This window comes from Polaribacter butkevichii, assembly GCF_038024105.1.
In the GTDB taxonomy this organism is placed as follows: Bacteria; Bacteroidota; Bacteroidia; order Flavobacteriales; family Flavobacteriaceae; genus Polaribacter; species Polaribacter butkevichii.
The window spans coordinates 2,346,101-2,461,443 of record NZ_CP150661.1 but is presented as its reverse complement, the minus strand read 5'-3'; the positions used below and the strand labels follow the sequence as shown (position 1 = coordinate 2,461,443).

99 protein-coding genes and 1 pseudogene (1 of these 100 cut by a window edge) are annotated in these 115,343 nt (G+C 31.0%); 59 read left to right on the top strand and 41 right to left on the bottom strand.

The features are described 5' to 3' along the window. Positions 1-364: 364 nt before the first annotated feature. The 4 genes from WG951_RS10455 to WG951_RS10440 all read right to left on the bottom strand — a co-directional run bounded on the left by WG951_RS10455 (position 365) and on the right by WG951_RS10440 (position 5,384). A complete protein-coding gene (locus WG951_RS10455) occupies positions 365-1,204 on the bottom strand; it encodes a helix-turn-helix domain-containing protein (RefSeq protein WP_105049859.1) in 840 nt (279 codons plus the stop codon). Between the two features lie 71 nt (positions 1,205-1,275). Beyond that, positions 1,276-2,427: a glycoside hydrolase family 26 protein gene (locus tag WG951_RS10450; RefSeq protein WP_105049860.1), complete on the bottom strand. Its 1,152-nt coding sequence runs from the start codon at positions 2,425-2,427 to the stop codon at positions 1,276-1,278. 97 nt (positions 2,428-2,524) lie between these two features. Continuing rightward, positions 2,525-3,814, bottom strand: coding sequence for a branched-chain amino acid transport system II carrier protein (brnQ, locus tag WG951_RS10445; RefSeq protein WP_105050608.1), 1,290 nt, complete (start codon positions 3,812-3,814; stop codon positions 2,525-2,527). 1 nt (position 3,815) lies between these two features. Next, on the bottom strand, positions 3,816-5,384 hold the full coding sequence (locus WG951_RS10440) for a serine hydrolase (protein WP_105049861.1): 1,569 nt from the start codon (positions 5,382-5,384) through the stop codon (positions 3,816-3,818). A gap of 118 nt (positions 5,385-5,502) precedes the next feature. Between WG951_RS10440 and WG951_RS10435 the strand changes: the two genes are divergently transcribed. The 4 genes from WG951_RS10435 (at position 5,503) to WG951_RS10420 (ending at position 7,935) form a co-directional block, all read left to right on the top strand. Next, positions 5,503-6,063: a hypothetical protein gene (locus WG951_RS10435; RefSeq protein ID WP_211296740.1), complete on the top strand. Its 561-nt coding sequence runs from the start codon at positions 5,503-5,505 to the stop codon at positions 6,061-6,063. 119 nt (positions 6,064-6,182) lie between these two features. Continuing rightward, the gene (locus WG951_RS10430; RefSeq protein WP_211296741.1) at positions 6,183-6,962 is read left to right on the top strand and encodes an alpha/beta fold hydrolase; all 780 of its coding nucleotides are present in this window, start codon (positions 6,183-6,185) and stop codon (positions 6,960-6,962) included. 71 nt (positions 6,963-7,033) lie between these two features. Continuing rightward, positions 7,034-7,492, top strand: a complete 459-nt coding sequence (locus tag WG951_RS10425) for a YHS domain-containing (seleno)protein (RefSeq protein WP_105049863.1) — start codon at positions 7,034-7,036, stop codon at positions 7,490-7,492. Continuing rightward, positions 7,492-7,935 carry a YHS domain-containing (seleno)protein gene (locus WG951_RS10420; RefSeq protein WP_105049864.1) on the top strand — a complete coding sequence of 148 codons (444 nt, stop codon included), beginning with the start codon at positions 7,492-7,494 and terminating at the stop codon, positions 7,933-7,935. Before WG951_RS10425 ends, WG951_RS10420 begins: the two co-directional genes overlap by 1 nt. Before the next feature lie 99 nt (positions 7,936-8,034). Here the strand turns inward: WG951_RS10420 and tyrS are convergent, their stop codons facing one another. After that, positions 8,035-9,327: a tyrosine--tRNA ligase gene (tyrS, locus tag WG951_RS10415; RefSeq protein WP_105049865.1), complete on the bottom strand. Its 1,293-nt coding sequence runs from the start codon at positions 9,325-9,327 to the stop codon at positions 8,035-8,037. 184 nt (positions 9,328-9,511) lie between these two features. Between tyrS and WG951_RS10410 the strand changes: the two genes are divergently transcribed. After that, a complete protein-coding gene (locus WG951_RS10410) occupies positions 9,512-10,522 on the top strand; it encodes an NAD-dependent epimerase/dehydratase family protein (RefSeq protein WP_105049866.1) in 1,011 nt (336 codons plus the stop codon). On the opposite strand, the gene WG951_RS10405 is transcribed toward WG951_RS10410, so the two are convergent. The 4 genes from WG951_RS10405 to WG951_RS10390 are packed head-to-tail and all read right to left on the bottom strand — an operon-like array spanning position 10,500 to position 13,471. Beyond that, a complete protein-coding gene (locus WG951_RS10405) occupies positions 10,500-10,928 on the bottom strand; it encodes a DUF4296 domain-containing protein (RefSeq protein WP_105050609.1) in 429 nt (142 codons plus the stop codon). The two genes, WG951_RS10410 and WG951_RS10405, sit on opposite strands and share 23 nt — an antisense overlap. A 1-nt stretch (position 10,929) precedes the next feature. Beyond that, on the bottom strand, positions 10,930-12,270 hold the full coding sequence (locus WG951_RS10400; protein WP_105049867.1) for a dihydroorotase: 1,341 nt from the start codon (positions 12,268-12,270) through the stop codon (positions 10,930-10,932). A gap of 9 nt (positions 12,271-12,279) precedes the next feature. Continuing rightward, positions 12,280-12,741, bottom strand: coding sequence for a GNAT family N-acetyltransferase (locus WG951_RS10395; protein ID WP_105049868.1), 462 nt, complete (start codon positions 12,739-12,741; stop codon positions 12,280-12,282). A 7-nt stretch (positions 12,742-12,748) separates the two neighbouring features. Then, entirely contained in the window at positions 12,749-13,471 is a 723-nt protein-coding gene (locus WG951_RS10390) for a polyprenol monophosphomannose synthase (RefSeq protein ID WP_105049869.1), read from the bottom strand. Positions 13,472-13,553: 82 nt separating this feature from the next. Here WG951_RS10390 and WG951_RS10385 point away from each other — a divergent pair, with 82 nt between their 5' ends. The 4 genes from WG951_RS10385 (at position 13,554) to WG951_RS10370 (ending at position 16,530) form a co-directional block, all read left to right on the top strand. Further along, a complete protein-coding gene (locus WG951_RS10385; RefSeq protein ID WP_170062919.1) occupies positions 13,554-14,195 on the top strand; it encodes a DUF4271 domain-containing protein in 642 nt (213 codons plus the stop codon). A 17-nt stretch (positions 14,196-14,212) separates the two neighbouring features. Next, positions 14,213-14,959 (top strand): uroporphyrinogen-III synthase, encoded by a 747-nt coding sequence (locus tag WG951_RS10380; RefSeq protein ID WP_105049871.1) that lies wholly within the window; start codon positions 14,213-14,215, stop codon positions 14,957-14,959. 179 nt (positions 14,960-15,138) lie between these two features. Next, entirely contained in the window at positions 15,139-16,143 is a 1,005-nt protein-coding gene (locus WG951_RS10375; RefSeq protein WP_105049872.1) for a sugar kinase, read from the top strand. 6 nt (positions 16,144-16,149) lie between these two features. Then, positions 16,150-16,530: a VOC family protein gene (locus WG951_RS10370; RefSeq protein ID WP_105049873.1), complete on the top strand. Its 381-nt coding sequence runs from the start codon at positions 16,150-16,152 to the stop codon at positions 16,528-16,530. On the opposite strand, the gene radA is transcribed toward WG951_RS10370, so the two are convergent. The 4 genes from radA to panC form a co-directional block, all read right to left on the bottom strand. Continuing rightward, a complete protein-coding gene (gene radA / locus WG951_RS10365) occupies positions 16,527-17,888 on the bottom strand; it encodes a DNA repair protein RadA (protein ID WP_105049874.1) in 1,362 nt (453 codons plus the stop codon). The genes WG951_RS10370 and radA overlap by 4 nt on opposite strands. Before the next feature lie 283 nt (positions 17,889-18,171). Continuing rightward, on the bottom strand, positions 18,172-19,116 hold the full coding sequence (locus WG951_RS10360) for a lysylphosphatidylglycerol synthase transmembrane domain-containing protein (RefSeq protein WP_105049875.1): 945 nt from the start codon (positions 19,114-19,116) through the stop codon (positions 18,172-18,174). 1 nt (position 19,117) lies between these two features. Beyond that, a complete protein-coding gene (panD, locus tag WG951_RS10355; RefSeq protein WP_036825265.1) occupies positions 19,118-19,468 on the bottom strand; it encodes an aspartate 1-decarboxylase in 351 nt (116 codons plus the stop codon). A 28-nt stretch (positions 19,469-19,496) separates the two neighbouring features. Next, the gene (gene panC, locus WG951_RS10350; RefSeq protein ID WP_105049876.1) at positions 19,497-20,345 is read right to left on the bottom strand and encodes a pantoate--beta-alanine ligase; all 849 of its coding nucleotides are present in this window, start codon (positions 20,343-20,345) and stop codon (positions 19,497-19,499) included. A gap of 97 nt (positions 20,346-20,442) precedes the next feature. Here panC and WG951_RS10345 point away from each other — a divergent pair, with 97 nt between their 5' ends. From WG951_RS10345 to WG951_RS10315, 7 genes are all read left to right on the top strand, one after another. Next, entirely contained in the window at positions 20,443-21,252 is an 810-nt protein-coding gene (locus WG951_RS10345; RefSeq protein ID WP_105049877.1) for a glycogen/starch synthase, read from the top strand. 12 nt (positions 21,253-21,264) lie between these two features. Further along, the gene (locus WG951_RS10340) at positions 21,265-22,833 is read left to right on the top strand and encodes a DUF4270 family protein (protein WP_105049878.1); all 1,569 of its coding nucleotides are present in this window, start codon (positions 21,265-21,267) and stop codon (positions 22,831-22,833) included. 21 nt (positions 22,834-22,854) lie between these two features. Next, on the top strand, positions 22,855-24,711 hold the full coding sequence (gene glmS / locus WG951_RS10335) for a glutamine--fructose-6-phosphate transaminase (isomerizing) (protein ID WP_105049879.1): 1,857 nt from the start codon (positions 22,855-22,857) through the stop codon (positions 24,709-24,711). 245 nt (positions 24,712-24,956) lie between these two features. Beyond that, complete coding sequence (locus WG951_RS10330; protein ID WP_105049880.1) at positions 24,957-30,557, top strand: PAS domain-containing protein; 5,601 nt, start codon at positions 24,957-24,959, stop codon at positions 30,555-30,557. Further along, positions 30,554-31,207, top strand: a complete 654-nt coding sequence (locus tag WG951_RS10325; RefSeq protein ID WP_211296742.1) for a response regulator — start codon at positions 30,554-30,556, stop codon at positions 31,205-31,207. The genes WG951_RS10330 and WG951_RS10325 overlap by 4 nt, the downstream gene beginning before the upstream one ends. A gap of 124 nt (positions 31,208-31,331) precedes the next feature. Next, the gene (locus WG951_RS10320; protein ID WP_170062920.1) at positions 31,332-31,694 is read left to right on the top strand and encodes a response regulator; all 363 of its coding nucleotides are present in this window, start codon (positions 31,332-31,334) and stop codon (positions 31,692-31,694) included. A 777-nt stretch (positions 31,695-32,471) separates the two neighbouring features. Beyond that, on the top strand, positions 32,472-32,834 hold the full coding sequence (locus WG951_RS10315; protein ID WP_170062921.1) for a response regulator: 363 nt from the start codon (positions 32,472-32,474) through the stop codon (positions 32,832-32,834). 269 nt (positions 32,835-33,103) lie between these two features. On the opposite strand, the gene WG951_RS10310 is transcribed toward WG951_RS10315, so the two are convergent. The 3 genes from WG951_RS10310 to WG951_RS10300 all read right to left on the bottom strand — a co-directional run bounded on the left by WG951_RS10310 (position 33,104) and on the right by WG951_RS10300 (position 35,163). After that, positions 33,104-33,838, bottom strand: a complete 735-nt coding sequence (locus WG951_RS10310; RefSeq protein ID WP_105049883.1) for an energy transducer TonB — start codon at positions 33,836-33,838, stop codon at positions 33,104-33,106. Between the two features lie 131 nt (positions 33,839-33,969). Continuing rightward, positions 33,970-34,575 (bottom strand): NAD(P)/FAD-dependent oxidoreductase, encoded by a 606-nt coding sequence (locus tag WG951_RS10305; RefSeq protein ID WP_105049884.1) that lies wholly within the window; start codon positions 34,573-34,575, stop codon positions 33,970-33,972. Next, positions 34,576-35,163, bottom strand: coding sequence for a MarC family protein (locus WG951_RS10300; RefSeq protein WP_105049885.1), 588 nt, complete (start codon positions 35,161-35,163; stop codon positions 34,576-34,578). It lies immediately after the preceding gene. 83 nt (positions 35,164-35,246) lie between these two features. On the opposite strand from WG951_RS10300, the gene WG951_RS10295 reads away from it, so the two are divergent. The 15 genes from WG951_RS10295 to tsaB all read left to right on the top strand — a co-directional run bounded on the left by WG951_RS10295 (position 35,247) and on the right by tsaB (position 47,710). Next, the gene (locus tag WG951_RS10295; protein WP_105049886.1) at positions 35,247-35,822 is read left to right on the top strand and encodes a DUF3109 family protein; all 576 of its coding nucleotides are present in this window, start codon (positions 35,247-35,249) and stop codon (positions 35,820-35,822) included. A gap of 110 nt (positions 35,823-35,932) precedes the next feature. Next, on the top strand, positions 35,933-36,670 hold the full coding sequence (locus WG951_RS10290; RefSeq protein WP_105049887.1) for an energy transducer TonB: 738 nt from the start codon (positions 35,933-35,935) through the stop codon (positions 36,668-36,670). A gap of 66 nt (positions 36,671-36,736) precedes the next feature. Further along, entirely contained in the window at positions 36,737-37,483 is a 747-nt protein-coding gene (gene deoC, locus WG951_RS10285; protein WP_105049888.1) for a deoxyribose-phosphate aldolase, read from the top strand. Positions 37,484-37,485: 2 nt separating this feature from the next. Further along, entirely contained in the window at positions 37,486-38,058 is a 573-nt protein-coding gene (locus WG951_RS10280) for an acyltransferase (RefSeq protein WP_317044735.1), read from the top strand. Between the two features lies 1 nt (position 38,059). Next, complete coding sequence (locus WG951_RS10275) at positions 38,060-40,135, top strand: gliding motility protein RemB (RefSeq protein WP_105049889.1); 2,076 nt, start codon at positions 38,060-38,062, stop codon at positions 40,133-40,135. Between the two features lie 199 nt (positions 40,136-40,334). Further along, entirely contained in the window at positions 40,335-41,237 is a 903-nt protein-coding gene (gene cyoE / locus WG951_RS10270) for a heme o synthase (RefSeq protein WP_105049890.1), read from the top strand. Between the two features lie 2 nt (positions 41,238-41,239). Continuing rightward, entirely contained in the window at positions 41,240-41,827 is a 588-nt protein-coding gene (locus WG951_RS10265; RefSeq protein WP_211296743.1) for a cytochrome c oxidase subunit 3, read from the top strand. Positions 41,828-41,885: 58 nt separating this feature from the next. Continuing rightward, positions 41,886-42,869: a cytochrome c oxidase subunit 3 gene (locus tag WG951_RS10260; protein WP_105049891.1), complete on the top strand. Its 984-nt coding sequence runs from the start codon at positions 41,886-41,888 to the stop codon at positions 42,867-42,869. Positions 42,870-42,954: 85 nt separating this feature from the next. Then, positions 42,955-43,296 (top strand): cytochrome C oxidase subunit IV family protein, encoded by a 342-nt coding sequence (locus tag WG951_RS10255; RefSeq protein WP_105049892.1) that lies wholly within the window; start codon positions 42,955-42,957, stop codon positions 43,294-43,296. A gap of 77 nt (positions 43,297-43,373) precedes the next feature. Then, positions 43,374-44,039 (top strand): hypothetical protein, encoded by a 666-nt coding sequence (locus WG951_RS10250; protein WP_105049893.1) that lies wholly within the window; start codon positions 43,374-43,376, stop codon positions 44,037-44,039. Further along, entirely contained in the window at positions 44,036-44,737 is a 702-nt protein-coding gene (locus WG951_RS10245; RefSeq protein ID WP_105049894.1) for an SCO family protein, read from the top strand. The genes WG951_RS10250 and WG951_RS10245 overlap by 4 nt, the downstream gene beginning before the upstream one ends. Beyond that, positions 44,730-45,269 carry a DUF420 domain-containing protein gene (locus tag WG951_RS10240; RefSeq protein ID WP_105049895.1) on the top strand — a complete coding sequence of 180 codons (540 nt, stop codon included), beginning with the start codon at positions 44,730-44,732 and terminating at the stop codon, positions 45,267-45,269. Before WG951_RS10245 ends, WG951_RS10240 begins: the two co-directional genes overlap by 8 nt. Further along, positions 45,262-45,483 (top strand): hypothetical protein, encoded by a 222-nt coding sequence (locus WG951_RS10235; protein WP_105049896.1) that lies wholly within the window; start codon positions 45,262-45,264, stop codon positions 45,481-45,483. Before WG951_RS10240 ends, WG951_RS10235 begins: the two co-directional genes overlap by 8 nt. 121 nt (positions 45,484-45,604) lie before the next feature. Further along, positions 45,605-46,936, top strand: coding sequence for a TolC family protein (locus tag WG951_RS10230; RefSeq protein WP_105049897.1), 1,332 nt, complete (start codon positions 45,605-45,607; stop codon positions 46,934-46,936). Between the two features lie 87 nt (positions 46,937-47,023). Continuing rightward, on the top strand, positions 47,024-47,710 hold the full coding sequence (tsaB, locus tag WG951_RS10225) for a tRNA (adenosine(37)-N6)-threonylcarbamoyltransferase complex dimerization subunit type 1 TsaB (protein ID WP_105049898.1): 687 nt from the start codon (positions 47,024-47,026) through the stop codon (positions 47,708-47,710). On the opposite strand, the gene WG951_RS10220 is transcribed toward tsaB, so the two are convergent. Next, positions 47,700-48,500 (bottom strand): mechanosensitive ion channel family protein, encoded by an 801-nt coding sequence (locus tag WG951_RS10220; RefSeq protein WP_105049899.1) that lies wholly within the window; start codon positions 48,498-48,500, stop codon positions 47,700-47,702. The two genes, tsaB and WG951_RS10220, sit on opposite strands and share 11 nt — an antisense overlap. A gap of 172 nt (positions 48,501-48,672) precedes the next feature. Continuing rightward, positions 48,673-48,873, bottom strand: a complete 201-nt coding sequence (locus WG951_RS10215) for a dodecin family protein (protein ID WP_105049900.1) — start codon at positions 48,871-48,873, stop codon at positions 48,673-48,675. Between the two features lie 145 nt (positions 48,874-49,018). On the opposite strand from WG951_RS10215, the gene WG951_RS10210 reads away from it, so the two are divergent. Further along, a complete protein-coding gene (locus tag WG951_RS10210; protein ID WP_105049901.1) occupies positions 49,019-49,369 on the top strand; it encodes a toxin-antitoxin system YwqK family antitoxin in 351 nt (116 codons plus the stop codon). A 350-nt stretch (positions 49,370-49,719) separates the two neighbouring features. Here WG951_RS10210 and WG951_RS10205 read toward each other — a convergent pair whose 3' ends face one another. From WG951_RS10205 to WG951_RS10180, 6 genes are read right to left on the bottom strand one after another with little or no spacing between them, the layout of a single operon-like run. Next, the gene (locus tag WG951_RS10205; protein ID WP_105049902.1) at positions 49,720-50,439 is read right to left on the bottom strand and encodes an energy transducer TonB; all 720 of its coding nucleotides are present in this window, start codon (positions 50,437-50,439) and stop codon (positions 49,720-49,722) included. Between the two features lie 58 nt (positions 50,440-50,497). Then, on the bottom strand, positions 50,498-50,788 hold the full coding sequence (locus WG951_RS10200; protein WP_245893559.1) for a VanZ family protein: 291 nt from the start codon (positions 50,786-50,788) through the stop codon (positions 50,498-50,500). Positions 50,789-50,846: 58 nt separating this feature from the next. After that, a complete protein-coding gene (gene gcvH / locus WG951_RS10195) occupies positions 50,847-51,227 on the bottom strand; it encodes a glycine cleavage system protein GcvH (protein ID WP_105049903.1) in 381 nt (126 codons plus the stop codon). A gap of 27 nt (positions 51,228-51,254) precedes the next feature. After that, entirely contained in the window at positions 51,255-58,397 is a 7,143-nt protein-coding gene (gene sprA / locus WG951_RS10190; protein WP_105049904.1) for a cell surface protein SprA, read from the bottom strand. A 5-nt stretch (positions 58,398-58,402) separates the two neighbouring features. Beyond that, on the bottom strand, positions 58,403-58,984 hold the full coding sequence (gene ruvA / locus WG951_RS10185; RefSeq protein WP_105049905.1) for a Holliday junction branch migration protein RuvA: 582 nt from the start codon (positions 58,982-58,984) through the stop codon (positions 58,403-58,405). A gap of 35 nt (positions 58,985-59,019) precedes the next feature. Continuing rightward, on the bottom strand, positions 59,020-61,302 hold the full coding sequence (locus WG951_RS10180; protein WP_105049906.1) for an NADP-dependent malic enzyme: 2,283 nt from the start codon (positions 61,300-61,302) through the stop codon (positions 59,020-59,022). A 219-nt stretch (positions 61,303-61,521) separates the two neighbouring features. Between WG951_RS10180 and WG951_RS10175 the strand changes: the two genes are divergently transcribed. Together WG951_RS10175 and WG951_RS10170 are read left to right on the top strand one after the other, a co-directional pair. After that, positions 61,522-63,990, top strand: coding sequence for a DUF5686 and carboxypeptidase regulatory-like domain-containing protein (locus WG951_RS10175; RefSeq protein ID WP_105049907.1), 2,469 nt, complete (start codon positions 61,522-61,524; stop codon positions 63,988-63,990). A gap of 13 nt (positions 63,991-64,003) precedes the next feature. Continuing rightward, entirely contained in the window at positions 64,004-64,246 is a 243-nt protein-coding gene (locus WG951_RS10170; protein ID WP_105049908.1) for a MoaD/ThiS family protein, read from the top strand. Positions 64,247-64,314: 68 nt separating this feature from the next. On the opposite strand, the gene WG951_RS10165 is transcribed toward WG951_RS10170, so the two are convergent. Beyond that, the gene (locus tag WG951_RS10165) at positions 64,315-64,590 is read right to left on the bottom strand and encodes a DUF3817 domain-containing protein (protein ID WP_105049909.1); all 276 of its coding nucleotides are present in this window, start codon (positions 64,588-64,590) and stop codon (positions 64,315-64,317) included. 137 nt (positions 64,591-64,727) lie between these two features. On the opposite strand from WG951_RS10165, the gene WG951_RS10160 reads away from it, so the two are divergent. Continuing rightward, positions 64,728-65,150, top strand: a complete 423-nt coding sequence (locus WG951_RS10160; RefSeq protein ID WP_105049910.1) for a molybdenum cofactor biosynthesis protein MoaE — start codon at positions 64,728-64,730, stop codon at positions 65,148-65,150. 381 nt (positions 65,151-65,531) lie between these two features. Here the strand turns inward: WG951_RS10160 and WG951_RS10155 are convergent, their stop codons facing one another. After that, positions 65,532-66,560, bottom strand: coding sequence for a COX15/CtaA family protein (locus WG951_RS10155; protein WP_105049911.1), 1,029 nt, complete (start codon positions 66,558-66,560; stop codon positions 65,532-65,534). A gap of 91 nt (positions 66,561-66,651) precedes the next feature. After that, positions 66,652-66,843: a cold-shock protein gene (locus tag WG951_RS10150; RefSeq protein ID WP_036825331.1), complete on the bottom strand. Its 192-nt coding sequence runs from the start codon at positions 66,841-66,843 to the stop codon at positions 66,652-66,654. Positions 66,844-67,244: 401 nt separating this feature from the next. On the opposite strand from WG951_RS10150, the gene WG951_RS10145 reads away from it, so the two are divergent. Next, a complete protein-coding gene (locus WG951_RS10145; RefSeq protein WP_105049912.1) occupies positions 67,245-68,519 on the top strand; it encodes a ribonucleotide-diphosphate reductase subunit beta in 1,275 nt (424 codons plus the stop codon). A gap of 3 nt (positions 68,520-68,522) precedes the next feature. Continuing rightward, positions 68,523-70,304: a ribonucleoside-diphosphate reductase subunit alpha gene (locus WG951_RS10140; protein ID WP_105049913.1), complete on the top strand. Its 1,782-nt coding sequence runs from the start codon at positions 68,523-68,525 to the stop codon at positions 70,302-70,304. A 314-nt stretch (positions 70,305-70,618) separates the two neighbouring features. On the opposite strand, the gene nhaA is transcribed toward WG951_RS10140, so the two are convergent. Continuing rightward, positions 70,619-71,932, bottom strand: a complete 1,314-nt coding sequence (nhaA, locus tag WG951_RS10135) for a Na+/H+ antiporter NhaA (RefSeq protein WP_105049914.1) — start codon at positions 71,930-71,932, stop codon at positions 70,619-70,621. Between the two features lie 6 nt (positions 71,933-71,938). Then, positions 71,939-72,379 carry an META domain-containing protein gene (locus tag WG951_RS10130; protein WP_105049915.1) on the bottom strand — a complete coding sequence of 147 codons (441 nt, stop codon included), beginning with the start codon at positions 72,377-72,379 and terminating at the stop codon, positions 71,939-71,941. Positions 72,380-72,558: 179 nt separating this feature from the next. Here WG951_RS10130 and WG951_RS10125 point away from each other — a divergent pair, with 179 nt between their 5' ends. The 3 genes from WG951_RS10125 to WG951_RS10115 all read left to right on the top strand — a co-directional run bounded on the left by WG951_RS10125 (position 72,559) and on the right by WG951_RS10115 (position 77,831). Beyond that, positions 72,559-73,896, top strand: a complete 1,338-nt coding sequence (locus WG951_RS10125) for a deoxyguanosinetriphosphate triphosphohydrolase (RefSeq protein ID WP_105049916.1) — start codon at positions 72,559-72,561, stop codon at positions 73,894-73,896. Positions 73,897-74,022: 126 nt separating this feature from the next. Then, positions 74,023-74,358, top strand: coding sequence for a hypothetical protein (locus WG951_RS10120; protein WP_105049917.1), 336 nt, complete (start codon positions 74,023-74,025; stop codon positions 74,356-74,358). 17 nt (positions 74,359-74,375) lie between these two features. After that, on the top strand, positions 74,376-77,831 hold the full coding sequence (locus WG951_RS10115; protein ID WP_105049918.1) for a T9SS type A sorting domain-containing protein: 3,456 nt from the start codon (positions 74,376-74,378) through the stop codon (positions 77,829-77,831). A gap of 56 nt (positions 77,832-77,887) precedes the next feature. Here WG951_RS10115 and dxs read toward each other — a convergent pair whose 3' ends face one another. After that, positions 77,888-79,654 carry a 1-deoxy-D-xylulose-5-phosphate synthase gene (gene dxs, locus WG951_RS10110; protein WP_105049919.1) on the bottom strand — a complete coding sequence of 589 codons (1,767 nt, stop codon included), beginning with the start codon at positions 79,652-79,654 and terminating at the stop codon, positions 77,888-77,890. 65 nt (positions 79,655-79,719) lie between these two features. On the opposite strand from dxs, the gene WG951_RS10105 reads away from it, so the two are divergent. Both WG951_RS10105 and WG951_RS10100 read left to right on the top strand, forming a co-directional pair. Then, a complete protein-coding gene (locus WG951_RS10105) occupies positions 79,720-80,169 on the top strand; it encodes a nucleoside deaminase (protein WP_105050614.1) in 450 nt (149 codons plus the stop codon). A 100-nt stretch (positions 80,170-80,269) separates the two neighbouring features. Continuing rightward, complete coding sequence (locus WG951_RS10100) at positions 80,270-82,771, top strand: S9 family peptidase (RefSeq protein ID WP_105049920.1); 2,502 nt, start codon at positions 80,270-80,272, stop codon at positions 82,769-82,771. A gap of 616 nt (positions 82,772-83,387) precedes the next feature. Here the strand turns inward: WG951_RS10100 and WG951_RS10095 are convergent. From WG951_RS10095 to WG951_RS10080, 4 genes and pseudogenes are all read right to left on the bottom strand, one after another. Continuing rightward, a pseudogene (locus tag WG951_RS10095) lies at positions 83,388-83,462 on the bottom strand (helix-turn-helix domain-containing protein); the annotation flags it as partial. Positions 83,463-83,563: 101 nt separating this feature from the next. Continuing rightward, on the bottom strand, positions 83,564-83,998 hold the full coding sequence (locus WG951_RS10090; RefSeq protein WP_105049921.1) for a LexA family protein: 435 nt from the start codon (positions 83,996-83,998) through the stop codon (positions 83,564-83,566). A 354-nt stretch (positions 83,999-84,352) separates the two neighbouring features. Beyond that, the gene (locus WG951_RS10085) at positions 84,353-85,618 is read right to left on the bottom strand and encodes a Y-family DNA polymerase (RefSeq protein ID WP_105049923.1); all 1,266 of its coding nucleotides are present in this window, start codon (positions 85,616-85,618) and stop codon (positions 84,353-84,355) included. A gap of 80 nt (positions 85,619-85,698) precedes the next feature. Continuing rightward, entirely contained in the window at positions 85,699-87,195 is a 1,497-nt protein-coding gene (locus WG951_RS10080) for a PLP-dependent aminotransferase family protein (RefSeq protein ID WP_105049924.1), read from the bottom strand. A gap of 67 nt (positions 87,196-87,262) precedes the next feature. Between WG951_RS10080 and WG951_RS10075 the strand changes: the two genes are divergently transcribed. The 4 genes from WG951_RS10075 (at position 87,263) to WG951_RS10060 (ending at position 92,572) form a co-directional block, all read left to right on the top strand. Further along, on the top strand, positions 87,263-89,086 hold the full coding sequence (locus WG951_RS10075) for a TonB-dependent receptor plug domain-containing protein (RefSeq protein ID WP_105049925.1): 1,824 nt from the start codon (positions 87,263-87,265) through the stop codon (positions 89,084-89,086). A gap of 18 nt (positions 89,087-89,104) precedes the next feature. Beyond that, entirely contained in the window at positions 89,105-90,187 is a 1,083-nt protein-coding gene (gene bioB, locus WG951_RS10070; RefSeq protein WP_105049926.1) for a biotin synthase BioB, read from the top strand. A 387-nt stretch (positions 90,188-90,574) separates the two neighbouring features. Further along, on the top strand, positions 90,575-91,147 hold the full coding sequence (locus tag WG951_RS10065) for a hypothetical protein (protein ID WP_105049927.1): 573 nt from the start codon (positions 90,575-90,577) through the stop codon (positions 91,145-91,147). A 21-nt stretch (positions 91,148-91,168) separates the two neighbouring features. Beyond that, the gene (locus WG951_RS10060; protein ID WP_105050615.1) at positions 91,169-92,572 is read left to right on the top strand and encodes a flotillin family protein; all 1,404 of its coding nucleotides are present in this window, start codon (positions 91,169-91,171) and stop codon (positions 92,570-92,572) included. An 843-nt stretch (positions 92,573-93,415) separates the two neighbouring features. Here WG951_RS10060 and rseP read toward each other — a convergent pair. Further along, positions 93,416-94,762 (bottom strand): RIP metalloprotease RseP, encoded by a 1,347-nt coding sequence (gene rseP / locus WG951_RS10055; RefSeq protein WP_105049928.1) that lies wholly within the window; start codon positions 94,760-94,762, stop codon positions 93,416-93,418. Between the two features lie 172 nt (positions 94,763-94,934). Here rseP and WG951_RS10050 point away from each other — a divergent pair, with 172 nt between their 5' ends. From WG951_RS10050 to WG951_RS10030, 5 genes are all read left to right on the top strand, one after another. Continuing rightward, a complete protein-coding gene (locus WG951_RS10050) occupies positions 94,935-95,615 on the top strand; it encodes an SCO family protein (RefSeq protein ID WP_105049929.1) in 681 nt (226 codons plus the stop codon). 51 nt (positions 95,616-95,666) lie between these two features. Next, entirely contained in the window at positions 95,667-95,897 is a 231-nt protein-coding gene (locus WG951_RS10045; RefSeq protein ID WP_105049930.1) for a FeoA family protein, read from the top strand. Beyond that, positions 95,897-98,008: a ferrous iron transport protein B gene (gene feoB / locus WG951_RS10040; RefSeq protein ID WP_105049931.1), complete on the top strand. Its 2,112-nt coding sequence runs from the start codon at positions 95,897-95,899 to the stop codon at positions 98,006-98,008. The genes WG951_RS10045 and feoB overlap by 1 nt, the downstream gene beginning before the upstream one ends. After that, the gene (locus WG951_RS10035; RefSeq protein WP_340914129.1) at positions 97,924-98,121 is read left to right on the top strand and encodes a FeoB-associated Cys-rich membrane protein; all 198 of its coding nucleotides are present in this window, start codon (positions 97,924-97,926) and stop codon (positions 98,119-98,121) included. Before feoB ends, WG951_RS10035 begins: the two co-directional genes overlap by 85 nt. A gap of 88 nt (positions 98,122-98,209) precedes the next feature. Beyond that, positions 98,210-98,773, top strand: a complete 564-nt coding sequence (locus WG951_RS10030) for a DUF2911 domain-containing protein (protein ID WP_105049933.1) — start codon at positions 98,210-98,212, stop codon at positions 98,771-98,773. 132 nt (positions 98,774-98,905) lie between these two features. Here WG951_RS10030 and WG951_RS10025 read toward each other — a convergent pair whose 3' ends face one another. Next, complete coding sequence (locus WG951_RS10025; protein ID WP_105049934.1) at positions 98,906-99,274, bottom strand: SPOR domain-containing protein; 369 nt, start codon at positions 99,272-99,274, stop codon at positions 98,906-98,908. Between the two features lie 192 nt (positions 99,275-99,466). On the opposite strand from WG951_RS10025, the gene WG951_RS10020 reads away from it, so the two are divergent. From WG951_RS10020 to WG951_RS09985, 8 genes are all read left to right on the top strand, one after another. Next, positions 99,467-100,771: a c-type cytochrome gene (locus WG951_RS10020; RefSeq protein WP_105049935.1), complete on the top strand. Its 1,305-nt coding sequence runs from the start codon at positions 99,467-99,469 to the stop codon at positions 100,769-100,771. Between the two features lie 83 nt (positions 100,772-100,854). Next, entirely contained in the window at positions 100,855-103,914 is a 3,060-nt protein-coding gene (locus WG951_RS10015; protein ID WP_105049936.1) for a TAT-variant-translocated molybdopterin oxidoreductase, read from the top strand. Between the two features lie 73 nt (positions 103,915-103,987). Continuing rightward, positions 103,988-105,442: an NrfD/PsrC family molybdoenzyme membrane anchor subunit gene (gene nrfD / locus WG951_RS10010; protein ID WP_105049937.1), complete on the top strand. Its 1,455-nt coding sequence runs from the start codon at positions 103,988-103,990 to the stop codon at positions 105,440-105,442. A gap of 2 nt (positions 105,443-105,444) precedes the next feature. After that, complete coding sequence (locus WG951_RS10005; RefSeq protein WP_105049938.1) at positions 105,445-105,972, top strand: DUF3341 domain-containing protein; 528 nt, start codon at positions 105,445-105,447, stop codon at positions 105,970-105,972. 10 nt (positions 105,973-105,982) lie between these two features. After that, on the top strand, positions 105,983-106,525 hold the full coding sequence (locus WG951_RS10000) for a c-type cytochrome (RefSeq protein WP_211296745.1): 543 nt from the start codon (positions 105,983-105,985) through the stop codon (positions 106,523-106,525). A gap of 27 nt (positions 106,526-106,552) precedes the next feature. Next, positions 106,553-108,016 carry a quinol:cytochrome C oxidoreductase gene (locus tag WG951_RS09995; RefSeq protein WP_105049940.1) on the top strand — a complete coding sequence of 488 codons (1,464 nt, stop codon included), beginning with the start codon at positions 106,553-106,555 and terminating at the stop codon, positions 108,014-108,016. A gap of 38 nt (positions 108,017-108,054) precedes the next feature. Next, positions 108,055-109,062 (top strand): cytochrome c oxidase subunit II, encoded by a 1,008-nt coding sequence (locus WG951_RS09990; protein ID WP_105049941.1) that lies wholly within the window; start codon positions 108,055-108,057, stop codon positions 109,060-109,062. Positions 109,063-109,094: 32 nt separating this feature from the next. Beyond that, on the top strand, positions 109,095-110,876 hold the full coding sequence (locus tag WG951_RS09985) for a cytochrome c oxidase subunit I (RefSeq protein ID WP_105049942.1): 1,782 nt from the start codon (positions 109,095-109,097) through the stop codon (positions 110,874-110,876). A 328-nt stretch (positions 110,877-111,204) separates the two neighbouring features. Here WG951_RS09985 and WG951_RS09980 read toward each other — a convergent pair whose 3' ends face one another. From WG951_RS09980 to pflA, 5 genes are all read right to left on the bottom strand, one after another. Then, positions 111,205-111,870 (bottom strand): LysE family translocator, encoded by a 666-nt coding sequence (locus tag WG951_RS09980; protein ID WP_105049943.1) that lies wholly within the window; start codon positions 111,868-111,870, stop codon positions 111,205-111,207. Between the two features lie 94 nt (positions 111,871-111,964). Then, positions 111,965-113,011 (bottom strand): ferredoxin--NADP reductase, encoded by a 1,047-nt coding sequence (locus tag WG951_RS09975; RefSeq protein ID WP_105049944.1) that lies wholly within the window; start codon positions 113,009-113,011, stop codon positions 111,965-111,967. A 10-nt stretch (positions 113,012-113,021) separates the two neighbouring features. Beyond that, on the bottom strand, positions 113,022-114,011 hold the full coding sequence (locus tag WG951_RS09970; RefSeq protein ID WP_105049945.1) for an aspartate-semialdehyde dehydrogenase: 990 nt from the start codon (positions 114,009-114,011) through the stop codon (positions 113,022-113,024). 164 nt (positions 114,012-114,175) lie between these two features. Then, entirely contained in the window at positions 114,176-114,970 is a 795-nt protein-coding gene (locus WG951_RS09965) for a formate/nitrite transporter family protein (RefSeq protein WP_105049946.1), read from the bottom strand. A gap of 33 nt (positions 114,971-115,003) precedes the next feature. Beyond that, a protein-coding gene (gene pflA, locus WG951_RS09960; protein ID WP_245893540.1) for a pyruvate formate-lyase-activating protein crosses the window boundary here: on the bottom strand, positions 115,004-115,343 show its end. It continues 383 nt past the right edge of the window; 340 of the gene's 723 nt are visible here — the last part of the coding sequence; its start codon lies off the right edge, out of view; it ends in the stop codon at positions 115,004-115,006.

Below are 115,343 nucleotides of genomic sequence, written 5' to 3'. Positions count from 1 at the left end.
AGCGAGTTGCGAAAGCCTGACCTGATAAGGGCGCGCCCAAGAAAATTAAAAAATGTTGAGTGAAGCTAAAACAATAAACCACAAACTTGTTATTTCGACAATAGGAGAAATCTCATAACAGTGATACCACAGCGCCAACCAAATTTTATGAGATTTCTCTCAAAAGGTTCGAAATGACAAAGCTGGATAAAAAAATACAAACCTTATTGGTTCATGTTTCAGAAGAATTTTCATAGTGTTGATACCACAGCGCCAACCAAACTTTATGAGATTTCTTTCAAAAGGTCGAAATGACAAAGCTGGATAAAAAAATACCAATCTTGTTACTTTGTGTTTTATGAAGCTAAGGGAAATAAATAGCCAGCTAATATTCCTTTTTAAATTGCAAAGGTGATTTTAAAATGGCCTTTGTAAAGAAGCGCGTAAAATACGCAGGATCGTTAAAACCAAGCTCAAAAGCAATTTCTTTTACCGTTTTGTCGGTGTAAATTAACTGACGTTTTGCTTCTAACAAAATGCGGTTTTTAATAAAGTCTGATGGTGTTTTTGCACCCAACTTCTGAAAATGTTTGCTAATAGATTTTGGCGAAAGGCCCAATCTGTTTGCGTAGTCTGTTACCGAGTGCATGGTTTTAAAATTCTGTTCTACCAACAAACTAAAATCTTTAAAAAGACGGGTTTCGGTGTCTTCTTTAATTACATGGTTTTCCTTTTTTACACGAACCGAAGAAATAATAAATTGCTTTAAATAAGATTGCAACATATCGTACTGTGCAGTTTCGTTTTGTTGAAACTCTTCTATAAGACCCTCTAAAATAAAGTTGAGTTTTTTGGTGTCTTTTTCGCAGGGTTTTACAAACGGCGTTTCATATATATTGTTGAATAGAATTCCGTTGCAAGCTACTTCTGTATCGTGGGTTTGTATGCAATAAAAGTCTCTTACAAAGGTAAGTTTGTAGGCTGTTTTTATTTGTTCGGAATCTACTGTAAAAACTTGTCCGGGTGATAAAAAGAACAACACATTGTCGTTAAACGTATAGCTTTCAAAATCGATATTGTAGGTGCCACTTCCTTCTTGAATCCAATAAATAGAATAGGCGTTTTGTTGTACAGAATGATCTATTGTACATGCTTTTTCGAATTGAACGGTACTTACAGAAAAGGTTTCTTTAAAGGAATATTTTACAATGTCTTGAACTGCCATTTATTTGGTTTTCATTATTAGTAAAAGTACAGTAAATTTTGTCATAAATAGGAAATGCTTTTTAGGCTACTTTATAAAATATCTTTGCTTAAAAGTATCACTTCTTTATCTAAAAACTCTTTAAAATTATTTTCTGATGGATGTCCTAAAAAAGGTGCATGAAAAAAAGAAGTCATATCGTTTCGCCAAATCATAACATAAGAAATACTGCTAGCTCTAATAGCTTTATATAAACTTTCTGTCCACCAAGTGTTATCAACTACATTGGTTAACCCCGTTTCGGTTAATGCAAAAAGCATATTTTTTTCAATACTAATATTTTCTACAATTTCTAAATTTCTTAAGGCAGTAGATAAGAATTTTCTGTTTTGAAAATCATAAATATCAATACCTAAAATATCTACAAATTCGTCTCCGGGATAATTTCTTAAATATTCTGAACGATTTGCAACAAAATTGGGAGAATATACATATAATAGATTGTGAACATTAAAATCTTCGGATAAAATCTGAACAGTATCTCTCCAGAGTTGAATGTATTCTTCAGTAGTTCTAAAACCTTCTCCCCAAAAAAAGAAATCGCCATTCATTTCATGCCAAGGTCTAAACAATACAGGAATAGAATTTCCATTAGCATCTACTAATTTATTTAATAATCTTGCCGCTCTTGCAAGACGCTTAATGTAAACTTCTCTAAATTCTCCTCCTTTTAAAAAACCTTTTACAACATCGTTAAAACTTCCATCATTAGGTGTGCCAAAACCGTTAGGGTTTACGTGATGCCAACTTATGGTTATAATACTCCCATTTTCATGAGCTTTTATAATGGCCGCTGTAAATTGATTTATAAATTCATCTAGAAGAAAAGCAGTATTAGATTGTATATCGGGTTGTAATCCTATCAATTCTAAATCAAAACCTGCTATTGCTGGATGGTCTCCTGCTACTTCAAAAAAATCGTTTTCTAGTTTATTTAGAACAGGAAAATTATTTCCTGTTCCAAAAGGTTGTTGTTGGCCAAAGGCTATGCCTTTTTGAGTTAGATTAGTTAATCTATTATATAAATCTACACCTTGTTGATTTAAATTAGGGTCTGCAAAATTAATTGGAGCAGTAATAACTGGAGGAAGTCGTTTTGCATTTGGGTCAAAAGAATCATCTTCGTTGTTACAACTTATAAAAACAGAAGTAACCAAGAATAAGGTTAAGATATACTTGTTCATAAAAACTCTGTCGTATAACTCGTTCTTTTTTTACACAAAGCATAAAAAATATTATAATAATCATAAAAATAGAAACAAAAAATTACTTGCTATTTTTTTAACTATTCTTTAGACGCTTTTTATTTGAAAAAACAATAAGGTTAAAAACTAAAAAACCCAACAAAGCAGGCAATACCCAACCTAAACTATGTTCGGCAAAAGGGATGATGCTTTTAATTCCGGTTAAGTTTTCTCTAGGAATGATAAACCCTAAAAAATCTGGAATACTAAAAATAAAAGTGATAATTACGACACCTCTAAAAACCAATTTAGAAGCATATTTTTCTGGCACTACATTTAGTAGAATTAATACAATTGTTATAGGGTATACAAACATTAAAGCAGGTACAGCAACATCAATAATAAAACCAACATCGTTACTACCAACAATAATACCTATAACTGCAGAAACAGCAGCGGTAATTGTATAAGCTGTGTTAGAATTATTGCAGATTCCTCTTACATAATCTGCGGTTCCTGTAATAACTCCAATTGCTGTAGTAAAACAAGCTAAAGCAACTAAAACACTTAAAAAAGTGCTTCCTAAATGCCCTAAAGTTAGTGTGCTTAATCCAGATAAAATTTCAATTCTTGTTGCATTTTCAGCAAAAGTTGATGAGAATAAAGCCCCGCTAAAAATTAAGCCTCCGTAAATTAATAGCAAACCTGCTCCTGCAATGATTCCTGCTTTGGTAACAAGTTCTTTTTTTGCATCAAAAGTGGTATGCCCGCGCAAGTGTAAAGAGATTACAATTACTGCCCCAAGAATAACACCTGCAATGGCATCAAAAGTTTGGTAACCTTCTAAGATTCCGTCTACAAAAGGATGTTTAAATACTGCAGGATTTATGGTGCCAGGTGAAGTAAAGCTAGCAATTGCAATAATTATTAATAGAATAAGTACAATAATTGGCGTTAAAAACTGACCAATTAAACTAATTATTTTAGAGCGATTAACGGCAAATAAAAAGACCAAAACAAAGTAAATTACACTTGTAACCAATGCCGACGATTCAAAAAAGGGCTGAATGGCTATTTCGTGTGTTACCGCAGCGGTTCTTGGAGACGGAATTGCAATGGCAATGATGTAAATTAAAAAACAATAAATGGTGCTAAATAACGGAGAAACTTTTTTACCAAAATCATACAAAGTTCCTTGTAGTCTTGCATGTGCAAAAATTGCCAAAATAGGAATAGCAATGGCTGTTATTACAAAACCTAAAACAACAACCCACCAATCGGGTCCTGCTTTTACGCCTAAAGATGTTGGTAAAATTAAATTTCCTGCTCCAAAAAAGAGTGAAAATAATGCAAAACCTGCAATCCAAATTTCTTTTGTCTTATTCAATTTAGTTTGCTTTTTTAAGATGTAAATCACCAAAATCGAAACTAAAATCGGTTATAGGTGCAATAGGTTTCATGGTTGCATTTGTTGCATTTCCTTTTTCATCAAAAGTAAAGTTTACAAAAACATCTGCATCAAAACTTCTGTTGTTCCATTTTGCAACGTAGGTAGTTTGGTTGTAAGGTAATAATTGTCCCACTAATTTAGAAGAACGTTCACATTTTATAGTGTAAGAAGTTCCGTCATTAGAAATTATAATATTTCCAAACCAATTGTCTTTGTAAGTACCAACAATCTGACTTGGTTTAGGCAAGCTTAGGTCTTTTTTAGCTAGTTCTACTTTGCTGTAAATAGCTGTTTTTAAACTATCGTTATATTTTAAATACTTGGTGTTGTTTGTGCCTAATTTGTTTAACCAGTTTCTATCGTTATAACCTAAATAAGCATCTTTAATTGTGTTTGTAACGGTATTAAAAGCGCTTCCATTCATTTGATTGGTTAAAACAATAATTGCCAAATCTAAATCTGGAATCATCGTAAACTGAGTTACGGTACCTAATAAACCACCTGTATGATATACTTGTTTGTAACCGCCTTTTACATCGGTTAAAAACCATCCTAAACCATAACCTCTAAAATTAGAGTTATAAGTATCATTTTTTCTAACCTTTAAAGGTGTTTGTAATTGCCAAAGTTCGTGAAATTGAGTTTCGCTTAACAAACGTGTTCCGTTTTTTGTAACAGCATCATTCATTAAAAATTGTGCCCAGGTAAGCATGTCGTTTACGTTACTCATAATTCCGCCAGCAGGATTTGCAGTTTCGCTCCAATCGTGCGGAATTTGTATTACTTTTCCTTCTGCTCTTGTGTGTGCATCAATAATATTTGTTCTATTTGTAACTCTATTGTAAGATGCTTTACTGTTGTTCATGCCAACAGGTTTCATGATTTTAGTTTCAATAAATTCTTCCCAAGAAAGACCACTTACACGTTTTAAAACTTCACCAGCAATAATAAACATATTGTTATTGTATGCAAATTTGCTTCTAAAAGATGTTTCTGGTTTTAAGTATTTTACGTTGTTAATTACATCAGCAACATGAAAATCATTTCCTTCTGGGAAAAACATTAAATCTCCAGCGCCTAAACCCATTCCGCTTCTGTGTGTTACCAAATCTCTCACGGTAAATTGTTCTGTTACCCAAGCGTCGTATAATTGAAATTCCGGAATGTGTTTTCTTACTTTATCGTCCCAATTTAATTTCCCAGCATCTACCATCATTGCTAAAGCAAAACAAGTAAAACCTTTACTATTAGATGCAATACCAACTAAGGTATTCTCATTCATGTCTTTCTTATTAGTTAAAGAACGAACTCCGTGTCCTTTTGCATACACTATTTTTCCGTCTTTTAAAATTCCGACAGAAATACCCGGTACATCAAAGGTTTTTAAGGTTTTTTCAATTAAGTTGTCGAGATTTTTTTCTGGTATTTGTGCGTTGCTATTAATGGTTGTAAAAGAGGTTATTAATAGTACTAAAATGGAGATACTTGCGTGTTTAAAGTTGTACATTATTGAGGTGATTTTTATCCTTGAAATATACATATTTTTCATATCTTTAAAGATGATATTTTATAAATATTATAGGAGTCCTAAAAGGAGTTTAGACTAGTGTGAATAAAAATAAAAAATGCGCGAATTAGAAACCATTAAGTTAGATTATTTCTATCATATTTATAATAGAGGAATTAATGGTGAAGATTTGTTTTATTCTGATGAAAACTATCGCTATTTTTTAAAATTATATAAAAAATATATTTTTCCTGTTGCGGAAACCTTTGCTTGGTGCTTGTTAAAAAATCATTTTCATTTATTAGTAAAAATTAGAACTGAATCAGAAATTTGTGCTTACTTTTCTATTGATACAGAAAAAGCAGCTAAAAAACCATCTCAACAATTTTCTCATTTTTTTAATGCCTATGTACAAGCTATTAATAAGCAAAATAAACGGCATGGTTCTTTGCTAGAAAAACCATTTCGAAGAATAGAATTAAAAGATGAAACCTATCTAAAGAATTTGATTTTATATATTCATAATAATCCTATTCAGCATGATTTTGTTAAAAAATTGACTGATTACCCTTGGAGTTCCTACTTTTCTATAATTTCAGATAAAAATTCTGCGATTGAAAAAGATAAAGTAATTTATCAATTTGATACAAAAGAAAATTTTATAGATTCGCACCAATAAAAAATTGATAGTATTATTATAGAAAAATGGTCAAACATTTAGAATAATATGGTTTTGTTAAGTATCCCTAACAGGGTTTCAAACCCTGTTAGGGTTAAATAATTTCGAATTTATTGACGATGATTTTAGATTATAAAAAAGCTAGGATTTCTTATACTGATGCAGGTAAAGGAACTGCCGTAGTTCTAATTCATGGTTTTTTAGAAAATGCCACGATGTGGGATAAAATTACTCCTGAATTAACCAAAAGAAACAGAGTAATTACAATTGATTTACTAGGTCACGGAAAGTCTGATTGTTTAGGTTATGTACATGCTATGGAGTTGTTTTCTGAAACTGTAGAAGCGGTTTTAAAGCACTTAAAAATTAGAAAATTTATTTTGGTTGGCCATTCTTTGGGAGGTTATATTTCTTTAGCGATTGCCAAAATGAATCCTACTAGAATAAAGGGATTGTGCTTGTTAAATTCAACTTCTAATGAAGATTCTAAAGAGCGAAAAAAAATAAGAACAAGGGCAAATAAATTGGTGCAAAATAATTTTGAAAACATGGTTAAAATGTCCGTGTCAAATTTATTTAATCAAGAAAATTTATCAAAATTTAAAGAAGAAATAGAAGCTGTAAAAACAGCAGCATTACAAACTTCGCTACAAGGGTATATTGCAGCGCAAGAAGGTATGAAATTACGTGAGAATATGAATGCTTTTTTAGCAGATAGTCAATTTAAAAAAATGATTATTATGGGGGCAAAAGACCCTGTTTTAGATTTAGAAATCTCTAAAGTAGAAGCTAAAAAAATTAATGCGGAGTTGGTGGTTTTTCCTGACGGACACATGAGTCATATTGAAAACACGCAAGAATTGATTATTACTTTAAAATATTTTCTTAAAAACTGTTAAACTTAACGGTTTTCTTATTATTTACTGTAATGTGTTGAGTAATTATTCGACTATCAATAAAATTTAATAGAATGAAGCATTTTTTATTATTCTTATTTTTAGGAATTTCAACAACTTTATCGGCACAACAGGTAGATTATAATACTAAAAAAGGCTTTGTTGCCGAAGGGTACGATGTAGTTTCTTATTTTGTAGATAAAAAACCTGTAGAAGGAAAAAATAAATTTCAAACAAATTATGACGGTGCTAAATTTAGGTTTTCATCTGATGAGCATTTAAAAATGTTTACAGAAAACCCTAAAAAGTATGTGCCTCAATATGGTGGATATTGTGCGTATGCTGTTGCTGAAAAAAACACAAAAATGTACATAGATGCAGAAGCTTATGAGATTAGAGATGGTAAACTATATTTATTTTATAGTTCTTTTTTTTGGAATAAGTTAGAAGATTGGAAAGAAGGAAATACCAAAGAATTACAAGCGAAAGGTGATGAGAATTGGGAAGTTTTAAAATATAAAAAAAATAAATAATGAAAAAAATTGGGATTCTTTTTTTACTGATATCAGTTACTGCATTCGGACAAAAGCATGATTATAATATTAAAAAAGGCTTTGTTGCCCAAGGGTATGATGTAGTTTCTTATTTTGGTAATAAAGCTGAAAAAGGAGATAAAAAATTTAGTACAATATACGATGGTGTGCAGTTTAAGTTTTCATCAAAAGAACATTTAGAAACGTTTAAAAAAGAACCCAAAAAATACATACCTGCCTACGGTGGTTATTGTGCTTATGCTATTGGGGCTAAAGCCGAAAAGGTTTCTATCGATCCAAAAACGTTTGAAATTAGAGATGGTAAATTGTATTTATTTTACAATTCTTGGGGTACAAATACTTTAGAATTATGGCAAAAAGAAGGCGCTGAGGAGCTTAAAGAAAAAGCAGATAAAAACTGGTTGAAAATTAATAAAGAATGAAGATTGAAAGCATTGTCGGGGGACATTGTGAATGATGTAGTAACAAAAAAAGAGCTGAATTAATATTCAGCTCTTTTTGTTTGTTTTATAAAGTTAATGTTACTCTACAACTAGTAAATAATATGTTTTTTTACCACGTTGTAATAACACATATTTATTAGCAATTAAATCTTCTTTAGTAATAGAATAATCTTCTTTTACTTTTTCTTTATTTACAGAAATTGCGTTTTCTTTTAAAGCTCTTCTAGCATCTCCATTAGATTTTAAGAAGTTTGTTTTTGCGGCTAAAACACCAATCATATCTAAGCCTTCTTCTACATCAACGGTGGCAACAGTTGCTTGTGGCACACCATCAAAAACATCTAAAAAAGTTTGTTCATCTAAAGATTTTAAATCGGAAGCTGTAGATTTTCCGAATAAAATATTAGAAGCTTTTAGGGCATTTTCATACGCTTCTTTTCCGTGTGTTAAAATAGTTACTTCTTCTCCTAGTTTCTTTTGTAATAAACGTAAATGCGGGTTTTCTGTATGTTCTGCAATTAAGTTTTCTATGGTTTCCTTGTCTAAAAATGTAAACTTTTTAATAAAGTTTTCTGCATCTTCATCCGAAGAATTTAACCAATATTGGTAATATTTGTAAGGAGAAGTTCTGTCTGCATTTAACCAAACGTTTCCACCTTCGGTTTTACCAAATTTTGTTCCGTCTGCTTTTGTAACTAAAGGAACAGTAATTGCATAGGCTTTTCCTTGCGCTTTTCTACGAATTAATTCTGTACCTGTGGTAATGTTACCCCATTGGTCAGAACCACCCATTTGTAGTTTACAATTTTTCTCTGTGTATAAGTGATAAAAATCGTATCCTTGAAATAATTGGTAGGTAAATTCTGTAAAACTCATTCCAACAGAAGATTCAGAACTCAAGCGTTTTTTTACAGAATCTTTTGCCATCATGTAGTTTACAGTGATGTGTTTACCTGTATCTCTTACAAAATCGATTAATGAAATATCTTTCATCCAATCGTAATTGTTAACCAGTTCTGCTTTGTTTTCTGCGGTAGCATCAAAATCTAAAAAACGTTCTAAATTTTCTCTCACTCCAGCAATATTTTTAGCTAAAGTAGCTTCGTCTAACAAATTACGTTCTGCAGATTTTCCAGAAGGATCACCAACCATACCTGTAGCACCACCAATTAATGCAATAGGGTTATGGCCCGCATTTTGAAAGTGTTTCAAAATGAAAATCTGTACCAAACTACCAATATGTAGAGAGTCTGCAGTTGGGTCGAAACCAATATAACCCGCAGTTTTATTTTTTAATAAATAGTCTTCTGTATCTGGCATAATATCATGCAATAATCCACGCCAGCGTAATTCTTCAACAAAATTTGTCATTATAAATCTAAATTAATTCAATTCAAAATACGAATGTCAAACTGAGCTTGTCGAAGTTTTTTTGTATTGATACTGTAAATCATCAATTTCGACAAGCTGAATTTGACATGTTTAGCAATTAATTATTTGCTATTTTCATTGTGCAAAGATAAACTTATCAATGAAAAAATCATAAATTCGCCCTATGATTTTAGTTACCGGAGGAACAGGTTTAGTAGGCGCGCATTTATTGTATCATTTAGTTAAAAATGATGAAAAAGTACGTGCTATTTATCGATCTGAAGAAAAAATAGAAGCCGTAAAAAAAGTTTTTTCTTTGTATTCTGATGATGTAACGCTGGTTTCTAAAATAGAATGGTTTAAAGCTGATATTACAGAGGTACCTGCTATGATTCCTGCTTTTGTAGATGTTGATAAAGTGTATCATTGTGCTGCGTTTATTTCTTTTAATCCGAGAGATTATAGACAAATGCGAAAAGTAAATATTCATGGAACTGCCATTATTGTAAATCTTGCTATTGATGCAAAAGTGAGTAAGATTTGTTTTGTAGGTTCTATTGCTTCTGTAGGGAATTCTTTAAACAGAAGTTTGATTACCGAAGAAAATGAATGGAATCCGGAAGAAGATAATAGTGGATATTCGATAACAAAGTTTGGTGCAGAAATGGAAATTTGGCGTGCAAGCCAAGAAGGAGTAGATGTGGTTATTGTAAATCCTGGTGTTATTTTAGGAAGTGGTTTTTTTACAGCGGGTTCGGGTAAATTATTTTCTCAAGTCTATAATGGTTTCAAATATTACACAGAAGGAGTTACTGGTTTTGTTGGCGTAAAAGATGTCGTTGAGGTGATGATTCAATTAATGAATTCTAGTATTAAAAATGAGCGTTTTATTTTGGTGTCAGAAAATAAATCATTTAAAGAAATTCTTTGTTCTATTGCTCAGTATTTTGGTAAAAAACAACCCACAAAAAACATAAAACCTTGGCAAACGGGTATTTTTTGGAGGTTTTCTTGGTTTTTGTCTTTAATTACCAGAAAAGAACCTTTATTAAGTAAATACTCTGCAAGAAGTGCTCATTCAGTATCTAAATATTCATCAGAAAAAGTAGAAAAGAGTTTATCTTTTCAGTTTGAAAAAATAGAAGTTGTTATAAAAAGAGTTTGCAATAATTTTACTCGTTTTCAGAGTTTTTAATAGAATCTGATTTTCGTAAATTAACGGCTGCTTTTTTAATAGAATCTTTTCTAATAGAATCGTTTTTAGCACTTATTTCACTATAAAATTCCTTTTTTTCGTCTAAGTTATTTTGAACATCCTGTAATATTTGTTCATACAAATCTATTTTAGAAGTGTAATAGAAATTACTGTTTTGAAAACGTAGACTGTCTATTTTATACTTATCGTATACAAATGCCATGTAATTAATTTTCTTTTGATCGTTATTGTTCTTCACAAATTTAGCTGAAGAAGCAATCATCATGTCTTTAATTAATAGCGTCATTGTATCTCTAGGAATCAGGTCTTCTGGTTTCTTAAAAATAGTGTTACTGGTACAAGAAGCTAAAAAAAGAACAACAAGTAAATAGCTTAATTTTTTCATATTAGCGATTAAAAGTAAGGCGTTTTCCTTTAATATTATCATTAAATTTCCCCTCGTTGTAGATTAAATTTCCATTAACAAATGTATGGGTTATGGTTGATGAAAATGTGGTGCCTTCAAAAGGAGACCAACCGCATTTGTATAAAATATTGTCTTTAGAAACAGTTTGCGACTTGTTGGTATCAATTAAAACGATATCTGCAAAATAGCCTTCTTTTATAAAGCCACGTTTTTCAATTTGAAATAATTTAGCAGGATTATGACTCATTTTTTCAACCGCTTTTTCAATTGAAATGACACCTTCTTTTACTTTTTCTAAAACGGCAGTTACAGCATGTTGTACTAAAGGTCCACCACTTGGTGCTTTTGTGTATACATTATCTTTTTCCTCTAAAGTATGAGGAGCATGGTCTGTTGCTAAAACATCTATTCTGTCATCTAAAAGGGCTTCCCATAAACCTAATCTGTCTTTTTCTGTTTTTACAGCAGGATTCCATTTTATGTGCGTTCCTTTTTCATCATAATCTTTGTCAGAAAACCATAAATGATGAATACATACTTCTGCAGTAATCTGCTTTTCTTCTAAAGGAATGTCATTTCTAAAAAGCTCAGTTTCTTTGGCAGTAGATAAATGAAAAATATGCAATCTAGCGCCCGTTTTCTTTGCCAGTTCAATTGCTTTAGAAGATGATAAATAACAAGCTTCTTCACTTCTAATAATTGGGTGGTATTTTACAGGAATGTCATCTCCGTATTTATCTATAAACTCTTGCGTGTTTTTTCTGATGGTAGCTTCATCTTCACAATGTACAGAAATAATCATTTTTGTTGATGAGAAAATTTTCTCTAGAATTTCTTCATTATCAACCAACATATTTCCTGTAGAAGAGCCTAGAAACAATTTAATTCCGGCTACTTTTTTAGGATCTGTTTTTAATAATTCTTCTAAATTATCATTGGTGCCACCAAACATAAAAGAATAGTTGGCATAAGAATCGTTGGCTGCAATTGTAAATTTATCTTCTAATAAATCTTGAGTCGTAGCTTGTGGTACGGTGTTTGGCATTTCAATAAAAGTAGTAATTCCGCCAGCAACAGCAGCTCTACTTTCTGTGGCAATATTAGCTTTGTGTGTTAAACCAGGTTCTCTAAAGTGTACTTGATCATCAATAAAACCAGGAATTAAGTATCTACCATCCGCATCAATAACTTCAACATTTTCTGTTGCTTTTATGTTTGATGAAATTTCTTTTATCAATTCGTTTTCAATTAAAACATCACCTAAAAAAGTGTTGTTTTCATTTACAATTCTTGCGTTTTTTATTAAAGTTGATTTTGCCATGTTTTCTTCTTAAATATCCATTTTCATATTTACTAAACCCTTTGTAAAACCAAAGCGTTCGTAAGATTTTATAGCGTCAGAATTGTTGCTATAAACATCTAATCTTAATTCTTTTAAATCTTTTTCTTTAGCCCAATTTTTTAGGGCTTCTAAAATTAAATTACTAATTCTGTTTCCTCTAAAAGATGGTTTTACAAATATAAAACCAATATACCCATGTTTTGGATTTTTATGATAATGTTTAGAATTTTCTATCCTTAAGTAACCAGAAGCAACTAATTGGTTGTTAGAAACGGCAACAATTAAATGAATGTTTTTATTGGTAATTAATTCTGGAATATTGTAGTAAAACAATTTACCATCACCTAAAAAAGGGTCTAAAGGTCTTTCTGCTTTTATAACTCCTTGCTCAAATTCTAATAAAGTTTCTAAATCGTTTAGGTTAGCCGTTCTTATAGAAATTTTACTCATGTTGTTTCTATTTAGGCAATCCTTTTAACTTCATTTTTATTACACCAAACAAAGCCTCATAAACAATATTACCACTCATTTTAGAGGTGCCTAAGGTTCTGTCTGTGAAAATTACAGAGACTTCTTTTATGTTAAAACCATGTTTCCATGCTTTAAATTTCATTTCTATTTGAAAAGCATATCCTACAAATTTAATCTTATCTAACTGTATGGTTTTTAGTACTTTTTTGTTCCAACAAACAAAACCAGCGGTAGTGTCAAAAAGTGGAATTCTTGTAATAAAACGAACATATTTTGAAGCAAAATAAGAAAGAAGTAATCTTTTCATGTCCCAATTTACTACGTTTACTTGGTTGTTTACATACCTAGAACCTACAGCAACATCACCTCCTTCTTTTTTACAAGCATTGTAAAGACGAACCAAATCTTTTGGGTTATGAGAAAAATCGGCATCCATTTCAATAATATAGTCGTAGTTTTTTGCTAGCGCCCATTTAAAACCATGAATATAAGCAGTGCCTAACCCATTTTTACCTAACCTTTTTTCTAAAAATAGTCTATTTGGAAATTCTAAAATTAAGTTTTCTACAATTTGTGAAGTTCCGTCAGGAGAATTATCATCCACAACCAAAATATGAAATTCTTTTTTTTGATTAAAAGTGGTTCTAATGATAACTTCTATGTTTTCTTTTTCGTTATAAGTAGGTATAATGACTAACGCGTCTGACATAAATAAAATTTCATGTGGTAAGTAGGCAAATATACATTATTTAATTACTAATTTTGTGTTAATCTTACCAAAACAGAAAAAGGTGCAAGCATTAGACAGAGCAGTCGTTGATAATAGTTGGATTACCATATTGTTGGTATGTTTATTCGCCTGCGTTTTTCTTTTAAGAGGTATAAGCGTTGTAAGGTTAAGAGGTAGTGTTTATTCTTTAATAAATCCAACTTTTGTTGAAACTGAAATTGAAGAAAATTCGTCGTTTTTTAACTCATTTAAAAGCGTGATTTTTATTTTTTCTGTATTCGTACTTTCGCTGTTAATTTATAAAATTTATCTACATTTCACTCCTTACTCTCCTGAAGGTTTTTATGTTTTTTTAAAAATTTGTGGAGTTGTTTTCTCTTATTTTGTTGTAAAAAGGTTGTTAGAGTTTCTACTTTCTTCTTTGTTTTTGATTCATAAAAAGCTAGATTTTTTTTTAGTTTCTAAGTCTATTTATTTGTACGCTGTTTCTTTTTTGCTGCTTATCGCCTTGGTTTTAGAGGAGTATTCACCATTAAACACGCAATTTCTGGTTTATTTTTCTGGGGTATTATTTTCAATTCGTTTTATATTTCATGGGGTTCGTAATAAAAAGCTGATTTTTAGCGAGTTGTTTTATTTTATTTTGTACCTTTGCGCCTTCGAAATAGCACCGCTATTTATACTGTTTAAATTGCTGTTTTAACTACAAAATGAAAGCATATGAAAGTGAAAACGATTTTAGTATCACAACCAGAACCAAAGACAGAAACATCTCCTTATTTTGACTTGTCTGATAAACAAAAAGTTAAGATAGATTTTAGACCTTTTATTCATGTAGAAGGAATCTCTGTTAAAGAAGTAAGAGGAGAAAAAGTAGACTTAAATAAGTTTACAGCTATTATATTAACGAGTAGAAATGCTGTAGATCATTTTTTTAGAATTGCAGAAGAAATGCGCTTTAAAGTGCCAGATTCAATGAAATATTTTTGTCAGTCAGAAGCCGTGGCTTATTACTTGCAGAAATACGTAGTGTATAGAAAACGTAAAATTTATGTAGGTACTAGATCGTTTCTAGATTTAACAAAATTAATTAAGAAGCATAAAACTGAAAAATTTTTATTACCAAGTTCAGATAAGTTAAAACCTTTAATTCCAGAAGAATTAGATAAATTAGGTATAAACTGGAAACGTTTAGATTTATATAGAACTGTTGTTAGTGATTTGTCTGATTTAGAAGATGTTTTTTATGATGTATTAGTGTTTTTTAGTCCATCAGGTATAGAATCATTATTACAAAATTTTCCAAATTTTAAACAAAACAATACTAGAATTGCTGCTTTTGGTAATTCTACTGTAAAAGCAGTAACAGAAGCTGGTTTTAAGTGTGATATAGAAGCACCGTCACCAGAAACACCTTCTATGACAATGGCTTTAGATAAGTATATTAAAGCAGTAAATAAGAAATAAAGTATTCTAAAACTAATTTAGAATACTCTATAAAATAGATAAAAACCGAACAGAAATGTTCGGTTTTTTTGATTTATAATATTTTTTATCGTGAGATTTTTACTCTTAATATTATTGTGGGTTTCGTATTTTTTAAATACCTTCAATGAGAATATCTTAACAAATAAAAATAGAGTAGCATGACTAAAAAATTGATAACATTTGGTGAAGTAATGATGCGTTTATCCCCTCCAGGATATTCTAAATTTTCTCAAGCAACCTCTTTCGACTTGGTGTATGGAGGTGGTGAAGCTAATGTGGCAATTTCTTGTGGTTATTTAGGAATGAAAGCAGCACACGTTACCCGTTTTCCGGATAATGCATTAGGTAAAGCGGCAACTCAATTTTTGCGAAAACATTGGTTAGGTACAGCAAATGTTATTTATGGCGATGATATGTTAGGTAAATATTTTCTAGAAAAAGGCGCTGTACATAGACCCAGTGAAGTAATTTATGAAAGAGAAGGTTCTGCTTTTTCTTTAATAAAACCAGAAATGGTTAATTGGGAAGAAGTGCTAGAAGGTGCAGATTGGTTTCATTGGACAGGGATTACACCAGCCATTTCAGAAGGTGCAGCTATGTGTTGTTTAGAAGCTATTAAAACTGCCAATAAAATGGGAATTAAGGTTTCTGGTGATATCAATTCTCGTAAAAATATGTGGAAATACGGTAAAACCATGCAAGAAGTAATGCCAGAATTAGTAAAAAACACAGACATTGTAATTTCTAGTAATCGAGGTATACATGAAATCTTTGGTCTTGGAGAGTTGGGAGGTGGATTCAGTGGGTCAGCTAAATTATTAATGGAAAAATTTCCAAGAATAGATAAAGTTGTAGGGAAAACTAGAAAATCTATCAGTGCTTCTCATCAGCAAATACAAGGTAAAATGTGGACTGGTAAAAAGTTTATAAAAGCAGAAACATTAGATGTTACACATGTTATAGATCGTGTTGGTACAGGGGATGCTTTTGCGTCTGGTTTAATTTACGGATTGTTACATTATGATAATGATATGGACGCTTTAAATTTTGCAACAGCTGCTTGTGCCTTAAAACACACGGTAGAAGGCGATGTAAATATGGTTTCTGTAGAAAATGTAACTAGTTTAATGGGTGGTAATACCTCAGGGAAAATAAAAAGATAAGAATAGATGTCATTTTTTATAAACCATATAGCACTTTCTGTAAAAGATGTTAATGATTCTGTAGCTTTTTATCAGAGGGTATTTCAATTAAAAGAGATTGAAAATAAAGCATCAAATTCTAATACGAGATGGTTGTCGTTAAACGAAGGCAAACAGTTGCATTTAATTCCTCGTCCAAATTTTGAAATCAAAACAAATAAAGCTGTTCATTTTGCTTTGTCTACATCAGACTTTGATTTATTTGTAAAAAAAATAGAAAATTTAAATATTGAATATACAGATTGGCACGATGTTCCTAATGAAATTTTTATTAGAAAAGATGGCAAAAAGCAAATCTATTTTCAAGACCCAAATGGGTATTGGATAGAAGTAAATAATGATGTTTAAGCAAACAAAGTAGCAAAAGCTTCTTCTATTTTACCAACTAAAACCAATCTTATTCCGTGGTTTTTAGAAGAAATCTTATTGTATTTAGAAGCAACTAAAGTTTTGTAACCTAATTTTTCTGCTTCTGTAATTCTTTGGTCTATTTTAGAAACAGGTCTTATTTCTCCTGCCAAACCAACTTCTGCAGCAAAACAAACATTTGGGTTAATGGCAACATCTTGGTTAGAAGATAAAATTGCAGCAACAACAGCTAAATCTATTGCCGGATCATCTACATTTATGCCTCCGGTGATATTTAAAAAGACATCTTTTGCACCTAATTTAAAACCAGCTCTTTTTTCTAGAACCGCTAAAATCATGTTTAATCTTTTTAAATTATAACCTGTTGTAGAGCGTTGAGGTGTTCCGTAAACTGCGGTAGAAACCAGGGCTTGTATTTCTATCATTAAAGGTCTAATACCTTCTAAAGTGCTTGCAATTGCGGTTCCGCTTAAATCTGCGTCTTTCTTAGAAATTAATATTTCAGACGGATTAGAGATTTCTCTTAATCCGTTAGAAAGCATTTCGTAAATTCCTAATTCTGATGTTGAGCCGAATCTGTTTTTTTGGCTTCGTAATATTCTGTAAGTATGGTTTCTGTCTCCTTCAAATTGTAAAACAACATCTACCATGTGTTCTAAAATTTTGGGTCCGGCAATGTTTCCGTCTTTATTGATGTGTCCGATTAATAAAACCGGGGTAGCGGTTTCTTTGGCATATTTAATCAATTCTGCAGCGGTTTCTCTTATTTGAGAAATAGTTCCGGGAGAGGCTTCTATGGAGCTTGTGTGTAGTGTTTGTATAGAATCGATTACCAAAACTTCTGGCATGGTCTCTTCTATGCTTTTAAAGATATTTTGAGTATTGGTTTCTGTTAAAATTAAACAGTTAGAGTTGTTGGCTTCTAACCTTTCTGCTCTCATTTTTATTTGAGACTGACTTTCTTCTCCAGAAACATACAATACTTTTTGGCTGATGTTTAAGGCAACTTGTAATAATAAAGTAGATTTACCAATACCAGGTTCTCCTCCTAAAAGTGTTACCGAGCCTTTTACCAATCCGCCACCAAGAACGGTGTCTAATTCGTTATTATTGGTTACAATTCTTTCTTCTGGGTTTAGCTGAATGTCTGCAACTTTTAATGGCTTGTTTACCGTCTGTTTTGCGGTTGTAGATTGTTTCCAAACGCGTTTTTCTTCTTTTTGTATTACTTCTTCTACAATGGTGTTCCATTCTTTACAGGCTCCACATTGTCCCACCCATTTTGCATGTTGAGTTCCACAATTCTGACAGAAAAAAGTTGTTTTGGTTTTAGCCATTTAAAAAGAGTTTCTAAGGTTTGAAAAGGAACAAAGTTACAAAGTTTATAGATTGATAACTTTTAAATATTTAATAAAAATAAGATTTTCTATTTATTAGCAAATAGTTGCGTTAGCGATTGAAGTGGCATCCTTTTTTGTTGATAGGCGTCATTGCGAGGAACGAAGCAATCTGTTTTTATAAAGTAAGATTGCCGCAGAAAGTAAAAAAAACTTTCCTCGCAATGACAAACCCCAAAAAAGATATAACGTAAAGCGCGACCTTTAGGGAACGCCCAAAATATTATTTATCTTTATTGTAAATTGGTAAAAATAAAAAGGCTAAACCTCCAAAAACGATAATCATTGCTGTTTGTGCGGTCCACATAATCCAACCAAAAGCGGTTGCAGGTTCTGTAGGAATATTAAATAAAGCCAATGCGCCGGCAACCGCAATTGGGTATAAACCGATGCCGCCATTTGTTGCAGCAATAGAAAATCCGCCTGCTATAAAGCCAATTAAAATTCCGCCAAAAGGTACTTCTAAGCCGCTAATTGCAGGTATTGTTGCCCAAAACATAGCTACATACATTACCCAAATAAATACGGTATGAAAAATAAAAGCCCATTTGTTTTTCATTTTAAAGATGCTTGTAACGCCTTCTATTAAACCAGAAACAAAGGTTTTAATTTTTAATAAAAAGCCAGATGTCGCTTTTTTTACAAACGAGGTGAAAACAAAGAAACCAATGATTAGAATAACTAAACCAATAATTATTTTAGAAGGATCGAAGTTTTTGGTGAGGAGTTCGTAAATAAAATCGAACTGAACAAAAAGGGTAATTGCAACAATAGAAAGCATCATTATTAAATCTGCAATGCGTTCTGCTACAATGGTTCCGAACCCTTTTTCGAAAGGAATTTTCTCGTAATTTGCCATTACGGTTGCTCTAGAGATTTCGCCTGCTCTTGGTAGCGCTAGGTTTACTAAATAGCCAACTAAAACAGCCAAAACACTGTTTGTAAATTTAGGTTTAAAACCTAATGGTTCTAACATAAACTTCCATCTGTAGGCTCTAGAAAGATGACTTAAAATACCAAAGAAAAGCCCAAGAAAAATATAACTGTAATTGGCTTCTTTAAAGTAGGTACCTAATGTTTCTAGAGAAATACCTGAGAGAGAATACCATACTAAAAAACCTCCCAAAGCGAGAGGTAGTATGGTTTTTAAGATTTTTTTAATATTCAAACTAGGTAAGTGTATTGTCTTTTTCGTTAGGAAATACTAAGGATGGTTTAAAGTTTTTAGCTTCTTCAAAATCCATAAATCCGTATACGATAAGAATTAATACATCATTTACAGCAACTTTTCTTGCAGCTGCTCCGTTTAATGTGATTTCTCCACTTCCACGAGGTCCAGGAATAGCATAGGTTTCTAAACGCTCTCCATTATTATTGTTTACGATTTGAACGCGTTCGCCTTCAATAATATTGGCTGCATCCATTAAATCTTCATCTATGGTGATGCTTCCTATATAATTTAAATCTGCACCTGTAACTTTTACACGGTGGATTTTTGATTTTACAACTTGTACTAACATGCAGCAAAAATACTGTTTTTTTTGATTATTATTTTTTTAATTGAATGTTGTCTATCAATCTTATTTCTCCTGCAAATACTGCAATAAAAGCGCGGTATTTATTATTAGATTCTTTGTTTTTTATGGTTTCTAATGTTTTTTCATCAGCAATTGTAAAATACTCTAAATTTAATAAAGGGTGTTTTTTAAATTGATTTTCTACCCATTCGGTTATTTTAGTAGCATTTTCTGTGCCAAATTTTTTACGTACTTTTTTAAGTGTTTTAAAAATAAAAGGTGCAGCTGCTCTATGTTCTAAAGATAATCTTGTGTTTCTAGAACTCATTGCTAAACCGTCTTCTTCTCTAAAAATTGGGCAGCCTTTAATTTTAACGGGCAGGTTATTTTTTTTGACCATTTTTTTGATAATCTGCAATTGCTGAAAATCTTTTTGACCAAAATAGGCTTTATCTGGTGTAACAATCTCGAAAAGTGTTTTTACAATGGTGCCCACTCCGTTAAAGTGCCCTTCTCTAAATTTACCTTCCATTTGATGTTCTAGTCCGTCAAAATCAAAATTTTCTGATGTAATATTTTCTGCATAAATTTCTGCTACAGAAGGAAAAAACAATACGTCGCAAGAAACACTTTCTAGTAATTTGGTGTCGTTTTCTATTGTTTTTGGGTAGGTAATTAAATCTTCTTGGTTGTTAAACTGCGTAGGATTTACAAAAATACTAACCACAACAAGGTCGTTTTTTTTCTTTGCTTTGGTAATTAAAGATAAATGACCTTGGTGTAATGCGCCCATTGTAGGTACAAAACCTATGGTTTTATTTTTCTCTTTTAGAGAGGTTAAATACGCTTTTATTTCTTGTTTGGTATTAAAAATTTTCATCCTAAAAAATTAAGTAAAGACTGCAAACTTACCAATTTAACACGATATTAGCATAATAATTTGTATTTTTGCGCTTCTTATAAAAGAGTTTGATTTAATGAAGGACAAGAGAATATTATTTGTTTCATCCGAAGTAGTTCCGTACTTACCAGAAACAGAGTTATCATCTACAGCCTTTAATGTTGCAAAAAACGCACATTCTAAAGGAGTACAAACAAGAATTTTCATGCCAAGATATGGCGTAATTAACGAACGCAGACATCAGCTACACGAAGTGATTCGTTTATCGGGTATGAACCTGGTTGTTAATGATATGGATATGCCATTAATTATAAAAGTTGCTTCTATTCCTAAAGAAAGAATGCAAGTGTATTTTATAGATAATGAAGAATATTTTAAACGAAAAGCCGTTTTTACAGATGAAGACGATGAATTGTTTGAAGACAATGACGAACGTGCAATTTTCTTTGCAAAGGGAGTTATTGAGACTGTAAAAAAATTAAATTGGGCGCCAGATATTATTCATGTTCATGGATGGATGGCCTCTCTTTTACCTCTTTATTTAAAAGAATTTTATAAAGAAGAGCCTTTGTTTACAGAAAGTAAAATTATTACGTCTTTATACAACAATCCTTTTGAAGGAAATTTAGATGAAACTTTAGCAGATAAAGTAAAGTTTGATGGTATAAGTGATGATAAAATAGCAACAATTAAAACACCAAATTTTACTAATATATTAAAAAGTGCCATAGAAAATTCTGACGCAATTATACATGGTAGTGAAGAAATTTCAGAGGAATTAACTTCTTTTATAGAAGGGAAAGAAATTCCGGTTTTAGAGTATCAATCTGAAGACTTAAAAGAAAGTTATTTAAATTTTTATGCTGATTTAATTGCAGCCAATTAATTATATTATAAGGTGAGGAAATTTTTAGAGAAAAGCACATATATTGTTGTTTTAATATTGGTATTTACAGCTGTTATATCTTGTGAAAAAGATTTTACAGATATTGGTTCTAGTATTGTTAGTAATACAAAATTTAACACAGATACCTTAACGGTTAGAGAAATTACTATTGAAAATAGTCCTGTTACAAGTGTAACTTCAGATAATCTTTCTATAGATCCAGGGCAATATCTGTTAGGAGTACATGCCAGTGATGCTTACGAAAAAATAGAAGCATCTATTGTTTCTCAATTAGCTTTAAGTTCTGGTTTACAGGTGGTTGATGATGCAAATGTTTATGCTTCAGATACTACTGTTGTTACAACGATTGATACTGTTTTTATAAAATTACCATATCAAGTAGTTTTAAATGATGATGCTACGGCATATGTTTTAGATTCTATAATAGGAGATCAAACGAAAGCGTTTAATTTAAATGTTTATCAAACTAGCACTTATTTAAGTACTTTAAATCCTGCAGAACCATCAAAATTTAATAGCTACCAATCTAATGATGTTTTTGAAAAAACAGGTAGTTTACTAAGTGCTACTGCTAACTTTAAGTTCTTACCATCACTAACAGATTCTATTGTAGTTAAAAGATGGTTAAGTACTGGTGCTTTGGCAACAAAAGATACGGTAACTTATTTAAGTTCAACTTCTACGCTTCCTCTTCCTTTTGCAGCAATACCTTTAAATGAAGCTGAAATTAAAAAAATATTTTTAGATAAATATGAGTCATCAGAATTTAACACCCAAGCTGCATTTAATAATTATTTTAGAGGGCTTATTTTAGAAGCTTCGGGAGATGAAGGATCTTTAATTTCTTTTAATTTTAATGGTACTGTTAAACCATCTTTAGAGGTTTATTACACTAACACAGTTGTTACTGGTGGTGTAGCTATAGATACTATTTACAAGAATGATAGTTTTTTATTATCAGGAGTAAGATCTAGTATTTATAAAATGGAAGATAAAACATATCCTGTAGATAATATTGTAGTACAAGGAGCAGCGGGTAGTGAAGCAGTAATAGATCTTTTTGGAGAAGATACCAATGCTAATGGAGTAGCAGATAAGATTGAAGAATTAAGAGAAAGAAATTTATTAATAAATGATGCTTCTTTAACTTTTTATATTAATGAATCTGCAGACGTAACTGCACTTCCTTATCGTTTGTATCTTTATAAAAGTAATGAAGATGTAGCGAACCCTGTTTATAGCCAAATAAAAGATGTTTACACAGAAGGAATAACTTCTTTTGGAGGTGTGTTGGAAAAAGAGATTATTAATGAAGAAACGGTACAGAAATATACTTTTAAAATTACAGATTATATTTCAGATATCTTAAGTGATGAAACGGATTATTCGCCAAAATTAAGATTAAAAGTAATTAACTCAACAGATTTACAAACGGTTACAGATACTGTTTTTAAGAACTATAATTGGAATCCAAAAGCGGTTACGCTTTTAAATCAATCTGCTATAAACGGAGCTAAAAGAGCAGAGTTTAAGATTTCATATTCAGAAAAGAAGAACTAACTAAATAAAAAAATAATTGTTATGTGTGGAATAACTGGCTATATCGGTTTTAGAGAAGCTTACCCAATAGTGATAAGTGGCTTAAAAAGGCTAGAATATCGTGGTTACGATAGTGCAGGAGTGATGCTGTACGATGGTAAAGAAATACATCTTTCTAAAACTAAAGGAAAAGTTTCTGATTTAGAAGAAATAACAAGTAAAGAAGAAAAAAGAAGAAAAGGAAATTTAGGAATTGGTCATACACGTTGGGCTACACATGGTGTTCCTAATGATGTTAATTCTCATCCACATATTTCTCAATCTGGAGAATTAGTAATTGTTCATAACGGAATTATAGAAAATTATGATTCTCTTAGAAAAGAACTAATATCTAGAGGATACACTTTTAAAAGTGACACGGATACAGAAGTACTTGTTAATTTAATTGAAGAAGTAAAAAAACAAGAAAACTGTAAACTTGGTAAGGCAGTACAATTAGCGTTAAATAATGTTATTGGTGCTTATGCTATAGCTGTTTTTGATAAAACAAAGCCAAACGAGTTAGTAATTGCTCGTTTAGGAAGCCCAATTGCAATTGGAGTAGGAAAAGAAAATAAAGAATTTTTTGTAGCTTCAGATGCTTCACCTTTTATAGAATATACTAAGGATGCTATTTATTTAGAAGATGAAGAATTAGCGATCATTAAAATTGGTAAAGGGATTAAAGTTCGTAAGATTAAGGACGATACGATGGTTGATGCCAATATTCAGCAACTAAAAATGAGCTTAGATCAAATAGAAAAAGGGGGTTATGATCATTTCATGTTAAAAGAAATTCATGAACAACCCAAAGCTATTATAGATACCTATAGAGGGAGAATGCTTGCTGATGAAGGAATTATAAGAATGGCAGGTGTAGACAACCACATGAATAAATTCTTAAATGCAGAAAGAATTATCATTGTTGCTTGTGGTACCTCTTGGCATGCTGGTTTGGTTGGAGAATACCTTATTGAAGACAAAGCTCGTATCCCTGTAGAGGTTGAGTATGCTTCGGAATTTAGATATAGAAACCCAATTATTACTTCAAAAGATGTTGTAATTGCTATTTCACAATCTGGTGAAACCGCAGATACACTTGCTGCAATAAAACTAGCAAAATCTAAAGGCGCATTTGTTTTTGGAATTTGTAATGTTGTAGGTTCTTCTATTGCAAGAGAAACCGATGCTGGTGCTTATACACATGCAGGACCAGAAATAGGTGTAGCCTCTACAAAGGCATTTACAACACAAATTACTGTTTTAACTTTAATTGCTTTAAAGTTAGCTTCTAAAAAAGGAACAATTTCTAAAACAGAACTTAGAACGTTTCTACAAAGAATGCAATTAATTCCTGCAAAAGTAGAAGCTCTTTTAAAAATTGATGAAAAAGTTAAAGAAATAGCTGCTGTTTATAAAGATGCAAAAAATTGTTTATACCTGGGTAGAGGTTTTAATTTTCCGGTAGCATTAGAAGGAGCATTAAAATTAAAAGAAATTTCTTACATTCATGCAGAAGGGTATCCGGCAGCAGAAATGAAACACGGACCTATTGCTTTAATTGATGAAAATATGCCAATTTTTGTAATTGCAACCAATAAAGGTCATTACGAAAAAGTAGTTAGTAATATTCAGGAAATAAAATCTAGAGCTGGTAAAATTATTGCAATTGTTACAGAAGGCGATGTACAGGTTAGAGAAATAGCAGATCATGTTATTGAAATTCCTGAAACAGAAGAAGCGTTATCTCCTTTGTTAACAACAATTCCTTTTCAGTTACTATCATATCATATTGCAGTGATGTTAGGAAAAAATGTAGATCAACCTCGAAATTTAGCAAAATCGGTTACGGTAGAATAATTTTTGATAATTTACAATATAAAAAACCCAGCGATAAGCTGGGTTTTTTTGTTTTTAGAAAAAAAAGTAAACTACTATTATAACAAGTACTTGTTAAAAAAAAGAATCTTTATTTATTCATTGATAAAATATCTATAAATGATAAAATAAAATTATGCTTATATTAGACTTTAATATACTCAATATAGAAAATAAATTATCAGCAGATATAAAATTTAATGTCTATATTTAGGTAATCTAAAGTTATGAATTATAATCAAATAGCCATCTTGTTTTTACAAGGTACTATAGTTGCCACGGTAATACTCTTATTATTTCGTCTTAGAAGACAGTTAGGTATTGGTGTTATGTATGCTTGCCTAGGTTTGTTTCAGTTTGTACAGGTGTTTCTGTATAGTACTGTTTATGTGTCGGTTACAAACGATTTTAAAGTTTCTCCAGGATCTGCAGTTTTTTTTACAGCAACACTCTTTGTTTTACTTATGGTGTATATAAAGGAAGATGCAAGTGAAACAAAAAAAACAATTTATGCGTTGTTTCTTGTAAACGTAGTAATGGCTATTCTAGTGCAAACATTTGGTTGGCATTTTACAGAATCGTCTGCACACAATCCTTTTAATTTATCAACTACCCTTTTTAAGGTTAACTCATGGGAATTATTTATTGGTACAATAACATTATTTTTAGATGCTTTCTTAATAATAATCTTGTTTGAATATATATCTAAAAAAATACCATTCTTATTCTTGCAAATTTTGTTAACAATGTTAATTGTTGTGGCTTTTGATACACTATTTTTTGCAACCTTGGTTTTTTGGAGTTCAGATAACTTAACTACAATTTTAATATCAGGATTAATATCAAAAGGAGTATTTACATTGTTTTATAGTGTTCTTCTATATTTGTATTTGCAATTTTTAGATGCTAGCGAGCCTTTAACACATATTCTTAATATAAAAGACGTATTTCAGCCTTTAACGTATAAACAAAAGTTTGAGTTTGCAGAAAAAGAAATAAAAGAAACTGCAGAAATGCATCGCATATTAACAGAGCATTCTAACGACTTAATTTTTTTACAAAAGCCAGATACTACCTTTAAATACATTAGTCCTTCTATAAAAAAGTTATTAGGTTATGAAAAATCAGAATTTATAGGCAAACAAGTTTTTACTATTATTCATAAAGAAGATATTAAAACCTTAAAAGATGTGTTAGAGCAAAAACTGTTTAGTAGTGATTTAATTTCTGAAGCTATTCCTCTTAGGGTTCGTCATAAAAAAGGGCATTATGTTTGGTTAGAGTTTTTATCATCTCCTGTGTATAAAGAAAAAGAGATTAGTTATTTTGTAACATCAGCAAGAGATATTACACATAAGGTTGTTGCAAATAAAAAGATTCAGACATCTTTAGAACTATTAGAAAAGAGTGAGAGTTCTTTAAGAGAAGCTAGTAAAGTAGCTAAAATAGGGTATCAAGAATATGATGTAACTACAGATACTTATAAATGGTCTGATTATGTTTATGATATTTACGGATTAGATTCTAGAGATGAGCTTCCATCAATAAAGGAAATTGTATCAATTTTTGATGAAGAATCGCAAGAAAAAATAAAAAAAGTATCAGAATTACTTACTACTAAAGGTACTCCCTGTGATGTGGAGTTAAGATGCATTAACTTAAAAGGAGAAGAAGTTTGGGTGCGTTATGTGGCTAAGGCTGTTTATAATCAACAAAATAAAATTATTGCAAGAACAGGTGTTGTGCATAATATTACAGCTTCTAAAAAGGCACAACTAGAATTAGAACTTTCTAAACAAAAAATTCAAGATTCTTTAGAGCTATTAGAAAAGAGAAAATACTCTATGGACGAGGCTAGTAAAGTAGCTAAAATTGGGTATTGGGAACACGACATTCTTACAGATACTGTTGTGTGGTCTGAATATGTTTATCAAATATTTGGATTAAATCCTAAAAACGGAATTCCATTGCAAGAGGAGGTTGTAAAAAATTTCACTAAAGAATCTCAAAAAAAGTTAGCCAAAGCTACATTAGACCTTACCTTAAAAGGGATTCCTTATGATATTGAATTGAAGTGTGTTAACCTAAAAAATGAAGAGATTTGGATAAGAAATGTTGCCCAACCTGTTTATAACAAACAAAATGAAATTGTAGGTAAAAGAGGTGTGTTAAAAAATATTACAGCTTCTAAAAATGTGCAATTAGAGTTAGAGTTTTCTAAACAAGAGATTCAAACTTCTTTAGACCTTTTAGAGAAAAGTCAATACTCTTTAAAAGAAGTAAGTAAAATAGCTAAAATAGGATATCAAGAATATGATATTGCTACAGACACTTATATTTGGTCTGATTATATTTATGATGTTTTAGGGTTTGATATAAAGAAACCAATACCAACACGAGAAGAAATATTATCAATTTTTGATGAAGAATCACAAAAAAAGATACAACAATCTTCTTTAGATATTGATTTAAAGGGAATACCTTGTGATATTGAGTTAAAGTGTACTACTTTAAAAAATGAGGAGATTTGGATACGAAATGTATCTCAGCCTGTGTATGATGAACAGAATAAAATTGTGGGTAGAAGAAGTATTATGCAAGATATTACCGCATCTAAAAAAGCACAATTTGCATTAGAACTTTCTAAAGAAAAGATACAAACTTCTTTAGAGTTGTTAAAAAGAAGTGAATACTCTAAAAATGAAATGAGTAAAGTAGCTAAAATAGGATATCAGGATTATGATATTGAAACCAATACATATATATGGTCAGATTATATGTATCAGGTTTTAGAATTTGATAAAAAAGAAGGGGTACCTCCTTTAAGTACAATTTTATCAATATTTGATGAAGAATCTCAAAAGAAAATAACACAAGCTGCTTTACAGGTAGATTTAAAAGGAGTTGCAACTGATATTGAGTTGAAATTTATTAATACCAAAAAAGAAGAGGTTTGGTTGCGATATATTGCCCATCCTGTTTACAATAAACAAAATGAAATTGTAGGAAGAAAAGGTGTTTTGCATAATGTTACAGAATCTAAAAAAGCATTATTAGAATTAGAAGTTTCTAAACAGAAAATTGAAGATTCTCTTAAGCTTTTAGCTATAAGGGAACGATCTATGTATGAGGCTAGTAAGATGGCTAAAATAGGGTATTGGGAGTATAATATTTTAGAAGATTCATATATTTGGTCTGAGTATATTTATCAAATATTTGGATTAGACCCTAAAGGTAAAGCACCAGTTCAAAAAGAAATTCTTAATTTTTTAGATGAAGAGTCTAAAGAAAAATTAATGAAAGCTAACGAAGAACTTAGTTTATATGGAGGCTCTTTTGATATTGAGGTAAAATTAGTAAATAATAACAAAGAAGAGGTTTGGGTGCGTAATATAACCCAGCTTATTTATAATCAAAATAATGAAGTTATTGGTAGAAGAGGTGTTTCACAGAATATTACAGCTTCTAAAAAAGCACACTTCGAATTAGAACTTTCTAAACAAAAAATTCAAACTTCTTTAAATCTTTTAGAAAAAAGAAAGTATTCTATGGATGAGGCAAGTAAAGTTGCTAAAATTGGTTATCATGAATATGATATTGAAACAGATACTTTTATGTGGTCTGAGTATCTCTATTATATTTTTGGATTAGATCCTAGATACCGAGTTCCATCAAGAAATGAAATTTTAAAGTTTTTTAATGAAGATTCACAGAAAATAATAATACAAGCAACTAAAGAACTTGATACAAAAGGGATTCCTTATGATTTAGAACTAAAGCTACTTAATCAAAGAAACGAAGAAGTTTGGGTACGTAATGTAGCGCAACCGGTATACAACCAACAAAACGAAATTATTGGAAGAAGAGGTATTACGCAAAACATTACAGAGAGAAAATTAATTGAAGAAAAAAACTTAATAATTACAAACAGGTATAGAGAGCTATTTGATAGTGCAACAATATCTATTTGGAACGGAGATTTAACTTTAGTAGCACAACAATTAGCAGAACTTAGAAAGCTAAAGATATCTAATATTAGAGCATACTTAGAAGAGCATCCTGATGTATTGTTTTCAATACTTCAAAAAATAAAAATAAATAAAGTTAACAAGGCAACCGTAAAATTATTTAAAGGAGAAAGTGATAAAGACTTTTTAGCAGGAAAAATGCAAGAAACATTTGGTAAAGGCGCTCACAAAGTATTTAGAGAGTTTATTGTGTCTATGTGGAATAATGAAAAAACATTTACATCAGAAGTAAATTACAAAACCCTAAAGGGCGATGAGTTTGCAGCTATCATTTCAATTCCTATTCCTCAAACAGAAATAGAACAAAAAACAGTTCCTGTTAGTATTCAAAGTATTCAGAGTATAAAAGATGCAGAATCGGCAAAAAGAGAGTCTATTAACAAATTAAAAGAAGCTCAGAAATTAGCAAAAGTAGGAAGCTGGATATTTAATCCTTTAAACCAAGAGTCAGAATGGTCAGAAGAAACGTTTCACATTTGGGGTATAAACCCAAAATTAGGCAACCCTAAGTTTGATACAATTTTAAATCAGATTCATCCAGACGATTTAGAGTTGCATAATAGTTCTGTTGATAAAGCTATTCGGTTAGGAACACCATTTGATATTGAATTTCGAATTCTTCTTCCTAATGGAACCCAAAAAACATTACGAGGTCTTTGCCAACCAGTACTAGGTGATACCGGAGAAGTTGTTATTTTAAAAGGGACCAACCAAGATATAACAGAACAGAAGCGAATAAGAACTGAAATAGAAAAAGCAGAAGAGATGTATCGTATATTAACAGATAACTCTAATGACTTAATTTGTTTGCACGATAAAGACAGTACCTTTAAATACATTAGCCCTTCTATAAAAAGTATTTTGGGTTATGAACAATCAGATCTTTTAGGTAAAAAAGTATTTGGTGTTGTTCATGAAGAAGACATAGAATCTTTAAAAAAGGTAATGGATCAAAGAATGTTTAGTAGCATGGTTATTGATGCTTTTGTTTGTAGGGTGCTCCATAAAGAAGGATATTATATTTGGTTAGAGTTTTTATCATCTCCTGTCTACAAAAACCAAGAGATTGACTCCTTTATATCAACAGCAAGGGATATTACACAATGGATTTTAGCAAAACAAGAAATTCAAGAATATCAAACATCGCTTCAAAAATTAACCACAGAAATGACTGTGATAGAAGAAAAACAGAAAAAAGAAATTGCGACCAATATTCATGATCATTTAAGTCAGTCTTTGGTTATTTCTAAAATGAAAATTAATGAGTTAAAGAAAAGACCACAATTAAAAGAGATTGATGATGATTTAAAGTTTATTGAAACACATATTTCTGAAGCATTAGAAAACAGCCGAAAAATTACCTATGAATTATCGCCACCAGTATTATATCAATTAGGTATTATTGAAGCATTAAATTGGTTATTTGATAATGTAGAAACAACCCATAAAATTCAGTGTGTAATTAATAGTAATATAGATAGTATAAGACTTAATGAAGTAAAATCTATTTTATTGTATAGAAGTATACAAGAAGTGTTAATGAATGCCATAAAATATGCTAATGCTACTTTAATTACTTTAGATTTAGATAGAAATAAGCTTGGGCTAGATATTTTTATTACAGATAATGGTGTTGGGTTTGATACTTCTATCTTAAATGACCACCATAATCATTCTGGTTCTGGCTTCGGTTTATTTACGGTTCAAGAACGTATTAGAAACATCCAAGGAAAATTTACCATAAAATCGAAAATAAATGAAGGAACAAGTGTTAAAATTTTTATACCTTTATCTAAATGACTTATCTAAAAGAAATTAAAATAGTATTAGTTGATGACCATAAATTGCTAAGAGATGGTTTAAGAAACATTATAGAACAAAGGTCTAATATGCATATAATAGGCGAGGCTTCTGATGGTAGAGAGGCTATAAAAACATGTTTAAAGCTAGCTCCAAATGTTATTGTTATGGATGTGGCAATGCCAGGTTTAAATGGTATAGAGGCTACAAAACAAATTCATAAAGAAAATTCTGATATAAAAATAATAGGCCTTTCTATGCATTCTAGTAAGCAATTTATTCAGAGTATGTTTAAAGCAGGGGCTTTTGGTTATTTATTAAAAGATGGAGATGCAGATGAGTTAATTACCGCAATTTCTACAGTAATGCAAAATAAAAAATACCTTTCAAGAGACATTAATCAAGAGTTTCTTACAGTGCTTAAAGAAAAGAAAGCTTTAGAAAAAACACAGTTAAGTTCTAGAGAAAAAGAAGTTTTACAGTTAATTGCAGAAGGTAAATCGTCTAAAGAAACAGGAGAAATATTATTTTTAAGCCCTAAAACGGTTGATGTTCATAGAAATAATATTATGAAAAAGATAGATTTACATACAATTCCAGAGTTAACAAAATATGCCATTCAACAAGGCTTAACCTCATTAGATCTTTAACTGATTAGAACATTAGTTTGTTTATTAATAATTAAATGATAAGCATATTGCTTACATAAATACTTATAAAAAAGGCCTACATTTGAATTCCCTCCAGGTAATTTTTGTAAATATTTGCCCTATATTGAAATCAATAAAAAATAACTTATTAATAGTAGAAGACAATTCTTTTGTAGGAAAGTGTATTACTGATGCTGCTAATGAAATTAGTAGTATTGGAGATATTCATGTAATAGAATCTCTGCAAGGGGCAATTTCTTTATTTGAGGATACAATTTTTGACTTGGTAATACTCGATTTAAAATTACCAGATGGACATGGAATAGAGCTTTTGAAAATTCTTAAAGAAAAACAAATTGAAACTAAAGTTTTTGTTTTTTCTGTAAGTACAGAGCTTAAAACTTTTTGTTTAAAATATGGTGCATTGGCTTTCTTTGATAAAGCAAAAGATTTTGACAAATTAATAGAAGCTATTACAAACGTGTAACCCAACCCCCCAAAAAAAAGTATTTTATTTTTTACAAAGCATAAAAAAAGCTAAACGACAAGGGGGTGGTTTAGCTCTATTATTAATATAATTATGGGGGAGTAACTACATTAATATTCTTTATCAAAAATAGTTTTTGTTTATTTTAAAATTTCAAATAAACTACACTTCAAAGATACAGTAGGTTATAAGTTTTTTCAATAGGTAATTTTCTTATTTTTTAAAAATTAGGCATAAAAAAAGCTAAACGTCAAAGGGGGGAGTTTAGCTTTTTTATTAATATATTATGGGGGGGCTTAATACATTAATATTTTTATCAAAAATAGTTTTATTAATTCCTGTAATCTTATAATTTACAAATTTTAAATAAACTACACTTCAAAGATACAGTAGATTATAAGTTTTTTCAATAGGTAATTTTCTTATTTTTTTAAAAATTAGGCATAAAAAAAGCTAAACGTCAAAGGGGGGAGTTTAGCTTTTTTATTAATACATTATGGGGGGGCTTAATACATTAATATTTTTATCAAAAATAGTTTTATTAATTTATGTAATCTTACGATTTACAAATTTTAAATAACTACACTTCAAAGATATATAAGAGTGTAAGTTTTTTCAATAGGTAATTTTCTTATTTTTTAATGATTAAAAGTATATTTTTTGATAATTGTTATAGTCTAATGATGGTTTAAATAATTAAATGATAAGCATTTTGCTTACGTTTATATCTGTTGAAAGCAGTTATCTTGCCTTTAATTCATCTATCATACCCCTATCTTGAAATCAACTTTAAGTAATTTATTAATAGTAGAAGACAACTCTTTTATAGGAAAGAGTATTGTTAATGCGGCTAAGAAAAATAAAGGTATTAAACACATTCATTTAACAGAATTTTTACAAGAAGCAATTGCTCTTTTTTCTACTACTAATTACGATTTAGTTATACTCGATTTAAAATTACCTGATGGAAACGGTATTGAGTTGTTAAAAATGCTTAAAGAAAAACAAATAGAAACAAAAGTGTTTGTTTTTTCTGTAAGTATAGAGCTTAAAAGTTATTGTTTAAAATACGGAGTCTGTACTTTTTTTGATAAAACAAAAGATTTCGATCAGTTAATTGAAGCAATTACAAATGCTTAAGAATAAGAAGTGTTTTATTTATTATAAAAAATAATGCATAAAAAAAAGCTAAACGACAAGGGGGTAGTTTAGCTTTTTATTAATATAATTATGGGGGACTAAATACACTAATTTATTTTTAAAATAATCTAAAATCAAGATATAATATTTGTTAAAGATTACACTACAAATATAGATAACATTGTAAGGCTCTTCAATAGGTGAATTTCTTAGTTTTTAATTCTTTAAAGAAAAAAAATAAAACCCAGTTATAAACTGGGCCTTATTTTTTAAATTCTAACTTCAAAAGTAATAGGGATACTGTAACTAACACCAACAGGAGTTCCTCTTTGTTTTCCAGGAGTCATGGTAGGTAAGGCACTAATAATTTCTACTACTTCTTTTTCTAATCTAGGGTGTGGTCCTCTAGCTCTAACATTTGCTATTTTACCTTTTTTGTTAATTGTAAAAATTACAAATAATTTCTTTTTACCAGGTTGTAAGCCTAATTCGTTAGCTAAATTAACATCAAACTTTCTACCAAAAAACTCAGTTACTTTTTTTGTAAAACAGTCTTTTAAGGCTTTGTTATCTCCTTTACATCCAGGGTAAACAGGTACGTTTTCAATTAAGATAAAAGGGATATCTTCTACTACCTCTTCTACTTCTTCTACCTCTACAATATCGTCTGTATTTACAATTACACCTTCTGTTTCATCTGTTTCTGTAGATTCTATAACGGTTTCTTCTATTTCTTTTTCATCTTCTACAACTGTAATTTGTTCTACAACTGGTGGAGGTGTGTTTTTTGGTGGTGGTTTTACTTCTTGCATTTCTATGATAGGAATGTCTTCTTTCATATCATCGATCATATTGGCTTGTCCTAAGCTTTTTAAATCATTCCTTTCATATGTTTTATATTCAATTAAAGTGTAGGTAATAAATAAGGTTAGCACTAACCCTATTTGTAAGAAAATCTTGCTATAATTTTCTAACTGTTGTTTTGGGTTTTTTTTAACGTCCATTTTGAAATCCTTTTAAATTGTGTAATTTTTACTTTGTTGTTTAAAAATAGCTTTAGAATTATCAAATTCTCAGGAATTTGATTTTCTATTGTAAAATTAAAAATTAAAAGGACTTTAAAATATGATTTTCATCATACTTTGTCGTGTATTTTTGTAGGGATGTTATTGTTCCAAATAGTAAGTATTTCTGTAGCTACACTTGCACCACTACCGGCAGCAATTGCAAACTGGCTTCTGCAACCAGCTATTGTACCGCAACAGTATAAGCCATCTTTTATAAGATGGTTTTTATTTTTAAGTTGAATTCTATCTTTAGAAGTGTTTGCACTACCATGAGGTTCTATAAAAGTAGCTAAACCTTCTATTGTAAATGGTTTAGAATAATTTAAAGCAACAATTACAATTTTACTAGAATAAGTAGCATTGTTGGTTGTTATTTGGTAGCCATTTTTAATATTTAAGACAGATAAAACTTTTTCGTTTTCTATTTGTTGTACATCTGGGTATAAGGTAGCAAGTTGTTCTTTACCTTTAATTAGAATATCTTTTCCTAAAGTTTTAGGAGGCAAACCTAGTACGTTATTAAATAATGCGTCTTGTAAATGAGACGCTCTTTGGTGCATAATAATTCCAATATTTTTATCGGCTGCAAAAGCTTTGTTTTTTGCAGAACCTAATACCAACGCACATTGCATTGCAGAAACGCCTCCTCCTATAATTAAAACATCAAAAATCATTTAAATAAAAAGGACTTTAATATTTGCTGCAAATAATTTTACAGAAATAGCTAATAAAATTACACCAAAAATCTTTCTAATTATTTGAATTCCGTTAGGACCTATTATACGTTCTATTTTAGAAGATGTTTTTAATACAAAATAAATTAAAAGAACGTTTGCTAAAACAGCAACTATAATGTTTTCTAAATGAAACTCAGCTCTTAAAGAAAGTAAGGTTGTTAAACTACCTGGGCCAGCAATTAAAGGGAAAGCTAAAGGAAAAACAGAGGCCGTAATAGCATTTACGTCGTCTTCATTGTCTTTATAAAGCGTAATTCCTAAAATCATTTCTAAAGCAATAAAGAAAAGTATAAAGGCACCTGCTACAGCAAATGAATGTACGTCAATTCCTATTAATTTTAATAAACTTTGTCCTAAAAACAAAAAAATAATCATAATAATCCCTGCAATTATAGCTGCTTTTTCAGACTGAATATGACCTGCTTTTTTTCGTAAGTCTATAATAATAGGAATATTACCAATAACATCTATCACAGCAAACAAAACCATAAATGCAGTAAAGGCTTCTTTAAAAATAAAATTCATAATTTTTATAATTTTTGCAAAATTAGGCAACTTAGTTTAGGAAAACGTAAAGTTATAGAAAAAAATAACACTATTTTTGCGATATGTTTCAACTTGGAAAAACTATAGTTTCAGAAGATATTATCGAAAAAGATTTTGTTTGCAATTTATCTGCTTGTAAAGGTGCTTGTTGTATAGATGGCGACGCCGGTGCTCCCTTAGAAAAAGAAGAGACAAAAATTTTAGAAGATATTTATCCTAAAGTAAAACCTTTTTTAAGAAAAGAAGGTATTGATGTTATTGAAAAAGAAGGTACTTGGGTTACCAGTGAGTGGGGAGAGTTAGAAACTCCTTTAATTAATGGTGCAGATTGTGCTTATGTTATTTTTGATGAAAAGAAAACAGCCCTTTGCGCTATAGAAGAAGCATATAACCAAGGAGAAATCGATTGGAAAAAACCAGTTTCTTGTCATTTATACCCGATTAGAATAAAAGACTACAGTGAGTTTTCTGCTGTAAATTATGATAAATGGGAAATTTGCGACGATGCTTGTACGTTGGGTAAAGAATTACAAGTGCCTGTTTACAAGTTTGTAAAACAAGCTTTGATAAGAAAATTTGGACAAGATTGGTATAATGAATTAGAAATAGTTGCCGAAAAGCATTTAAAAAATATGTAGTTACTCAACAAAGAGTATTTTACCCTAAAAGCATCAAAGAAATTTGATGCTTTTTTTTGTGGCACGCTAATTGTTTTAACAAAGTTTTAACATTTAAAAACTTTCTAATTATGAAAAACACCAAGAAACTACCAACCAAACAATTAGAAAAATTCTCTAACCTTTTTATGCAGTTAGGGCTTGTATTAGTACTCTTTATAGTCTTTGTGACTTTAGAATACCAAACCGAACAGAAAACAATAGTTGTTCTTAAACCAGATAAAAACAAAATTGTTTATGTAGAACCAGATGTAGATGTTTTTTTTACAAAACAACCTAAAGTTGTGCCTCAAGTAAAGGTTATAAAAGCAGCACCATTTATTGTAGATGAGGTTATAAAAGGAGATAATACTATTATTGAAACAATTATTGATAATACTCCAATAGAAGATCCTGTTTTAATTAATATAGATAAAGTTGTTGAGGTTTATGTTATTGATGACTTTATTGAAGATGTAGATTTTGTAAGTATAGAAGATGCACCTGTTTTTAAAGGATGTGAAAATTTATCAAAAAAAGAAAATAAGATTTGTTTTGATAAAAAAATGAAACAGTTTGTACAACGTAATTTTGATGTAGGGTTGGCAACTGAAATAGGTTTACGTTCTGGCAAACATAAAATACAGACGCAGTTTGTAATAGATGATAAAGGAGATATAGTTGATGTGAAGATTAGAACAGCGTATAAAGGTTTAGAAAAAGAAGCTTTAAGAGTTATTAAAAAGTTACCCAAATTTAAACCTGGTAAACAAAATAGTAGAACGGTTAAGGTTAGATATAATTTACCAATAGCTTTTCGTTTAGAGTAAAATAAAACCCAACCAAAAGGTTGGGTTTTTTATGGAATCCGTTTTATTATTTATTATTTTTGTAAAATGAAAATGAATCAATATTTAGACGCTACTTACTTAAAAACAGCAAGTCAGGCGAATCTTACGGAAGAAGAAAATCAACAAAAAGTGATCGATTTAATTAAAGAAGCTATTTTGTTCGATTATAAATTAATCATGATTCGTGCTAAATACATTCCTTTAGCCAAAGAAATGTTAGGTAAAGCTTCTTCTAAAACTTTAATAGGTACTGTAATTGGCTTTCACGAAGGAACTTATTCATTAGACGAAAAAATTAAAGAAGCTAAAGAAGCTATTAGTTTAGGTGCAGATGAGTTAGACTTTGTTGTAAATTATGAAGCTTTTAAAAGAGGCGAAATAGATTTAGTTACCAATGAAATTACAAAGGGAATAGCTCTTGCTTTAGATAACAATAAAGTTGTAAAGTGGATAATTGAAGTTGCTGCTTTAACCAATAAAGAAATAGTTGTAATTTCGTCGTTAATTAAAAGTATTGTTTTTACTGTTTTTGGTGAAGAAAATGCAGAAAATGTTTTTGTAAAATCATCAACAGGGTTTTTTAAAACCGAAAACAATTTACCAAATGGGGCCACATTTGAAACTATGAAATTAATTATAGAAAATGCAAAACCCTTAAAAGTAAAAGCAGCAGGTGGTGTAAGAGATTATGAAACCGCTGTAAAAATGATAGATTTAGGAGTAGATAGAATAGGTACATCATCTTCTAAAGAAATAGTTAATAAAGAACAAAACAGCAATTCAGGATACTAATTTTGATAGAATATTTTGCACATGAAACGGCTGTAATAGATAACGATTGCAGTATTGGTAAAGATACCAAAATCTGGCATTTTAGTCATATTATGTCTAATTGTGTTATAGGTGATCACTGTAATATTGGTCAGAATGTAGTAGTCTCTCCAGAAGTTATTTTAGGTAAAAATGTTAAAGTGCAAAACAATGTTTCTATTTATACAGGCGTAATTTGCGAAGACGATGTTTTTTTAGGTCCTTCTATGGTTTTTACAAACGTAATTAATCCACGAAGCGCTATCAAAAGAAAAAATGAATATCAAAAAACTTTAGTAAAAAAAGGCGCAAGTATTGGTGCAAATGCCACCATTGTTTGCGGTAATACTATTGGCGAGTATGCTTTTATTGGTGCTGGAGCTGTAGTAACTAAAGAAATTTTACCATTTGCACTTGTAGTTGGCAACCCCTCTAAACAAATAGGTTGGGTAAGTGAGTACGGCCATCGGTTAGAATTTAATAAAAACGGAATTGCTATCTGTAAAGAAAGTAATCAAAAATATCAATTAAAAAACAACACCATTATAAAGTTATAGAATGATAAAAAAATACGTATTTCTAGTTTTATTATTTCCCTCAATATTATTTGCTCAAGAAGAAAAATATCCAATTTTCGAGGCCTGTAAAGGTGTAGAAATTCAATCGTTAAAAGATTGTTTCTATACGCAAACAAGAAAATTGTTTTTTGCAGAATTTAAAACTCCAGAAATTGCAAAAAACGAAAGTTTTAAAGGAACTGCCAATACTATTTTTGCAGTTACAGCAGAAGGAGAATTTAAGTTAATCTACGTAAATACGCCGTTTAATGAAGTAAGAGAAGAAGTAAAAAGAGCTTTTATGGTTTTACCAAAAATTACTCCTGGTTGGTATAATAATCATCCAATAGAAATGAAGTTCGAATTGCCTATTAAATTTCCTGTCAATAAAGTATCTAATGATTCTATTGTAGATAGCTCTAGTTATCGCTTAGAAATTAAAAAAGAAAGTTTAATAGATGTTGTAGAAAAAAAGAGAATTGCAGATTCTACCTTTTTAGAACATAATAGTAAACTAAACATTCCATTTACACATAGAAGTTATGTAGATTATGAATATGCGTTGCACAAAGCAAAAGGTACACATACGGCCTCTAAACCTTATACGTACAATGAAATAATGCCGTATTATGACTTAACCAAAGAGAAGAAAAAATTTTTAAAACCAAATAAAGAAACTTGGTTGGGTAAAAAAGTTTGGAATGAACATTTATTACAAGTAAAAAAGAAAGATTATTGGTTAACAGTAGATTTATTGTTTGATGTTCAAATGGGAAAAGATAATTCTGATGTAGCGTACACTTTTAATAATTCTAGAATTGTAAATGTAAACGGAGAGATTGGAAAGAATTTTTCATTTTCTACCACGTATTCAGAAAGTCAAGGTAGGTTTGCAGAATATGTAAATAGTTTTATAACCAATACAGCAGCCAATGTACGACCTAAAAATTCTGAAGGATTGGTTCCTGGTAGAGGTAAAACAAAAGGTTTTAAAACAGATGCTCACGATTATCCTGTTGCAGAAGCATATTTAGCATACACACCAAATAAGTACATGCAGTTTCAGTTTGGTAATGGTAAAAACTTTATTGGAGACGGATATAGATCTTTTATTTTATCAGATGTTTCTTCGCCATCTACGTATTTAAAAATGAAGGTTGATTTTTGGAAAATACAATACACTAATATTTGGATGTGGAATACAGAGCCCTCTTTAAGTGCAGTTTCAGACCCAAATGAACACGCAAGAAAATATGTGGCAGCTCATTATTTAAGTATCAACCTAACAGATAAGTTAAATATAGGTCTTTTTGAAACTGCAATATCTGCAGGAGAAAACGGAATAGATGCAGGTTTTTTAAACCCTGTTTTATTTTATAGATCTTTAGAGTTTAATAGAGGAGAAGATGCCGGTAATGCCATTGTTGGTTTAACAGGTAAGTATAAATTAAATGATAATGTTTCTTTATACTCTCAATTAGTGGTAGATGAATTTTCTGTAGGAAATATTAGCGATTTAAGTGATTGGAGACATAAATATGCCTATCAATTAGGTGTAAAATATTTTGATGCCTTTAAGGTTGAAAACTTATTTTTACAGTTAGAGTACAATCGTGCTCGTCCGTACACATTTGCACATAAATCACCCATTTTAAATTACGGAAACTACAGTCAACCTCTTGGGCATTTGTGGGGAGCTAACTTTTGGGAAGCAATTGCAATTGCAAGATATAAAAAAGACAGATGGAGTGGTAGTGCTAAAATTATTGTAGGTAAAAAAGGATTTGATTTAGAAGACCAAGTAATAAGTTACGGTGGTGATATTTATCAATCTTATGATGATCGTGTAGGAGATACAGGTGTAGAAATAGCGCAAGGTAATACTGCAAATATTTTTATTGCAGATGTACAAAGTAATTATTTAATTAATCCTTCTAACAATACAAGTCTTTTTGCTAGTTTGTCTTATAGAAACTTCTCTTCAGATACGCCTTTAACGAGTTTTCCATCAGGAGGAAATGTTTGGTTTTCTATAGGAGTAAGAGCAGATTTATTTAATTGGTACTTCGATTTTTAAATTTTAATATTTTTTTGTGAAAAATAAACGATATTATATATATCTTTGTAGTGTGATTTTTAATTAAGTCACACTTTTTCTTTTTCATAGCAATTTTCCCACTCAATTTATTGAGTGGGTTTTTTATTTAAAGTTAAAAGCTTAATTAAATGGTGGTAAAGTCATAATTATCAAATATCTTTGCAAACTATTTTGAGAAATGGAAACAAAAGTAATTACAGACAATAAAATATCTATGCAGGCGATAATTTCAGATTTTAAGCAACTCACAAAAGTTGGTTTGTCTCTAAGTGTTGTGTTTTCTTCTGTTGCGGGTTATTTGTTGGGTGTAGAAATTATTGATTATTTTACCCTTATTTTGTTGGCAATAGGAGGTTTTTTTATGGTTGGTGCTTCTAATGCATTTAATCAAATTATAGAAAAAGATACCGATGCTATTATGAAACGTACTCAGAACAGACCTTTACCAACTGGTAGAATGTCTGTAAATGTAGCACTTACTGTTGCTATTTTGTTTACTATTTTTGGACTTTCAATTTTATATAGTATTAACGCTAAAACAGCCTTATTTGGTGCTATTTCTATATTTTTATATACAAGTGTTTACACACCATTAAAATCTGTAACACCTTTATCTGTTTTTGTAGGTGCTATTCCAGGAGCTATCCCATTTATGTTAGGTTGGGTTGCTGCTACCAATCAGTTTGGTATGGAAGCAGGGTTTTTATTTATGATTCAGTTTTTCTGGCAATTCCCACACTTTTGGGCAATTGGTTGGTTACAACATGAAGAATATCAGAAAGCCGGTTTTAATATGCTTCCTATGGGATTAAAAGATAAAGGAGCTGTAAAACAGATTATTTTTTACACGGTAATTATGATATTAGTATCTACTTCGCCTGTTTTAAAACTATCTGGGGCATTTTATATATATCCTGCAACAGCAGTAATTGTTGCCTTATTAGGTATATATATGTTGTATTTTGGAATTAAATTACATAAAAGTGAAGAAAACATTGATGCAAGAAAACTAATGCTATCAAGTGTTTTGTATATTACACTAGTGCAAATAATCTACGTAGTAGATAAATTTTTACATTAATAATGATAGTAGAACAAACATTAGAACAAGAATTAAAGGTTGCTAAGAGAAAATCTGCAAAACCTATGTTGTGGATTTCCATGATTAGTATGGTGATGTTTTTTGCAGGATTAACAAGTGCATACGTAATAAGTATGGAAAGAGATGATTGGGTTTCTTTTGATTTACCTCAGGCATTTTATGTAAGTACAGTATTAATCGTAGCAAGTAGTATAACACTTTTTTTGTCGCAAAAATTCTTAAAAGAAGATAAAAGACAACTATCTTTAATACTTGTAGTTGTTACCTTATTATTAGGAATAGGATTTGTTTGGCAGCAATATGTTGGTTTTAATCAACTAAAAAGTGTAGGCCTATTTTTTACAGGTCCAGAAAGTACGGTATCAACATCTTTTATTATAGGAATCACTTTTATGCACGTTTTACACCTGTTAGCAGGGATTATAGTGCTATTAGTTGTTATTTATAATCATTTTAAATACAAATACAAATCAGACAATATGCTTGGGTTTGAACTCGGTACAATCTTCTGGCATTTTGTAGATATACTATGGATTTATCTATTTTTCTTTTTCTATTTTATTAGGTGATGAAAAATAGCTATTTTTGGCGCACTAACTAAGAACACTAATTAATAGAAATTATTATATGGAAGCAAATATTGCTATACCTACAGATGGTAAAGAAACTTGGAGCGGTGGTGGTGTAAAACCATTTGGAGCAAGTTATGGTAAAATGATGATGTGGTTTTTTATCGTTTCGGATGCATTAACCTTTTCGGGATTTTTAGCAGCTTACGGTTTAACACGATTTAAATTTATAGACTCTTGGCCAATTGCCGATGAGGTATTTACTCACTTTCCTGGTTTACATGGTGTACATGCACCTATGTATTACGTTGCATTAATGACTTTTATACTTATTGTTTCTTCTGTAACAATGGTATTAGCTGTAGATGCAGGTCATCAAATGAAACAAAAAAGAGTAGCATGGTATATGTTTGCTACTATTATTTTTGGAATGATTTTTATTGGCTCTCAAGCATGGGAATGGAAAAACTTTATTTCTGGTTCTTATGGTGCTGTAAAAACTACTGATGGAAGAATTTTACAATTTGTAAAAGACGGACACCAAATTGCATTGTCAGATTTTGTAGTAGGTGAAAGAGCAGACGGTAGAGTACAACAAACTAGAGAAAATGGATTGTGGTTCGAGAAAGAAGAAACAATTGCTAACTATTCGATAGCTCAAATTCAAAGTTCTTTTAAAGCAAATCCAGATATACAAATTCGTTCTGAATTGATTGATCCGGCAACAAAACAAAAAATAATTCTTTCTAGAGAAGAAGGATTAGCTCAATTGGCTAAAACAAAATTGGTTGTAGAAGGAGCTAACTTGCATGTAAATGAGTATGGAAATACTATTTTTGCCGATTTCTTTTTCTTTATAACTGGTTTTCACGGTTTTCACGTATTGTCAGGAATTATAATTAACATCATTATTTTCTTTAATGTTGTTCTAGGTACTTACGAGCGTAGAGGACATTATGAAATGGTAGAAAAAGTAGGTTTATATTGGCACTTTGTAGATTTAGTTTGGGTATTTGTATTCACATTCTTCTACTTAGTATAATTAAAAAGAGTACCTCTAGGTAAATTCTAAAGGTTTCTGTTAAAATTATCATTCCAGCGAAAGCGGGAATCTAAAAAATATTAAAATGGCACACGCACACGAATCAAACACAAAGAGAATTTGGGTAGTTTTAATACTACTAACCGTTATAACAACTGTAGAAGTTGCATTTGGTATTGTTAAACCAGCTTCTTTACATCTTACAAGCTTTTTAGGTACAAGTCCTTTAAACTGGTTATTTATCATTTTAACATTGGTTAAAGCATATTACATTGCTTGGGCTTTTATGCATTTAGAGGGAGAAAAAAAATGGTTTAGACGATCTATAGTTTGGACCGCAGTTTTTCTAATTTGTTACCTAGTAACATTACTCTTAATAGAAGGTGGTTATTTATATGACACTTTAGGACCACTTGTAAAATGGTAAAATAAAAAATTTAAAAGGTGGTTTTAACCACCTTTTTTTATATACTGAAATTAATTTTAGTACCTTAAAAAGAATAGATGATGAAACTTACTAAAAAAAGAGTTGTATTATTTTTACTATTTATTTTTCCATTAATCTGTTTTTTAATTTTATCAACCGGAAAAAATAACTTTACTAAATTACCTGTTGTTACTAAAGGTGTTGTTGATGTTTCTACCTTAGATACCTTACAAACATTTAAAGATAGAATTTCTATTGTTTGCTTTTTAGGTAACGATATAGATACACAAAAAGGCGGTTTCTTTAATCTTAACGAGAAAATTTACAAGAAATTTATAGAATATAAGAAATTTCAGGTAATTGCTATCTATCCCAAAGGAAAAGAAGAAGAAGTTAAACAGCTTAAAAAAGAAATTAGTGCTTTTACAGATATGGTAAAATGGAATTTTGTTGCCGGTTCTAAAGAAGAAATAGTAACTTTACATGGTAGTTTTAATTCTGGTAATGCATTATCTAATTTATACACATCTAACGTTTTTTTGATTGATAAAAACGGTAATCTTAGAGGTAGACTTACCGACGCAGATAGTAAAGATGGAAAACTTATTGGTTACAATATGAATTCTGTTTCTGAGTTAAATGCTAAATTAAAAGATGATGTTTTAGTACTCTTTTACGAGTATTATGCTGCATTTAAAGAAAAAAACGAAAATAAAGCAGATAGAAAAGAAGTTGGGTTATGAACAAAAAGTATTCTTACATAGGTGTATCATTTGTTATCCTTTTATTCGGAATTTATGTTGTTAGAAATTTAGATAGAAGAATAAATGATAATGATCTTGTGCAACATGATCGATTGGATAGAATTGACAAAAAATCTGGTAAAAAAAGTGGTTTATATACATTTAATAAAGTTCCAGATTTTGAGTTTGTAGATCAAAACGGAAAAATAATTACCAATAATGATTACAAAGGAAAAGTTTATGTTGTAGAATTTTTCTTTTCTACGTGTCCAACTATTTGTCCTTTAATGAATAAAAAGATGGTTACTATTCAAGATGAATTCTCTTCTAATACTAACTTTGGTATTGTTTCTATTTCTATTACGCCAGAAATAGATACACCAGAAGTTTTAAAAGAATATGCCTTACAAAATCAAATAACGCATAAAAATTGGCATTTGTTAACAGGTCAAAATCAAGAAATTGTTTATGATTTAGCTAATAAAGGATTTAAATTATATGCAGGTAAAGGAGATGAAGATCATGGAGGTTTTGAGCATTCTGGTTTGTTTGCTTTAGTAGATAAAGAAGGAAATATTAGATCTAGAACAGACGAGTTTGGTAATCCAATTATGTATTACAGAGCTTTAAGTGAACAAGGTTTTCCTGACCAAGTAGAAGAATTAAAAAAAGATATTAAAATTTTGTTGAATGAGTAATTTAGCACAAGAAAAAAAATATAAGAAAATTATTACAGGCTTATCCATTGTTATTCCTTTGGCAGTGGCAGCTTTATTTGGTATTAATTTAAGAAAATTAGGTTTTAATGTAGCGCCTTTAACTTTTTTACCTCCTATTTATGCATCTATAAATGGTATAACTGCAGTTGTTTTAATAGCAGCAGTTATTGCAATTAAAAAAGGAAATAGAAAGTTACATGAGCAGTTAAATACATTTGCAATTGCCTGTTCTTTAGTTTTTTTATTACTGTATATTGGGTATCACATGACATCTGATTCTACTAAATTTGGTGGTGAAGGTGCTATAAAATATATTTATTATTTTATTTTATTTACGCATATAATTTTATCAATTATTATAATTCCACTTGTACTTACCACTTTTATGAGAGCAAAGTTGGGTAATTTTCCGCAACATAAAAAAATAGCAAAACTTACATTTCCTTTATGGTTGTATGTAGCCATTACGGGTGTTGTTGTTTATTTAATGATATCTCCTTATTATGTATAAAAAAAGAGTAATTATATGGTTGTTGTTGATGGTTTTTACATCACAGGTTTCATTTTCTCAATGTGCAATGTGTAAAGCTGTAGTAGAAAATGGCGATGTTTCTATGGCGCAAGGTGTTAATAATGGAATAACCTATTTAATGGTTTTTCCGTATCTCTTGGTAGGTGTTTTATTTTTTGTAATTTACAGGTATAAAAAAAATGCTAAAAATTAACATTTATATAAGATTGATATCTTGTAACAAATTTTACTTTTAGTCGTCTTATTGAAACATTATAAGAATTTTTTCTTTTTGATGATTACATTATTTTATATCAACCCAAAAAAAATACGTTTTGAAGACTAAACTTATCCTATTTGTAGCTTTTTTTACTGCAATTGCTACTTTTTCACAAAAGAAATGGACTCTTAAAGAGTGTGTTAATCAAGCTTTAGATAAAAATATTTCTATTCAACAGAATAAATTAAACTTAGAAATTGCAAAAACGGATTTAAAGAGTTCTAAAGGAAATTTTTTACCTACTGTTAGTGCCAATTCTGGTGGTAATCTTTCTGCAGGTTCTAACTTTGATCCTGTTACAAACAACAGATCTGCAAGCACAACTTTTTTTGGTGGTAATGTTGGGGTAAGTGCAGGTATAACTGTTTTTAATGGGTTTAGAAATTTAAACTTATACAAGCAAGCAGAATTAGGTATCGAAACAAGTAAATTAGATTTAGCAAAAATTGAGAATGATGTTTCTCTGTTTGTTGTAAATGGATATTTAAACGTTCTTTTTGCCAAAGAAAATTTAGAAGTAGCTAAAGTTCAGGCAGAAATAAGCAAAAAACAGATAAGTGCTGCTAATGATAGGTTTGAGGCCGGTACTATTGCAAAAGGAGAATTATTAAACTTTAAATCTACCGCTGCTAATGATTTACAAAGTGTAATAACTCAAGAAAATGCATTAGACCTTGCGCTCTTAAATTTAGCACAATTATTACAGGTTCCGGTAAATAATTTTGATGTTGCCTCCTTAGATGTTCAATCACCTTCATCTGATTTGTTGTATAAAAATTCATCTGCAGTTTATGATAAATCTTTAACAAAAATGCCAGAAATTAAACGAGCTAAATTGGCAATAGAAAATGCAGATTTAGCTATTGCAATTAGCAAAGGAAGCTATTTACCAACAATTACCAGTTCTGTTTTTGCTAATTCAAATTATAGATATATTATAAAACCAACAGGTATTTCTACAGGAAACTTCTTCGATCAATTAGATGGTAATTTAGGTTATGGAGTTGGTTTTAATGTTAGCGTTCCTATTTTTAATGGTTTTAAAACTGATGCTAGTGTAAAAAGATCTAAAATAAATAAAGAAATTTTTGAAACTAGATTAGAAAGTGAAAAATTAAATTTAAAACAAACTATAGAGCAGGCGTTTTTAGATGTAAAATCATCTTTAAAAGCATATGAAGCTGCTAAAATTTCTTTAGAAGCACAAAAAGAAGCATTTAAAAATGCACAAGAAAGATATAATTATGGGGTAATGACGTTGTTCGATTTCGATTTAGTTAGAACCCGTTTGGTTAATGCAGAAGGAGCCATGATACGTTCTAAATATGATTATGTTTTTAAAACAAAAGTGTTACAATTTTATTCTGGAGAACTTATTTTAGAATAAATATAATATAGATGAACTTTAGAAGCCTCGCAAATTTGCGAGGTTTTCTTTTTTGGATGACTTATATTTGCATAAAAAATATAGAACTTGGTAATTATCCTTAACATAGAAACCGCAACCAAAAATTGCTCTGTTAGTATTGCAAAAAATGGTGAAGTTATTGCGCTTAAAGAATTAAATAATGGTAAGTATTCCCATGCAGAAGTACTGCATCCTTTTATTTTAGATGTTTTAAATGAAGCAAATCTTACTTCTAATCAAATAGACGCTGTAGCGGTAAGTAAAGGACCAGGATCTTATACGGGCTTAAGAATTGGTGTTTCGGCTGCAAAAGGGCTTTGTTTTGCTTTTGATAAGCCGTTGATATCTATTAAAACCTTAGAATCTTTAGCGTATGCTATTTCTGTTGATGAAGGCGTAATAATATCGATGTTAGATGCAAGAAGAATGGAAGTGTATGCTGCTGTTTTTAACAAAAATCATGACCAGGTAAGAGATATTAAAGCAGAGATTATTGATGAAAACTCTTTTGCGGAATACTTAGAAGCTGGTAAGGTTACCTTTTTAGGTGATGGTGCTCACAAGTGCAAAGATGTAATTACTCATAAAAATGCTGTTTTTGTTGATGATAAGTTTCCTTCTGCTAAAGAAATGGCGCAATTATCTTATGATAAGTACAAAAAAAACGACATCGAAGATGTCGCTTATTTTGAACCTTTTTATTTAAAAGATTTTGTAGTGATTCCAGAAAAGAAAAAGAAACCTACTTTTTAACATTAACTTGATGTGGATAAGGAATTTCAATTCCTGCTTTATCAAGTGCTAATTTTACATTTTCTGTTACATCAAAGTATACATTCCAGTAATCTTCTGTTTTACACCAAGGTCTTACAGCAAAATTAACAGAACTATCTGCTAATTCAGATACAGTAACTCCTGGGGCAGGGTCTTTTAATACTTTTGGATGAGAAGTTAACACATTCATTAAAACTTCTTTTGTTTGCTTAATATCTGCATCATAAGAAACGCCTATAGTTAAATCTACACGTCTTGTACCTTCTGTAGTATAGTTAACAATATTTCCGTTTGATAATGTACCATTTGGTATTATAATTTCTTTGTTAGATAAACCAGTAAGCTTTGTTGTAAAAATTTCAATTTCTTTTACAACACCAATTTCACCTTGTGCTTCTATTAAGTCACCAAGTTTAAAAGGTTTAAAAATCATAATTAAAACTCCTCCAGCAAAGTTTGCTAAAGACCCTTGTAATGCTAAACCAACAGCTAAACCTGCTGCTGCTAAAATAGCCGCAAAAGAAGTAGTTTCTACCCCAAGTTTAGAGATAACAGCTATGATTAATAATATTTTTAGTCCCCAACCAATTAAGTTCCCTAAAAATTTTTGAAGCGTAAGGTCTATTCCACCTTTGTTCATTACTTTTCTAGATGTTTTAACAATTAGTTTGATAACTAATAACCCAATAATTAGAATTGCTAATGCAACTAATATTTTTGGTGTAAACTCAATTATTAATCCTTTTAAATATTCAAGATATTTATCCATTTTTTATTTTTTGTTATAAATTAACTGCAAAAATAATGGTTTCTTATTGAAGAACGAAAAGATTAACAACTATAATAATTAGACATAGAGTTTAATGTTGTAGTTGTTTTTATATAATAAAAAAGCGATTTAATTTTACATTAAATCGCCTTTAAATAATTCTTTTTATGTTTTAATTTACTTCAAAAGTAATTTTTAAGTTAACTCTAAACTCGGTAACTTCATCTCCATTAACAACAGCACTTTGCGATTGTACAAATACAGATTTAATATTTTTTACCGATTTAGAGGCTTGTTTTACTGCCTTTCTTGTTGCTTCTTCCCAACTTTTTTCTGAGTTTGCTAATACCTCAATAACTTTCATAACTGCCATAATCTTATTTTTTAGTTAATATCTAGTAAAGGTATTAAATTAATATTTATTTACTCAATGTTAATTTAATGTTACCAAAATGTTTTTTAATTGTAACTTATTATGTATATTTGTATATATATTATGAACCCTAAAAAATAAAATCATGAAAAAAATACTAACACTTATAGTTCTTTGTGTAGCAGCAATAGGATATTCTCAAGATAAAGAAGTAACTTATACAGCAGAAGGTAATTTGGTAAAAGCTACTTATTACTATGAAGATGGATCAATAAGTACTCAAGGTTACTTTAATGATAAAAAATTAACCGGAGAATGGACTCGTTTTGATAAAGAAGGTAATAAAGTTCAAATAGCCAATTATAAAGACGGTAAAAAAGTTGGCAAATGGTTTGTTTGGAACGATGATTCTTTAAGAGAAATTAATTATGATAACAATGCAATTGTTGATGTAAATTTATGGAAGCATGAAGCAAAGTTAGCTTCTAATAAATAAAAAATACTTTATGTAGTTTTTAAGGCTATATTAAACTCCAAAATAATATATTTTGGAGTTTTTTTATGGAGTAATGTTTCCTTAATAAATGGCATTATTAAATGTCTTTCTGTTACTTGTTATGTTTATAGAATTTGTTTAGTTTGTATAACTAAAAGTTGTTTTACTTAATTTATAGAGTATATATTTAAAAGGATTGATGTTTATATAGGTCTTATTGTACTTTACTATTTAGTAGTGAAAATATACTTTGTAGGTTTAAAGTAATCTAAGAAGGCTTTATTTAAGCTCATAAAAAAACCGTTTAGAGCATGCTCTAAACGGTTTTTTTATTTGTGTTGTAAACTCTATTACTCTACAATTAATGTAAATGGAATACTATATTTTACACCTACTGGTTTTCCTCTTTGTTTACCAGGTTTCATTTTAGGTAATTGTTTCATCACTTTAATAACCTCACTTTTAATTTTTGGGTGTGGTGCTCTAGCGTTTACGTTAACAATATTTCCGTTTTTATCAATTTTAAAACCAATAAATACTCTTTTTCTACCTGGAGATAAACCTAGTTCGTTAGGTAAATTTGCATCAAATTTTCTTGAGAAGTGCTTTTGTACCATTTTACTAAAACAAGCTTTTAACTCATTTTTACTTCCTTTACATCCAGGAAATACAGGTACATCTTCAATAATCATAAAACTTACATCTTCTACAACTTCTTCTACTTCTTCTACCTCTACAATTTCTTCTACTTCTATTGCTTCAGTTTCATCTGTTTCAGTAGATTCAATTACAGTTTCTTCAACTTCCTTTTCATCTTCAACAATTTCAATTTTTTCTGGTGCTGGTGGTGGTGGCGTTTTTGGTTTCACTGGCTCTACTCTTTCAGTAATTACAGTTTCTTCTTCCATTTCGGCATTCATCGTTACAGTACCTAAATCACCAATATTTCTATCGTATGTTTTCTTTTCTATTGCAGCATAGGTTACAAATAATGCTAAAACCAAACCTATTTGCATAAAAATTTTACTGTAATTTTCTAAATTTGATTTTGGGTGTTTTTTAATTTCCATTGTAAAGAGTTTTTAATAGTTCGCTAATTTAATTAAATTATTGGTTTATATACAAGTCTTAGTATGAATTAACTGTAATTTTTTTTAATATTTGATTAAAAACGAACAATCCTAATAAAATACCTAGGGTATTTGCAAGTACATCTTTGTAATCGCCTGTTCTGTATACGGTTAATGTTGCTTGCAAAACTTCAATAATTATGCCAAAAATTATGCAACTAATTACGATAACATATTTTAGTGATTTTTTTTTATAAAATGAGAACAACCAGCAAATAGAAAGTGCAAAGTATGCAGACAGGTGATATACTTTGTCTATGTTATTAAAACTTTCTTTAAGCTTAGGCATTCTCATTAAACTTAAATATGCAATTGTAATTGTTATTAGTATTGCAATGATATAAAAATTATCCTTGAATAAGTTCTTTATACGCTTCTGCATCTAATAAATTTTCTATTTGAGAAGTGTCTGATAATTCAATTTTAATCATCCAACCTTTACCATACGGATCAGAATTTACAAGTTCTGGTTCGTCTTCTAAAGCTTCATTAAATTCAATTACTTCACCTGTTAAAGGCATAAATAAATCTGAAACAGTTTTAACCGCCTCTACAGAACCAAAAACATCTCCTTCTTCTACAGTATCGTCTAAGGTGTCTACATCTACATAAACGATATCTCCTAGCTCTCCTTGTGCAAATTCTGTAATACCAACTGTTGCAGTATTTCCTTCAATTTTAATCCACTCGTGATCTTTTGTGTATTTTAACTCTAATGGTAATTTCATTCTTTAATTAATTTTATAGTGTTATTGTTAATTTCCTCCTAGGTTATAAATAATATTAAATCCTCCATTAATCGACTGTCTCGGAAAAGTGGTTGAGATTGCATATTTAGATGTTTGATGATTATAGTAAAATGATGCTGTTAGGCTATTGCTTAATCTATAATCTGCGGTAAATTTAATAGAAAAAAGTTTCTGTCCACCACTTATTTGATTATTATCTTCATCTACAGATCTAATTTGTGTTAAATTATCTCTTAAAGATACATCTGCTCTTAAGTTTATATCTCCTTTTAGAGTTTGTTTTTTTCCTGTAAATCGGGTATTAAACTTTACGTCTTTAAATACATAACCCATTCCAAAAACATATTCTGTTCCTTTAATATCAGTTAAAGTACTGTTATTAAAATTCATGGTAAGGGTTCTATCTCTTTTTACTTCTCCTCTAAGTGAGAAAGAGTTTCTCATTTTCATATCTAATTTAATTAGTGGAGAAAATTCATCAACTAAAGTGGCAGCAGCTACTAATAATTCTGGTTCATAATTGTTAGCTACATTTATATTTGCATACGGATTATTACCATCATACTGCAAGTTGTTTGTAAAACTAGATAGGGTATAAGAAGATCTATAACCATGTGATACTACAAAGTTGCTAAAGTTTTTCTTAAAGAATTTTAATTTCATTAACCCATTGTATCTAAGTGTCCAGTTAGGAATTGGAATATTTCTAAATAAACCTGTGTTTACTTTATCAGGGCTCTGCCCAGAATATGCAGCCATAAAAGCAGGTAATAATACTTGTTGACTATTTGCACCAAAACCACTTACCGGAACTCCATTTTCGTTTGCAAGTCTGTTAGAAATGATACTTCTATAGTCTCTTAATTTTTGAAACAATTCATCGCCGTCTGAAAATGCCGTAGAAACCATAGAATAACTAGTACTAAAGTTTCCTGTTTCAAAAGCAGCAATATTTTGATCTAACTCGCCAAACTCAGTTCCGTTATTTATAACATCTAATTGTTGAGATAAATCTCTTGTTTTAATTTTATTACCCCTAACATCTATATTTAAATCCTTAATTGGTTTTAAGGTAAATGTATAATCTAATTTGTTGTAATGTGTTTTACTGTAGGTTTTATTGTAATAATCTCCATCAGCATCTCTTGGTGTTACTAACCATCCATTTTCTAAGGCCTTGTTTCTAATGTCTACTTGACTACCAAAGGCAAAAGAAGTAGGTGCGCCTCCTAAAAAGCCAACATCTTCTGTGTAACCTGGTAATAATTGTCCGTTGTTTTCCGAGTAGCTAATTTTACCTTGTTTTATAGATGTTAAAATATCATAAGTACCTTTTAGAATTGTTTTACCAATAGATAGTTTTTTCTTTTTATTTATTCCAGCTGTGCTTCTTCCAGGAGTTCTAGGTAAACTAGCACCTTTTAATCCTTTCGATTTTTTTGCTTCTCTAAGGCTTCTACGTTGACTCTTGGTTAGTAATAATTTTTCGAAACCAAGGCCTTTGTAAAAGCTATCAAAATTTAAAGTGGTATTTAAATTGTGGGTATTAGCATTCTGAATTACGTTTCCAATCAAATCTACAGAAGATACATCAGCGCCATCAACATCTATAGTGTTTTGTGGTGCCGCTTGCCAATCAAAATCTGCCGTGTATGCATAATCTGCTTTAATAAATTTTAAAAACGGAATTTTATCAATTGGTAAATTATAGGTTCCGTTTAATGTTTGATGATATTGGTTTGCTCTTCCTGTGTTAAAGAAATCATCAAATACTTGAATCTCATCATTACTATTAAAAGTATCATACACATAACTATTGGTTGCATTAAAATTTAATTGCAACGATTTTGTTAAATCAAAACCAATTGTGTAATCCCAATCAAATAAGAACCTACGTTGTTTTAATTCTGGTTGTGGAGATAATCCTTCTACTAAATTTCTAGATTGTTGTTCGTTATAATTTCTATTGATGCTAGAATTAACGGCAAATGTTTTAGGTATTGGGTTAAAGTTAAAATCTTTTATCAACTTTAAATATTCACTTTTAAAGAGTGATGAGTTTTTAAAAGGTTCTATTGGTTTAGAATCGAAACTAAAGTTATAAGATGCAGAAGCTCTTACACTTTCGTTAATACGTTTTTTGATGTTGTAATTTCTCTGAAATTCTTTATTATGTGCATAAGAAACTGCTAAATTTTCTACATCGTAAAACTTAGGTTTTTTTGTAGAATTAGGGTTTCTATTCTTTTTTACGTTTGTAAAACTAATGCTAGTTCTTTTAGTATAATCTCTAGAAAACTCACTGTTTTCATTTTCTCCTAAAGCATCTGCTAGTTCTACATCTTGAAATTGAGGATCGTATTTAGGGTCTATATAAACCTCACCAACACTATAACTCATAGGTAACTGAATTCCCCAATCTTTTGGAGTTAAGACTTTTCCTAAATTAATGGTTGTAGCAACATCATATTGTTTTGTTTCGTCTAAACTACGTTGGTTTACCCTTTCTTCTACATTACCAAAACCTACGGTAGACATACTACCAGATAAAGATACATTTGCTACATCCGCAAAATTGGCATCGGCATTTAATACTGCAGCCCAACCACCTTGGTTGTCAAATCCAGAAGAACGTAATTCATTAAACCAAACCTCTCCACTTATTGGCGATGTTGTATTGTTTTTTAGCCCTAAAACAATTGTTTTTAATTGTGCTAATGTTGGGTTTCCTTTTACAGCTATTGTATACGGAATTTCTGGATCTTGTTCTATAGAGGTGTATAAATCTGTAATTGCACTTCCAGCTCTATCTCTTTCTAATTTTACTAATCCGAAAGTTTCTAAAAAAGCGTTTAAATTATTTGCTTCTGGCCAAAGATCTAAGGCAGAAGTACCGTTTGTAGAAACTTTTAATGGAACTTCTATTTGATAATAGTTGTCATCTAAATCTGTACCTAATCTTATAATGGCAGAAAAGTCGTTGTCACTTATGGCAAGAGCGCCTTCATTCTTTTGAAGATGCATAAACATCTTTAAATTTTTGAATCGCCTTAAATCCATACTAATATTTTTGTAAATAGCCCTTGCTTCATTTGCAGGCAGGTTGTTTACTTTTAAGGTAACAGATTGTTCGTTTTGCAGTTGTACACTAGTACTACCTTGCAAACGCTCTCTTTCTATTCCTGGAGGTTGTATGTAGCTTCCTTCGTTTTGCTCGATACTTACAACACCAACTTCAAAATCTTTTAATTGATTATCATCTAAATCTATAGGAGTTGTTAGGTCTTCGTCTAGTGTTTTTGTGTAACGTCTCCAATCTCCACGTACCAAGTCTAATTCTCCAAAACGAATTACAACAGGTATTTTAAAATTGGTTAAAAACATTCTCATAAAACGGATACTATTAAAATCTGATATACCATTAACTGGTGTTCCGCTTCTTATAGGAACTCTAAATTGATACCACGTTGTTTTTTGATTTACACCGTTTTCTAAAGTAACGTCTGTTGTTTTTTCATCAACAATAAAATTCTTTCCTACTACCAAATCATTTCTATTCATAGAAATTTTATACTCGTAGTAACTTTCTACGGTATTCATGGTTTGATCTTTATTAATATCTTCTACATCTGGATACGATGTTGATGATGTTGGATACGTTTCTGGAGATTGATTTAAGGTTGGTGAGTTGCCTTGTGTGTTGTTGTAGTTTTTATATCTAGTAATAATTGATGCATTATTAGCATCTAATTGCGATCCTCTAAAGTATTGAAAGTTATCTGATGCAGGGTCATTTGGGTTTAATTTACTAAAGTTAGAAAGAGTAGTACTGTATTTAGCAAATTCATCAGTATCATTTAAACCATCAAAACCAACATCTTGGTTAGCTCTTGCCTCATCATCTTCATTAAAAGCATAAATAATAGATGGGTTTGTAGGTACTTTACCCCAAGTTGTCGGAGCTGTATTTAGATCGCCACCCGTTTCTGGTAAACCATTTTCATACATTTTACGACTATCTTTTAAGATGTCTTCGGATACATTACCTAAGTTAATGTATAAATCTCCTACTTGGTTTGAAACATCGTCAGGATTCATTCCTGCAGGTAAACCTTCTTCTGGTCTAATTGAATAATTTTCATAAGGGTCCATCACCCAAAATTGTACATACTCTATATTTGCTTGATCAAAATTATTGGTTGTTAAAGGTCTCATAACGCCTCCCCATCTATTTTCAGGATCAGAGAAAGTACCATCTGTATTTACATTGATTCCTGTATCAAAATTATAAGAACCTCTTTCTGATGGGAAATAAGCCAAATCTAAGGTTCTTATTAATGAATTCTGCGTAATGTCTAATTGAATATTAGGAAACAACTCTCTATAATTAATTTGTCTTGTTTCTGCTCTAGAAAGTTCTGCTGCACTTATGTTTGATGGAGTATCTCCTGCTCCGTAAAAAATTTGATCTACATTATACCAAGCCAATCTTCCTCTTTGGTAATTGTAAGATAAATCTTCTTGTTCACCATTAAAGCCAGGGAAATATTTAGGAGTACTTGCTTGGTGCCAATCTAACGGAGATAAGATGCTAATTGGTATTTGAGAAGCTTCGAAATCATCTATATAAGAAGTTGCTGCACCTGTTACGTCTATTCCGCTTGGTGTACCAGGAAGTAAGTAGGCCATATCTGCTCTAACTGATAAGTTAGAAGGCACATCTGTATCTACAAAAGGTAATTTATTTGCCAATTTTGTAAAATAAGGCACTTCTGTAGAATAATCTACATTTACCCCAAACATGGTGTTGTTTATTGGGTCTGAACCAAAGTTTACTTTAGGAGTAATAGGTCTTTCATTTACATTTAAAACAGTTGCACCAACAATAAATTTATCAGAAAATTTATGTTCAACATCAACACCCATAAATGTTTTTCGTTGTTGATTAAATACGGCATTGTTTTCTGTAGACACACTAATTGGTGTTCCAGATGCTTGCAAGCCTGTATCTATAATTTGTACACGACCAAGTTGATAATCTACCACATAATCTACACCTTCTACCAATTGTCTACCACCAGCGGTTACTTTTACAGATCCTCTTGGTACATTAAATGCGCCAATTGGTATCCCTCCAGAAGTTTCTGATTTAAAATATCCTTTTAAGAAATATTTATCTTTATTTTGATAGTTGTTTTGTGCATTTACCTTGGTATTTAAATAAAGTTCTTTAAATAAGTAAGTAGCATCTTCTGTATTTATTAGTTCATCTGCTAAATCATTACCAAAAGGTTCTGGCTCTGGGAAAAAGATAAATCCGTTTTGAGAATTAACAGTGATGCCTTCTACATAATCGAAAAATCCGTCTGGTTCTCTAAACTGACTTTGGTCTAACTGGTCTAATTTTAAAATTTGTAGTAAAGGTAAATTAGCGATTCCTGCAGTTTTAGCATTTTGTAAAACGTTAGAAGGAATTCCTGTTTGATCATCTCTATATTGAATTTCGAAACGAAAACCATCCTGCGTTAGCGGAAAAGCACCTAAAGCGTATACGTTTTTCATCATCAAACGCCATGTAGGAAAAGATTCTTCAATAGTAACTCCACCAACAACTCTATCTCTTTTTGTTTTTAAAATCTCACTACGTAATAATTTTACAGCTAAAGCCTGAGGTGCTAATATTCCGTCATTAGAAAATTCACCAACTTTAAAAGAGTTTTTTGTGCTTCCTGTAACACCTCCAGCAATGGTATACTCATAAGCAACGGCTAAAACTTCACCATCATTTAATCTTCTATTTAAAGAAATAAAACCCAATTGAGCATTTAAGGTGTATTCACTTGTGTTTAATTTTCGGGCATTTTCTAACACAGAATAATCTGTACCTTCACTCATGTTGTAAGGCTGTAACGTGCTATTTACGGTAGAAATACTTCTAATTCCGCTAGTTGTAGTTAGTAAGTTAGATAAATTATTAGACTCATTTGCAGGAATATTTCCACCCGTAGTTGTTGGCGGACTTGTGGGTTGTACTTCTCCTGTTTGATTTACCAAAACATCTGTATCAGATTCTCCAATATCTGCTAAAGCCACAATACTTCTATAATCTTCTGTACTAGCATTTCTGTTGGTTATCCAAACTTCTACTCTTGTAATGTTAATTTGACTGTTGATTAACGGATAATTTTTAAGAGAATTTGCGTAGTTGTCTATAAAATACTGTGATAAGAAAAAGTGACGATCATTATCATAATCTGTTGCCTGTAATTGAAATTCTTGTATAGATGCTCCACCTTCTGCAACAACAGTTTTACTTTCTGAGTTTTGCTGAGAAAAGACCGCAGTTATGTTTGTGTTACCAAATTTTAATTGTGTTTTTACACCAAATAAACTTTGCGCACCGTTAATTAAAGAGTTTTTAATGGGCATAGAAACGTTACCTGCTTCTATTCCTTGTAAAATATCATCTTCGGTAGGTTCGTAACCAATTTTTACTAAGTTCTGAAAATCGAAAGTAGATTGTGTGTCGTAATTTGCAGTGAAATCTAAACGTGTACCAACTTGGGCACGAATACTTGCATTAATTTGTTGATCAAAATCGAACGTAAAACTACTTCTATTTTCTTCTGATAATTGTGGGTTTTCTGTATTCTGATAAATAAAACCTAGCTTTAAATTTAAACTTCCTGTAGGAGTTACTTTAATTTCACTTCCACCAAAAATAGTTTTAAAAAAATCTGAATTTACATAATAAGTAGGCAGTAAATCTTTTTGAGCGTCTTTAGAACCCTTTTTCTTAGAATTTGTAGCGCTTACTTTGTCTTTATAATATTGCGTCATATCTTTTTTTAAGCGATAATCTGCGTATTCTCTTTGAGTTAGATAAATAGGAGTTTTAGTGTAATAATCGCCTATTTTTTCTATAATTACATATTTGTTTAAATCTTTATCAAAGATAATTTCTTTCTCTGCTAAATAGTCTAAAAACAAACCTCCGGTTTGATCTTTTTTAAAGTTATATCTTAACTTTAAAGTATCATTTTTTACGGTAATAGAATCTGTATTTTTATTTGTTTGCGCATGTAGGGAAATGTTTGCTATAAAAGCAAAAGCAAGAAATAAGATTATTTTTTTTAAAAAATTTCTCAAAATTATTATAAATTTTTTAAGGCTAGTTTTATTAAATTTTCTACGGTGGCCTCGGGGTTTTCTTTTAAAATGTTAGAGATTACTTTCTCAGACTGTTTTTTATTAAAACCTAAAACCTCTAAAGCAGATAACGCTTCATCTTTACTGGTATTGCTTGTAAATGTAGAAACTTCATCAATATTAAAAGTTTTTAAAATTTTATCTTTTAAATCAACAATTACTCTTTGTGCTGTTTTTATACCAATTCCTTTTACCGATTGTATTAATGGTACGTTTTCTGATGCAATTGCATGTTGTATTTCTTCTGATGTCATAGAAGATAACATGGTTCTTGCAATACTTGGCCCAACGCCAGAAACAGAAATTAATAGTTTAAAAACTTCTCTTTCTGTTTTAGAAATAAATCCAAAAAGGGTGTGTGCATCTTCTCTTATAGATAAATGTGTGTATAAAACAACCGCTTCATCATCTGGTAAACTAGAGAAAGTGTTTAGAGAAATATGTAATAAATAACCAACTCCGTTGCAATCTACTACAACTTCTGTTGGATTTTTTTCTACCAACCTCCCTCTAATTTGTGTAATCATAGCTCTTTTTTTCTTTGCGACTAAAGTAGTAAATATTATTTGTTGTTTCTTTTTTCTTTTTCCTGGGCGTCTACAGCAGCCAAAGCAGCCATATTTACCATTTCATCTACACTAGAACCCAATTGCAAAATATGTACAGGTTTACTTAATCCTAAAATGATAGGGCCAATAGATTCTGCGTGGTTTAATTGTTTTAATAATTTATAGGTAATGTTTGCCGATTCTAAGTTAGGGAAAATTAAAACATTTACTTTTTTACCATTTAGTTTAGAAAATGGAAATTCTTTTGCTAGCATTTCTGGGTTTAAAGCAAAATCTGCTTGTAATTCACCATCTATAACTGTATCTGGAAAATGACGATGTAAATAAGAAACCGCCTCACTAATTTTCTTTGAAGTTTCAGAACTAGAAGATCCAAAGTTAGAAAAAGAAACCATTGCCATATTTGGAGACATACCAAACATCTTTACAAAGTTACCTGTCATTTGTGATATCTTAACCAATTCTTTCGCAGAAGGGTTTACATTGATGGTGGTATCTGCTAAAAATAACGGACCTTGTTTCGTTAACATTAAGTTGGTTGCAGCAATTTTGGTAATTCCTTTGTCTTTTTCAATCAATTCTAAAATTGGTTTTAGAACTGTTGGATAAGGTCTAGAATACCCTGTAATTAATGCATCTGCTTCTCCTTCATTTACCATCATTGCAGCAAAGTAGTTACGCTCTCTCATTAATTTTGTAGCCTCGGATAGAGTACGTCCTTTACGTCTTCTGTTTTTCCAATAAATATTTCCAAAACGCTCTCTTCGTTCTGTTTCTTCATCGGTTTTTGGGTCTATAATTGGCACATTTGCTGTAAAACCAATTTCTTCTTTTAATGCTAAAATTACTTCTTTGCGTCCTAATAATATCGGTTTACCAATTTTTTCATCGTGCACCCTTTGTGCTGCTTTTAAAACATCTAAATGGTCTGCTTCTGCAAAAACAATGCGTTTTTTATTACTTTTTGCTCTGTTGTGTAAAAGTCTTACTTCTTTACTTCCAGAACCAGAGCGTTCCATTAATTCTTCTCGGTATTTATGCCAATCTTGTATTGGTTGTAAAGCAACACCAGAATCCATCGCTGCTTTTGCAATGGCTGGTGGAATTTCATAAATTAATCTTGGGTCAAAAGGTTTTGGAATAATATATTCTCTACCATAAGCTAAACTTACTTCATCATACACAATATTTACTTGCTCTGGAACAGATTTTTTAGCTAAGTCTGCTAAGGCATGTACTGCAGCCATTTTCATTTCTTCATTAATTTTAGTAGCTCTAACATCTAAAGCACCTCTAAAAATAAATGGAAATCCAAGTACATTATTCACCTGGTTTGGGTAGTCAGATCTACCTGTTGCCATAATAATATCTTTTCTTGTAGCAACCGCTAAATCGTATTCTATTTCTGCAACAGGGTTTGCCATTGCAAACACTATTGGGTCTTTTGCCATAGACAAAAGCATTTCTGGAGAAACAACGTTTCCTTTAGATAGCCCAATAAAAACATCTGCATTATGCATGGCTTCTTCTAAAGTATTTAGGTCTTTGTCTGTTGCAAATTCTGCTTTTTGTGGAGTAAGATTACCTCTATCTTTTCTAATAACTCCTTTACTGTCGCACATGACAACATTTTCTTTTTTTACACCTAGTTTTAAATACAATAGGGTACAAGAAATTGCCGCTGCTCCAGCGCCATTTACAACAATTTTTACTTTGCTAATATCTTTGTTTGTAATGTCTATGGCATTTTTTAATGCTGCAGCAGAAATAATTGCCGTACCGTGTTGGTCATCGTGCATTACAGGAATGTCTAATTCTTCCTTTAATCTTCTTTCAATTTCAAAAGCTTCTGGGGCTTTAATATCCTCTAAGTTGATGCCTCCAAAAGTAGGGGCAATTGCTTTTACTGTTTGTATAAAAAGTTCTACATCAGTTGCGTCAACTTCAATATCAAAAACATCAATATCTGCAAATATTTTAAAGAGTAGTCCTTTTCCTTCCATAACAGGTTTAGAGGCATCTGGACCAATATCACCTAAGCCTAAAACGGCAGTTCCGTTAGAAATTACAGCTACTAAGTTTCCTTTTGCTGTATATTTATATGCGTTGTTTTTATCCTTTTCTATTTCTAAACAAGGCTCTGCAACACCTGGTGAATATGCCAGTCCTAAATCGTGTTGAGTAGCGTATTTTTTAGTAGGAACTACTTCTATTTTTCCTGGTTTTGGCTTTGCGTGATATAATAAAGCTTCGTGTCTTTTTCTAGAATCGCTCATGATATTAAGTCTTTGCTTGTTTAAGCTTACAAATATATGATTTTCAGCGGAAGAGAAAATTTATTTTCTATTCTTTTAAGTGGTTATTTTTTTATTAAAAAAAGCTTTTATCCTAATGTGGTGCCTTAAAAAATAATTTTTACTCCTTGTTTAACAAATCTTTAAAAGGATAAATAGAACTTATAGTTTATGTTTGTATTTATCAACCAAAATTACGTTATGAAATATTTTGCTTTTTTACTCATTTTTTTTACCTCTTTATCGGCTTTATCACAAGTAAAAGGAAGGATTACCGATACCAAAAACAACCCTTTATCATTTGTAAGTATTTATTTAAATAAAACGGTAACAGGCACAACTTCTAATGATAGTGGAGAGTATGTTTTAAATGTTACTAAAAAAGGAAAGCAAACAATTGTTTTTCAAATTTTGGGGTATAAAACCGTAAAAAAGAAAGTGAATATTACTGCTTTTCCTTTTGAATTAAATATTCAATTAGAAGAAGAAGATGTACAATTAGCGGAGTTTTCTATTTCTACAAAAGACAATCCTGCAAATAGAATTATTAAAAATGTAATAGCTAATAAAGAGAAGAATACAGATAAGTATGCAAAGTATACGGCTAAATTTTATTCTCGTGGTTTGTATAAAATAAAGGATGCACCAGAAAAATTTTTAGGTCAGAATTTGGGTGATTTTGGTGGTGGATTAGATTCTACTAGAAGCGGAATTATTTATCTTTCGGAAACTGTTTCTGAAATCCATTTTCAGAAAAAACCTAAAAAGTTTAAAGAAAAAATTATTGCTTCTAAAGTTAGTGGAGAAGATAACGGAATTAGTTTTAACAGGGCAGAAGATGCCAATATCAATTTTTATAATAACAGTGTAACGTTTGGTAACGATTTAATTTCACCCATTTCTACCAATGCTTTTAGTTATTACAAATTTCAATTAGAAGGTACTTTTTATGAAAAAAGCGGAAAACTAATCAACAAAATAAAAATTATTCCTAAAAGAAAGAATGACCGAGTTTTTAATGGTTATTTATATATTGTAGAGGATGATTGGGCTTTGTATGGTGCCGATGTTTCGGTAACGGGTGCGCAAGTAAATATCCCTATTGTAGATGTTTTATATTTAAAGCAAAATTATAATCATTCCTCAGAAAATGATGCTTGGGTTTTAATTAGCCAAAGTATCGATTTTAAAGTAGATGGTTTTGGTTTTAAGTTAGATGGTCGTTTTTCTTCTGGATATTCCGATTATAATTTTAATCCTACGTATCATAAAGACACTTTTACTAATGAGGTTTTATCCTTTGAAAAAGAAGCAACAGAAAAAGATACGGTGTATTGGAATGCCTTAAGACCGGTTCCGTTAACGTTAGAAGAAACATTAGATTATAAATTTAAAGACAGTTTAAAACTTGTTAGAAAATCTAAAAAGCATTTAGATTCTGTAGATAAAAAGCAAAATAAGTTTAATTTATTGTCACCAATAATGGGGTATACTCATAGAAATTCTTATAAAAAATGGTCTGTTTCTTATGATGGATTAATAGATGATTTTAGCTTTAATACCGTGCAAGGTTTTAACACCTCTTTAGGGGTGAGTTTTTTTAAAGAACAAAATGATAAAGGAAAATGGTGGAATGCAGGTGTAAAGGCTAATTATGGTTTGTCAGAAAAACGCTTAAGACCAACCTTCTTTTTTACTAAAAAATGGAATGATATTTCGAGACCAAGAATGACTATTTCTGGGGGAGTTACTACTGCTCAGTTTAATGATAGAAACCCTATCATGAAGTTAAATAATACTATTAGTTCTTTAGTAAGGAGGTTAAATTATTTAAAGATTTATGAAAAAGAGTTTGCTAAAATAAGTTATTCAGAAGAAATTAAAAATGGTTTTTATCTGTCATCATCTTTAGAATACGCAAATAGAAAGCCTTTATTTAATACTACAGATTATTCGTTTGCTTCGAAAGATAATAATGGAGGCTATAAATCTAATAATCCTTTAGATAGAAATGATTTTGATAATGCAGCATTTACAGCGCACAAAATGGCGACTCTAAATGTAAAAGGGACTTTTGTTTTTGGGCAGAAGTATTTGTCTTATCCAGATAGTAAATTTAATGTAGGTAATCCTAAATTTCCGACTGTTAGTGTTACCTATACTAAAAAGTTTGAAGCGACTAACTCTGAGTTGAATTCAGATTTGTTTCGTATTAATGTGAGGCAAGATATTGATGCCGGAAATTACGGAAAGTTTGTGTATAATGTAAAAGGAGGTGTTTTTTTAGAAAAGAAAAATATTCCTTTTATGGATTTGTTGCAAGCTAATGGAAATCGTTTGCTATTTCCTTTAGATGGAGAGTTAAATAGTTTTGGTTTGTTAGAGTATTATAAGTTTTATACAAATGATAGGTATGCAGAAGCGCATGTAGAACATAACTTTAAAGGAGCAATTTTAGGTAAAATTCCGTTGCTAAATAAATTGAATTTTCACTTAGTGGGTGGAGCAAAAACGTTAATTATGGCCGATAAAAAACCGTATACAGAATATTCTGTAGGATTAGATAATATTGGTATAGGGAAATGGCGCTTGTTAAGAATAGATTATGTAAAATCTTTTCATGCAGGAATTAAAAGTAACGGTTTGTTGTTTCGATTGACTATGTTTTAATTATTTTTGAAAGATGAAAATTCAAATACTTTTTTTCGGGATTACAACAGATTTAGTAGGTGCTTCAAATTTAGATTTAGAAATTACTGATGCTTTAACAGTTGTAGGTTTTAAGAATTTTTTGAAGGAAGAATATCCGGAGTTAAAAAATATCAATTCTTATGCTATTGCCGTAAATGAAAGTTATGCGGCAGATGAGTTAGCCTTAAAAGAAGGCGATGTAATTGCTGTAATTCCGCCAGTTAGCGGAGGGTAAAAAGCCTGTTTTTTATCCCCCGAAGGGAAGAAACAAGCTTGTATGATTTTCTGAAAAAATAGAGATACTTATTTTTGACAATATTTTTTATCAATATAAAAAGTACCAAAAGGAATTACAGAGGCAACTAAAACAATTCCTAAAGTTTTGTTACTCCAATTCATTTCTTTTTTAATTACAATAGCTAAAACAACATATAACATAAAAAGAATACCATGAGGCATTCCTAACATTTTTACATAAGTTGCATCACCCTGAATATACTTAATTGGTGTTGCTATAAATAACAATAATAAGTAAGAAATCCCTTCTAAGATGCTTACAAGTCTAAAGATGTTTTTCATTTTATAGGTATTAATCATTGCGAATAAAGTGAAGCAATCTGTTTAAATTAAGAGATTACTTCGTGGAAAACTCCTCGTAATGACGTTTCATTTATTTTTGCGAAAATACAATTTTGTTTTCCTATTTTTGTTGATGAATGGAAAGAACTTCAATAAAAATTACATCAGAAAAATTAGATTTACAAGAATGTTACAATTTTGTAGAAGATGATGCTTGTGGCGGAATTTCTGCATTTGTAGGTACAGTTAGAAATGATACACAAGGAAAAGAGGTGTTGCAATTAGATTTTTCTACTTACAAACCAATGGCAATTAAAGAAATGCAAAAAATTGCAGATATGGCTTTAGAGAAATTCGATATTAAAAAAATAGCCATTCATCATGCAGAAGGAATGTTGCAGGTTGGTGAAATTCCTGTAATTATAACAACTTCTTCTAAACATAGAAAAGCCGCTTTTGAAGCTTGTGAGTTTGCTATTGATACCCTAAAAGAAACAGTGCCAATCTGGAAAAAAGAATACTTTGCAGATGGTGAGGTTTGGGTAAATGCACATCCGTAATTTAGTTGGCGGTTCTCAGTATTCAGTTTGCAGTCAAAAATTTTAGCCAATGCTGTTGCGAGCGTCTCGCTCGTACCTTTTCTTAAAACATTGTAGGAATAAGTTCGTGGAAATTACGCCGCATGTTATTGGTGTTTGCACGAGCGGGACGCTCGCGCTAGCGGGGGCTTGTGGAGGTGTTTTTAGCCAATGCTGTTGCGAGTGTTTCGCTCGTATCTTTTCTTAAAACATTGTAGAATAAGTTCGTGGAAATTCCTCCGCATGTTATTTGTATTTGCACGAGCGGGAAGCTCGCGCTAGCGGGTAACTTTTAATGATTGTAAGACTGTGCTTGTGGAAGTATTTTTACTTGCCTACTGCCTACTGCCTACTGCCTACTGCTTACTGCTTACTACTTTCTGCCTTTCTGCTTTGGATCCATAAGTAAAACTGCAATCCAAATAAAATAGCACCCGCCAATAAATGTGTTGCTTGTGTGCCTAAAGGAAATTCTGCATAATACATTAAAATACCTGTAATGGTTTCTAAGAAAATTAAACCAACTACCCAATTTACAAGTTTGTAGCCTAGTTTTTTTGCCTGATTTAGATAAAATAAAGCTAAATTAATTAGTACAATTGCTATGGTAAAGGATCTGTGAAAATAGAATTTAAAACTCGGATTCATTAAACTATAATCTTTGTTTTCGAAACCGTAAAGTTTTACTTGTTCGTCTATAAATTGTCTTACTTGGGTACCCATTGCAATTTGTATCAAAGAAAAAGCAGCAGAAACAATTAGTAATTTACTAAAGAGTGAATTGTAAGTGTAGGTCTTTTTTTTATCCGAAGTAATAAATTTTAATTGTAATAAAAGAGCAATAATAATTAAGCCTATTACCATGTGAATGGTAATAATTGTTGGTTTTAAATTGGTGTCTACCACTGTTTTTCCTAACCAAGCTTCTACCAACATTAAAAAGAATGCTGTGTAAGCTAATAACGGAACGCGTTTGTCTGTTTTCCAGAATTTTGTGGCCCCGTATATAAGGAATAAGAAAACAAAACCAGCTAAAACAGAACTTAACCTGTTAATGTATTCTGTCCAAGAGTGGTATTTATTAAATTTAGCGTAATCGTGTTTGGTATATTTTTTCCAATTATCAATTTTAAATTCAGAATCCGTTTTAACGGTGTGTTCTGCAACATATAAAGCTTCATCTTTAATAATGATAAATCCTTTTTTAAATTCGGTATTTGGTTTCCAGGTAATTTGTTCTTCTGCGGTTGGCGGAATATAATAGCCAAAACATTTAGGCCAATCGGGACAGCCCATTCCAGAACCAGTCATTCTAACAACAGCACCTGCTAAAAAAATTAAGTAGACAGATATGATAGCAATTTGTACAGTTTTTGGAAATCTACTTTTCATAAAAGAATATTATTTCTGCAAAAATAAGACAAAAAAAAGCCGCTTAAAAAATAAGCGACTTGTTCTTTTTAAAAAATTTAAAAGAATAGAATTAGATAACTCTAACGTCTACTGCATTTAAACCTTTTCTACCTTCTTTAAGGTCGAACTCTACTGCGTCACCTTCTCTAATTTCGTCAATTAATCCTGATACATGTACAAAGTACTCTGTGTTTGAATCATCTTCTGTTACAAATCCAAATCCTTTAGATTCGTTGAAGAATTTTACTGTTCCTTTTTTCAAAATAATATAATATAAATGTTAATAATACTGCAAATATAAGATTATATTAATTGGTTTTACCTAATTGCTGTTTTAAATAATTTTTTTACTTTTTTTTATAAAAAAATGAGGTTTTAAAAATGAAAATTGTGGGTGCAAAAAGGTCATAATAATTCTTTGTTAGCAGTGTTTTAAGAATGTCAACAGTAGCAATGACTTAGCCGTTTTTTATGTTTTAAGATGTTGGTTTTCATTTAATTGAAAAAGTGTTATTTTTCTTTAAACTTGAAAAAAAAACGGCTATTGTTAAAAACTTCAAGGGATTTGTGAATAAGTATAACTTTCTTTTTGGAACAAAAAAAGCAATCTTTGTAAGACTTGTTCTTAACAACAAATTAACCTTCAAATAACACCAATTTACCGTGGAGATTACGCACATCATAAAAAGAGACTCTGAAAGAACCACTTTTGAGTTAGAGAAAATTATTAATGCTATTGAAAAAGCAATGCTTACTGTAAATAATGGCTCTAGAAACGACGCTATTGCAATTTCTAACATTGTACATGGTACTTTATTAGAAAGAAGGTTAAATGAACCCGATTATACACCCACGGTAGAACAGGTTCAGGATATTGTAGAGTATAAATTAATGGACAGCCCTTTTCATGATGTGGCAAAGGCGTACATTTTATATAGAGATGAACAAACAAGAAGTAGAAAGCCTAATATTTTTGAGAAAAGGATAAACTTAAAACCTTACGATTATCCTGCTTTAGGAGAATATGTAGATGCTATTAGACACTCTTATTGGATACATACAGAATTTAATTACACAAGCGATATACAAGATTTTAAAGCAATTCTTACTGATGTAGAGCAAAATGCTATAAAGAATACCATGTTAGCCATTTCTCAAATAGAAGTAGCTGTTAAAACTTTTTGGGGAGACATTTATAAAAAAATGCCGAAGCCAGAAATTGGTTCTGTTGGCGCAACATTTGCAGAGAGTGAAGTACGTCATCATGATGCGTATTCTCATTTATTAGAAATTTTAGGATTAAATAATGAGTTTAAAAACTTAAAGAAAAATCCTATTATAATGAAACGTGTTAACTATTTAGAAGGCGCGTTAAAAAATGTAAATAGTGAAGATAACCAAGAGTTTTCTGAATCTATCATTTTATTTTCTCTATTTATAGAGCACGTATCTTTATTTTCTCAGTTTTTAATTATCATGGCCTTTAATAAGCATAAAAATGTTTTAAAAGGTATTTCTAATGTGGTAGAAGCTACTTCTAAAGAAGAGCAAATTCATGGAGATTTTGGTATTGATCTTATTAAAATTATAAAAGAAGAAAACCCAGATTGGTTTGATGAAGGTAATAATTTATTGGTGCAAGAAACTTGTAAAGAAGCCTTTCTTTCTGAAAGTAAAATTATAGACTGGATTTTTGAAAAAGGAGAATTAGATTTTCTTCCTAAGAACGTTATTAAAGAGTTTATTAAAAATAGATTTAATAATTCTTTAGAGAGTATTGGTATATCAAAAGTATTTGATGTAGACCAAGTATTATTAAAAGAAACTGATTGGTTTGATGATGAAATTATTGGAACCAAACATGGTGATTTCTTTGTAAAAAGATCTATTAACTACAGTAAAAGAACTAAAAGTATAACTAGCGACGACCTATTTTAAATTATGAACCTGAACGAGACAACCACCACATCAAAATTAACAGAACACGAAAAATTAATTCAAGCAAGAAACGCCGCTAGGAAAGAAATGCTTAAAGATACTAAGGAACCAGAAATTACATGGCTAACAGAAAATAGTCGTAAATTTTTAGAGTCTGGGTATTTAACAGGAAACACAACTCCAGAAGAAAGAATACGAGAAATAGCAGACAATGCAGAAGGGATTTTAAAAATTAAAGGTTTTTCTGATAAGTTTTACAAATACATGGCTGCCGGATATTATTCTTTAGCATCGCCAGTTTGGTCTAACTTTGGTAAAAAAAGAGGTTTGCCTATTAGTTGTTTTGGAAGTCATGTTGCAGATGATATGGGAGATATTTTATTCTCTCAATCAGAAGTTGGTATGATGTCTAAATTAGGAGGCGGAACGTCTGGTTATTTTGGTAAGTTACGAGAAAGAGGAGCAGATGTAAAAAATAATGGTTCATCGTCAGGGTCTGTACACATTATGCAATTGTTCGAAAAAATGGTTGATGTTGTAAGTCAAGGTTCGGTAAGAAGAGGTCGTTTTTCTCCATATTTACCAGTAGATCATAAAGATATTAAAGAGTTTTTAGAAATAGGTACAGAAGGAAATCCAATTCAAGAATTAACCCATGGTGTTACAGTAAGTGACCAATGGATGCAAGAAATGATTGATGGAGATGTAGAAAAGAGAAGTATTTGGGCTAAAATATTACAAAGAAGAGGAGAAATAGGATACCCTTATATACTTTTTAGAGACAACGCAAATAACGGAACGGTAGATGTTTACAAAGACAAAAACCACGAAATTTATGCAAGTAATCTTTGTACAGAAATCATGTTACCATCTAATGAAGATTGGTCTTTTGTATGTTGTTTATCATCTATTAATTTAGTGCATTATGACGAGTGGAAAGATACAGATGCAGTAGAAACATTGGCATATTTCTTAGATGCAGTAATGCAAGAATTTATCAATAAGTTAGAAGTATATAGAGATTCTGCAGATAGAGACGATCAGTTTACGTTTCGTTTTATGGAAAAAGCCTATAAATTTGCAAGAGAAAATAGAGCATTAGGTTTAGGTGCTTTAGGATGGCACTCTTTATTACAATCTAAAATGTTGGCCTTTGATAGTGCAGAAGCATATTCTTTAAACAGTGAAATCTTTAAGGTAATTAAAGAAAAATCATACAAAGCATCAGAAGAGATGGCAAAAATGTATGGAGAACCAGAAGTTTTAAAAGGATATGGCAGACGTAATGCAACCTTAAATGCAATTGCACCAACTACATCATCAGCATTTATTTTAGGACAAGTATCACAAGGTATAGAGCCAATTTGGTCTAATATTTATGTAAAAGATATTGCAAAAATTAAAACGACAATTAAGAATCCTGTTTTAGAAAAACTTTTAGAAGAAAAAGGGCACAATACATCAGATGTTTGGAAAAGCATTAGAGATAACGATGGTTCTGTACAACATTTAGATATTTTAACAGAAGCAGAAAAAGACGTTTTTAAAACGTACTCAGAAATAGATCAAAATGTAATTGTATATCAAGCGGCAAACAGACAAAACCATATAGATCAAGGACAATCTATAAATATTATGGTGCATCCAGATATGCCAATTAAAGATGTAAATGCAGTATATATTAATGCTTGGAAATTAGGTGTAAAATCTATGTATTACCAACACAGTATGAATGCTGCACAGAAGTTTAAACAAAAGAAAGAATGTGCTAGTTGCGAAGGTTAATTAGTATCAGAAATAAAGATAAGAGAAGTCGAAAGGCTTCTCTTTTTTTTTGTAGCTATTTCCAGCTTTCACTACTCGCTTTTTTTGCCAAAAAAAAATGGCAAAAAAGAGCTCAAACAGACCGTTCAATCTGGGCTAAACCTATTTAGATGCTTTTAGAGAATGCAGTCAACTTTCATGCTGAACTTGTTTCAGTATCTCAACTCAGTAATATTAAAACGTTATAAGAACTTGAAATAAATTCAGGTTGACAACAAAAAAAGAGAAACCTTAAGCTTCTCTTTTTCTATTTATAAACTATTTAATAAGAGATTCTATCCCTCATTAATAATTTCAACCTTAGCACTTGCTCTTAAAATAAAGTACCCAATTACGGCAGAAATAAGCGAACCTAAAAGAATTCCTATTTTTGCAGAACTAATGTATTCTGGAGATGAGGTAAAGGCCAAACTAGCAATAAAAATAGCCATTGTAAAACCAATACCTGCAATAAACGAAACGCCAAAAATTTGTTTCACACTAACATCATCAGGAATCTGTACTAGGTTTAATTTCTCTGCAAGTAAAACAACTAACGGAATTCCTAATCCTTTACCTAAAACCAAACAAAGTATAATATTTATAACCAACGGCACTTCTATACCTACAGAACTATCTATTAAAACACCCGCATTTGCCAATGCAAAAATAGGAATGATAAAATAGGCAACCCAACCATGTAAACTATGTTCTAAATGCTGTAATGGAGACTGAAACTTGTGGCTCCAATCTTCTAATTCATCCATATGTTCTATTTGAGCATTAGATAAAATAGGTTTTTTTAATACCGTTGCATTTTTAATATCATTGTAAATATTTTCTAATTGAGATAAAAATGTGGCAGTTTCTATTTTTTGTCTTATCGGTACAGAAAAAGCTAATAAAATACCTGCTACAGTTGGGTGTACTCCAGATTTTAAGAACAATACCCAAACGATTATTCCGGTAAAAAACATAATAAATTTAGAGTAATATCCTTTGTAAGACAACAAGTATAAACCAGCTAGTAAGCCCAAACCTATAAATAATAAGGTGGTTTTAATGGCACCACTATAAAAAATGGCAATCACCAAAACAGCTTCAATATCATCTACAATGGCAAAGGCTATTAAAAATATTTTTAAACTTAAAGGGACTCTTTTTCCTAGAGAGTTTAATACAGCTAAAGAAAAAGCAATATCTGTGGCCATGGGTATTCCCCAACCTTTAAAGGTGTCTGGGTTCTGATTTAAAAGCATAAATAGGGCAACAGGCGCAATTACACCTCCAATGGCACCAAATAATGGAAATGCTATTTTTTTAATTGAATTTAATTCGCCAATTAACACTTCTCTTTTAATTTCTAAACCAATTAAAAAGAAGAAAATAGCCATTAAACCATCGTTAATCCATAATATAAGCGGTTTTTTTAGCTCAAAATTTTCTCCGGTAACTCCAATTTTATACTCTAAAAGAGAAGTGTAACTATCGCCAAAGCTAGAATTTGCCCAAATTAAGGCAATTACAGTGCTTAATAATAATAGAATACCACTAAAGCCTTCAATTTTTATAAACTTTTGAAACGGTGTAACAAATACTTTTTTTATCATAGAATTTTAATTAAAATAAACAGCTTCAAAAATTGCTAAAGGCGCCCTTCGTCCTACATTTAAAGACAATACATCGTCTTTTACAGTATAATTATCGGCTAAGTTTAAAACCTTTAAAAATGCAGGTTCATCTGTATTAGGGCAAAACATTCTAGTAGATACTAATTTGCTAAATTTAATTCGGTTACCCTCTTCTAGGGTAAATTCTCCAGAAACGGAATTACAACCCGCAAAACCAGTTACCCTATTATTTTGAGTTTTTAATGTGATAAAAATTTCACGTTCTTGGTTTTTATTCATTTTAACTTCTTTTCCTTCTAAGGATTTTAGTTTCCAGTATTTTCCTGTGATAGCAGTATCAAAAGAATCATTACTTTTTTTCTGTACAGAACTACAACTCATTACGGTTATTAGTATTAGATTGATTACGATCAGTTTAACTTTCATAAATATTTTTTTGTTAAAAAATAAATATACTTTTACTTGTCAACATAGTAAATTAAAAATTATTAAAATCTTCATAAAATTTAAAGACTAAAATTGGTTTGTATTGTTTTTTCTTTGCTTTTATCAATCCAAAATAATAGTTTGTACTTTTACACATCAAACTTTATAATTCATACATAATGAACTGGGAACAACTCCTTTCTTTAAAACGCTTTGGAGATACGCAAAAACGCGATAGAATAGCACAAGACGAAACTCGTTTGGGTTTTGATGTAGATTTTGATAGAATTATATTCTCCTCCGCATTTAGAAGCTTACAAGACAAAACACAGGTAATTCCGTTATCTAAAACCGATTTTGTACACACACGTTTAACACACAGTCTAGAGGTCTCTGTGGTAGGAAGAACCTTAGGAAGACGAGTAGGAAAGGTGTTGTTAGAGCGTCATCCTCATTTATCTAATTTAGGATACACTTTTAACGATTTTGGTGCCATTGTAGGTACTGCTTCTTTAATGCACGATATTGGAAATCCGCCTTTTGGGCATTCTGGAGAAAAAGCCATTGGAGAGTATTTTAAAACCGGAAAAGGAGTAAAATTTAAAGATCAATTATCGGATATAGAATATCAAGATTTAATAGATTTTGAAGGAAATGCAAACGGATTTAAAATTTTAACAGAATCTAGAGAAGGCATTTCTGGTGGTTTGCGTTTAAGTTATGCAACGTTAGGTGCTTTCTTAAAATATCCTAAAGAAAGTCTACCAAAGAAGCCAACCAACCATATTGTAGATAAAAAATATGGTTTTTTTCAATCTGAAAAGAATGCGTTTTTAGAAGTGGTAGAAGATTTAGGAATGAAGCAAAAATCTGCCTCTGCGGTCTCTTTTTATAGACATCCATTGGCATATTTAGTAGAAGCGGCAGATGATATTTGTTATACAATTATAGATTTTGAAGACGGAATTAATCTTGGTTTAATAGAAGAAGAGTTTGCTTTAGAGTACATGATTAAGTTGGTAAAAGATACTATTGATATTAAAAAATACCATTCTTTACAACATAAAACAGACAGAATAAGTTACTTAAGAGCTTTGGCAATTGGTGTTTTAATTAATGAAGCTGTAACTATTTTCTTGGCAAATGAAGAAGCTATTTTAAACGGAACGTTTGAGAAGTCTTTATTAGAAAAATGTAAGTACGAGGCACAAATTAACGACATTATTAAATTAAGTATTGATAAAATTTATAAAAGTACAGAAGTTATAGAAAAAGAGGTGGCTGGTTATAGAATTATTGCCGATTTGTTAGATGTTTTTGTATCGGCATTAAATAATAAATTTGAAGGAAATCCATCTAACTTTGATAGTTTGGTGTTAAACCTTTTACCAAAAGAATATCAAACAGAAACCAATAACTTGTATCATAGAATTATGCATGTTTGTAGTTATGTTTCTAGAATGTCTGATAGTTATGCTATTAGAATGCATAAAAAAATAACAGGAAATACAATTTAAATTCCATATAGAAGAAAACCACTAAACTTGTTTTTAAAAAAACCATATGCTATGTTAAACAAAACGATACGATTATTTTTTTTAATGTTGATTTCTAGTTTATTTTTCTTCTGCAAATCAAACCAAGTGAATAAAAATAACAGTAAAAAAAAGGATGAGATTATAACTTTTGAGAGCCATAAAATTGTTAAAGAGATTTATAATCAAAATAAATCTAAATTACTGATTTTAAAATATGTAGAAGGAAAGAGTCCTGTAATTACTTTCAATTATCAAGTAATTGATGTAAAAACCAAAAGGGAATTAAAAAAAGGTGTTTTTACGGGCGAAAAAATGGAATGGTTAGATGAAAGTTCTTTAAAATGTACACCTTATATTGGTATAATAGAAAAAGAAAATGATGTAATTATAGAAGAAAACACACCGACAAAAAAGAGATATATTACTATAAAAATTGACTAACCTAAAAAGCTATGAAAATGAAAAAAAAGTATTTATCAATTGTTGGTTTCGTATTCTTATCTGCCATCCTTCTTGTTGGATGTCAACAAAAAGAAAAGGAAATTGTTATAAAAAATAATTTTAAGCAATTAAAGAAAGAAAAAAAGCCTAAAGGGGTTCATAAAAAAGGAATCGAAAAGATTGCCGATTATCAAAAACAGATAAGAAAAGGAATCGATGAAGAGAATTCTACTTATAAAAAAGGATACCTTATAGAAGAATATAATAAAGCAAAACAAAAAGCATTTAAAAAAGGTAATGCTAGCGCTATTTCTTCTGTTTTTAAAGAAAGAGGTCCTAGCAATGTTCCTGGAAGATCTAGAGGTATTGCTGTAGATCCTAATAATGCTAATAGATGGTTTGTAGGTAGTGTTGGTGGTGGTGTTTGGTTAACGGAAGATGCAGGAGTAACTTGGTTTGTACTAACCGATTTTAAAATACCTAATCTAGCAACTTCTACCATTGTAATTAGTCAAACAAATCCTAATGTATTATACGTGGGTACTGGAGAGCCTTTTGGTAATTTAGGTGCAATTGGAGGTACTGGCGTATATAAAACAATAGATGGTGGTGCTACTTGGCAGAGTTTAGTGGCAACCACCGGTTTTGGTGATGTAGGAAAAATCATTATAAATCCTTTGGATGATATGAATGTTTTAATCGGTACCACTGAGGGGATTTATAGAACTACAGACGGAGGTACTTCTTGGGTAAAAACATATAGTTTTCCAATTGATGGTTCTTTTACAGTACAAGATTTAGATGCAGATCCTTCTAATTTTAATATTCAATATGGTTCTGTAAGCTCTTTAGGTTTGGTAAAAAGTACAGATGGAGGTGTTACGTGGACCACTGTTTTTGATCGTGCAGATTTTAACGAAAATCATAGAAGATTTGAAACAGCTGTATCGCCTGTAGATTCAAATACTATTTTTTTAAGTGTTTTTAGCTATTCTGGAGCAACTGTAGGTGTTAATACAGATTTTTATGTTTCTAGAGATCAAGGAGCCACTTTTACAAACCTTACTTCTATAGATACTAATAAAAACTTGCTAACAGACCAAGGTTGGTATGATAATGTAATAATGGCACATCCTTATGATGCAAATATTTTTTATGTAGGTGGTGTTGCCGTCTTTAAAGTAACAGTTTCTGGAAGTACATTTACTGCTACTTCTATAGCTTCTGGTTATGATAGCACCCAAATAAACACGGATATTCATGTAGATCAACATGGATTATCTGCTATTTTAGGAGAAAATGAAACGTTTAGAATTTTATTAGCAAATGATGGTGGTATTTATAGCTCAACGATGAAGCAAGACTCTGGAGCCACAGAAGGAGATTGGTCTGAAGCTGTAGGAGGTAAAAATAGTACTCAATTTTATGGTGCAGCCAAACAAAATGGGGCTGATAATTATTTAGCAGGTGCCCAAGACAATGGTTGTTGGATATCTTTAGGAGATGATGCTACTGAAGATAAAACATACATAAGTGTTTTTGGTGGAGATGGTTTTGAAGTTATTTGGCATTATGATAATCCTCGAGATTTTATTGTTTCTTCTCAAAACAATAGAATTGGTAGATATGTTAATTTAGCATTTGCAGGGCAAGAAAGTTTAGAAGGAGAAGAAATATTTTACACAAAATTAGCAAATGCTAATAATAACCCAAATGTTGTTTTTTCTGTTTCGGGTAACGGGGTTTGGCGTTCAACAGATTTTGCAGCAACCTGGAGTTTAATACCTATAGTTTCTAATTACGCACCAAGTACTTCAAGTGCTTTAAATGTAAAAGTATCTACAGCAGACCCAAATATTGTTTGGGCTGGAGCTGCAATGACAGAGACTGGTAGTTATGTGTTACATGTTTCTAAAGATAACGGACAATCGTTTACCAATGCAGGTAGTTATAACAATCCTAATGGTTCTCTTAACGCATTTATTTCTGGTATAGCAACCTCTTATACCGAAAAAAATAGAGCCTATGCACTTTTTTCAAATCAAGGGGAACCAAAAATTTTAAAAACTGAAGATTTAGGAGTAACATGGAGTGATATTACAGGATTTGAAACAGGAGCAAATACTGGTTTTCCGGATGTAGCAGTTCATAGTGTTTTAGAAATGCCTTTTAATAAAGATATTATTTGGGCAGGTACAGATATTGGTCTTTTTCAAACAGAAAACGGAGGGACAAGTTGGAGCATGATTACAGATTTACCAGCAGTAGCGGTTTATGACATGAAGGTAGTAAATGATCAGGTTGTAATTTCTACTTATGGTAGAGGGGTGTGGTCTGCAACTATTTCTGATTTAAATACGTACACATTACCAGGATATTTAGAGTTTGCACAAGCCGATACACAACAAAAAGAGATTGAAAGCTTACAAACTGTTGTTAGTTATAAAATACCAACAGATGATGTAAACAGAGTTAAAATATTTATAGATGGTATAGAGCAAGCAGAAGTATTACAAGATTTTACTGCAGGCGTAACGTATTCTTATGAAACAATAGATTTGGCAGAAGGGTATCATCAACTAGGTATTCAGGTTTTTGATGATGCGAATAATCTAGAAACCCCAATTAATAATCAAGAGTTTTTAGTAATCGATTATGATGATGCAGCTACTTCTATAGAAATTACAGAGTTTCAAGATTCAGATATTTTTTCTTATAAGTCAGATTTTACAATAAATAATTTAGATGATAACGTGTCTAGTTTAGTGTTAAACAACGCTAAGCATCCTTATAATAACGCAACCACGTATACTGTAGCGTTAAAAAAACCATTAACAATTTCAGAAGATAATAAAGATTTTAGGTATGAAGATTTTGCTATTGTAGAGCCATATACAGATGACCTAACAGACTTAACTCAGTTTTATGATTATGTTTTAATTGAGGCTTCTACTGATTTAATTACTTGGAAAACATTAGATAAATACGATGCAAGAAGATTTCCAGAATGGTTAGCAGAATTTAATAAAGGAACCGATGCGGTGGGAAGTGATGCTTTATTTAAAGAACAAAACATTGTGTTAACAGATAAAGGCTTTGCAATTGGAGATACGGTTGTTTTTAAGTTTAGTTTAGTTTCAGATCCAGGAGCATCTTCTTATGGTTGGGCTATTCAGTCGATAAATAAGAATACAGCTACCGCTTCTGTAGCCGATGTTTTAGCAGGTAATCAGGTATTTGCAATTTATCCTACGGTTTCTAAAGGAAACTTTACTGTACAAGCTAAAAATTCTTTAGGAAAAGCCAAAATGGATATTTTTAGTATTAACGGTAAAAAAGTATATGCTAAAGAGGTCGATTTTACATCAAACGGTAAACAAGAAATTTCTGTGAGTTTAAATGCGGGAGTTTATATTGTAAACCTTATTGATGGAAACAATAAAAAAGCTTCGAGTAAAATAGTAATTGAGTAGTTTACTCTACTTTCTAGGTGTAAAAAAAGACGCTATTTAGCGTCTTTTTTTTATGATTATAATTTAAATGCTTCGGATAAACTATGAGCGTCTAAACCAAGTTTTTGCTGAAGCTTTAAAACACTTCCATGTTCTATAAAGGCATCAGGAATACCTAAAATTTTTATTTTATGTTGATAATTATTCTGGGATGCAAACTCTAAAATAGCACTACCAAAACCACCTTTTATAGTGCCATCTTCAACCGTAAAAATCGTTGTATATTTTTTTAATATTTGATGTAATAAATTTTCATCCAAAGGTTTTACAAAACGCATATCGTAATGAGAAAAATTAGATGAATTATCCATCAACTCTAAAGCTTCGGAAACATTTTTAGCAATAGTTCCTATAGATAAAATGGCTGTTTTATTTCCCTCTTGTAAGCAAACTCCTTTGCCTATTTCTATTTTTTCAAAAGGTTTTTTCCAGTCTATAATAGTACCTGTTCCTCTTGGGTATCGAATGGCAATTGGGTTTTTTAAACCTAATTGAGCAGTGTATAAAATATTACGCAATTCAATTTCATTTCTTGGAGCAAAAACAATCAAATTAGGAATTAAACGCAAGTACGCCAAATCGAAAACTCCATGATGTGTTGCTCCATCTTCGCCAACCAAACCAGCTCTGTCTAAACAGAAAATAACCGGTAGGTTTTGCAAAGCAACATCATGAATTACTTGATCGTAAGCACGTTGTAAAAATGTAGAATAAATATTGCAAAAAGGCACCAAACCTTGTGTTGCCATACCTGCAGCTAAAGTTACCGCATGTTGTTCTGCTATACCCACATCAAAAGTTCTTTTAGGGTATTTTTCTAGCATAAATTTTAGAGAACCACCTGTTAACATAGCAGGTGTAATCCCTACAATATTTTTGTTTTTGGCAGCTAACTCCACAACTGTTTGTCCAAAAACATCTTGATACTTTGTATATAAACTTTTGGCTATTTTTAATCGCTCACCAGAAATTTTATCAAATTTTCCGGGTGCGTGATACGTTACTTGGTCTTCTTCAGCTTGCTGTAAACCTTTTCCTTTTGTAGTAATTACATGTAAAAACTTTGGTCCTTTTACATCTTTTAATCGTTCTAATTCTGATAAGATTTTAGGTAAATCATGTCCGTCAATTGGTCCTGAATAATCAAAATTTAACGCTTTTATAATATTGTTTTGTACAGCAAGTCTTTTATCGGTTTTAACCTTTGTTAAATATTCTTTTAAAGCCCCAACAGAAGGGTCGATTCCAATAGCATTATCATTTAAAATGATGAGTAAATTGGCTTTAGAAACCCCTGCGTGATTCAACGCTTCAAAAGCCATTCCGCTGGCAATAGAGGCATCGCCAATCACCGCAATATGGTGTTTTTCTGTTGCTCCTTTAATATTAGATGCAATTGCCATTCCTAAAGCTGCAGAAATAGAGGTAGAGGAATGCCCAACGCCAAAAGCATCAAATTCGCTTTCTTTTCTTGAAGGAAAACCCGCAATGCCACCAAGTTGTCTATTGGTATGAAAAATGTCTTTTCTTCCGGTTAAAATTTTATGTCCGTATGCTTGGTGCCCAACATCCCAAACCAATAAATCATTAGGCGTATCAAACAAATAATGCAAGGCAATGGTTAGTTCTACAACGCCCAAACTAGCACCCAAATGGCCTTCTTTTGTAGACACGATATCAATAATAAAATCTCTCAATTCTTTAGCGAGTTGAGGTAATTGTTCCGGATTTAACTTTCGTAAATCTTCTGGGTTTGATATATTTTTCAACAAATTATTTGTCATAAAGGCAAAAGTACGATTTTGGCGTCAAAAAGTTTTTGTAATATTGAAAACTTAAATTAATGACAATGATTCAACCTTTTGACGATACTTATTTTATGAGAAAGGCTTTGCAAGAAGCTGAAATTGCCTTTGATAAAGGTGAAGTGCCTGTAGGTGCAATCATTGTTTTTAAAGATCAGGTTATTGCAAGAGCTCATAATTTAACGGAAACTTTAAATGATGTAACTGCGCATGCAGAAATGCAGGCATTTACTGCTGCTGCAGATTTTTTAGGCGGAAAATATTTAAAAGAATGTGTGTTATATGTTACGTTAGAGCCTTGCCAAATGTGTGCTGGTGCCAGTTATTGGGCGCAGATTGGTAAGATTGTTTATGGAGCATCAGAACCAGAAAGAGGATTTAAGAATTTAAATACTACGTTGCATCCAAAAACAAAAGTGGTAGCAGGTATTTTAGAAAATGAATGTGCTCAGCTCTTAAAACGTTTTTTTGTTGAAAAACGGAACTTAAATTAATTTTGATATTGTTAAATATTTAATAAAAAAATCTTAAAAATTTGTGGGATAAGTTGTTTTAAAGAAACTTTACGAGAATTAATTCAAACTTTATTCCTATATGAAAAAATTCTTACTTTTATTCTTGTCCTTTTTTGCTGTTTCAGTAGTTACAGCACAAGATACTCCAGTCCCCAATTACAGAGCAGCTGCTAAATATTCTCCAAAAAATTTGGCTAAAATGGTACACTCTACAACGGTAAGTCCACATTGGTTAAAAAAAGGAAATCGCTTTTGGTATGCTTATAAAACATCCGAAGGTTCTAATTATTATTTAGTAGATGCAGATAAGAAATCTAAAAAAGCCCTTTTCGATAATGTAAAGATGGCAAAGTGGTTAACAGAAATCACTAAAGATCCTTACGATGCAAAACACTTACCACGTTTTAGCTTTAAATTTAATAAAGCAGAAAATGCTATTCGTTTTAGAGTAACATCTACAGAAGAAGTTGAAGTTATTGCTGATAAAAAGGAAGTGAAAAAAGATTCTACTTCATCAAAAAAAGGAAAAAGCAAGAAACCTAAATTGGAGAAAAAAGTCTACCATTTAGAATATAAATTAGGTGGAAATGGTTTAACAATTATAGATAATCTAAAGAAAGAAAAAGAAGACTGGAAAAAGTGGGCAAACATTGCACCAGATAGTTCTATTGTTTTGTATTCTAAGAATTATAATTTGTATTGGATGGATAAAATAAACTTTAAAAAGTTTATTAAAAATGAAAAAGATAGTACAGTTGTAGAAAACCAATGGACTAAAGATGGTGAAGAAAACTATGGCTACGGAGGTGGTTCTAGAGGAAAAGATAATGTTGATAAAGAAAAAGATAAGGATAAAAGAAACGGAGTTAGTGGTGTTTGGTCTCACGATTCTAAGAAGTTTGTTTTTCAAAAATCAGATGCTAGACATATTAAAGATTTGTGGGTAATTAATTCTACAGGTAAAAAAAGACCAACCTTAGAAACCTATAAATATCATATGCCCGGAGAACAAGAATATTATAAATCTGAATTATTAATTTTTGATATTCCTACAAAAACGCATGTAAAAGTACCTTTAGATACAATTAAGCAACAAAGTATTTCTGTTTTTAGAGCCCCAAGAAAACAATCTAGTAGAGATGATGATTTTAGACCATCATTATTACTATCTAAAAAAGGAAAAGTATACTTCAGTGTTATTTCTAGAGATCGTAAAAAGTATGATATTAATGTTGCTGATATAAATACAGGAACCTACAAAACCTTAATTGAAGAACGTTTTAATACGTATATAGAAGCTCGTCCTTTAATTTTATTGAACAACGAAAAAGAAATGTTGCACTGGGCAGAACGCGATGGTTGGGCACATTTTTATTTATATGATTCAGAAGGAAACTTAAAGAACCAAGTTACAGAAGGTGATTATCATGTGGCCAATTTTGAAGGTTTAAATGAAAGTACAAGAACCTTGTATTTTTCTGCTAACGGAGTAAATAAAAAGCAAGATCCGTATTATGCACATACTTATAAAATTAATTTAAACGGAACGGGATTGAAAACATTAAACCCGGGAGATTTTACAGCAAGCACAAGTATGGCAGATTCTAATCAGTATTTTGTAAGCAACTTTTCTAGAGTAAATACTGTACCAAAATCGGAAGTTAGAGATGCTAACGGACGTAAAGTAATGGATTTAGAAACGGCAGATTTATCGCAATTATTTGCATCGGGATATCAATTTCCAGAAACGTTTAAAGTGAAAGCAGATGACGGAATTACGGATATTTACGGAGTAATGTATAAGCCTTTTGATATGGATTCTACTATGGTTTATCCTTTATTAGAGTATGTTTATCCTGGTCCACAGACAGAGGCGGTAAATAAATCTTTTTCTTACAGAATGGACCGATTAGATAGAATGGCGCAAGTTGGTTTTGTGGTGATTACTTTAGGAAATAGAGGAGGGCATCCAGATAGATCTAAATGGTATCATAATTATGGTTACGGAAACTTACGTGATTATGGTTTGGTAGATAAAAAATATGTAGCGCAACAATTGGCAAACAAACATAAATTTATCGACATAGAAAAAGTAGGGATTTACGGTCATTCTGGTGGTGGATTTATGTCTACAGCAGCTATGTTAGTCTATCCAGATTTCTTTAAAGCAGCAGTTTCATCTGCAGGAAATCACGATAATAATGTGTACAATTCTTGGTGGAGTGAAACGCATCATGGGGTTAAAGAAGAAATTGATGAGAAAGGAAAAATTTCTTATAAATATAAAATTGACACCAATCCATCTTTGGCAAAAAATTTAAAAGGACATTTAATGTTGATTCATGGAGATATGGATAATAACGTAAATCCTGCAGGAACCATTAGAATGGCAAACGAATTAATTAAAGCTCATAAACGTTTTAAATATATGATTATGCCAGGGCAAAGACATGGTTTTGGTAATATGACAGAATATTCTTTCTGGTTAAGAGCAGATCATTTTAGTAAGTATTTGTTAGGTAAAGAAGCTACAGATGTAGATTTTATGTATATGAATTTAGACAAACCAATGAATAAATAATAGTTGTCTGTTCGAGCGCAGTTGAGAACTAAATAGTAAAAACTCCGAATGAAAATTTGGAGTTTTTTTTATGCTTAATTTTAAATAATAATTTTTTTTCTAAAAAGTGAATAAGGATTCCAATTGTCATTTCGACAATGGGAGAAATCGCATCAAATTACGCAGTGTTGGGCTATTATTGTTATGAGACTTCTCATTACATTCGAAGTGACAAACTGTTAGGGATTTTTGTTATTCATGAAAAGGAAATATTCTTTTAAAGCAACAATCAATTTAACAAACAAATACCTTGTCTAAACACAATCTTGTCATTTCGACGATAGGAGAAATCTCATAATTTAGAAAAGCGAAACTATATAGCTTTATGAGATTTCTCCCTTAGGTCCGAAAAGACAATCTTTAGAAAATAAAGGATAAATGAGTTGTAAAAACTAAAATTTGACTAATTAGTTTTATTCTAAGTATTAATTGGATATTCAAAATGTCATTCCGAATGAGGTACGAAGTGGAATCTAGAAGCATTATGAGATTTCTCATTAGTTTATCTTGAGCGAAGTAGAAAGGCTAAAAAGCTCATTTCGAAATGACAAAACTGTACGTCTTCACTTTGTGTTTTTTAATCCTCTTGATACTCTGAAATATCTGCAGGTTGGCAATCTAATGCCTTGCAAATGGCTTCTAAAGTAGAAACAAGCCTTAAATTACTGCCAACTGCAGATATAACAGTAACCTTCTGTGTTATACAACGTGAAGTTTATAAGTAATTTTTTTTTGATAAAAAAAAGGGGGCTTTTATACCTTTTTGATAACGCTTGTTACAATTCCCCAGATCATAAAATCATTTTCTTCGGTGATGTTTATAATTGGGTAATTAGGGTTTTCTGGTTGTAACCAAACTTCGTTTTTTTCTACACGTAGGCGTTTTACCGTAAACTCGCCATCTAAAAAGCAAACGGCAATTTTATTATTGGTAGGTTCTAAACTTCTGTCTATTACTAATAAATCGTTATCGTCTAAACCAGCACCAATCATAGATTGTCCTTTTACTTTTGCAAAAAAGGTAGCATCTTTATTCTGAATCAATTCATCGTCTAAAGAAATTCTGGTTTCTCTAAAATCATCTGCAGGAGAAGGAAAACCAGCAGAAATACCAGTATCTACAAAGATAGCTCCGTTTCCAGAAGAAGTTTTAGGAGTAAAAAAAGTAAGTGTTTTAGATTCAGTCATAATTGTTTGCAAATTATAACTTTTCTTTAAACTTTTTAGATATTATTTTAGAATTAAAATAGTGCCTTACAATCATTACATATATGTCTTGTTTTTTCAAAAAAAGGAAATAACATATAAAATACATTTTCTCTTTGAATAGGAGCAACTAAAATTCTAGTAGAATTACAAGTAGGGCAAGAAATATCATTTCCGTTTTTATCTTTTTGATAGTTTCTTGTTATTTTCGACAGCGTGAGGTACGAACAACGAGAAATCTTATGATTATGAGATTCCTCCTCGTTCCTCGTTCGGAATGACAAGTTGACTTAAAAAAGATTTTTTTTAGAACTGATTGAGGTAATACTTAATGCCTTAAGAGGCTTTTACAATTATTACATCATTAATATTTGTAGTAAATCTAGCAGATAATCTTTCTTGACGCATTTTCCAAGTGCGTTTTAAATCTTGGTTTCCTAATTTAATTTTATCAGATTTAAACTTTTTATTCAACTTATCAATCGCAGACATTAAAGGTTTGTGTTTTGGGTTTTCGCTTGAAAATAAATTTAATTGAAAATTATCATTGGGTACTAAACCTGTAACAATAACGCCAGCTCTTTTGTATTTAACACCGGTTTTAAAAATAGTTTTTACGGCCTCTACTGCTGCGTTGGCAATGGTTAACGTAGAATCTGTTGGCGAAGAAAATACAACCGTTATGTTTTCTCTATGTTGTTGCATTTCTTTTTTATGTCGATCGCTAGAAAGTTGTACAATTAGCATGTGGCAACTAGATTTCTGATTCCTTAATTTCTCTGCACAACTTGCTGCAAAGGTAGAAATACGCTCTTTAATATTGTCGATATCAGAATACGTGTATTCGAAACTTCTAGTAGTTGCAATCATCTTTTTAGAAGAAACAGCATCTTCTAAAGGAATTTTAGAAATGCCTTGTAAGTCTTTTTGCAAACGCCATTCTACAATAGAAAATTCTTTTAAAACCCAATCACTAGAAAGTTGTGTAAAATCATAGGCAGTAATACAACCTTTATCTTGCAAGCGTTTTTTTAAACGACTTCCAATTCCCCAAACGTTGCCAATTTTTGTCCATTTTAAGGCTTTAATTCTTTTTTCATCAGAATCTATAATGCAAATTCCTTTAGATTGCTTAATGTTAGAACGTGCAATTTTGTTGGCAACTTTAGTCAGTGCTTTGGTGGGCGCAACACCCACACAAGTTGGTATTCCGGTCCATTTTAAAATTCTGCTTCTAATTTTTGTAGCATATTCAGACAAATCATAATTTTCAAAACCTTTTAATTCTAAAAAAGATTCATCAATAGAATAAACTTCTACGTCTGGCGAAAAATCTGCCAAAATATTCATCACTCTAGCACTCATATCTCCGTATAACGGATAGTTAGAAGATAAAACGGTAATATTATTTGCTTTACAAAATGCATCCCACTTAAAAATAGGGGCACCAAAAGGCAATTGTAATTTCTTAGCTTCATCGCTCATAGAAATAACACAACCATCATTATTGCTTAAAATAGCAACTGGTTTCCCTTGTAAATTAGGGTTAAAAACCCGCTCACAAGAAGCATAAAAATTATTACAATCTACGAGTGCAAACATGCTATAAAAGTATCAAAAAATAGCAGGCAAAATTACGTTGTTAATATCTTAATCTTAGAAAAAAACTAATTTTTAAGAACTTACTCAGTTACCTTATTATAAGCACTTTTTAATTTTTTAATCACTGTTTCTATCTCTTCTAAATCTAAATGACCAAAACCAAAACGGATAGCGCAGGTGTTTTTATCCTGATAAAGAACTGTTTTGGGTAGAAATAAATCGTGCTTTTCTGCTTCTTCAGCTAGTTTGACCAAAGATATATGCTGCTGAAATTGTAACCAAATTGCTAATCCGCCAGCAGGAATTTCCCATTGTGCTATTTCAGAAAAATATTGCGTTAAGAGTTTACACAAACAATCGCGTCTTTGTTTGTAGATGATGATGTTTTTTTTCATCAAACGATAAATTTCACCTTCATTAATTAATTCGGATAACATTTGTTGCTGAATTAAATCGCCTTGTGCATCTAATAATTGTAAATAGTTTTTTGCTTCTGAAATTAAGTTTTCTGGTGCTATTACAAATCCTGTTTGAAAACTAGGGAATAATGATTGCCCTAATTTTCCTAAATAAATAACCATTCCGTTTACATCGGCGCTTGCCATTGGTAACATTGCAGAACCTTCGAACTGAAAATCGTAATCGTAATCATCTTCAATAATTGCAAAACCGTATGCTGCAGCTAATTGCATTAAAGCTAAACGACGCTCTACACTTAATTTAACCATGGTTGGGTAATCTCTATGCGCACATATATATATACATCTAATACTGCCTTTTATAAAATGTTTTCTAATATAATCTATATCTAAACCATTGGCATCTACCGGGATTGTTTTAATGGTTGCGCCTGCTTGCTGAAAAATCATATTGGCGGCATAATTACTTAATTGACCTACCAATACTACATCATTTTGTTTTATCAATAATTGAGAAACAATATACAAACTCATCTCTGTGCTACGTGTACTAATTAAGTTGTTGGGTTTGATGTGAAAACCTCTTGTTGCATTTAAATAATTAGAGAGCTGTGTTTGAAATAAGGAATAAGAAGATTCGTTAGCTCTATTCCATTTTTTTATCAATGTTTTTCGATTCATAGCCGCACTATACCATCTAGAAAATTGATGAACAGGGTGCAAACGTAAATCGGGTTTGCCGTCATTAATAATATACTTTGCATCTGTTAACTGCGTAGTTGATGCTAAATGAAATGATTTTTGAAATGGAAACCCTGTTGTTTTGGCGTAATTGTATGCTTGATTTATTTTTTGTGAAGTCGCTTTTATTTTTGCTGTTTTTAATTCTGGCTCTAAAATAAAAGTGCCCTTATTGGGTATGATTTCTACCCAACCTTGTGAGGCTAATTCTTCGTAAATTGCAACAGCTGTATTTCTATGGATTTTTAACAATTGACCAAATACGCGAGTTCCTGGTAAAAGAGTTCCTTTTGTTAAATAGCCACGTTGTATTGCATTTATAATTTGCTGTGCAACTTGTATGTACACAGGTTGAGGTATCGATTTGTCAAAATCAATTAATTGTTTAAAAAGTATATTAACCGGACTACCTATCATTTTAAAACTGGACTAGTTTAGTCGTCCGGAAAGTTACGACTTTTGCATGGTATTTAAATTACTATTTATGAAAATTAAAATTGCGTTAGTTAGCACCCTTATTTTTTCTGCTTTACAGATAAATGCTCAGGTAGCTCCTATAAAAAGAGACACTTTAAAAGAAATTGTAATTACATCTACTAGAATAGATTTGCCTTTTAAAGAGAATTCTAGAACGATAGATGTTATTTCATCCGAAGTAATAAAGAATAGTGCTGCTACAAATGTTGCAGATTTATTACAGCAAGTTGCAGGTGTAGATATTAGAAGAAGAGGAACTGCAGGTAGTCAGGCAGATTTATATATTAGAGGTGGAGGTTTCGATCAAACATTACTTTTAATTGACGGAATTAAAATGGATGATGCACAAACAGGACATCATACCATGAATGCCGCTTTACCTATTGAAGTTATTGAAAGAATAGAAATTATTAAAGGTCCTGCTGCTAGAGTTTTCGGACAAAATGCATTTACAGGAGCAATCAATATTGTTACTAAAAATAAATTAGAAGATACGGTTTCTGCAAATGTAGAAGCGGGGTCTTTTGGTCAAATTAATCGTTCTATTACTGTTGGCAAAGATTTTGAAAACACCTCTATTATAGCACACGCAGGTGTTTTACAATCGAACGGTTATAGAAATAATTCTGATTATGAAAATAAAAATTATTTCTTAAAAGGTGTTTTTAATAAAGAAAAGCAACCTATAGAAGTAATTGCTACTTTTTTTGATAAAAAGTATGGAGCAGAAAATTTTTATACCACCAATCCAGATTGGCATGAATATGAAGAAACTCAGAATAGTTTATTAGGAGTATCAACAACTTTTAGAACCGAAAAATTTAAAATTACGCCAAGAGTTTATTGGAAAAGAGGACAAGATATCTTTTTATTAAAAAGAGATGATCCTAGTTTTTTTAGAAACCTACATATTACCAATAAAGTAGGTGTAGAAACCAATGCGTCTTATACATCAGATTTAGGAGTTACCGGTTTTGGAGTAGATGTTTCTAGAGTTTTTATCAGCAGTAATAATTTAGGAAAAAGAAGCAGAACCATGGCTAATTTATTTTTAGAACATCGTTTTAAATTTGCTGATGACAAGTTAGATATTACACCAGGAGTTGCGGTTACTTATTTTTCTGATTTTAAGTTTCATGCGTTTCCAGGATTAGATATTGGGTATCAGTTTTCTGAAAACTTAAAAGTTTACGGAAACTTAGGTGTTACGTATAGAATACCAACGTATACAGATTTGTATTATAATGATCCAGGAACTATAGGAAATGAAAACTTAGAGCCAGAAGAAGCGTTTGCACAAGAAATAGGATTAAAGTATAACACAGGAAAATTTACAACTTCTGTTGCTCTTTTTAATAGAGATGCTACTGATTTAATCGATTTTATTAGAGAAAACACCACAATATCTAAATTTACTGCCACTAATATTGCAAAAGTAAATACCAAAGGTTTTGAGGCAAATGTAGATTATCACTTTAAATTAAGTGATTTTAAACAAACATTATCTTTTGGGTATACTTTTTTAGAGGATGATATTTTAGAACAGAATAAAGATTTATCTCGTTATTCTTTAAACACATTAAAACATCAATTTATAACTCGTTTTGCAAGTAGATTGTTTAAAAATGTAAGACAAAACATTATTTATAAACATGCAGAAAGAACTGTGGGTACAAGTTATAATGTTTGGGATGCTTCTATAATTGTAGCTATTAATAAATTTAGTTTTACGGTAACAGCTAATAATATTTTTGATGCAGATTATATAGAATCTGGTTTTGTGCCAATGCCACCAAGTAATGTGTTATTCGGTTTGCGTTATGCATTTTAATACATAAAAAAAATAGCGATGAGTGAAGTAAGGCATAATTGGACAAAAGAAGAGGTCTTAGAAATTTATAACAAACCCTTAATGGAGTTGTTGTACGAGGCAGCTACGATTCATAGAGAACAACATGATCCTAATGTAGTGCAGGTATCAACTTTATTATCAATAAAAACAGGTGGTTGTTCCGAAGATTGTGGTTATTGCCCGCAAGCAGCAAGATACCATACCAATGTAGAAGGTAATGATTTAATGACTGTAAACCAGGTAAAAGCACAAGCGTTAAGAGCAAAAGAAAGTGGAAGTTCTAGAGTTTGTATGGGAGCCGCTTGGAGAAATGTAAAAGACGGACCCGAATTTGACCAAGTTTTAGACATGGTGAGAACTGTAAATAAATTAGAGATGGAGGTTTGTTGTACGTTAGGTATGGTTACCGAAAATCAGGCTAAAAGGTTGGCCGAAGCAGGTTTGTATGCCTATAATCATAATTTAGATTCATCAGAAGAATATTACAAAGAAGTAATTTCTACAAGAGGTTATCAAGATCGATTAGATACTATAAATAATGTACGTAAAACAAATGTTACTGTTTGTTCTGGCGGAATTATTGGAATGGGAGAAACTGAGGTAGATAGAGCAGGCATGTTAGTTGCTTTGTCTACATTAAATCCGCAGCCAGAATCTACACCTATTAATGCGTTAGTTGCCGTTGAAGGAACTCCTCTGGAGGATGAAAAACCCGTTGAAATTTGGGACATGATTCGTATGGTAGCAACAACCAGAATTGTTTTGCCAGAAACGCAGGTTCGTTTATCTGCAGGGAGAACGCAAATGAGTAGAGAAGGGCAAGCAATGTGTTTCTTTGCAGGTGCCAATTCTATTTTTGCAGGAGATAAATTATTAACAACTCCAAACCCAGATGTAAATGAGGATCTAAAGATGTTTAAACTATTAGGTTTAAATCCGCAAAAACCATTTACTAAAAAAGTACAACCAGAAACAGTGTCTGCAGAGAATTCTAAATATCAATCTTTACAAGAAAAACCAAAATGGACTAGACCAGGCCATAAAATTAAAAGAAATGAAGAAGCACGACTAAAATCATAGAAGGTTGTTTTTAAAACAAGTTTGATGATTTTTATTCATGTTATTTTATGTAGTTAAGTAACGTTTTATTTGTATTGCATAATGAATTAAAAAGGGGAAGTAAGAAAAAGCTTTGACATATTTGTGTCAGGGCTTTTTTGTTTTTTAATAATTATTAAAAATTTTATGTAACAAAATTAAGTTTTAAACTACTTATAAGAGAAGCTTAATGATACTTAGTACTTTAATTCTATTCATTTTTGATGTTTATTAAAGTTTACACCCAACAAAATTGCGCTTTTTAAAGTTGGATAAAGTAAAAATGAGTTTCTCTTTAGAATGATAGAATAACGTGTTCTATTCAGTCAAAAAACTTTATATTTATTCACTTTTTTAAAACAAACTGCTATGATGGAATGGTTTCAAGAATTAACTACTTTCGAAAAGACCTATTGGGTAATTACCGGAATTTCTACATTTATGTTTTTGTTGGTTTTAATAACCACAATAATTGGCGCCGAAACAGATGATATTGGCGATGTAGATGCCGAAATAGACGCAGATACTGGAGCCGGATTTCAGTTTTTTACTTTAAAAAACTTAGTTGCTTTTTTTACCATTTTTGGATGGAGTGGAATTGCAAGTATGGATGCAGGAAACGCTACCGGAACCACCATTATGATCTCTGTGTTTTTTGGTTTATTGATGATGTTTGTAATGGCAGCATTATTTTATTACATCAGTAAATTATCTTCTAGCGGAACCTTAAAAATGAAAAATGCTCTAAATGCTATTGGTGAAGTTTATTTAACAATTGGTGCAAATAGATCTAAAACAGGTAAAATTCAGATTAAAATTCAAGGAGCTTTAAGAGAATTAGAAGCCTTAACAGATTGTAATGAAGATTTAAAACAAGGAAAAATAATTAAAGTAATAGAAGTAACAAATAACGGAATATTAATAGTAGAACCTCAAAATTAAAAAAAAGCTATGTTAAACTTTATGGTATTACAAGCCAGTCAATTTGCTGGATTAATCGGAATAGGAATTGCAATTCTCTTCGTTTTTATATTGCTAATTGCAATGGTAAAACGGTATAAAAGATGTCCGTCAGACAGAATTTTGGTTGTTTATGGAAAAGTAGGCGGAGGAGAATCTGCTAAATGTATTCATGGTGGAGCCGCATTTATCTTTCCAGTAATTCAAGATTATCAATTTTTAGATTTAACACCAATTTCTATAGAAGTAAATTTGGTAAACGCACTTTCTAAGCAAAATATTCGTGTAAATGTACCAAGTAGATTTACAATTGGGGTTTCTACAGAACCAGGAATTATGCAAAATGCTGCAGAAAGATTATTAGGTTTAGACCAAGACAGTATTCAGGATTTAGCACAAGAAATTATTTTTGGTCAATTACGTTTGGTAGTTGCATCAATGGATATTGAAGAAATTAACAACGACCGTGATAAGTTTTTAGCAAATATTTCACAAAGTGTAGAAACCGAGTTAAAAAAAGTCGGATTAAAATTAATCAACGTAAATATTACAGATATTGTTGATGAATCTGGTTATATAGAAGCTTTAGGTAAAGAGGCAGCTGCACATGCAATTAACGCAGCAAGAAAATCTGTAGCAGAGAAAAATAGAGATGGTTCTATTGGAGAGGCAAATGCGGTACAAGATGAAAGAACACAAGTTGCGGCAGCAAACGCACAGGCAGTAGAAGGAGAAAATACAGCAAAAATTGCCGTAGCCAATTCAGACTCGGTACGTAGACAAAGAGAAGCAGAAGCAGAACGTACAGCAATTGCATCAGAAAAGGTACAAACAGCAAACGCATTAAAAGAATCTTATGCTGCAGAGCAAGAAGCAGAGGTTGCCAGAGCAGAAAGAGAACGTTCATCTCAATTAGCAGATATTATTGTACCTGCAGAAATTGATAAACGTAAAGTAGAAATAGATGCAGAAGCAAGAGCGGAAAACATTAGAAGAATAGCAAAAGGAGAGGCAGATGCAATTTTATTTAAAGCGCAAGCAGAAGCACAAGGTTTGTATGAAGTTTTAACAAAGCAAGCAGCTGGTTTAGATCAAATTGTAAAAGCAGCAGGAAACGATTCTCAAAACGCAGCCTTATTATTAATTGCAGATAAATTACCAGAATTGGTAAAAACACAAGCAGATGCCATTAAAAATATTAAGATTGATAAAGTTACGGTTTGGGAAAATGGTGGAGGAAAAGATGGTAAAACATCAACATCTAACTTTATTTCTGGTATGTATAAAGCAGTACCGCCATTACAAGAAATGTTTAATATGGCCGGTATGGAGTTGCCAAGTTATTTAAAAGGGAAAGATATTCCAGCAGAGGTATCTGCAGAGATTATTGAGGATAAAGAGAACTAGTTTATTTAAAAATAGAAGTCTTAATTTAAACCATCATTCATGTTTTAGAATGATGGTTTTTTTTTGTAACTAATTTACTTTCTTGTTCTTAATGTTAAAGATGGTTGTAATAAGGTAGATTAAATAATCATTAAATAGGTATTACTACAGGTGTTTAAATAATTTGTTTTTAGTAGCTTGCGAGTGCTAAATGTAATTCTCCCAATATGAAAGCTTGTCCTAATTGTAAATCGGCATCTAGACATAGAATGAAAAGAAAGAATCTGGTTAAAATAATACCAGGTACAAAAGCATATGCTTGTGATAACTGTAATACACAGTACACTTGGTTTTCTCTTATCAATAGATCTTTTAAAGTGTAACAAAAATGCCTCACTATTTTAAAAATTGTGAGGCTTTTTTGTGAGCTATTTCCTAAATTAAATAACTTAATATCCTTTCTATTCTAAAAAAGAATAAATGAATTAGCGTTAATAATGTTTTTAAAAACGTATTTGTAAAGTGTTTATAGTTATGGTTTTAACCTTGTAAATAGGGGGATGTACCTATTAATTATAATATATAAATCAGGTAATCTAGAATATATTTATCCTTTACAATCTCACTAAATTTCAAGTGTCTAACCAATCAGTAATAATTATGAAAGCTTGCCCAAGATGTAAATCTGTGTCTAGGCATAGAATGAGAAGAAAGCCGATTGCTAAATTAATTCCAGGTGCCAGAGCGTATGCTTGTGATAACTGTAATACACAGTACACTTGGTTTTCTATAATTAATCGTTCTTTTAAAATATAAAAAAAGCCTCACTGGTATAGTGAGGCTTTTTAATAGTTTTTATTTTATTTAGTTAAATAACCTAAAAATATCGTTTCCGTTAGCAAAAAGTAACAATGCTATTAAAAGAATAAAACCTGTTACTTGAGCATATTCTAAAAATTTATCTCCTGGCTTTTTACCTGTAATCATTTCCCAAAGGGTAAATACAACGTGTCCACCATCTAAAGCAGGTATTGGTAAAAGATTCATAAAACCTAACATAATAGATAAGAAAGCTGTAATGTTCCAAAAAGATTGTGCGCTCCATTCGCTAGGAAAAATACTTCCAATAGAAATAAATCCACCTAAACCTTTATAAGCACCAGTACTTGGATTAAAAATTTTCTTTAATTGTTTTATGTAATCTGTTAGTGTTTTTACAGATTTGTTCCATCCTGCAGGAATTGCTTCTGCAAAAGAATACTCTATGTTTGCTAATGTGTAATACCCCAGTCTTTCTAAGTCTTTAGAAGGTAACTGTCCTAAACTAACACCTAATTTTCCTTCATCCGTAACTTTTACAGGTAGTTCTTTAGTTTCAATACCTCTTTTAACGGTTATTTTAATGTCTTGATTTTTAAATTTATCTAATTCTGTTTGCGCTTCATCAAAATACTTTATGATATTTCCATTAATGGCAACAACTATATCTTTAGGTTTTAAATCGGCACCTATGTTAGGTGATTCCGCAGCAACGGCTCCAATAATAAAAGGGATTCTTGGTTGTAAAATTAACCCAGCATCTTTACCTCTATCTACTAATTGAGAAATAAAATCTTCCGGAATTACTTTATCAATAATTTCTCCTTTTCTCTCTATTTGAAAATTATTTCCATTTACAAATCCAAGTGTTAATTCAGAGAATTTTTTAATTTTTTCTCCATCAATGGTAAGCACTTTGTCTCCTGTTTTTATGCCCAAATTAATGGCTAACGAATCTTGTACCCAAACACCATCTTTTACATTTTCGTTTGGTAAATATTTTTCACCATAAGTATACATTAACATAATGTATATAAAAATACCTAAAACAAAGTTTACAAAAACTCCACCTAACATTATAATTAAACGTTGCCACGCAGGTTTAGAACGAAATTCCCAAGGTTGTGCAGGCAAAGCCATCTGCTCAGTATCCATGCTTTCATCAATCATACCAGATATTTTTACATATCCGCCTAAAGGAATCCAACCAATACCGTAAACAGTATCACCAATTTTTTTCTTAAAGATTGAGAATTTATAATCAAAGAATAAGTAGAATTTTTCTACTCTTGTTTTAAACAATTTTGCAGGGATAAAGTGCCCTAACTCGTGCAATACAATTAATAAAGATAAACTTAAAATAAATTGCGATGCTTTTATTAATATTTCCATTCAGCGTTAAATCATAGTTAAAATGGTCGCAAATGTACGTTTTTAAAGAGAGTTGTAAAAGGGCTTATAGAACTTGATTTTTTATTTTAACAAAGATTTTACAAAGTATTTGTTTTTGTTTACTTTTCTAAGGGGGTTTTAAGTCGTAAATTTGTGCTTATAAACTTATTTTATGGAGTTAAAATTCTTTAAAAAATCGTTGCCAACGCTTATTTTTTTAATTGTTGTTTCGGCAATTACAATCCCTGTATTTTATCATTTATTAAAGGTTGATAATCGTCTTAAGATATACAATCCAGTAGATGTAAATCCGAGATTGGTAGATGAAAGCATGCTGCATATTCAAAAAAATCACACCATTGCAAATTTTAAACTCATCAATCAAAATGGTAAAATTATTACTAATGATGATTATAAAGATAAAATTTACATAGCAGATTTCTTTTTTACACGTTGCCAAACTATTTGTATTGCGATGGCTTATAATATGAGTGAGTTGCAAGCGTATTATAAAAACGATGAGGATATTATGTTTTTATCACATTCTGTAACTCCTGTTATAGATAGTGTTTCTGTATTAAGGGAATATGCAGATAGAAAAGGAGTTATAGATGGAAAGTGGAATGTTACTACAGGACCTAAAAAACACATTTATGAGTTGGCTAGAAAAAGTTATTTTGCGGTAACAGATGAAGGAGATGGAGATGAAAACGATTTTATACACACAGAACAATTTGTATTGGTAGATAAAGAAAAACGGATTCGTGGCTATTATGATGGCACCGAGAAAAAAGATATGGAAAAACTAAAAAAGGATATTGTTTTGTTAAAAGAAGAATATGCTTCTAAATAACTTGTTTAGACTCATTCTAAATTCTTATCTTTGCCTTCCAAATAAAATTCATTGAGCACAATAGCTACATTACGTAAGGGAGAGATTGGGTATATTTCTGAAGAGTCTTTAGATTTTATACCTTTAAAATTACTAGAAATGGGTTGTTTGCCAGGTGCTGAGGTTCAACTGGTTCAAATAGCTCCTTTAAAAGATCCAATTTATATTTGTGTAAACGGAAGCCATTTGGCCATAAGAAAAGAAACGGCTTCTAAAATTATAATCCTTAAAGCAAATTTGTAATGTCTAAAAATGATATAAAGGTTGCTTTAATAGGGAATCCAAATACAGGAAAAACATCACTTTTTAATCAACTTACAGGTTTAAATCAAAAAGTGGGTAATTACCCGGGTGTAACTGTTGATAAAAAACAAGGAACCAGTAAATTATCAGCAACTCAGAATGCCATTATAACAGATTTACCAGGTACTTATAGTATCAATCCTACTTCTATGGATGAAAGTATTGTTTTAAAAACATTACTTAAAAAAGACATAAAAGAATCGCCAGATGTTATTTTGGTTGTTGCAGATATAGAAAACTTAAAAAGAAACTTATTACTTTTTTCTCAGATTAAAGATTTAGAAATTCCTACAGTTTTGGCAATCAATATGGTTGATCAAATGCATAGAAAAGGGATTACTATTGATTTGTCTTTATTAAAAAAAGAACTAAATACAGAGGTTGTTTTAATAAGTGCAAGAAAAAATGAAGGAATTGAAGATGTAAAAGCAGCAATTATTCGTTGTCATGTGGCAGCAAAAGCATCTCCACTTTGTGGAATAGATCATAAAATAGATCCCGATTATTTTGCAAAATTAAAAGAAATTAGTCCTAATTACTCTTTGTATGAATTATGGTTAATGGTTACTCAGAATAATTATCCAGAGACTGTTACTAAAGAAGAAAAGGAAAAATTATTAGCATTTAAGAAAGACGTATCTAAGTTAAAAAAATATCAGCATAAAGAAACTATTTATCGTTATCAAGAAATTAATAAAATTCTAAAAAAAACATATATAGTTGATAAATCAAAGGCAACAGACTTACGTGGACAATTAGATAGAATTTTTACCCATAAGTTTTTTGGGTATTTTTTCTTTACCCTTTTGTTGTTGGTGATTTTTCAATCTGTTTTTGATTGGGCTTCAGTGCCTATGGATTTTATTGATGCTACTTTTGCTGAAATTGCAGATTTTGCAAAAAGTAATTTACCATCAGGAATGCTTACAAATCTCTTAACGGAAGGAATTATTCCAGGTATTGGAGGTGTCATTATATTTATCCCACAAATTGCCATTCTATTTTTATTTATAGCTGTTTTAGAAGAAACAGGTTATATGAGTCGTGTTGTGTTTTTAATGGATAAAATTATGCGACGTTTTGGTATGAATGGTAAAAGTATCATTCCGTTAATTTCTGGTACAGCCTGTGCAATACCTGCAATTATGGCAACTAGAACAATTGCCAGTTGGAAAGAGCGTTTAATTACCATTTTGGTGGTGCCTTTTACAACCTGTTCTGCCCGTTTACCTGTGTATGCTATTTTAATATCTTTAATTATACCCGATAAAAAAATCTTTGGTTTTTTAAACTTACAAGGTTTAGTTTTATTATCATTATATGCATTGGGTTTTGCCACAGCAATTATAGCAGCTTATATATTACATAAGACATTAAAGATAAAATCGAAGTCGTTTTTTGTGGTAGAAATGCCAAATTATAAGTTACCATCTGTAAAAAATGTATTTTTTGAAGTGGTAGAAAAAACAAAGTCGTTTGTTTTAGAAGCGGGTAAAATTATTTTAGCATTGTCTATTATTTTGTGGTTTTTAGCATCAAACGGATCAAGTTCTTTTGATAATGCAGAAAAAAATACAGTTGAAAATGTTGCAAATCAGAATTTATCAGATCAAGAATTACAACAAAAAATAGCATCTGCAAGATTAGAAAATTCATATATAGGAGTTTTAGGAAAAACAATAGAACCTGCAATTAGACCTTTAGGATACGATTGGAAAATAGGAATTGCTTTAATAACATCATTTGCAGCAAGAGAAGTATTTGTGGGTACTTTGGCAACTATTTATAGTGTAGAGGCAGATGATGAAAACACTTCTACAATTAAAGAAAAGATGCAATCTGAAATAAACCCAGAAACGGGTAAAAAAAGATTCAACTTTCCTGTAGGTATGTCTTTAATGGTTTTTTATGCCTTTGCAATGCAATGTATGGCAACTTTAGCTATTGTAAAACGTGAAACAAAAACATGGAAATGGCCACTAATACAACTTTTCGGTATGGGCTTATTGGCTTATGTGGCATCATTTATAACCTTCCAAATTTTAAGTTAATGCAAGAAATTATAACATATATAATAGTGGTGCTAGCTGTTGCTTTTATAGTTAGAAAATATATTTTTCCTTCTAAAAAAAAGAAAGGCTGTAGTTCTGGTTGTGGGTGTTAAAATTCTTTAACACAAAATTAGCTTCTTATCATTGTAAGGTTTTTTATTTTTGATGACTTAGTTTTTAATTATATTCTAAATTATAAAAATGAAAAAAACAATTTTATTAGTAGCCGTTTTTGCAATGGCAATGATTTCATCAACAGATGCTTTCGCTCAAAAATTTCCAAGATTAGATGTAAGCCCTATGGATGCAGCTACTTTTCCTAATGATTGGAAAAACTCAGACAAATTAGTAAAGGTTATTTATGGTAGACCACAATTAAAAGGTAGAGAAGTATCTTCTTTAGCTGCGGTTTCTGATAAAGGTGTTTGGAGAACAGGAGCTAACGAGGCTACTGAGATTACTTTCTTTAAAGATGTTTCGTTTGCTGGTAAAGCAGTAAAGGCAGGTACATATACTTTGTTTACAATTCCTGCAGAAAAAGAATGGACATTAGTTTTTAGTTCTGTTAGAAACGTTTGGGGGCATTATACCTATGATAAAAAAGATGATGTTCTTAGAGTATCAGCCAAAGTTTCTAAATCAGAGAAAACAATAGAAGCTTTTTCAATTGCTTTTGATAAAGCAAAAGACCATCAAGTAATAATGTATTTAGGATGGGGAAACACCGTAGTGTCTGTCCCTTTTAAAGAGGTTGTTTTAAAATAATAAGTTTTAGTGCTTGTGTTTTATAAGTGCTAGAATTGTTTTAAATAAAAAAAAAGCTTCAAATTCTTGTCTGTCAATTTTGATAGAAAAGAATTTGAAGCTTTTTTATTGCTTCTAAATAGTTTAAAAGAATTATTTACCCATTGGTATCACTATAATACCAGAGAATTTTTTCTGAAACTTTATTAAATCTTTATCGGCTTCTAATTTTGTTTTATAATTACCTACTTGTACCTTCCATTCAGGCGCATTGTAAACTAATTTTGAGAAAATCCCAGGAAATTCTACTTTAAAACGAGCCATAAATTTTCTTGCTGTTTGTTCATTTCCATTGTAAAGTTGAATTCTATAACCAAATCCGTAAGTACTATTAAAGCTTCTTTTTTTAGAAATAATTCTTTTAACTTCTGCAGATTCATTTGTTTTATTTTGTGAAAAAGAACTGTAACTAGTTGTTAATAAAACAATCAAAAATGAAAGTGCTGTTAATTTAATATTCATGCTATTTAATTTTGTACAAAAATAACGACTAGTTTAGAAATAAATTAGCTTAGCTCCTTATTTAGATTAATTATAAATTAAGTTTAACATTCTTTTAGCTTTTCAGATTTTAGGAAGAAGTAGTACTTTTGTCAAACGGAAAAAAATGACATTTATCATTTTATATTAGATATTTTTAAACAAAGTTTAAATATGAAAAGTGTAGAATTGCACAATAGACTAACCACATTACTTCTAAAGAGTTTTACTTTTCTTCTAATTTTTGCATTTAGCGTATCTGCTTATTCACAAGATGTAGATGAAGCACGCCAAAAAGAAGGGAAAAAATTATTTAAATCGTTATGTGCTTCTTGTCACAAGTTAGATAAGAAACTAGTAGGACCTGCTCTAGGTGGGGTAGAGGAAAGAAGAGAGAATGATTGGTTAAAAGCATGGATTAAAAATAATGCAGAGCTTAGAGCGTCAGGAGATGCGGATGCAAATGCTATTTTTGATGAGTATAAAGGAGCTTCAATGACTGCTTTTCCTCAATTATCAGATAAAAATATAGATGATCTTTTATATTATACAACTGTTGGTGAGCTTAAGAAAAAAGAAGCTGTAGCGGCTGTTGGTGCTACAACTGCTCCTACTGCGGCTGCTCCGGGTTGGTTAATATATATATTAGCAGGTGCTATTATTGTTGCCTTTTTAATGATTGCTAGTTTATTAAAACAAGTAAGTGAGTTAAAAGGAAATACTGCGCCAGGTCAAGACTCTAATCTTAAAAGAGATTTACATGAGCTTTGGGCAGGTTTAAAGCAAAATACATTCTTAAAAGTTTTAACAACTATCTTTTTATTGTTGGTAGGTGCTTATTTGTTTTTCGGAACCTTATTTAAGGTAGGTGTAGATGAAGGGTATCAGCCAATTCAACCAATTGCATTTTCTCATAAGATACATGCAGGAGATAATAAGATCGATTGTCAATACTGTCACTCATCAGCAAAACATAGTAAAACATCTGGTATACCATCTGTTAATGTTTGTATGAATTGTCATAAAAACATCTCTGAAGTTGCAGACGATACTGTTGTAGAATTAGAAGACGGAGTAGTTCTTGGAAAGCAAGAGTTAGATCTTGAGATTGCTAAAGTTTACAAAGCAGCAGGTTGGGATGCAGATAACTTAGAGTATACAGGTAGTACATCACCTATTAAATGGGTAAGAGTTCATAATTTACCAGATTTTGTATACTATAACCATTCTCAGCACGTAACGGTTGCAGGGGTTGCTTGTCAGAAATGTCATGGTCCTGTAGAGGAAATGGATGAATTGTATCAATATTCTCCATTAACAATGGGTTGGTGTATCGATTGTCATAAAGAGACTAAAGTGAATTTAAAAGGTAATGATTATTACAAAAAGATTCATGAAGATTTGGCAAAGAAATACAATGTAGATCAAGTTACCATTTCACAATTAGGTGGTAAAGAGTGTGGTAAATGTCACTACTAATAAAAAAGAATTAAAAATTAAAAGATTAAAAAACGGAATGTTTTTCAGTTTTGAATCTTTCAATCATTAAATAAAAAGTATAAATGGCTTCAGACAAAAAATACTGGCAAAGTGTTGAGGAACTTAAAGGTAGTTCTATTGTTGAAACGTTAAGTAAAAACGAATTTGTAGAAGAAATTCCTACAGATGAGTTTTTAGGTGATAAAGAAACATTAGAGAATTCTTCTACTTCACGTAGAGACTTTTTAAAATATGTAGGTTTTACTACAGCTGCTGCATCACTAGCTGCTTGTCAAGGGCCTGTTAGAAAGGCAATTCCTTATGTTGTAAAACCAGACGATATAACTCTTGGAGTTGCAGATTGGTATGCAACTTCTATGGCAGATGGATACGATTTTGCTAACGTGTTGGTTAAAACACGCGAAGGTCGTCCTATTCAAATAATGCCAAATAAAGAAGCAAACGGAACAACAAGCGCAAGAGTGCAAGCTGCCGTTTTATCTTTATATGATGAAAAATTACGTTTAAAAGAACCTACTAAAGCTGGTGAGTCAATTTCTTGGGCAGATGCAGATAAAGAAATTGGTGCTAAATTAAACGAATTAAAAGAAGCAAACAAACCTGTTGTTTTATTAACAGGTACTATGGCTAGCCCATCTACCGATAAAATTATTTCAGAATTTATTGTTGCAAACCCAAATGTAAAACATGTTGTTTATGATGCGGTTTCAGAATCTGGAGCAGCAGATGCTTTTATGGCAATGTACGGTAGACGTGCATTACCAAATTATCATTTACAAAAAGCAAAAACAATTGTTTCTTTTGGTGCAGATTTTCTTGGAGATTTTCATGGAGGTTTAGAAAAACAATATATAGCTGGTAGAAAGCCTGCAAAAGGATACATGTCTTACCATGTACAGATAGAAAGTAACATGTCTTTAACAGGTGCTAATTCTGATAAAAGAGTGGTTGTAAAACCTTCTGATCAAGTATTTGCATTGTTAAATTTATATAACGCTATTACAGGGGCTAACGTTCCTTCTAAAGCAACTTCTATTGATGCAACTATTAAGAAATTAGCTTCAGATTTAAAGAAAGCTGGTTCTAAAGCAGTCGTATTAACAGGATTGAATGATAAAAATGCACAACTAATTGCTTTGGCAATTAACAAAGCATTAAATAGTGAAATTATTGATGTTAACAACACATTAAACATCCGTCAAGGAAATGATGCTGAAGTTGCTCAATTAGTTTCTGATATGAAAGCGGGTAAAGTTGCAGGATTAATTTCTTACAATGTAGATCCTGTTTATTCATTATCAAGTTCATCAGATTTCTCTGAAGGATTAAAAAAATTAGAATTATCAGTAGCATTATCAACAGAAAATAATGATACAGTAAACGCTTCTAATTATGCATTGCCAGCTCCACACTTTTTAGAGTCTTGGGGAGATACTCAGTTTGATGAAGTAACTTATGGTTTAATGCAACCAACAATTCAACCATTATTTAATACGCGTCAAGTTCAAGATACGTTATTAAAATGGTCTGGAAATGCAACTAAATATTACGATTATTTAAAATCTTTTGCTACTTCTACTATTTTAGTTGGTGGTTCTTGGAACAAAGCTTTACATAATGGTTTCTTTACAAAAGAAGTTGTTATTTCTGAGCCAGTTTTAACAGAGGTAGAGGTGTCTATTTCTGATGCAGCTGCAAAACTTTCTAGTGCTGCTAAAAAAGCATCAGGTTTTGAATTAAATTTATATACCAAAACAGGTTTAGGAGATGGTAAGCAAGCAAATAACCCTTGGTTACAAGAATTCCCTGATCCTATTACAAGAGCTTCTTGGGATAATTACTTAATGATGTCTATGGCTGATGCCAGAGAGTTAGGTTTTTCTAATCCTGTAAAAGATAATGGTGCTATAAATGGTGATTATGCCAAAGTATCTGTAAACGGTGTTTCAGTTGTTGTTCCGGTAATGGTGCAACCTGGTCAAGCAAAAGGTTCTATCGGTTTAGCTTTAGGATACGGAAAAAAGTTTGGTTTAAAAGAAGAAATGCAAGTTGGTGTTAATGCATATCCATTATACGCTAACGGAAATAATATTCAATACGGAGTTACTATAGAAAAAGTATCTGGAACTCATAAGTTTGCTTGTACACAAGTACAAAAAACAATTGCTGGTCGTCATGATATTTTAAAGGTAGCTTCTTTAAAAGAGTACAATAGTAGTGCAGATCCAAAACATACTTGGAACAAACCTGCTTTTGTGTCTTATGATCATAAAGAAGTTGAAGCTAAAACCATAGATTTATGGGACGAGCACAACAGAGAAGTTGGTCATCACTTTAATTTATCAATAGATTTAACATCTTGTACCGGTTGTGGTGCCTGTGTTGTTGCCTGTCATGCAGAAAACAACGTACCTGTTGTAGGTAAAAGAGAAGTTAGAGTTGGTAGAGATATGCACTGGTTGCGTATTGATAGATATTACTCTTCTGAAGTAGAAACTAGAGAAGAAGCAAAAGAATTAGGATTAAGTAGAGGAGATACTTATTTAGCTTTAGAAACTGAAGCAGAAAATCCTGAAGTTACTTTTCAACCAATGATGTGTCAGCACTGTAATCATGCTCCTTGTGAGACTGTTTGTCCTGTTGCTGCAACTTCACACGGTCGTCAAGGTCAAAATCAAATGGCATACAACAGATGTGTAGGTACAAGATATTGTGCAAACAACTGTCCATATAGAGTTCGTCGTTTCAACTGGTTCCAATACTCAAATAATAATGAGTTCGATTTCAATATGAACAATGACTATGGTAAAATGGTTTTAAACCCAGACGTTGTAGTTCGTTCTAGAGGAGTTATGGAGAAATGTTCTATGTGTATTCAAATGACACAAGCAACAATTCTAAAAGCTAAAAAAGAAGGAAGAGCTATTAATACAGATGAGTTTGAAACAGCTTGTTCATCTGCATGTACTACTGGAGCAATGGTTTTTGGTGATGTAAATAATAAAGAAGATGAAGTTGCAGCATTAGCAGCAGATAAGAGATCTTATCATGTCTTAGATTACTTACAAACAAAACCGAATGTAGTATATCAAGTTAAAATTAAAAATACAAACGAAGCGTAAAGATATTTAAAGTGATAAAGTTTTTATCACTTTGAACCTTTGAAATTAAAAATAAAAACTAAGTAATTAAAATATGTCTCATTACGAAGCACCCATAAGGGAACCTTTAGTATTAGGTGATAAAAGTTATCACGATATTACAGAAGACATTGCAAAGCCTATTGAAGGAGCTGCAAATAAAAACTGGTACATAGCATTTTATATTTCTTTGGCAGCGATGCTTTGGGGATTTGGATGTATTTTTTACACCGTAGGAACTGGTATTGGAGTTTGGGGTTTAAACAAGAACATTGGATGGGCTTGGGATATCACAAACTTTGTATGGTGGGTAGGTATTGGTCACGCAGGGACTTTAATTTCTGCTGTACTATTATTATTCCGTCAAAAATGGAGAATGGCCATTAACCGTTCTGCAGAAGCAATGACAATATTTGCCGTTTTTCAGGCAGGATTGTTCCCTATTATTCACATGGGTAGACCATGGAACGGATACTGGGTATTGCCAATGCCTAATCAATTCGGATCATTATGGGTAAACTTTAACTCACCATTATTATGGGATGTTTTTGCAATCTCTACTTATTTATCGGTATCATTAGTTTTCTGGTGGACAGGTTTATTACCAGATTTTGCAATGATTAGAGATAGAGCTGTGAAACCTTTTCAAAAGAAAATATATGCTTTATTATCTTTTGGTTGGTCTGGTAGAACTAAAGATTGGCAACGTTTTGAAGAAGTATCTTTGGTACTTGCAGGTTTAGCAACACCATTAGTACTTTCTGTACACACAATTGTATCTATGGATTTTGCTACATCAATTAACCCTGGTTGGCACTCAACAATTTTCCCTCCTTATTTCGTAGCAGGAGCAATTTTTTCTGGATTTGCAATGGTACAAACGTTATTAGGGATTATGAGAAAGGTTACCAACTTAGAAGATTATATTACACGTATGCACATTGAGTATATGAATATTGTAATTATCTTAACGGGTGGTATTGTAGCTGTAGCGTATGCAACAGAATTCTTTATTGCTTGGTATACAGGTTCACCGTATGAAAACTATACCTACTTATCTGTAGGTGCTGCAACAGGTCCTTATGCTTGGGCATTTTGGTCATTGTTGATATTCAATATCTTTACACCTCAGTTACTATGGATTAAGAAGTTTAGAAGAAGTTTTATAATTACTTTTATTATATCTATCGCAATTAACATTGGTATGTGGTTTGAGCGTTTCGATATTATTGCCATTGTATTAAGTAAAGGTCATTTACCATCTACATGGTGGCGTTTTGAACCTACGTTTGTAGATGTTGGTATTTTTGTTGGAACAATTGGATTTTTCTTTGTATTATTCTTATTATATGCAAGAACATTCCCAGTAATCGCACAAGCCGAAGTAAAAACTATTTTAAAATCTTCTGGAGAATTTTACAAGAAGAGAAGAGAACAAGGTATACCTACAAAACCAGCTATTAATGTAGCAAATGTAGCAGGTACATCTGATAAATCTAATAAAGAATAATTATGGAATCATCAAAAGTTATTCACGCATTTTATAACGATGACGAAGTTCTAATGGACGCAGTGAAAGCTGTCAAAGCAGAACATCTTCATATAGAGGAAGTATTTTGTCCTTTTCCAGTACATGGTTTAGACAAAGCAATGGGGTTAGCTCCTACAAGATTGGCAATTACTGCATTTTTCTACGGAATTACAGGATTATCATTTGCCATCTGGATGACTAATTACATGATGATACAAGATTGGCCACAAGATATTGGTGGTAAACCTAACTTTTCTTGGTGGACCAATATGCCAGCATTTGTGCCAATTATGTTTGAATTAACAGTGTTTTTTGCAGCCCACTTAATGGTAATTACTTTTTATATGAGAAGTAGAATATGGCCATTTAAAGAAGCTGAAAATCCTGACCCAAGAACTACAGATGATCATTTTTTAATGGAAATACCTGTAAATAATAATGAAGCTGAAATTACTGCTTTATTGGCAAAAACAGGAGCTGTAGAAATTAATGTAGTAGACAAGCACTAATATATAGATAATGAAGAACTTTAAATTAATTATCGCTCTAGTTACCCTTACAAGTATTATTTCTTGTAATGATAAACGTACGCCTCAATTACAATATATGCCAGATATGTATGTGTCTGTACCTTATGATGTAAATGGTGCGAATGGTATTAATGGAGAACCTGTAAATTCTAAACCTGTTGCAGGTACGATTCCTAGAGGAGGACACCCTGCTTATGATCTTCCAGATACAAATGAAGGTTATGAATTGGCTAAAACTACATTAACAAATCCGTTAGAAGCAACTGAAGAGAATTTGGCAAACGGTAAAGCGATGTACGATATTTACTGTATTTCTTGTCACGGTAAAAAAGGTGATGGAAATGGAGTTTTATCTCAAAGAGAAAAATTTTCTGGTATTCCTAACTATAAAGATAGAGATATTAACGCAGGTAGTATTTATCATGTAATTATGCACGGTAAAAACTTAATGGGTTCTCACGCATCTCAAACAACGTATACAGAACGTTGGCAGATAGTACAATACGTAGAAAAATTACGTTCAGAATTATAATTACAATAAGAAAGAATACGAAAAGATATGTATCAATTCTCAGGTAAATTAAAAACATTCTCATTAGCACTAATACTTGTTGGTTTAGTGGGAATTGCTTATAGTTTTTATTCAGCTCCTAAAACGGTTGAAGAAGCTAAAGAAATTATTGCGCATCAAGCTGCACATGGTGATAACCATGCTACTTCTCATGAAGAGACTAAAGTAGATGCACATAAAAATGAAGCTCATGTGGGTGATGAAAGTCATAACACTACCGAAGCTCATCATGATGCTGTAAAAGATGCTCATGTTGTTGCAGATGCTCATGGTGAACACCATGATGATGCACATGCAGAACACGTTTTACATCAATTAAAAAATAAGCCTTGGTCTGCTTTATATGTATCGTTATTCTTCTTTTTAGGAATTACTTTATTAGTATTGGCATTTTATGCAATTCAAAGAGTTGCTCAAGCAGGTTGGTCTATTCTTCTTTTTAGAGTAATGGAAGCTATAACAGCTAATATAGTGCCAACATCTATTGTAATGTTAATTGTTGTAATTTCTGCTGTAATGCATTGGAACCACATGTTCCCTTGGATGGCAGAAGGTACTTTTGATCCAACAAGCCCAAATTACGATTCTATTATTGATGGTAAATCTTGGTGGATGAATGTTCCTGGTTGGGCTATTAGAAGTATTATCTATTTAGCTATATGGAATGCTTACAGATGGTTTATTCGTAAAAACTCTATAAAAGAAGATACTGCAAATGATAATAATAAAACTTATAAATTAAGTTATAACGTTTCTGTTGGTTTTATTTTCTTATTTATGATTTCAGAGTCTTTAATGTCTTGGGATTGGATTATGGGACTAGATCCTCACTGGTTCTCTACATTATTTGCTTGGTATGTTTTAGCAAGTTTATTAGTAAGTGCTTTAACGGTAATTGCTTTTGTAACTATTTATTTACGTTCTAAAGGTGCTTTACCAGCGGTAAACGATAGTCATATTCACGATTTAGCAAAATATATGTTTGGTTTCTCTGTATTCTGGACTTACTTATGGTTTGCTCAATTTATGTTAATTTGGTATGCAGATATTCCAGAAGAAACTACTTATTTTGCAATGAGATTTAATGAGTATAATTTACCATTTTTAGCAATGGTTGTTATGAACTTTGTTTTCCCTGTATTGTTATTATTAAATAGTGATTTTAAAAGTGTTCCTTGGTTTGTATTCATAGGTGGTATTGTTATCCTTGCTGGTCACTACATAGATATCTTTGTAATGGTTATGCCAGGTACAGTAGGTGCTCAATGGTCATTTGGTATACCAGAAATTAGCTCATTATTGTTCTTTTTAGGAGTCTTTATTTATGCTACATTTAATTCATTTGCAAAAGCAAACCCTATACCAAAAGGAAATCCTTTCTTAGGTGAAAGTGAACATTATCACTATTACAATATTGAACACAGAGGTGAAAGTTCAGGAGATCATCATTAATAAATAATTTAAATTAAAATAATTAAGACGAGATAAATATGCTAGCTCTATTTTATATTTTTATAGCTGTTGCAATCGGTGTAAGTTTTTGGCAGATTACCAGAATCATGAACTTAAGAAGCGTAATTGCTACTGATAAAGACAACGCTACCCAAGGTAGAAATGCCATTTACTTTATGGTGTTTTTATATGCAATGATGATTTATTGCTTAATCTTCATGAATGTTGTAATGTTACCAGAATCTGCTTCTTTTGAAGGAGAGCATGATGATAACCTTTTTGATATTACATTTTGGTTGATCGGTATTGTACAATTTTTAATGCAATTTATACTTTTCTATTTTACTTTTAAATATAAAGGTGAAAAAGGAAGAAAAGCAAAATTTTATTCGGATAGTCATAAATTAGAAGCAATTTGGACAATTACTCCTGCTGTTGTATTGGTAGTTTTAATTGGTTACGGATTATGGCAATGGAATAACGTTATGGATTTGTCTGATTTAGAAGATCCTGTTGTTATAGAAGTTTATGCACAACAGTTTAGATGGGATGCTCGTTACGCAGGTGAAGACAATACATTAGGCTTAGGTAATGTAAACTACATTAAAGGTATTAACACTTTAGGTGTTGATATGACTGATAAGAACTCATTAGACGACAAACAAGTTACTGAATTGTATTTACCTAAAGGTAGAAAAGTACATTTTAAGTTCCGTTCTCAAGACGTTTTACACTCAGCTTACATGCCTCACTTTAGAGCGCAAATGAACTGTGTACCTGGTATGGTTACTCAGTTTGGGTTTACACCAAAGTATACAACAGAAGAAATGAGACAACAACCTGAAGTAATTGAAAAAACAGCAGGCATCAATAAAATTAGAAAAGCAAAAGGAGAAGATCCTTATGTTTTTGATTACATTTTATTGTGTAATAAAATTTGTGGAGCATCTCATTACAACATGCAAATGAAAATTACTGTTGTAGAACAAAAAGAATACGATGAGTGGATTGCTAAGCAACCTACATTAGCATCAGTTATTAATTAATTATTAAAATTACACTACAAATTAATAAGATTATGTCAGAACATCATCATAAAGAAACATTTGTAACAAAATATATTTTTACTCAAGATCATAAAATGATTTCTAAGCAGTTCCTTGTAACTGGTATGTTTATGGGAATCATTGGTGTACTAATGTCTATGTTATTTCGTATACAAATTGCATGGCCAGAGCAATCGTTTTCTATTGTAGAAGCGTTTTTAGGACATCACCAAACGGACGGAATTATGGACCCGGATATGTACTTAGCATTGGTAACAATACATGGTACTATTATGGTTTTCTTTGTATTAACTGCTGGTTTAAGTGGTACTTTTTCAAACTTATTAATACCATTACAAATTGGAGCTAGAGATATGGCTTCTGGTTTTTTAAATATGGTTTCATACTGGTTATTCTTTTTATCAAGTGTAATTATGGTATTTTCTTTATTTATTGAAGCAGGACCTGCATCAGCAGGATGGACAATTTATCCACCATTAAGTGCTTTACCGCAAGCAATTCCTGGTTCTGGTATGGGTATGACTTTATGGTTAGTATCTATTGCTATCTTTATTGCTTCTTCTTTAATCGGATCTTTAAACTATATTGTTACTGTATTCAACTTAAGAACAAAAGGAATGAAAATGACTAGAATGCCTTTAACAATTTGGGCGTTCTTTATTACAGCTGTTATTGGTGTAGTTTCTTTCCCTGTTTTATTATCTGCAGCATTATTATTAATTTTCGATAGAAGTTTTGGAACTTCATTCTATTTGTCTGATATCTTTATATCTGGAGAAGTTTTACATTATCAAGGTGGATCACCAGTACTTTTCGAACATTTATTTTGGTTCTTAGGACACCCAGAGGTATACATTGTAATTTTACCTGCAATGGGTATTGTTTCAGAAATTTTAGCAATTAACTCTCGTAAACCAATTTTTGGTTATCGTGCAATGATTGGTTCTATTATAGCAATTGCATTTTTATCTACAATTGTTTGGGGACACCATATGTTTATTTCAGGAATGAATCCTTTCTTAGGTTCTGTATTTACATTTACCACGTTATTAATTGCAATTCCATCTGCAGTAAAATCTTTTAACTGGATTACTACTTTATGGAAAGGGAATTTACAATTAAACCCTGCAATGTTATTTTCTATCGGTTTGGTTTCTACCTTTATTACTGGTGGTTTAACCGGTATTGTCTTAGGAGATTCTGCTTTAGATATTAATGTTCACGATACGTATTTTGTTATTGCGCATTTCCACTTAGTAATGGGTGTTTCTGCTATCTTTGGGATGTTTGCTGGTGTGTACCACTGGTTTCCTAAAATGTATGGTAGAATGATGAATAAAACATTAGGTTACTGGCACTTTTGGTTAAGTATTATATGTGCTTATGGAGTATTCTGGCCAATGCACTTTATTGGTTTAGCAGGTTTACCAAGAAGATATTATACAAATACGAATTTCCCTATGTTTGATGATTTATCTGACATTAACGTTGTTATTACATTGTTTGCATTAGTGGGAGGTATTGCTCAATTATTCTTTATTGCTAACTTTTTTATCTCAATTTATAGAGGTCAAAAAGCAACTCAAAACCCTTGGAATGCTAATACTTTAGAATGGACTACCCCTGTAGAACATGTACATGGTAACTGGCCAGGTAAATTACCAGTAGTTCATAGATGGGCTTATGACTACAGTAAACGTGTAGACGCGCAAGATGATGATAGTGATTATTTACATGGACAAGATTTTGTTTTACAAACAACGCCTTTATTAGACGGAGAAGAGGAATCTTAGACAATTAATACTACTTTAATCATTTATTATAAGTGATTTAAATATAAAAACCCAGTGAATTTATTTCACTGGGTTTTATTTTTTTATAATAGGTATGATTATTACATAAATTTTAATGATATTCATTAATAATTTTACCTGTGATGTGTCTTTGTTTATGCTATTGTTGTTTGTTTACTGCCTTTTAAGTAATTCTTTTTCATGCTTTATAGTTCTATGATACTTTTATTTTTGGATGTTTTCTTACGCTTATTTCAAGTTTATTGGTTTGTTTAAAGGTAGTTTACTAATATTAAAAATGATTCCTTATGAAGTAAAATAGAATGACTTAGTTTATAAGTTCATTTATTTTATCATTAGGAATAAACCCTTTTAGAATTAAAAAAATACCACACACAAAAAGTATAATTCCCATTATTCTTTTCATCCTATAAATAACCAACGGTGTCATTTTGTTTTTTAGTTGTTTTGCTAATAATATTTTACCTAAATCTGTAAAAGCATATCCTAATATGATGGTTGCAAAGTACCAAAAGATACTGGTAGGGTTCATGTCTAAAGTTGGTCCAATAACTAAAACGGTACCTAGCCAAAATGCTAAAACACCAATATTGATAAAATTTAAAAAGTATCCTTTAAAAAATAGTTTTATATAATTACTTTTAACGGGTACCTCTATCGTTTTTGTATGTTCTAAAGCTTCTTTTTTGTTCTGCCTGTCAAAGTAGGTGATAAGGCCGTAAACGATTAAAACCAATCCGCCTACAAAATAAAGTCTAGGATCATCTTTAATTTCTTCTAACAAAGATCTACTTCCGTAATAAGCGATTAATATAAATGTAATATCACCTAAAATTACCCCAATATCAAATGAAATAGCTGCTCTAGCACCTTTTAAAATACTAATTTGTATAAGCATAAAAAAAACGGGGCCAATCATAAAAGCCATGAAAAAGCCTATTAAGAAAGCATTTTTAAAGTCGTAAATATCCATTGTATAAAATTAAGATTTTTATCTGAGGGATAAAAAAAAGGATGGAGAAACCATCCTTTTTAAGTAAAATATATTGTAAATTTTGATGTAATGATTAAACATCATCAAAATCTATTTTTATTTTTGATGTTGTTGGGTATGCCTGACAAGCTAAAACCAATCCTTCTTCTATTTCGCTGTCCGTTAAAATAGAGTTTTTAACCATTACAGCTTTTCCTTCTGTAACTTTACACATACAAGAACTACAAACACCCCCTTGGCAAGAATATGGGGCGTCTAGGTCGTTACGCAAACTAGCAGCTAAAATGTTATCTGTTTGTTGCATTGTAAAGGTAGTTTCTTCATCATCTAACAATACAGTAATTTCTGTAGTTCCTTCTTTTATTTCAGAAGCAGCTTCTTCATCAAAAGATATGGTAAATAATTCAAAATGAATGTTTTCATCAGCAAAACCACGTTCAGAAAGTGTTTTAGAAACTTCATTAATCATCGTTTCTGGTCCGCATAAATATGCTGCATCAAAATTGGTGCTTTTGTAACTATTATTTATGTAAAAGTTTGTGTGTGCTTTGTCTATTCTACCAAATAAAGAACCTTCTATTTGCTCTCTACTATAAATGTAATGTAAGTTTAAGCGTTCTGGATTCGCTTCTTTTAAAGCGTCTAATTCGTTCTTAAAAATGGTATCTGCAACTGTTTTGTTACCATAGATTAAAGTAAAAGTAGACGAAGTTTCGTTTTCTAATACGTCTTTAATCATAGACATAATTGGTGTAATACCAGAACCGGCAGCAAATGCTATGTAATTTTTATGTGGTTTAGGTTCTAATATAAATTTTCCTTCTGGTTCAGAAATTTCTATAAAATTACCAGATTTTAATTCTGATGTTGCATAGGTAGAAAAAGTACCATTTTCTACAGCTTTTATAGCTACTTTTAAGTAGTTATCTGTAGGAGAAGAACAGATAGAATAGGCTCTTCTAACTTCTTTACCGTTAATTGTTTTTTTAAGGGTTAAGTATTGCCCAGCATGAAATGCAAATTTAGATTTTAGATTACCAGGTATTTTAAACAAAAGAGAAACCGCATCTGCGGTTTCTCTTATTACTTCTTCAATATGTACTTTATGAAATGTTGACATAACATGTATTTTACACCAAATTATTCGCTATTAAATATTCGGCAATTTGTATTGTGTTTGTAGCTGCTCCTTTTCTAAGGTTATCTGCAACAATCCACAAATTTAAGGTATTTTCTTGAGATTCATCTCTTCTAATTCTACCAACAAACACTTCGTCTTTATTATGTGCATTAATTGGCATTGGATATACATTGTTTGCTAAATCATCTTCTACAATAACTCCAGGAGTTTCGCTTAAGATGTTACGTACATCTGTCAAATCAAAGTCGTTTTCAAACTGAATATTCACCGCTTCCGAATGTCCACCTGCAGTAGGAATTCTTACAGCAGTTGCAGTTACAGAAAAAGAATCGTCACGTAAAATTTTCTTAGGTTCTTTTACCAACTTCATTTCTTCTTTGGTATATCCGTTTTCTAAAAACACATCACAATGAGGTAATGCATTTCTACCAATTTTATGAGGATATGCCATTTCTCCATCTATACCTGCTTCTTCATTATCTAATTGTTGCACAGCTTTTACACCTGTACCAGAAACAGATTGATAGGTAGAAATAACTACACGTTTCATTTTATATTTTAAATGCAAAGGCGATAAAGCCATTACTAATTGTATGGTAGAACAGTTAGGGTTTGCAATAATTTTATCATCTTTAGTTAAAACGTCTCCGTTAATTTCTGGTACCACTAATTTTTTTGTTGGATCCATTCTCCAAGCAGAAGAATTATCGATAACTGTTGTACCTACTTCAGCAAATTTTGGAGCCCATTCTAAAGACGTATCTCCACCAGCAGAAAATAAAGCAACATCTGGCTTCATTTTTACAGCATCTGCTAAAGTTACAATGGTATATTCTTTTCCTTTATAAGATATTTTCTTTCCAGCAGATCTTTCAGACGCTACAGGAATTAATTCCGTTATAGGTAAATTACGTTCTTCTAAAACTTTTAACATTACAGTTCCAACCATTCCAGTTGCTCCAACTACAGCTATTTTCATCAGATATTTATTTAATGATATTATTTATACTGCAAAGATGCTAAAAAAAAACACGAACTAAATTACTTAAAATGCTCTAAATAAGCCAAAGTTTAAAATTTTAGCACAAATTTTCCTGATGTTTAAAATTAAACAATTTGATATAATTTTATATTTATAAGAGGTTAAATATTAATCTCAGTTTTATATTTTCCAAACAAGTAACCATATGGGAGCCCTACAAAGAGTGCGCCACCAACAATATTACCTAAGGTAGCCGGAATTAAATTTTTAAAGATAAAAGTAGTCCATGTTATATCTGCTCCTTCAAAAATGGCAAGTGGAATAAAAAACATATTTGCAATACTGTGTTCAAAACCAATAGCAACAAAAGCCATAACGGGTAACCAAATAGCAAACATTTTACCTGTAGTGTCTTTGGCTGCCATACCTTGCCATATAGCTAAACATACTAACCAGTTTGCGCCAATACCTTTTATAAAGGTAACTAAAAATGTATGACTTGTTTTACCTTCTGCAATACTGTAAACAGAGTCTATATAAGGAGCAGTATGTACAATGTGTGTAAGATAGGTAATGACATAGGCGATAAAAAGTGCACCAACAAAATTACCAGTATAAACTAATCCCCAATTTTTAAACATATCAGAAATAGGTTGTTTTTTTCTTATTAGGTTGGGTATAAAATAGGCATTATTTCCTGTAAAAAGTTCTGCGCCTACTACAACAACTAGTATAAGTCCGATAGGAAAAGTAGCGCCAAATAGAAACTTTACCAAACCAGGGTTGTTAGCAGCTAATCTTGGTGCTCCACCTGCTACTATTATGGCAAGTAATCCGCCAAAGGCAACATAAGCACCTGCTAAAATGGCAAGAATAAATGTTTTCTTTATTTTATATTTTCCTTTTTTTAAAGCCAGTTGGCTAACTAAATTTATAACTTGTTTGGGGTTGTTCATTCTTTGTTTTTAATGTAAGAACTTAAAGCAATTCTAATTTATTTTTACTTTTTTAAAATAGTTACTTAAAATATTTGATGCTTCTTCTAGTTCTTCTTTTGTATTTTCTCTTGCATCTTTTAATTCATACTCCCAACCTAAAGCTTCCCATTTATGGATGCCTAATTTATGATAAGGTTGAAGCTCTATTTGTTCTATAGTTTTATAATCTTTAAAATAGGTGCCTAATTGATGTAATAATTCTGGGGTATTTGTAATTCCGGGAATTAAAACATATCGTAGCCACATTTTTTTACCAGAAGCTTCTCTATGTTTTGCAAAATTAAAAGTGGTTTCTTTGTTTCTTTTACCTGTAATTTGTTGAAATCCTTCT

Excerpts from the sequence above, each read along its gene's own strand:
- WG951_RS10305 (WP_105049884.1), bottom strand. The coding sequence starts at position 34,575 with ATGATTTTTGATGTTTTAATTATAGGAGGAGGCGTTTCTGCAATGCAA.
- WG951_RS10090 (WP_105049921.1), bottom strand. The coding sequence starts at position 83,998 with ATGACTGAATCTAAAACACTTACTTTTTTTACTCCTAAAACTTCTTCT.
- WG951_RS10215 (WP_105049900.1), bottom strand. The coding sequence starts at position 48,873 with ATGGCAGTTATGAAAGTTATTGAGGTATTAGCAAACTCAGAAAAAAGT.
- WG951_RS10255 (WP_105049892.1), top strand. The coding sequence starts at position 42,955 with ATGGCACACGCACACGAATCAAACACAAAGAGAATTTGGGTAGTTTTA.
- WG951_RS10205 (WP_105049902.1), bottom strand. The coding sequence starts at position 50,439 with ATGGAAATTAAAAAACACCCAAAATCAAATTTAGAAAATTACAGTAAA.
- WG951_RS10025 (WP_105049934.1), bottom strand. The coding sequence starts at position 99,274 with ATGAATATTAAATTAACAGCACTTTCATTTTTGATTGTTTTATTAACA.
- WG951_RS10035 (WP_340914129.1), top strand. The coding sequence starts at position 97,924 with ATGGAAATGGCCACTAATACAACTTTTCGGTATGGGCTTATTGGCTTA.
- deoC (WP_105049888.1), top strand. The coding sequence starts at position 36,737 with ATGAAAATGAATCAATATTTAGACGCTACTTACTTAAAAACAGCAAGT.
- nhaA (WP_105049914.1), bottom strand. The coding sequence starts at position 71,932 with ATGATAAAAAAAGTATTTGTTACACCGTTTCAAAAGTTTATAAAAATT.
- WG951_RS10130 (WP_105049915.1), bottom strand. The coding sequence starts at position 72,379 with ATGAAAGTTAAACTGATCGTAATCAATCTAATACTAATAACCGTAATG.
- WG951_RS10030 (WP_105049933.1), top strand. The coding sequence starts at position 98,210 with ATGAAAAAAACAATTTTATTAGTAGCCGTTTTTGCAATGGCAATGATT.
- WG951_RS10220 (WP_105049899.1), bottom strand. The coding sequence starts at position 48,500 with ATGGATAAATATCTTGAATATTTAAAAGGATTAATAATTGAGTTTACA.
- glmS (WP_105049879.1), top strand. The coding sequence starts at position 22,855 with ATGTGTGGAATAACTGGCTATATCGGTTTTAGAGAAGCTTACCCAATA.
- WG951_RS10075 (WP_105049925.1), top strand. The coding sequence starts at position 87,263 with ATGAAAATTAAAATTGCGTTAGTTAGCACCCTTATTTTTTCTGCTTTA.
- WG951_RS09965 (WP_105049946.1), bottom strand. The coding sequence starts at position 114,970 with ATGAACAACCCCAAACAAGTTATAAATTTAGTTAGCCAACTGGCTTTA.
- WG951_RS10295 (WP_105049886.1), top strand. The coding sequence starts at position 35,247 with ATGTTTCAACTTGGAAAAACTATAGTTTCAGAAGATATTATCGAAAAA.
- tyrS (WP_105049865.1), bottom strand. The coding sequence starts at position 9,327 with ATGACAAATTTTGTTGAAGAATTACGCTGGCGTGGATTATTGCATGAT.
- dxs (WP_105049919.1), bottom strand. The coding sequence starts at position 79,654 with ATGACAAATAATTTGTTGAAAAATATATCAAACCCAGAAGATTTACGA.
- rseP (WP_105049928.1), bottom strand. The coding sequence starts at position 94,762 with ATGGAAATATTAATAAAAGCATCGCAATTTATTTTAAGTTTATCTTTA.
- WG951_RS10375 (WP_105049872.1), top strand. The coding sequence starts at position 15,139 with ATGACTAAAAAATTGATAACATTTGGTGAAGTAATGATGCGTTTATCC.
- WG951_RS10325 (WP_211296742.1), top strand. The coding sequence starts at position 30,554 with ATGACTTATCTAAAAGAAATTAAAATAGTATTAGTTGATGACCATAAA.
- cyoE (WP_105049890.1), top strand. The coding sequence starts at position 40,335 with ATGGAAACAAAAGTAATTACAGACAATAAAATATCTATGCAGGCGATA.
- WG951_RS10450 (WP_105049860.1), bottom strand. The coding sequence starts at position 2,427 with ATGAACAAGTATATCTTAACCTTATTCTTGGTTACTTCTGTTTTTATA.
- WG951_RS10020 (WP_105049935.1), top strand. The coding sequence starts at position 99,467 with ATGAAAAGTGTAGAATTGCACAATAGACTAACCACATTACTTCTAAAG.
- WG951_RS10105 (WP_105050614.1), top strand. The coding sequence starts at position 79,720 with ATGATTCAACCTTTTGACGATACTTATTTTATGAGAAAGGCTTTGCAA.
- WG951_RS10405 (WP_105050609.1), bottom strand. The coding sequence starts at position 10,928 with ATGAAAAAATTAAGCTATTTACTTGTTGTTCTTTTTTTAGCTTCTTGT.
- WG951_RS10250 (WP_105049893.1), top strand. The coding sequence starts at position 43,374 with ATGATGAAACTTACTAAAAAAAGAGTTGTATTATTTTTACTATTTATT.
- WG951_RS10085 (WP_105049923.1), bottom strand. The coding sequence starts at position 85,618 with ATGTTTGCACTCGTAGATTGTAATAATTTTTATGCTTCTTGTGAGCGG.
- WG951_RS10115 (WP_105049918.1), top strand. The coding sequence starts at position 74,376 with ATGAAAAAAAAGTATTTATCAATTGTTGGTTTCGTATTCTTATCTGCC.
- bioB (WP_105049926.1), top strand. The coding sequence starts at position 89,105 with ATGAGTGAAGTAAGGCATAATTGGACAAAAGAAGAGGTCTTAGAAATT.
- WG951_RS10245 (WP_105049894.1), top strand. The coding sequence starts at position 44,036 with ATGAACAAAAAGTATTCTTACATAGGTGTATCATTTGTTATCCTTTTA.
- WG951_RS10390 (WP_105049869.1), bottom strand. The coding sequence starts at position 13,471 with ATGTCAGACGCGTTAGTCATTATACCTACTTATAACGAAAAAGAAAAC.
- WG951_RS10000 (WP_211296745.1), top strand. The coding sequence starts at position 105,983 with ATGAAGAACTTTAAATTAATTATCGCTCTAGTTACCCTTACAAGTATT.
- WG951_RS10420 (WP_105049864.1), top strand. The coding sequence starts at position 7,492 with ATGAAAAAAATTGGGATTCTTTTTTTACTGATATCAGTTACTGCATTC.
- WG951_RS10060 (WP_105050615.1), top strand. The coding sequence starts at position 91,169 with ATGGTATTACAAGCCAGTCAATTTGCTGGATTAATCGGAATAGGAATT.
- gcvH (WP_105049903.1), bottom strand. The coding sequence starts at position 51,227 with ATGAAATTACCATTAGAGTTAAAATACACAAAAGATCACGAGTGGATT.
- WG951_RS10235 (WP_105049896.1), top strand. The coding sequence starts at position 45,262 with ATGTATAAAAAAAGAGTAATTATATGGTTGTTGTTGATGGTTTTTACA.
- WG951_RS09990 (WP_105049941.1), top strand. The coding sequence starts at position 108,055 with ATGCTAGCTCTATTTTATATTTTTATAGCTGTTGCAATCGGTGTAAGT.
- WG951_RS10440 (WP_105049861.1), bottom strand. The coding sequence starts at position 5,384 with ATGTACAACTTTAAACACGCAAGTATCTCCATTTTAGTACTATTAATA.
- WG951_RS10080 (WP_105049924.1), bottom strand. The coding sequence starts at position 87,195 with ATGATAGGTAGTCCGGTTAATATACTTTTTAAACAATTAATTGATTTT.
- WG951_RS10125 (WP_105049916.1), top strand. The coding sequence starts at position 72,559 with ATGAACTGGGAACAACTCCTTTCTTTAAAACGCTTTGGAGATACGCAA.
- WG951_RS10310 (WP_105049883.1), bottom strand. The coding sequence starts at position 33,838 with ATGGACGTTAAAAAAAACCCAAAACAACAGTTAGAAAATTATAGCAAG.
- panD (WP_036825265.1), bottom strand. The coding sequence starts at position 19,468 with ATGTTAGTACAAGTTGTAAAATCAAAAATCCACCGTGTAAAAGTTACA.
- WG951_RS10155 (WP_105049911.1), bottom strand. The coding sequence starts at position 66,560 with ATGAAAAGTAGATTTCCAAAAACTGTACAAATTGCTATCATATCTGTC.
- WG951_RS10050 (WP_105049929.1), top strand. The coding sequence starts at position 94,935 with ATGGAGTTAAAATTCTTTAAAAAATCGTTGCCAACGCTTATTTTTTTA.
- WG951_RS09975 (WP_105049944.1), bottom strand. The coding sequence starts at position 113,011 with ATGTCAACATTTCATAAAGTACATATTGAAGAAGTAATAAGAGAAACC.
- ruvA (WP_105049905.1), bottom strand. The coding sequence starts at position 58,984 with ATGATTACACAAATTAGAGGGAGGTTGGTAGAAAAAAATCCAACAGAA.
- WG951_RS10015 (WP_105049936.1), top strand. The coding sequence starts at position 100,855 with ATGGCTTCAGACAAAAAATACTGGCAAAGTGTTGAGGAACTTAAAGGT.
- WG951_RS10370 (WP_105049873.1), top strand. The coding sequence starts at position 16,150 with ATGTCATTTTTTATAAACCATATAGCACTTTCTGTAAAAGATGTTAAT.
- WG951_RS10400 (WP_105049867.1), bottom strand. The coding sequence starts at position 12,270 with ATGGCAAAATCAACTTTAATAAAAAACGCAAGAATTGTAAATGAAAAC.
- nrfD (WP_105049937.1), top strand. The coding sequence starts at position 103,988 with ATGTCTCATTACGAAGCACCCATAAGGGAACCTTTAGTATTAGGTGAT.
- panC (WP_105049876.1), bottom strand. The coding sequence starts at position 20,345 with ATGAAAATTTTTAATACCAAACAAGAAATAAAAGCGTATTTAACCTCT.
- WG951_RS10410 (WP_105049866.1), top strand. The coding sequence starts at position 9,512 with ATGATTTTAGTTACCGGAGGAACAGGTTTAGTAGGCGCGCATTTATTG.
- WG951_RS10240 (WP_105049895.1), top strand. The coding sequence starts at position 44,730 with ATGAGTAATTTAGCACAAGAAAAAAAATATAAGAAAATTATTACAGGC.
- WG951_RS10425 (WP_105049863.1), top strand. The coding sequence starts at position 7,034 with ATGAAGCATTTTTTATTATTCTTATTTTTAGGAATTTCAACAACTTTA.
- WG951_RS10100 (WP_105049920.1), top strand. The coding sequence starts at position 80,270 with ATGAAAAAATTCTTACTTTTATTCTTGTCCTTTTTTGCTGTTTCAGTA.
- WG951_RS10005 (WP_105049938.1), top strand. The coding sequence starts at position 105,445 with ATGGAATCATCAAAAGTTATTCACGCATTTTATAACGATGACGAAGTT.
- WG951_RS10160 (WP_105049910.1), top strand. The coding sequence starts at position 64,728 with ATGGAAAGAACTTCAATAAAAATTACATCAGAAAAATTAGATTTACAA.
- WG951_RS09980 (WP_105049943.1), bottom strand. The coding sequence starts at position 111,870 with ATGGATATTTACGACTTTAAAAATGCTTTCTTAATAGGCTTTTTCATG.
- WG951_RS09970 (WP_105049945.1), bottom strand. The coding sequence starts at position 114,011 with ATGAAAATAGCTGTAGTTGGAGCAACTGGAATGGTTGGAACTGTAATG.
- WG951_RS10290 (WP_105049887.1), top strand. The coding sequence starts at position 35,933 with ATGAAAAACACCAAGAAACTACCAACCAAACAATTAGAAAAATTCTCT.
- feoB (WP_105049931.1), top strand. The coding sequence starts at position 95,897 with ATGTCTAAAAATGATATAAAGGTTGCTTTAATAGGGAATCCAAATACA.
- WG951_RS10175 (WP_105049907.1), top strand. The coding sequence starts at position 61,522 with ATGAAATATTTTGCTTTTTTACTCATTTTTTTTACCTCTTTATCGGCT.
- WG951_RS10430 (WP_211296741.1), top strand. The coding sequence starts at position 6,183 with ATGATTTTAGATTATAAAAAAGCTAGGATTTCTTATACTGATGCAGGT.
- WG951_RS09995 (WP_105049940.1), top strand. The coding sequence starts at position 106,553 with ATGTATCAATTCTCAGGTAAATTAAAAACATTCTCATTAGCACTAATA.
- WG951_RS10380 (WP_105049871.1), top strand. The coding sequence starts at position 14,213 with ATGAAAGTGAAAACGATTTTAGTATCACAACCAGAACCAAAGACAGAA.
- WG951_RS10180 (WP_105049906.1), bottom strand. The coding sequence starts at position 61,302 with ATGAGCGATTCTAGAAAAAGACACGAAGCTTTATTATATCACGCAAAG.
- WG951_RS10065 (WP_105049927.1), top strand. The coding sequence starts at position 90,575 with ATGATGGAATGGTTTCAAGAATTAACTACTTTCGAAAAGACCTATTGG.
- WG951_RS10300 (WP_105049885.1), bottom strand. The coding sequence starts at position 35,163 with ATGAATTTTATTTTTAAAGAAGCCTTTACTGCATTTATGGTTTTGTTT.
- WG951_RS09985 (WP_105049942.1), top strand. The coding sequence starts at position 109,095 with ATGTCAGAACATCATCATAAAGAAACATTTGTAACAAAATATATTTTT.
- WG951_RS10170 (WP_105049908.1), top strand. The coding sequence starts at position 64,004 with ATGAAAATTCAAATACTTTTTTTCGGGATTACAACAGATTTAGTAGGT.
- WG951_RS10455 (WP_105049859.1), bottom strand. The coding sequence starts at position 1,204 with ATGGCAGTTCAAGACATTGTAAAATATTCCTTTAAAGAAACCTTTTCT.
- WG951_RS10265 (WP_211296743.1), top strand. The coding sequence starts at position 41,240 with ATGATAGTAGAACAAACATTAGAACAAGAATTAAAGGTTGCTAAGAGA.
- WG951_RS10435 (WP_211296740.1), top strand. The coding sequence starts at position 5,503 with ATGCGCGAATTAGAAACCATTAAGTTAGATTATTTCTATCATATTTAT.
- WG951_RS10140 (WP_105049913.1), top strand. The coding sequence starts at position 68,523 with ATGAACCTGAACGAGACAACCACCACATCAAAATTAACAGAACACGAA.
- radA (WP_105049874.1), bottom strand. The coding sequence starts at position 17,888 with ATGGCTAAAACCAAAACAACTTTTTTCTGTCAGAATTGTGGAACTCAA.
- WG951_RS10260 (WP_105049891.1), top strand. The coding sequence starts at position 41,886 with ATGGAAGCAAATATTGCTATACCTACAGATGGTAAAGAAACTTGGAGC.
- WG951_RS10395 (WP_105049868.1), bottom strand. The coding sequence starts at position 12,741 with ATGAGTAAAATTTCTATAAGAACGGCTAACCTAAACGATTTAGAAACT.
- WG951_RS10345 (WP_105049877.1), top strand. The coding sequence starts at position 20,443 with ATGAAGGACAAGAGAATATTATTTGTTTCATCCGAAGTAGTTCCGTAC.
- WG951_RS10165 (WP_105049909.1), bottom strand. The coding sequence starts at position 64,590 with ATGAAAAACATCTTTAGACTTGTAAGCATCTTAGAAGGGATTTCTTAC.
- WG951_RS10275 (WP_105049889.1), top strand. The coding sequence starts at position 38,060 with ATGATAAAAAAATACGTATTTCTAGTTTTATTATTTCCCTCAATATTA.
- WG951_RS10200 (WP_245893559.1), bottom strand. The coding sequence starts at position 50,788 with ATGCCTAAGCTTAAAGAAAGTTTTAATAACATAGACAAAGTATATCAC.
- WG951_RS10210 (WP_105049901.1), top strand. The coding sequence starts at position 49,019 with ATGAAAAAAATACTAACACTTATAGTTCTTTGTGTAGCAGCAATAGGA.
- WG951_RS10330 (WP_105049880.1), top strand. The coding sequence starts at position 24,957 with ATGAATTATAATCAAATAGCCATCTTGTTTTTACAAGGTACTATAGTT.